The 115,343-nt window shown below is 38.9% G+C and carries 92 protein-coding genes (2 of these 92 only partly in view); 58 read left to right on the plus strand and 34 right to left on the minus strand.

The features are described 5' to 3' along the window. The 6 genes from ABWU87_RS03645 to ABWU87_RS03670 all read right to left on the minus strand — a co-directional run. Window positions 1–219 carry the 5' end (the start) of a UvrD-helicase domain-containing protein gene (locus ABWU87_RS03645; RefSeq protein WP_353333375.1) on the minus strand. Its footprint begins 3,102 nt before the window's first position, so only the first 219 of its 3,321 coding nucleotides appear in the window; its start codon is at window positions 217–219; its stop codon lies off the left edge, out of view. 237 nt (window positions 220–456) lie between these two features. Beyond that, complete coding sequence (locus ABWU87_RS03650) at window positions 457–2,121, minus strand: AMP-binding protein (protein ID WP_353333377.1); 1,665 nt, start codon at window positions 2,119–2,121, stop codon at window positions 457–459. Between the two features lie 104 nt (window positions 2,122–2,225). Beyond that, window positions 2,226–2,690 (minus strand): pyridoxamine 5'-phosphate oxidase family protein, encoded by a 465-nt coding sequence (locus ABWU87_RS03655; protein WP_353333379.1) that lies wholly within the window; start codon window positions 2,688–2,690, stop codon window positions 2,226–2,228. A gap of 141 nt (window positions 2,691–2,831) precedes the next feature. Beyond that, window positions 2,832–4,463, minus strand: a complete 1,632-nt coding sequence (gene hcp / locus ABWU87_RS03660; protein WP_353333381.1) for a hydroxylamine reductase — start codon at window positions 4,461–4,463, stop codon at window positions 2,832–2,834. A gap of 1,145 nt (window positions 4,464–5,608) precedes the next feature. After that, a complete protein-coding gene (locus tag ABWU87_RS03665; RefSeq protein ID WP_353333383.1) occupies window positions 5,609–6,274 on the minus strand; it encodes a Crp/Fnr family transcriptional regulator in 666 nt (221 codons plus the stop codon). A 79-nt stretch (window positions 6,275–6,353) separates the two neighbouring features. Then, the gene (locus ABWU87_RS03670) at window positions 6,354–7,727 is read right to left on the minus strand and encodes an MATE family efflux transporter (protein ID WP_353333385.1); all 1,374 of its coding nucleotides are present in this window, start codon (window positions 7,725–7,727) and stop codon (window positions 6,354–6,356) included. Window positions 7,728–7,826: 99 nt separating this feature from the next. Here ABWU87_RS03670 and ABWU87_RS03675 point away from each other — a divergent pair, with 99 nt between their 5' ends. Then, window positions 7,827–8,477 (plus strand): HAD family hydrolase, encoded by a 651-nt coding sequence (locus ABWU87_RS03675; protein ID WP_353333387.1) that lies wholly within the window; start codon window positions 7,827–7,829, stop codon window positions 8,475–8,477. 218 nt (window positions 8,478–8,695) lie between these two features. Next, window positions 8,696–9,517 (plus strand): 3-methyl-2-oxobutanoate hydroxymethyltransferase, encoded by an 822-nt coding sequence (gene panB, locus ABWU87_RS03680; protein ID WP_353333389.1) that lies wholly within the window; start codon window positions 8,696–8,698, stop codon window positions 9,515–9,517. A gap of 118 nt (window positions 9,518–9,635) precedes the next feature. Here panB and ABWU87_RS03685 read toward each other — a convergent pair whose 3' ends face one another. Beyond that, on the minus strand, window positions 9,636–10,037 hold the full coding sequence (locus ABWU87_RS03685; protein WP_353333391.1) for a DUF1573 domain-containing protein: 402 nt from the start codon (window positions 10,035–10,037) through the stop codon (window positions 9,636–9,638). A gap of 590 nt (window positions 10,038–10,627) precedes the next feature. Between ABWU87_RS03685 and ABWU87_RS03690 the strand changes: the two genes are divergently transcribed. Further along, entirely contained in the window at window positions 10,628–11,179 is a 552-nt protein-coding gene (locus ABWU87_RS03690; protein WP_353333393.1) for a hemerythrin domain-containing protein, read from the plus strand. 36 nt (window positions 11,180–11,215) lie between these two features. Continuing rightward, complete coding sequence (locus tag ABWU87_RS03695; RefSeq protein WP_353333395.1) at window positions 11,216–12,418, plus strand: flavodoxin domain-containing protein; 1,203 nt, start codon at window positions 11,216–11,218, stop codon at window positions 12,416–12,418. 293 nt (window positions 12,419–12,711) lie between these two features. On the opposite strand, the gene ABWU87_RS03700 is transcribed toward ABWU87_RS03695, so the two are convergent. Next, window positions 12,712–13,347 (minus strand): hypothetical protein, encoded by a 636-nt coding sequence (locus ABWU87_RS03700; RefSeq protein ID WP_353333396.1) that lies wholly within the window; start codon window positions 13,345–13,347, stop codon window positions 12,712–12,714. 284 nt (window positions 13,348–13,631) lie between these two features. Between ABWU87_RS03700 and ABWU87_RS03705 the strand changes: the two genes are divergently transcribed. From ABWU87_RS03705 to ABWU87_RS03760, 12 genes are all read left to right on the plus strand, one after another. Then, window positions 13,632–14,345: a DUF5131 family protein gene (locus ABWU87_RS03705; RefSeq protein WP_353333398.1), complete on the plus strand. Its 714-nt coding sequence runs from the start codon at window positions 13,632–13,634 to the stop codon at window positions 14,343–14,345. Between the two features lie 181 nt (window positions 14,346–14,526). Continuing rightward, window positions 14,527–14,853, plus strand: coding sequence for a PadR family transcriptional regulator (locus ABWU87_RS03710; protein ID WP_353333400.1), 327 nt, complete (start codon window positions 14,527–14,529; stop codon window positions 14,851–14,853). Between the two features lie 10 nt (window positions 14,854–14,863). Continuing rightward, complete coding sequence (locus tag ABWU87_RS03715; RefSeq protein ID WP_353333402.1) at window positions 14,864–15,964, plus strand: PspC domain-containing protein; 1,101 nt, start codon at window positions 14,864–14,866, stop codon at window positions 15,962–15,964. A gap of 271 nt (window positions 15,965–16,235) precedes the next feature. After that, window positions 16,236–17,753: a F0F1 ATP synthase subunit beta gene (gene atpD / locus ABWU87_RS03720; RefSeq protein ID WP_353333404.1), complete on the plus strand. Its 1,518-nt coding sequence runs from the start codon at window positions 16,236–16,238 to the stop codon at window positions 17,751–17,753. 36 nt (window positions 17,754–17,789) lie between these two features. After that, window positions 17,790–18,026 carry an ATP synthase F1 subunit epsilon gene (gene atpC, locus ABWU87_RS03725; RefSeq protein WP_353333406.1) on the plus strand — a complete coding sequence of 79 codons (237 nt, stop codon included), beginning with the start codon at window positions 17,790–17,792 and terminating at the stop codon, window positions 18,024–18,026. A 239-nt stretch (window positions 18,027–18,265) separates the two neighbouring features. Further along, complete coding sequence (locus ABWU87_RS03730) at window positions 18,266–18,682, plus strand: hypothetical protein (RefSeq protein WP_353333408.1); 417 nt, start codon at window positions 18,266–18,268, stop codon at window positions 18,680–18,682. Then, window positions 18,663–19,736, plus strand: coding sequence for a F0F1 ATP synthase subunit A (gene atpB, locus ABWU87_RS03735; RefSeq protein WP_434533902.1), 1,074 nt, complete (start codon window positions 18,663–18,665; stop codon window positions 19,734–19,736). Before ABWU87_RS03730 ends, atpB begins: the two co-directional genes overlap by 20 nt. A 53-nt stretch (window positions 19,737–19,789) precedes the next feature. Continuing rightward, a complete protein-coding gene (atpE, locus tag ABWU87_RS03740) occupies window positions 19,790–20,041 on the plus strand; it encodes an ATP synthase F0 subunit C (protein ID WP_353333410.1) in 252 nt (83 codons plus the stop codon). Between the two features lie 4 nt (window positions 20,042–20,045). Further along, window positions 20,046–20,546, plus strand: a complete 501-nt coding sequence (gene atpF, locus ABWU87_RS03745) for a F0F1 ATP synthase subunit B (RefSeq protein ID WP_353333412.1) — start codon at window positions 20,046–20,048, stop codon at window positions 20,544–20,546. 3 nt (window positions 20,547–20,549) lie between these two features. Continuing rightward, a complete protein-coding gene (locus ABWU87_RS03750; RefSeq protein ID WP_353333414.1) occupies window positions 20,550–21,104 on the plus strand; it encodes a F0F1 ATP synthase subunit delta in 555 nt (184 codons plus the stop codon). 10 nt (window positions 21,105–21,114) lie between these two features. Beyond that, on the plus strand, window positions 21,115–22,701 hold the full coding sequence (gene atpA / locus ABWU87_RS03755) for a F0F1 ATP synthase subunit alpha (protein ID WP_353333415.1): 1,587 nt from the start codon (window positions 21,115–21,117) through the stop codon (window positions 22,699–22,701). A gap of 8 nt (window positions 22,702–22,709) precedes the next feature. Continuing rightward, window positions 22,710–23,594 carry a F0F1 ATP synthase subunit gamma gene (locus ABWU87_RS03760; RefSeq protein WP_353333417.1) on the plus strand — a complete coding sequence of 295 codons (885 nt, stop codon included), beginning with the start codon at window positions 22,710–22,712 and terminating at the stop codon, window positions 23,592–23,594. Window positions 23,595–23,727: 133 nt separating this feature from the next. Here the strand turns inward: ABWU87_RS03760 and ABWU87_RS03765 are convergent, their stop codons facing one another. Then, the gene (locus ABWU87_RS03765; RefSeq protein WP_353333419.1) at window positions 23,728–24,624 is read right to left on the minus strand and encodes a helix-turn-helix domain-containing protein; all 897 of its coding nucleotides are present in this window, start codon (window positions 24,622–24,624) and stop codon (window positions 23,728–23,730) included. Between the two features lie 161 nt (window positions 24,625–24,785). On the opposite strand from ABWU87_RS03765, the gene ABWU87_RS03770 reads away from it, so the two are divergent. The 5 genes from ABWU87_RS03770 to ABWU87_RS03790 all read left to right on the plus strand — a co-directional run bounded on the left by ABWU87_RS03770 (window position 24,786) and on the right by ABWU87_RS03790 (window position 29,829). Beyond that, window positions 24,786–25,769, plus strand: coding sequence for an aldo/keto reductase (locus ABWU87_RS03770; RefSeq protein ID WP_353333421.1), 984 nt, complete (start codon window positions 24,786–24,788; stop codon window positions 25,767–25,769). Window positions 25,770–25,794: 25 nt separating this feature from the next. Beyond that, entirely contained in the window at window positions 25,795–27,060 is a 1,266-nt protein-coding gene (locus ABWU87_RS03775) for a cupin domain-containing carboxymuconolactone decarboxylase family protein (protein WP_434533903.1), read from the plus strand. A 172-nt stretch (window positions 27,061–27,232) separates the two neighbouring features. Beyond that, a complete protein-coding gene (locus ABWU87_RS03780) occupies window positions 27,233–27,772 on the plus strand; it encodes a flavodoxin (protein WP_353333425.1) in 540 nt (179 codons plus the stop codon). 19 nt (window positions 27,773–27,791) lie between these two features. Further along, the gene (locus tag ABWU87_RS03785) at window positions 27,792–28,637 is read left to right on the plus strand and encodes an aldo/keto reductase (protein ID WP_353333427.1); all 846 of its coding nucleotides are present in this window, start codon (window positions 27,792–27,794) and stop codon (window positions 28,635–28,637) included. A 43-nt stretch (window positions 28,638–28,680) separates the two neighbouring features. After that, entirely contained in the window at window positions 28,681–29,829 is a 1,149-nt protein-coding gene (locus ABWU87_RS03790; RefSeq protein WP_353333429.1) for an iron-containing alcohol dehydrogenase, read from the plus strand. Window positions 29,830–30,040: 211 nt separating this feature from the next. Here the strand turns inward: ABWU87_RS03790 and ABWU87_RS03795 are convergent, their stop codons facing one another. From ABWU87_RS03795 to ABWU87_RS03805, 3 genes are all read right to left on the minus strand, one after another. Beyond that, window positions 30,041–31,312 carry a TolC family protein gene (locus tag ABWU87_RS03795; protein ID WP_353333431.1) on the minus strand — a complete coding sequence of 424 codons (1,272 nt, stop codon included), beginning with the start codon at window positions 31,310–31,312 and terminating at the stop codon, window positions 30,041–30,043. A 70-nt stretch (window positions 31,313–31,382) separates the two neighbouring features. Then, window positions 31,383–34,478: an efflux RND transporter permease subunit gene (locus ABWU87_RS03800; protein ID WP_353333433.1), complete on the minus strand. Its 3,096-nt coding sequence runs from the start codon at window positions 34,476–34,478 to the stop codon at window positions 31,383–31,385. Beyond that, window positions 34,475–35,500, minus strand: a complete 1,026-nt coding sequence (locus tag ABWU87_RS03805) for an efflux RND transporter periplasmic adaptor subunit (RefSeq protein WP_353333435.1) — start codon at window positions 35,498–35,500, stop codon at window positions 34,475–34,477. Before ABWU87_RS03805 ends, ABWU87_RS03800 begins: the two co-directional genes overlap by 4 nt. A 165-nt stretch (window positions 35,501–35,665) precedes the next feature. Here ABWU87_RS03805 and ABWU87_RS03810 point away from each other — a divergent pair, with 165 nt between their 5' ends. From ABWU87_RS03810 to ABWU87_RS03825, 4 genes are all read left to right on the plus strand, one after another. Further along, window positions 35,666–36,541, plus strand: a complete 876-nt coding sequence (locus ABWU87_RS03810; protein ID WP_353333437.1) for a helix-turn-helix domain-containing protein — start codon at window positions 35,666–35,668, stop codon at window positions 36,539–36,541. An 88-nt stretch (window positions 36,542–36,629) separates the two neighbouring features. Then, window positions 36,630–38,837 carry a beta-N-acetylglucosaminidase gene (locus ABWU87_RS03815; protein WP_353334408.1) on the plus strand — a complete coding sequence of 736 codons (2,208 nt, stop codon included), beginning with the start codon at window positions 36,630–36,632 and terminating at the stop codon, window positions 38,835–38,837. Between the two features lie 398 nt (window positions 38,838–39,235). Then, window positions 39,236–40,903 carry a formate--tetrahydrofolate ligase gene (locus tag ABWU87_RS03820; RefSeq protein ID WP_353333439.1) on the plus strand — a complete coding sequence of 556 codons (1,668 nt, stop codon included), beginning with the start codon at window positions 39,236–39,238 and terminating at the stop codon, window positions 40,901–40,903. A gap of 536 nt (window positions 40,904–41,439) precedes the next feature. Then, the gene (locus ABWU87_RS03825) at window positions 41,440–41,694 is read left to right on the plus strand and encodes a hypothetical protein (RefSeq protein ID WP_353333441.1); all 255 of its coding nucleotides are present in this window, start codon (window positions 41,440–41,442) and stop codon (window positions 41,692–41,694) included. A 307-nt stretch (window positions 41,695–42,001) separates the two neighbouring features. On the opposite strand, the gene glyA is transcribed toward ABWU87_RS03825, so the two are convergent. From glyA to pyrB, 5 genes are all read right to left on the minus strand, one after another. Further along, complete coding sequence (gene glyA / locus ABWU87_RS03830; RefSeq protein ID WP_353333443.1) at window positions 42,002–43,282, minus strand: serine hydroxymethyltransferase; 1,281 nt, start codon at window positions 43,280–43,282, stop codon at window positions 42,002–42,004. Window positions 43,283–43,385: 103 nt separating this feature from the next. Then, window positions 43,386–44,108, minus strand: a complete 723-nt coding sequence (locus ABWU87_RS03835; protein ID WP_353333445.1) for a porin family protein — start codon at window positions 44,106–44,108, stop codon at window positions 43,386–43,388. Between the two features lie 2 nt (window positions 44,109–44,110). Next, window positions 44,111–44,677, minus strand: coding sequence for a flavin reductase family protein (locus ABWU87_RS03840; protein WP_353333447.1), 567 nt, complete (start codon window positions 44,675–44,677; stop codon window positions 44,111–44,113). Next, on the minus strand, window positions 44,677–45,153 hold the full coding sequence (gene pyrI / locus ABWU87_RS03845) for an aspartate carbamoyltransferase regulatory subunit (protein WP_353333449.1): 477 nt from the start codon (window positions 45,151–45,153) through the stop codon (window positions 44,677–44,679). The genes ABWU87_RS03840 and pyrI overlap by 1 nt, the downstream gene beginning before the upstream one ends. A 50-nt stretch (window positions 45,154–45,203) precedes the next feature. Then, a complete protein-coding gene (gene pyrB, locus ABWU87_RS03850) occupies window positions 45,204–46,133 on the minus strand; it encodes an aspartate carbamoyltransferase (RefSeq protein WP_353333450.1) in 930 nt (309 codons plus the stop codon). Window positions 46,134–46,258: 125 nt separating this feature from the next. Here pyrB and ABWU87_RS03855 point away from each other — a divergent pair, with 125 nt between their 5' ends. Continuing rightward, window positions 46,259–48,607 (plus strand): transglycosylase domain-containing protein, encoded by a 2,349-nt coding sequence (locus tag ABWU87_RS03855; RefSeq protein WP_353333452.1) that lies wholly within the window; start codon window positions 46,259–46,261, stop codon window positions 48,605–48,607. Window positions 48,608–48,688: 81 nt separating this feature from the next. On the opposite strand, the gene ABWU87_RS03860 is transcribed toward ABWU87_RS03855, so the two are convergent. After that, window positions 48,689–49,066: a 2-amino-4-hydroxy-6-hydroxymethyldihydropteridine diphosphokinase gene (locus ABWU87_RS03860; RefSeq protein ID WP_353333454.1), complete on the minus strand. Its 378-nt coding sequence runs from the start codon at window positions 49,064–49,066 to the stop codon at window positions 48,689–48,691. A 96-nt stretch (window positions 49,067–49,162) separates the two neighbouring features. On the opposite strand from ABWU87_RS03860, the gene kdsB reads away from it, so the two are divergent. The 3 genes from kdsB to ABWU87_RS03875 all read left to right on the plus strand — a co-directional run bounded on the left by kdsB (window position 49,163) and on the right by ABWU87_RS03875 (window position 52,456). Further along, on the plus strand, window positions 49,163–49,921 hold the full coding sequence (gene kdsB / locus ABWU87_RS03865; RefSeq protein ID WP_353333455.1) for a 3-deoxy-manno-octulosonate cytidylyltransferase: 759 nt from the start codon (window positions 49,163–49,165) through the stop codon (window positions 49,919–49,921). Then, entirely contained in the window at window positions 49,911–51,197 is a 1,287-nt protein-coding gene (locus ABWU87_RS03870; RefSeq protein ID WP_353333457.1) for a M16 family metallopeptidase, read from the plus strand. The genes kdsB and ABWU87_RS03870 overlap by 11 nt, the downstream gene beginning before the upstream one ends. A gap of 83 nt (window positions 51,198–51,280) precedes the next feature. Further along, entirely contained in the window at window positions 51,281–52,456 is a 1,176-nt protein-coding gene (locus tag ABWU87_RS03875) for a phosphatidylinositol-4-phosphate 5-kinase (protein ID WP_353333459.1), read from the plus strand. A gap of 74 nt (window positions 52,457–52,530) precedes the next feature. Here ABWU87_RS03875 and ABWU87_RS03880 read toward each other — a convergent pair whose 3' ends face one another. Then, window positions 52,531–53,469 (minus strand): ribose-phosphate pyrophosphokinase, encoded by a 939-nt coding sequence (locus ABWU87_RS03880; RefSeq protein WP_353333461.1) that lies wholly within the window; start codon window positions 53,467–53,469, stop codon window positions 52,531–52,533. A 262-nt stretch (window positions 53,470–53,731) separates the two neighbouring features. Here ABWU87_RS03880 and ABWU87_RS03885 point away from each other — a divergent pair, with 262 nt between their 5' ends. Then, a complete protein-coding gene (locus tag ABWU87_RS03885; protein ID WP_353333463.1) occupies window positions 53,732–54,811 on the plus strand; it encodes a serine hydrolase in 1,080 nt (359 codons plus the stop codon). A 266-nt stretch (window positions 54,812–55,077) separates the two neighbouring features. Here the strand turns inward: ABWU87_RS03885 and ABWU87_RS03890 are convergent, their stop codons facing one another. After that, entirely contained in the window at window positions 55,078–57,909 is a 2,832-nt protein-coding gene (locus tag ABWU87_RS03890; protein WP_353333464.1) for a hypothetical protein, read from the minus strand. A 386-nt stretch (window positions 57,910–58,295) separates the two neighbouring features. Here ABWU87_RS03890 and ABWU87_RS03895 point away from each other — a divergent pair, with 386 nt between their 5' ends. After that, complete coding sequence (locus ABWU87_RS03895) at window positions 58,296–59,621, plus strand: DEAD/DEAH box helicase (RefSeq protein ID WP_353333465.1); 1,326 nt, start codon at window positions 58,296–58,298, stop codon at window positions 59,619–59,621. 335 nt (window positions 59,622–59,956) lie between these two features. Here the strand turns inward: ABWU87_RS03895 and ABWU87_RS03900 are convergent, their stop codons facing one another. Further along, a complete protein-coding gene (locus ABWU87_RS03900) occupies window positions 59,957–60,301 on the minus strand; it encodes a phage holin family protein (RefSeq protein WP_353333467.1) in 345 nt (114 codons plus the stop codon). Window positions 60,302–60,546: 245 nt separating this feature from the next. On the opposite strand from ABWU87_RS03900, the gene serC reads away from it, so the two are divergent. The 5 genes from serC to ABWU87_RS03925 all read left to right on the plus strand — a co-directional run bounded on the left by serC (window position 60,547) and on the right by ABWU87_RS03925 (window position 65,401). Beyond that, window positions 60,547–61,614 (plus strand): 3-phosphoserine/phosphohydroxythreonine transaminase, encoded by a 1,068-nt coding sequence (serC, locus tag ABWU87_RS03905; protein ID WP_353333468.1) that lies wholly within the window; start codon window positions 60,547–60,549, stop codon window positions 61,612–61,614. A 97-nt stretch (window positions 61,615–61,711) separates the two neighbouring features. Beyond that, window positions 61,712–62,632 (plus strand): NAD(P)-dependent oxidoreductase, encoded by a 921-nt coding sequence (locus ABWU87_RS03910; RefSeq protein WP_353333469.1) that lies wholly within the window; start codon window positions 61,712–61,714, stop codon window positions 62,630–62,632. A 234-nt stretch (window positions 62,633–62,866) separates the two neighbouring features. Beyond that, window positions 62,867–64,114, plus strand: a complete 1,248-nt coding sequence (locus ABWU87_RS03915) for a DUF1015 domain-containing protein (RefSeq protein WP_353333471.1) — start codon at window positions 62,867–62,869, stop codon at window positions 64,112–64,114. A gap of 105 nt (window positions 64,115–64,219) precedes the next feature. Further along, window positions 64,220–64,831 (plus strand): IMPACT family protein, encoded by a 612-nt coding sequence (locus ABWU87_RS03920; protein ID WP_353334409.1) that lies wholly within the window; start codon window positions 64,220–64,222, stop codon window positions 64,829–64,831. A gap of 69 nt (window positions 64,832–64,900) precedes the next feature. Further along, the gene (locus tag ABWU87_RS03925) at window positions 64,901–65,401 is read left to right on the plus strand and encodes a flavin reductase family protein (RefSeq protein ID WP_434533904.1); all 501 of its coding nucleotides are present in this window, start codon (window positions 64,901–64,903) and stop codon (window positions 65,399–65,401) included. 196 nt (window positions 65,402–65,597) lie between these two features. Here the strand turns inward: ABWU87_RS03925 and uvrB are convergent, their stop codons facing one another. Continuing rightward, window positions 65,598–67,628 (minus strand): excinuclease ABC subunit UvrB, encoded by a 2,031-nt coding sequence (gene uvrB, locus ABWU87_RS03930; RefSeq protein ID WP_353333473.1) that lies wholly within the window; start codon window positions 67,626–67,628, stop codon window positions 65,598–65,600. 433 nt (window positions 67,629–68,061) lie between these two features. Here uvrB and ABWU87_RS03935 point away from each other — a divergent pair, with 433 nt between their 5' ends. From ABWU87_RS03935 to ABWU87_RS03955, 5 genes are all read left to right on the plus strand, one after another. Further along, window positions 68,062–69,360 carry a phenylacetate--CoA ligase family protein gene (locus tag ABWU87_RS03935; RefSeq protein WP_353333475.1) on the plus strand — a complete coding sequence of 433 codons (1,299 nt, stop codon included), beginning with the start codon at window positions 68,062–68,064 and terminating at the stop codon, window positions 69,358–69,360. A 52-nt stretch (window positions 69,361–69,412) separates the two neighbouring features. Then, window positions 69,413–69,838 (plus strand): amino acid-binding protein, encoded by a 426-nt coding sequence (locus ABWU87_RS03940; RefSeq protein WP_353333476.1) that lies wholly within the window; start codon window positions 69,413–69,415, stop codon window positions 69,836–69,838. A gap of 104 nt (window positions 69,839–69,942) precedes the next feature. Beyond that, window positions 69,943–70,746, plus strand: coding sequence for an outer membrane protein assembly factor BamD (locus ABWU87_RS03945; RefSeq protein WP_353333477.1), 804 nt, complete (start codon window positions 69,943–69,945; stop codon window positions 70,744–70,746). Window positions 70,747–70,762: 16 nt separating this feature from the next. Further along, window positions 70,763–71,098, plus strand: coding sequence for a DNA-directed RNA polymerase subunit omega (locus ABWU87_RS03950; protein ID WP_353333479.1), 336 nt, complete (start codon window positions 70,763–70,765; stop codon window positions 71,096–71,098). A gap of 64 nt (window positions 71,099–71,162) precedes the next feature. Further along, window positions 71,163–71,618 carry a DUF4293 domain-containing protein gene (locus tag ABWU87_RS03955; RefSeq protein WP_353333480.1) on the plus strand — a complete coding sequence of 152 codons (456 nt, stop codon included), beginning with the start codon at window positions 71,163–71,165 and terminating at the stop codon, window positions 71,616–71,618. A 130-nt stretch (window positions 71,619–71,748) separates the two neighbouring features. On the opposite strand, the gene ABWU87_RS03960 is transcribed toward ABWU87_RS03955, so the two are convergent. Further along, on the minus strand, window positions 71,749–72,435 hold the full coding sequence (locus tag ABWU87_RS03960) for a porin family protein (protein ID WP_353333482.1): 687 nt from the start codon (window positions 72,433–72,435) through the stop codon (window positions 71,749–71,751). Between the two features lie 3 nt (window positions 72,436–72,438). Then, window positions 72,439–74,220: an amino acid ABC transporter substrate-binding protein gene (locus ABWU87_RS03965; protein WP_353334411.1), complete on the minus strand. Its 1,782-nt coding sequence runs from the start codon at window positions 74,218–74,220 to the stop codon at window positions 72,439–72,441. A gap of 185 nt (window positions 74,221–74,405) precedes the next feature. Here ABWU87_RS03965 and ABWU87_RS03970 point away from each other — a divergent pair, with 185 nt between their 5' ends. The 7 genes from ABWU87_RS03970 to ABWU87_RS04000 all read left to right on the plus strand — a co-directional run bounded on the left by ABWU87_RS03970 (window position 74,406) and on the right by ABWU87_RS04000 (window position 84,292). Further along, entirely contained in the window at window positions 74,406–75,173 is a 768-nt protein-coding gene (locus tag ABWU87_RS03970) for a gliding motility-associated C-terminal domain-containing protein (RefSeq protein ID WP_353333483.1), read from the plus strand. Between the two features lie 10 nt (window positions 75,174–75,183). Further along, entirely contained in the window at window positions 75,184–78,012 is a 2,829-nt protein-coding gene (gene uvrA, locus ABWU87_RS03975; RefSeq protein WP_353333485.1) for an excinuclease ABC subunit UvrA, read from the plus strand. Further along, complete coding sequence (gene ybaK / locus ABWU87_RS03980; RefSeq protein ID WP_353333487.1) at window positions 78,009–78,494, plus strand: Cys-tRNA(Pro) deacylase; 486 nt, start codon at window positions 78,009–78,011, stop codon at window positions 78,492–78,494. Before uvrA ends, ybaK begins: the two co-directional genes overlap by 4 nt. Before the next feature lie 174 nt (window positions 78,495–78,668). Continuing rightward, entirely contained in the window at window positions 78,669–79,472 is an 804-nt protein-coding gene (locus tag ABWU87_RS03985) for an FKBP-type peptidyl-prolyl cis-trans isomerase (RefSeq protein WP_353334412.1), read from the plus strand. Between the two features lie 27 nt (window positions 79,473–79,499). Further along, window positions 79,500–81,188, plus strand: a complete 1,689-nt coding sequence (locus ABWU87_RS03990; RefSeq protein ID WP_353333489.1) for a peptide MFS transporter — start codon at window positions 79,500–79,502, stop codon at window positions 81,186–81,188. 337 nt (window positions 81,189–81,525) lie between these two features. Continuing rightward, window positions 81,526–82,914 carry a zinc ribbon domain-containing protein gene (locus tag ABWU87_RS03995; RefSeq protein WP_353333491.1) on the plus strand — a complete coding sequence of 463 codons (1,389 nt, stop codon included), beginning with the start codon at window positions 81,526–81,528 and terminating at the stop codon, window positions 82,912–82,914. A gap of 502 nt (window positions 82,915–83,416) precedes the next feature. Beyond that, window positions 83,417–84,292 carry a hypothetical protein gene (locus tag ABWU87_RS04000; RefSeq protein WP_353333493.1) on the plus strand — a complete coding sequence of 292 codons (876 nt, stop codon included), beginning with the start codon at window positions 83,417–83,419 and terminating at the stop codon, window positions 84,290–84,292. Window positions 84,293–84,539: 247 nt separating this feature from the next. Here ABWU87_RS04000 and ABWU87_RS04005 read toward each other — a convergent pair whose 3' ends face one another. Beyond that, window positions 84,540–85,667: a DUF6600 domain-containing protein gene (locus tag ABWU87_RS04005; protein ID WP_353333495.1), complete on the minus strand. Its 1,128-nt coding sequence runs from the start codon at window positions 85,665–85,667 to the stop codon at window positions 84,540–84,542. 275 nt (window positions 85,668–85,942) lie between these two features. Here ABWU87_RS04005 and ABWU87_RS04010 point away from each other — a divergent pair, with 275 nt between their 5' ends. Next, on the plus strand, window positions 85,943–89,263 hold the full coding sequence (locus ABWU87_RS04010) for a metallophosphoesterase (RefSeq protein ID WP_353333497.1): 3,321 nt from the start codon (window positions 85,943–85,945) through the stop codon (window positions 89,261–89,263). 89 nt (window positions 89,264–89,352) lie between these two features. Here ABWU87_RS04010 and ABWU87_RS04015 read toward each other — a convergent pair whose 3' ends face one another. The 3 genes from ABWU87_RS04015 to ABWU87_RS04025 form a co-directional block, all read right to left on the minus strand. Next, the gene (locus ABWU87_RS04015; RefSeq protein WP_434533916.1) at window positions 89,353–91,416 is read right to left on the minus strand and encodes a prolyl oligopeptidase family serine peptidase; all 2,064 of its coding nucleotides are present in this window, start codon (window positions 91,414–91,416) and stop codon (window positions 89,353–89,355) included. Window positions 91,417–92,551: 1,135 nt separating this feature from the next. Next, the gene (gene yidC / locus ABWU87_RS04020) at window positions 92,552–94,405 is read right to left on the minus strand and encodes a membrane protein insertase YidC (RefSeq protein WP_353333501.1); all 1,854 of its coding nucleotides are present in this window, start codon (window positions 94,403–94,405) and stop codon (window positions 92,552–92,554) included. Between the two features lie 31 nt (window positions 94,406–94,436). Then, entirely contained in the window at window positions 94,437–96,038 is a 1,602-nt protein-coding gene (locus ABWU87_RS04025) for a CTP synthase (protein ID WP_353333503.1), read from the minus strand. Between the two features lie 190 nt (window positions 96,039–96,228). On the opposite strand from ABWU87_RS04025, the gene ABWU87_RS04030 reads away from it, so the two are divergent. The 6 genes from ABWU87_RS04030 to ABWU87_RS04055 all read left to right on the plus strand — a co-directional run bounded on the left by ABWU87_RS04030 (window position 96,229) and on the right by ABWU87_RS04055 (window position 103,695). After that, window positions 96,229–97,608 carry a DUF3078 domain-containing protein gene (locus ABWU87_RS04030; RefSeq protein ID WP_353333505.1) on the plus strand — a complete coding sequence of 460 codons (1,380 nt, stop codon included), beginning with the start codon at window positions 96,229–96,231 and terminating at the stop codon, window positions 97,606–97,608. A 194-nt stretch (window positions 97,609–97,802) separates the two neighbouring features. Beyond that, window positions 97,803–98,591 carry an inositol monophosphatase family protein gene (locus ABWU87_RS04035; protein ID WP_353333507.1) on the plus strand — a complete coding sequence of 263 codons (789 nt, stop codon included), beginning with the start codon at window positions 97,803–97,805 and terminating at the stop codon, window positions 98,589–98,591. A gap of 93 nt (window positions 98,592–98,684) precedes the next feature. Beyond that, the gene (locus ABWU87_RS04040) at window positions 98,685–99,365 is read left to right on the plus strand and encodes a DUF2461 domain-containing protein (protein WP_353333508.1); all 681 of its coding nucleotides are present in this window, start codon (window positions 98,685–98,687) and stop codon (window positions 99,363–99,365) included. 27 nt (window positions 99,366–99,392) lie between these two features. Next, entirely contained in the window at window positions 99,393–99,839 is a 447-nt protein-coding gene (locus ABWU87_RS04045) for a YhcH/YjgK/YiaL family protein (protein WP_353333510.1), read from the plus strand. 25 nt (window positions 99,840–99,864) lie between these two features. Beyond that, window positions 99,865–101,877 (plus strand): alpha amylase C-terminal domain-containing protein, encoded by a 2,013-nt coding sequence (locus tag ABWU87_RS04050; protein WP_353333512.1) that lies wholly within the window; start codon window positions 99,865–99,867, stop codon window positions 101,875–101,877. A gap of 3 nt (window positions 101,878–101,880) precedes the next feature. Further along, entirely contained in the window at window positions 101,881–103,695 is a 1,815-nt protein-coding gene (locus tag ABWU87_RS04055; RefSeq protein WP_353333513.1) for a DUF6057 family protein, read from the plus strand. Between the two features lie 77 nt (window positions 103,696–103,772). Here ABWU87_RS04055 and gcvP read toward each other — a convergent pair whose 3' ends face one another. From gcvP to ABWU87_RS04075, 4 genes are read right to left on the minus strand one after another with little or no spacing between them, the layout of a single operon-like run. Next, on the minus strand, window positions 103,773–106,622 hold the full coding sequence (gene gcvP, locus ABWU87_RS04060) for an aminomethyl-transferring glycine dehydrogenase (protein ID WP_353333515.1): 2,850 nt from the start codon (window positions 106,620–106,622) through the stop codon (window positions 103,773–103,775). Window positions 106,623–106,669: 47 nt separating this feature from the next. After that, the gene (locus ABWU87_RS04065; protein ID WP_353333517.1) at window positions 106,670–107,308 is read right to left on the minus strand and encodes an MBL fold metallo-hydrolase; all 639 of its coding nucleotides are present in this window, start codon (window positions 107,306–107,308) and stop codon (window positions 106,670–106,672) included. A gap of 11 nt (window positions 107,309–107,319) precedes the next feature. Then, entirely contained in the window at window positions 107,320–107,943 is a 624-nt protein-coding gene (gene rsmG / locus ABWU87_RS04070; protein ID WP_353333519.1) for a 16S rRNA (guanine(527)-N(7))-methyltransferase RsmG, read from the minus strand. A gap of 35 nt (window positions 107,944–107,978) precedes the next feature. Further along, window positions 107,979–108,848 carry a DUF3298 and DUF4163 domain-containing protein gene (locus ABWU87_RS04075; protein WP_353333521.1) on the minus strand — a complete coding sequence of 290 codons (870 nt, stop codon included), beginning with the start codon at window positions 108,846–108,848 and terminating at the stop codon, window positions 107,979–107,981. Window positions 108,849–108,984: 136 nt separating this feature from the next. Between ABWU87_RS04075 and ABWU87_RS04080 the strand changes: the two genes are divergently transcribed. The 3 genes from ABWU87_RS04080 to lipB all read left to right on the plus strand — a co-directional run bounded on the left by ABWU87_RS04080 (window position 108,985) and on the right by lipB (window position 112,948). Beyond that, window positions 108,985–109,431 (plus strand): hypothetical protein, encoded by a 447-nt coding sequence (locus ABWU87_RS04080; RefSeq protein ID WP_353333523.1) that lies wholly within the window; start codon window positions 108,985–108,987, stop codon window positions 109,429–109,431. A gap of 356 nt (window positions 109,432–109,787) precedes the next feature. Further along, complete coding sequence (locus ABWU87_RS04085; RefSeq protein WP_353333525.1) at window positions 109,788–112,001, plus strand: heavy metal translocating P-type ATPase; 2,214 nt, start codon at window positions 109,788–109,790, stop codon at window positions 111,999–112,001. Between the two features lie 269 nt (window positions 112,002–112,270). Then, the gene (lipB, locus tag ABWU87_RS04090; RefSeq protein ID WP_434533905.1) at window positions 112,271–112,948 is read left to right on the plus strand and encodes a lipoyl(octanoyl) transferase LipB; all 678 of its coding nucleotides are present in this window, start codon (window positions 112,271–112,273) and stop codon (window positions 112,946–112,948) included. Window positions 112,949–113,382: 434 nt separating this feature from the next. Here the strand turns inward: lipB and ABWU87_RS04095 are convergent, their stop codons facing one another. Continuing rightward, entirely contained in the window at window positions 113,383–113,928 is a 546-nt protein-coding gene (locus ABWU87_RS04095) for a hypothetical protein (protein WP_353333527.1), read from the minus strand. 4 nt (window positions 113,929–113,932) lie between these two features. Further along, window positions 113,933–115,343: the 3' portion of a thiol protease/hemagglutinin PrtT gene (locus ABWU87_RS04100; RefSeq protein WP_353333528.1), read on the minus strand. 1,133 nt of this gene lie beyond the right edge of the window; 1,411 of the gene's 2,544 nt are visible here — the last part of the coding sequence; its start codon lies off the right edge, out of view; its stop codon occupies window positions 113,933–113,935.

A 115,343-nucleotide genomic window follows, 5' to 3' on the forward strand; every position in this document is an offset into this window, starting at 1 on the left:
GGCGACCGAGTCTTTGTCTCCGTTCCAAATTCCGTAAAGCTGACTCAGAATTCGTTCCTTCATCTCGGCAGTTGCTTTGTTGGTGAAGGTTACAGCCAGTATTTGCTGATAAGCACGTGGGTTTTGAATCAACAGTTTGATATATTCCACAGCCAGGGTAAAAGTTTTTCCTGACCCTGCGGAAGCTTTGTATACTAATAGTTCGGGTGAAACACTCATTGTAAATGTTTTTATTATTGCAAAGCTACTATTTAGAATCTGATTCAACAAAGAATTCAGCCAGAAAAGTAAGTTGTACGAGGGAGATAAAAAATAACCTAAGGCGTAGACAAAATCCCGTTCGGTTGTCTGCTTCTTAGGTTATTTGTTTCCTCCAATTGTTTTGAAATCAGAGGATTTGTTGTTATCCCGATTGTTAAGTCTAGTTTAGTTTTTTATCATATCAATATCTTTTGTTTAGCACTCCTCTCCCTGATACATAAAGCGTTTGATGCTCTTTTTAGCTGTTTTTTCAAATTCTTCCTGGTAGATCTTAATCTTGGTAATTTGCTCGTAAGCAGGTAATTGTTGGTTCAGGGAAGCTCTATTTGCCTCCATCGCCTTTTCAATATCCTCTTCACTTAATCCGTTTGCAAATGCATCGTCATAATCGGGATAGATAAGTGCTACTAGCTTGCTGTTTTGCATAACAATGAGTGATTCTGCAACAAATGGCATATTGTTGAGTACCGATTCAATCTCTTCGGGATAGATATTCTGTCCGGATGCATTCATAAGCAGATTCTTGCAACGTCCTTTCAGTGTTACATAACCATCTTTGTCCATAATTGCCATATCGCCGGTGTGGAACCATCCATCGGCATCAATCACCTCTTTGGTTGCCTCTTCGTTTTTGTAATAGCCCAGCATCAGGTTTGTACCTTTGCAAAGAAGTTCTCCCGGAATGTTTTCCGGATCTTTCGATGCAATTTTTACTTCCATACGTGATGCCGCACGTCCGCAAGAGTATTTCTTAAGGTCTTTCCAGTAATCGGATGTGATAATCGGACCACATTCGGTCATTCCATAACCAACGGTGTACGGAAAATTAATTGATTTCATGAAATCTTCAATTGCTGCGTTCAGTGAAGCCCCTCCGATAATGAGCTCGCTGAAGTTGCCTCCAAAGGTTTTCTTTGTCTCTTCCAGGATAGATGCTTTCAGTTTATCGCTTACAATAGGAACATGAAGCAGGAATTTGCTCAACTTGTTATCCAGTTTAGGCAGAATTGTTTTTCTGATAATTTTATCCACAATCAGCGGCACACAGGCTATTAACTTTGGCTGAACGTCTGCATAAGCCTGTAAGATGATTTTAGGCGAAGGCATGCGGGTGAGGAAATAAACCTGCGCTCCTACAGTGATTCCGTAAAGGAAATCATAGGTCATACCATAAACATGTCCCATTGGCAGTGTAGCAACAATCTTTTCTCCCGGATTAATAGGATGCTTTTCGTAACAATATTCCACGTTTGATGTGAGACTGCGATAGGGCAGCATTACTCCTTTAGAGAATCCGGTTGTTCCTGATGTATAATTTATCAGTGCGAGCTCTTCTTCATGATTCTTATGATAACAGATATGTTCCTTTCGGAAATTCTTTGGATATTTCTTCCCATAAAGAGCATTCAGGTTTTCGCGTGCATAGGTAAGTTTCTCTGAACGCGAATGCAAAAGGTCGTATGTGTTCAACAGAAAGATACCCTCAAGGTTAGGCATAAGCTCTTCGTTCAGATTTTCCCAAGCTTGGTCTCCCACGAAAAGAATGCGGGCTTCAGAATGATTCACAATATTATGGATATTGTCGGCCTTGAACTCGTGAAGAACCGGTACGGCAACAGCCCCGTAGGTTACAGTTGCCAGAAATGCTACTGCCCAGAATGAGCTGTTTCTTCCGCAAATGGCAACCTTATCGCCCTTTTTTATGCCACATTCCTCGAACAATAAATGAGTCTTAGCTATTTTTCTTGCTACGTCTTTGTATTGAAGTGTTGCTCCTTTGTAGTCTGTCAGGGCATTTAAGTCCCAGTTATTGATGATGCTTTGTTCTATATAATCTATAAAGCAGTTTTGATGTTTCATTATAAATTGCACAATTGTTTAGTTTTTGTGCAAAAATAAGAAGCGGAGCTATTATATAGAAATAAAAGAATAAGATTTAGCAGAAATTAACAAGAAGAGAATATTTAATTTATTTTACCCGATATGTGTTCAATATCTATTCTTATCACTTGAATTCGTGTAATTGCTTGATTGATATATTTTTCCCCTGTTTCGATGTGTTCTGGAGCGTATTTTTTTAATATCAGTGTCATTGCGTAACGAATTTCTTCTTCCGAGGTTACAAAGTTTGCTTTGCCAAATGCCATGCTACTTCTATAATTTGTAGTAAATTTCTCTGCAATAACTTCAGCATTCTGAACTACGCAAAAACTTACTTTATTATTTACTTTTAAACTACGAAGTTTTTCTCCTTCAGTTGCACAATGAAAATAAATGTGATTTTCTTCAACAACATAGTTTAGTGGTACGCCATAACCATAATTATTTTGTCCGCACATAGATAAAATACCGTATGATCCGCTTTCAAGAACTTCTTTTGCTTGTTGAGAACTCATGGTCCTCTCTTTTCTTCTTATTTCTGCAAACATCTTTTTCTCGTTTTTATTTAGTTAGACAAAAGTAAAGATATAAAGTAATAGAACAAGTATCCCGATACTTAAAAGAAAGTACCGGGATACATAAAAACTGGTTTAGGGATAATGATTTTTATAATGATTCGTGCGAGTGTTTTATGCAAGGAATGCAGCAATATCTTCATCTACAGTACTTATACCTCCGATTCCGAAGTTGTCTACCAAAACCTTTGTTACATTTGGTGAGAGGAATGCCGGCAGGGTTGGTCCCAAATGAATCTTCTTCACACCAAGTGAAAGAAGCGCCAACAGTACAATTACTGCTTTTTGTTCGTACCATGCAATGTTATAGATGATTGGAAGGTCGTTGATATCCTCCAGTCCGAATACTTCTTTCAGTTTCAGAGCGATTACCGCCAGTGAGTAGCTGTCGTTGCATTGTCCGGCATCTAGTACACGTGGAATTCCGTTGATGTCTCCCAATGGAAGTTTGTTATAACGGTATTTTGCGCAACCAGCAGTGAGTATGACAGTGTCTTTCGGCAATTTCTCGGCAAATTCTGTGTAGTAGTTGCGGCTTTTCATGCGTCCATCGCATCCCGCCATTACGAAGAATTTGCTGATTGCGCCGCCCTTAACGGCATCTACCACTTTATCTGCTAGGGCAAGTACCTGAGCATGTGCAAAACCGCCGACAATCTTACCGCTTTCAATCTGAGTAGGAGGCAGGCATTTTTTTGCATGTTCAATTATTGCCGAGAAATCCTTTGGCTCACCGTTTACTCGTGCAGGAATATGGGTAGCGCCTTCCAGGCCGCTGGCTCCGGTGGTATAGATACGGTCGGTATAAGTAGCATTCTTGGTTGGAGGCACTATACAGTTGGTTGTGAAGAGGATAGGGCCGTTGAATGTTTCAAATTCCTCTTTCTGTCTCCACCAAGCATTTCCGTAATTACCTACCAAGTGTTTGTGCTTTTTCAGTTGCGGATAGTAGTGAGCCGGCAGCATTTCGCTATGTGTATACACATCCACGCCCGTTCCTTCGGTTTGTTGCAGCAATTCTTCCAAATCTTTCAGGTCGTGACCACTAATCAAGATTCCCGGATTCTTGCCAACACCGATATTTACTTCCGATAGTTCCGGATTACCATAATGTGATGTATTAGCTGCATCAAGCTGAGCCATTGCAGATACACCGTATTTACCTGTTTCCAGAGTCAGTGAAATCAACTCGTCGATAGTAATATCATTGCGGGTGATTTCGGCCAGTGCGTGCTGCATAAATCCAAATATCTCCGGATTCTCATTATTAAGGTTCCAAGCATGTTCCACATATGCCGCCATACCTTTAATACCGTAATGCACCAACTCTTTTAAAGAACGGATATCTTCGTCGCTGTTACGAAGCACGCCTACTGTTGCAGCCTTTGTCTCGAATTCGCTTTCATCGCCATTCCAGGTACATTCGTCGGGAGGATTTGGCAGTGTTACTTTCTTACCCAACTCATTTTTCAAGGCGAGCCCCGCTTTAATCTTATTAATAATAGCCTGTTTGTCGAAGTTTGCATTGGTAATGGTCATAAACAGACCGTCGAATACAAACTTATCGGCTTCGGGAGAAGCATTGCCTGCCTTTCTTAATTCCTGGTTGTACACAGAGATACCACGTACTACGAAAAGCAGAAGGTCTTGTATATTGGCAACTTCGGGAGTTTTACCACATACACCACTTAAGGTACATCCTATACCTTTAGAAGCTTCCTGACATTGAAAACAGAACATACTCATAATTTTATTCATTTTATAGGTTTATCAATTTTATATGTGCAAAGATATAGGAGGGGAGGGAGGCAATTCTGTAACCAATGTTACAACAACCGGAATTTATTTTTTGTTTTCAGTTATCTTGCAATCGGACTGAATTGCTTTTGAGTTTAATCATTATTATTGTTTGGTCGGAATTATATTTGAGACTTTACCGTCAATGCGACTAAGAAGAGCAGTTTCGTCCTTCAATCCCATCGCAACGGGAGGAAAGTGAGCGGCCTACCTGTTTCAGACTTTGAATCTAAAGAGCACAACCCGTATCTGAGCACTAAATTCATCTATTCAGGTAAGCAGATTCGAGGGGAAGGCTATCGTACAACCGGTATCAGGGGAATGAATTCATCGGTCAACTGATTATAGGGCTTGGAGCACTAGTAGTCAACTTATAATTGCCAATTAGGGAAACTATTCAATGAATTAGTCGAAATAACAGGATACATTACCCCAATCTTGTACATGATTCGGGGGTAAACATGTACAAGATTGAATCCAATCATGTACAAGATTGAGGGTAAACATGTACATGATTCAGCTAGTTCATCGCCAATAAAACATTAGTTTGCCCTTATGTTCGGATTAGTTCTCTTGGTTCAATCCGCTAATTGTCGGTGTGAAGACTGCTGTCTTTCGGGGGTGGCTTTGCAGAGTGCCTTATTGATTCATCCCCGCATCCCGATAATGGAGGTGAGGGATAGAGTAGTGCGCAAATAGATGCCGGGGTGGAGTAGATTTGTACTGCCCCCTGGTATAGTTTGCTATTTATATTTGTAATAACCAAATAATCAATGTAATGAGATTGTGTGACGAGCCAAGAATGGTGTAGAGGGTGGAGTAAAATCGTACTTCCAACCTTTTCTGAAATTAAATTTTGAAAATTCTTTTTTTTGAAGATTTTTTTCAGATTTATATATCCATACATAAAAACCGCTGTTTTATCTCCACCCTCTGCACCACGGTTGTTTCTAATAATAAGATTATCAGATTTATATTGATTTTTAATTGTAAAATAATATATGTGTTAAAATAGAAAGAACCTCACATCACAAGGTGGCAACATCGGCTTGATGCTTAGAAAACAGCTGTTTTATTCTGCTAAGGGTGTTGTTTTACCGAATCATCTCCTTAAGTTTTTCTTTATTAATGATGGCGATGTGCTTTCGGTCAACTGTAATCAGCCCCTCTTCCTGCATATTTGCAAGTTCCCGTGCTAGTGAAGGACGTGATACACCGAAGTAATCAGCCAACTCCTGTTGTGAGCGGTCCATTACCAGTTTGTCTCCTGCCGAAGCCGAAAGACGAAGAATATACGAGGCTAATTTCTGTTTGATGTTTTTAAAGGATAGAAAAAATAGTTTGTCGGAAATAGTTTTGGCATAGTTGGCAGAGGTGTTCAGGTAGTTCTCCAGGAACCGTTTGTTGCGTTGGAAGAGAATGAGTATACTCTCTTTTGGAATAGAGAGGGCTTCCACATCTTCATTGGCAGTTACTTCTACCGGATACTTGTTTTCTGTCCCAAAAAGGAACAGAGGAGCCAATGCCCGTGGAGCATGTATATCTTCTATTTTTATCAGTTTTCCGGAATAATCAATCATTTCGCCACGTACACTTCCTTTCAGCAGGATGATGAGTTTATTGCAGACATCTCCCTGAAAAGCAAGAATATCTCCTTTCTTGTAGCTCTTGATCTGATAAGATATTCCTTCAATGTTTTGTGCCAGCTCATCGGGTGATGTTCCCCTGAAAAGCGGGTTCCCTAATAGAATTTCGATCATCTGATTTATATCTTTATGAGTGAATAATCACCAAAGATATAAAATAAGTTCTTATTGGCTGCGAGTGGCGGTAAATTCTTTATGCCCTGTTTTCGGCCATGATTTGATTTTGCTTGCTGATTTTTTTAATGTGTATTGTCAACATAGCTATTGCTGTGAAAAACGACATAAAGTCTGATACAGCCATACTTCCCCATACTCCTTTTGTTCCAAACATTGACGGAAGAATCAAAAGGCAAGGCAACAGATATATCAACTGGCGGGAAAGAGAAAGGAAAATGCTGACTTTAGCTTTACCAATACTTTGGAAGAAGTTGGATATTACTATCTGGCAACTTACCAATGGAAATGCAAGAACGGATATTCGTAAACCAGTAGCAGCAAGACCAATTAATGAATCGTCGTTTGTGAACATGGCCGAAATGGCATGAGGAAAGAGTTCGCATAAGACAAATCCCAGCGACATAATAGAGAACCCGGCAATGATACCTGCTTTTAGTGTCTTCTTTACGCGGTCAATTTGTTTGGCTCCGTAGTTGTAGCCAATGATTGGCTGCATACCCATGGTAACGCCCAGTACCACCATTACAAAAAGTGTTTGTACACGGTTGATGATACCATAAGCACCAATGGCCATGTCGCCGCCATTATCTTCGAGACTCTTATTAATAATGATTACAATTCCGCAGGCACAAACGTTCATCAGGAAAGGAGACATGCCAATAGAGAAGATATTCAGTACTACCTGTTTCCTTATTTTGTGAAATCCTTTCTGAAAATGAACATAACTGTCTTTATTCATAAAATGATGAAGCACCCATATCATACCGATGAACTGTGAAATTACGGTAGCCAGTGCCGCTCCTTTAATTCCCCAATGGAACTTAAAAATAAAGATAGGGGCAAGAATCACATTTGCAAGAACGGTTATCATGGACGATAACATGGCTTTCTTTGGGTATCCTGTAGCACGCATCACGTTATTCAAACTAATCATGGTGTATGATATAGGAGTTCCTAACAGAATCACTTGCATAAAATCATGCGCATATGGCAATGTAGTGCTACTAGCTCCGAAGAAAATCAGTATCGGATTGAGAAATATCAGAAAGAGAGAGCCGAAAACCACAGAATTGACCAGACACAACATCAGTACCGTTCCCAGAACCTCTGTAGCTCCTGCACGATCTTTCTGTCCCAGACGAATGGACGAGATGGCCGAACCGCCAATTCCTACCAGAGTAGAAACAGCAATTATTAAGTTCATCAAAGGGAAAGAAATAGCCAGCCCTGAAATAGCCATGGCCCCAACACCGTGACCGATAAATATACTATCAATGATGTTGTATAATGAGGTTACCGTCATCCCGATAATCGCCGGGATGGAATATTGAAGCAATAATTTACCGATAGGTTCGGTACCAAGAATATGTGGATTGTTTTGATTAGTCATAAACGACTTTACATTTTTTTAGCGCTGCAAAGGTAGGAATAATTTGTTGTATTGAAGAATTATGAAGACCTTTGCACAGGAAAAATAATATTATAGTTAATGAAAGAATCTAAAATGATGGCTGCTCTTTTTGATTTTGACGGAGTTGTGATTGATACGGAAGATCAGTACAGTACCTTTTGGGAAGAACAGGGGCGTAAATATCATCCCGAAATACCCGGATTTGCTCATGTAATTAAAGGGCAAACATTGATGCATATATATGAAACTTATTTCGAGGGAATGGAAGAGGAGAAGCAAAAGCTTCGGAAAGACCTGCTGCTTTTTGAGGGAAACATGCAATATGACTATATCCCCGGTGTGCTTGACTTTATAGAAGATTTGAAGATGAACGGGGTAAGGATGGCGGTAGTTACCAGCTCGGATACTTGTAAGATGGAGAAGGTGTACCGTGTTCATCCCGAAATAAAAGAGATGTTTGATGTCATTGTTACGGCGAATATGTTTAAGGAATCCAAACCTCATCCGGAATGTTTCTTGCTGGGGGCAAAACTGCTAGATGCAACACCTGCACAGAGTTTTGTGTTCGAAGACTCTTTTCAGGGATTACAAGCAGGGAATGCTGCCGGGGCTACTGTTATCGGGCTGGCAACCACCAACCCCCGCAATGCTATTCAGAATAAGGCGCATCATGTAATTGACGATTTTACTGGATTTACCTTTAAAAAGCTGATGGCATTAAAAGGATGATTGCTTATTAATGTTTTCAATTCTAGTAACATTAATGGTATCGTGAACCTTTCACTGAAAAAAAGGTTTTATACTAATAACAGAACTTTTATTTGCGGATATATAAAAAGTAACAATTAATGCCAATCATCTTTTTAATGAATTCCTTTTCACATTTGGCAATAAGCACTACCTTTGCGTTCAATTTTGAATAAAATGCAATTTAATATTCTATAATTATGGCTGGATATATTAATGAAGATACCAGAAAGGTGACAACTCACCGTCTGATTGAAATGAAGCAAAAAGGAGAGAAGATCTCCATGCTGACTGCATATGACTATACCATGGCCCAGATTGTTGACGGGGCAGGTATGGATGTTATACTGGTAGGCGATTCGGCATCAAATACAATGGCAGGAAATGTAACCACTCTACCAATTACTCTCGACCAGATGATTTATCATGGTAAATCAGTGGTTCGTGGTGTAAAACGTGCAATGGTTGTTGTAGATATGCCATTTGGCTCATACCAGGGTAACCCGCTGGAAGGATTGGCATCTGCCATACGTATCATGAAAGAGTCTCATGCCGATGCTTTGAAACTGGAAGGGGGAGAAGAGATTATTGAAAGTGTTCAAAAGATTCTTTCCGCCGGTATTCCTATTATGGGACATCTTGGGTTGATGCCGCAATCCATAAATAAATATGGAACATACACCGTTCGTGCAAAAGATGATTTTGAAGCTGAGAAACTTGTTCGTGATGCTCATTTGCTCGAAGAGGCTGGATGCTTTGCAATAGTACTGGAGAAAATACCTGCTGCCCTTGCACAAAGAGTTGCAAACGAACTGACCATTCCTATAATTGGTATCGGAGCCGGTGGGGGAGTAGACGGACAGGTATTGGTTGTTCAGGATATGCTGGGAATGAGCAAAGGATTTAGTCCTAAGTTCCTTCGTCGATATGCCGATTTACATACGGTAATGACTGACGCAATCGGACAATATATTACCGACGTCAAAAGTCGTGATTTCCCTAATGAAAACGAACAATACTAGTTTGTAGAAAGTAATCCAATAAAAAAACCTTGCTGATATCAACACAGCAAGGTTTTTTTATTGAATATAATTAATAATATCTTATACTAAAGGGTTAAGCCCCTTTTAATCCTATTTTTTAGTTGCTTTTTGATGTTTTAGGGGTCATCTCTCCTGTTATATAAAGTCTTACCAGTTCTTCTTTTGCATTGCTTCGGATGGTAATGCTCTTTTTAAATTCACCAGGATATTTACCTGCTCCGTTGTATGTAACCTCAATCGTTCCTTTCTTGCCTGGCATAACAGGTTCCTTTGTGTATTCGGGAACAGTACATCCACAAGAAGCTATAGCCTGGTTGATTACCAACGGTGCATCTCCGGTATTTGTAAATGTAAATATGCATTTAACCTTTGGGCTTTCTTCGGAGAATGTACCAAAATTATGCACTTTCTTGTCGAAAGTAATCTCAGCCTGCTTTTCTGCAGAAGCATAAGTAACTCCCAAAAATAGGAGCATCAATAAAAAGAGAGTCTTTTTCATTTTTTATTTCGTTTTTATGACACACAAAGGTAATAGTTATAAGTTAATAATGAATATGTTTATTCGGAAATTAACAAACTTAAAATATTACAGATTTATATTTGGTATTTTGATATTATAATATTCATTCTTTAATAAATAGATTGTTAAATATGCATTTGTTATTTGTATTTGCATGTTTATACATTTTTGATAAAATAATCAGGATAATTCGAAACAATCTTATTTGTTTGTTCTTTTAGATAAGACTTAAGGCGCCATTTTATATGGTTTTATAATAGTTAGTTAAACAATATTTATGTAAAAACGTATAATCATCCGCTTTTAGGGTTAAAAATAATAATAAATGTTAAATTAGGTGCTATTCGTTATAAATCCTAAACCTTTTAAGATACTTTTAGAACACGAGTTGTTATACAAGAAAATCCAAAGGTTTTGTGTATATAAGCACTAATCTTTCATAGCGGTATATTAAGATCTTTTTTAGATTGTTAATTACCGAAGTATTTTTATTGAACACAACATACACCTGCTTTTAACCCAGACCTTAGGCTTTATTTATTTCTTAATATTAATTAAAAGAAAATTTGATGAAACCTAAAGACAATTTAATGCATGACCATAAAAAAATTGAGGTGATGCTTGGAATCCTAACTAAAATCGGAGAAAATATCAGAAAACATCAAAATCCAGTATTGGAGGAAATTGATCAGATTATTGAATTCCTGAGGCTGTTTGCCGATAAACTTCATCATGGAAAAGAAGAAACTATTTATTTCCCTGCACTGTTTGAATATGGAATGGCCAATGAAAACAGTCCAGCTGCCGTGATGCTTTTCGAGCACGAGGTAGGAAGAGGGTATATTAGAGATATGGCCTCGGCTGTTGAATCATTGAAAAAAGGAGAAAAGAATGCAGCCAATCTTCTTGCAGAATCAATCGAGAGCTATGTTGAGCTGATGGAAAACCATATTTTAAAGGAAAATACGATTTTGTTTTCGATAGGAGACAAGTTGATCCCTCCTCCAAAACAAGAGATTCTCTACAAAGACTGTCAGTTGATGGATAGCAAATTTGGTGAAGATCAACATCAACGCTTTAATGAGCTATTGCATCAGTTGGAAAAAAAATATCTAGCCTAAAAACTAACTAACTAATATATACCTATTTACTATTTTATGAAGAAACATATCAAAAATAATATCTACTGGGTTGGAAAAAATGACTGGGAATTAAGGAGATACGCAGGTTATGATTATTCGGCTTACAGAGGGACAAGTTACAACTCATATCTCATTCAGGAAGAGAAGACTGTTTTAATAGATACAGTTATAGCTACTTTTGGCGATGAATACATAAAGAACCTGGCAAAGGAGGTGGATTTATCTTCCATTGACTGTATAATCTGTACCCAATCAGAGGGTGATCACAGTGGGGCTTTGCCAAAACTGATGAATCTAATTCCGCATACACCTATTTATTGCACAGCAAATGGCAAAGAGGTCCTGATGGGCAATTATCATCAAAACTGGAATTTCGTAACGGTTAAAAGTGGTGATAAACTGCCAGTTGGCAATGGAAAAGAAATCATTTTTGTTGAATTTCCATTAAATTCTTCCCCCGATACGATGTTTTGTTATATGACAGAAGAAAATGTTTTGTTTAGTAATGCATTGTTTGGTTGTCATTTAAGTTCGGAACTCTTGTTTAACGATTTGGTAAATCAGTGCGATTTAAACTTTGAGACTATTAAGTATTATGCCAATCTCATGAATCCACATGGGAAAGTTATTACCAATACCATTAACGAATACATCCGAAAAAATATTCCAATCGATGTTATTTGTCCTAGTCATGGGATAATTTGGCGTGAAAATCCGTTGCAAATAGTAACCAAGTACCTTATGTGGGCAAATAATTATCATGAAAATCAGGTTACCATTATATATGATACAACATATAATGCTACACGAACAATTGCCGAAAGTATTGCTGATGGGATATATTCTGCCGACCATAGGGTTGATGTTAAGTTGTTGAATGCATCTATATGTGACCGGAATGATTTAATTACAGAGGTGTTTCGTTCAAAAGGAGTTTTGGTGGGCTCTCCATGTTTGAATCACGGAATACTTCCTTCTATATCCTGTTTTCTGGATATGACAAAAGGGCTGAAGTTCAAAGACAAAAAAGCGGCTGCATTTGGTAGTTATGGTTTGAAAGATGCCTCAGTCAGAATGATATATTCTAAACTGAAAGAATCTGGTTTCGAAATTGTGATGGATCCTATTAGTTTTAAATGGTCACTTACCGATGAGGCTCTTGAGGCAAGTAAGAATTACGGATGGCTTTTCTGGGATCTCCTAAGCAGAAATGACTGATACCTATGATTGATTTTTTACTCAGATAAGAAATAGAGAGAGCGTTCCGGTAACATAAAAAGACTATCGACTGATAGCGACTTATATATCTGGCACGCTCTCTCCCTTTTTGTTTGCGAGGAAATATGAAGAGCAAACGTTTATAATAAATTAGATTATCAGGAAGTTAAAGGCCTAATTGTGTTCCTTGATAGATAGCCAAATAAAAAGAGAGTGAAATCGCATTTGCGAGACACTCTCTTTTATCTGTTTGTAATCGGATTTAAATTGTATATTTAAATTTTGATTGTAGGTTATCGTTTAGAGAAATCCGGATTCTTTTTTTTACCGCTTTTTGCGATCAGGATAAATGGGAAGACATATTCCACAATCCATTTTTCCGAATATCCTAATTTGTTATTGTATTTTCTTACATCACGACAGGTTTTACGCACTTCATCAGCTTTCCAGTCATCCTTAGTTAGAATCTTATGGATGGTTTTCTCTGTAATTGAATAAAGAGCTTTCGTGAAAAATCCAGGTAAAGCCATTTTTAGTTGCATTTGATTGCTAACAACCATTAACAGGTCGTTTGAGAACCCCTGAAATACGAAAAGAAATGATTGTGCATCAGTTTGCTTCTTACAATTGGTTTTAATTGAAGAATCTAATTCCTTAAAGAATAAATCACTAAGACCATAGTTCTGCATTAATAACTTTCTAGCATGTGATCTTTCGGCAACTCCCAGCTTTCCATTTTGTGTTTGAAGCTTAAAGGTTCTTTTGAACATGGCCATATCAGGTAAAGCATTGATATTGGTAATGCCTAGGTTGATGGCCATTGTTGACTGATAATATACGCGGATAAGCGTAAAATAGTATTCAATTCTCGACTGAACTAATTCAGTTTGTTCTTCTCTTGATTTTCTTAATTTTGGAAATAATTTCATAGCTCTGTTTAAATTTGAACCGAAGATAAGGAGAACTTGTTTATTAATGGCAATTTGTGCTATTAATTTTCAGATTTTTATTAATTTCACACACCTAAGACGCATGATAAATATAATAATCACATTATTATATGTGATTGCTTGAAATAATACAGAGGTCTAAATATGTCAATAATTAAAATGTGGTGATACTTAATAATTGATTAGTTTTGGAATTTAGCGGGTAATAAATCCCGGCTTATCGTTTCCTGATTGTATTTTTGTAGTTAATACACCTATTATATATGTCACTTTGGAATCCATGGCATGGTTGCCATAAAATTAGCCCTGGTTGTCTGCATTGTTATGTTTATAGGATTGATGCAAAGCATGGAAGAGACAGCTCTTTGGTAACAAAGACAAGGGATTTTGATTTGCCTCTGAAGAAAAAGCGTAATAAAGAGTATAAAATTCCTTCGGGAGATGTTGTGTACACCTGCTTTAGTTCTGATTTCTTTCTTGAAGATGCTGATGAATGGAGAATAGATGTATGGAATATGATCAGGGCTCGGAATGACCTGCATTTTTTTATTATAACTAAACGTATTGACCGGTTTAATAATTGTTTGCCTGATGACTGGAAGGATGGCTATGAGAACGTGACAATTTGTTGTACAGTTGAAAATCAGGATAGAGCAGATTATCGTCTACCGATTTACTTGAAAGCACCGATAAAACATAAAATTATTGTTTGTGAACCGCTTCTGGAGCAAATAAATCTATCAGCCTATCTAGGAACAAGCATAGAAGAAGTGGTAGTGGGAGGAGAATCGGGCCATGATGCCCGCGTGTGTAATTATGATTGGGTGTTGGACATTCGAAAGCAATGTATTGAAAAAAAGGTCCCCTTTTATTTCAAGCAAACTGGCGCTAGGTTTATTAAAAATGGTCGTCTTTATATACTTCAAAGGAAGTTTCAGCATTCACAAGCCAAAAAAGCGGGGATTGACTATAGGTAATTATTAATTCAATTTCTAGTTGTTATTAATAATTGTGCATTAATTAGTGATTATTATAACGTTATATTATACCTATTAATATAAACTTACTGTTTATTGGTTAATAATATATAAAATATAATACCTTGTATAACATAGTACTGTGGTTATGCCTATATTTGAATAATCAAATGATCAGGCTATGAATGTAGACAACGTAAAATCTCAAATGCGCAAAGGAATGCTCGAATATTGCATTCTGCTTTTGTTGCATAAAGAGGCAGCCTATGCTTCGGATATTATCCAGAAGTTAAAGGAGGCCAAGTTGATTGTGGTGGAAGGAACACTTTATCCTCTGCTCACAAGATTGAAGAATGACGGTTTACTTGAGTATGAATGGGTAGAATCAACTCAGGGGCCACCAAGAAAATATTATAAGCTTACTCCTGATGGAGAGTTGTTTCTAGATGAACTGGAAATTTCCTGGAGAGAATTAAATGAAACTGTGAATCATATTGCATCAAATTGACCTATAAAAAATGAAAAAGACATTAACTGTGAATTTAGGAGGTACTGTATATCATATTGATGAAGATGCGTACCAATTGCTGGATCAATATCTGGCCAATCTGAAGTTGCACTTTCGTAAAGAAGTGGGTGCCGAAGAGATCTTGAATGATATGGAAATTAGGATCTCAGAGTTGTTTACAGAGAAAGTGAGTGCCGGGTTTCAGGTTATTTCTATAGAATATGTAGAAGAAGTAATTGCCCGGATGGGTAAACCAGAAGAACTTCCTGAAGCAGAGGCAGGAAGTGAAGAATCTGCTACAGGAGAGACCTTTCGAGAAAGTCATAAAAAACAAGAGGAACCGGTTCATCGCCGTTTCTTCCGAAATTCCGATGATATGATTTTGGGAGGAGTCGCTTCTGGTTTTGCCGCTTATATGGGGTGGGATACGACTGCGGTTCGCTTGTTGATGCTTCTTTTATTAATCTTAGGGCATGGAGTGGTTGTCATTATATACATTATATTGTGGATTTCAATTCCGTTAGCTAATACAGCAGCCGAAAAACTGGCAATGAGGGGAGAACGTGTTACGGTGGAGAATATTGGTAAAACAGTAACCGACGGTTTTGAGAAAGTGGCAGATGGAGTTAATAAATATGTTAAGTCTGGGAAGCCTCGCACAACATTGCAAAAAATCGGAGATGTAATTGTACAGATAATAGGGGTTTGTATAAAAGTAATTCTTGTATTACTGGCTCTGTTGTTATGCCCAGTGCTATTTGCATTGATATTTGCACTTTTAGTGCTGATATCCACGGCTGTTTCAATTGTGTTAGGAGGTGGAGTTGGTCTTCTGGGACTACTTCCGGTATTTAATGATAGCGTAATTGTACTGAACTCTCCAGGAGGAATTATCTGGGCATGTATTGTTGGAATAGTGTTGGTTGGCATACCATTGGCCGGGTTGGTTTATGCCATTTTTAAACAACTATTTGGTTGGAAGCCTATGTCTCTGGTTGTTAAAATCACATTATCAGTGTTATGGCTCATCAGTTTGGTTATTTCAATCTTTTTGTTTCCTACTACATTTTATCCTTTTTGGCATCATTATGTATATTCTATAACAGTTTGATATAGATATTATTATATATAACAGGTTTAAGGCAGTTATTTTTGATTTAGTAATCATTAATATCTGCCTTGATTTTTTTGAAAATAAACTAATTTATCTGATTTCCTGTTGTTTAGGTGAGTTTGTATTTAGTGTCGAAAAGAAAATTAGTGTTTTATGATTTAAAAATTCCCTAAAAGAACGCTTGTGTGATATTTTGTTTTTATCTTTGTGAGACCCCAAAAACGGGGTTATTTGAGAAAAAATAACTAAAAAAATAAAATAACTGCTTATGTCACAAATAGTAGGGCGTATCTCACAAGTAATTGGTCCTGTTGTGGATGTATTCTTTGAGAGTACGGGCGAAAAAGTACAGCTGCCTCGTATTCATGACGCCATGGAAATAAAACGTTCAAATGGGAAAACACTTATTGTAGAAGTTCAGCAACACATCGGAGAGAACACTGTACGTTCGGTGGCCATGGACAGTACCGACGGTTTACAGAGAGGTCTTGAAGTAATTGCTATTGGGGCTCCCATTACGATGCCTGTTGGAGATCAGGTGAAAGGACGCTTGATGAACGTGATTGGTGAAGCTGTAGATGGCATGGAAAGTCTCGAGATGTCGGGAGCTTATCCCATTCACCGTGAACCACCTAAATTTGATGAACTAACAACTTCAAGTGAAGTCTTGTTTACAGGAATCAAGGTGATTGACCTGCTGGAGCCATATGCAAAAGGTGGTAAAATTGGATTGTTCGGTGGTGCCGGTGTAGGTAAGACAGTTTTGATTATGGAGCTGATCAACAACATTGCAAAAAAAGGGAATGGTTTCTCTGTATTTGCAGGTGTAGGTGAACGTACCCGTGAAGGTAACGATTTGCTCCGTGAAATGATTGAATCGGGAGTAATTCGTTATGGTGAGGAATTCAAGAAATCAATGGCCGATGGTAACTGGGACCTTTCTTTAGTTGATAAAGAAGAGTTGGCAAAATCACAGGCTACCTTGGTATATGGACAGATGAATGAGCCTCCAGGTGCACGTGCTTCTGTTGCTCTTTCCGGATTATCTGTTGCTGAGTCTTTCCGTGACTCAGGTGCTTCAGAAGGAATACAAAAAGATATTTTGCTCTTTATAGATAATATTTTCCGTTTTACTCAGGCAGGTTCCGAGGTATCTGCATTGCTCGGACGTATGCCATCGGCAGTAGGTTATCAACCAACACTGGCTACTGAAATGGGTGTTATGCAGGAACGTATAACTTCAACTAAAAATGGTTCTATCACTTCTGTACAGGCGGTTTATGTTCCTGCTGATGACTTGACAGACCCTGCTCCTGCAACAACCTTCTCTCACCTTGATGCTACAACAGTATTAAGTCGTAAGATTACCGAGCTCGGTATCTATCCTGCTGTTGACCCACTGGAATCTACATCACGTATTCTTGACCCATTGGTAGTTGGTCAGGATCACTATGATACTGCTCAGCGAGTGAAACAGATTTTGCAACGAAACAAAGAGCTTCAAGATATCATTGCAATCCTAGGTATGGAAGAGTTGTCTGATGAAGACCGTCTGACAGTGAACCGTGCACGTCGTGTACAACGCTTCTTGTCACAACCGTTCACTGTTGCCGAACAGTTTACAGGTGTAAAGGGTGTGATGGTTTCTATAGAGGATACAATCAAAGGCTTTAAAATGATTATGGATGGTGAAGTAGATTATTTGCCAGAATCAGCCTTTCTGAATGTTGGTACCATCGAAGAAGCTATTGAAAAAGGTAAGAAATTGTTGGCTCAGGCTCAATAATTTTTTCTGAGCATTTAAGAATATCATAATAACATTATGAAAGTAGAAATATTATCACCGGAACGTACTCTTTTCAACGGCGATGTAGACCTTGTTACATTGCCGGGTACTAACGGGAGGTTTACAATTTTGCAGGACCATGCTCCTTTGGTATCTTCCTTAAGAAAGGGAGTTATACGGATTAAGCCTTTTGAAGGGGATGAAATAGAAATCCCGGTCAATGGTGGATTTGTGGAAGTCAAACGGAATGTTGTTTCTGTTTGTGTAGAATAACATAATTGTATACTCTTAAATCGAAAAATCAATTTTAATCTATGGGTCTTATTAAATTTTCCACGGGGTAGTTTTACCGGGTTTCTTTCTTTCTTTCTTTCTTTGTATAATGCCGTTTCAGTATGTTATGCTTTTTATTCGATTGTAATTTATCAACCTGTAAACAAACAAAATAGCATGAATCAAACAAAATTGAGAAAGAACCCAATTTAAGGAGGCTCTTTATTTTTGTAATTTCTATGAAAACGTTGAGGAAAAGATTCCTTGTTGTACTTACTACGGTAATGTGTACTTTAGGAGTAATTGGTGGAATTATTTTTTATAATATAATTCCCGAAGAATTATTTATATGGTATCCTAGTATTCCAATCTTCTTTTACCTGATGGGATTCTCATTTGGTGAGGTGTTAAGGCGGATAAACAAGAAATCTAACAATGAGTTGTTGAATATATATTTGGTGCTAAGAATAGCTAAGGTCTTTGCTACAGTAATATTTATAGGATTATACGTATTATTGATTAATGAAAAAGATAAAGAATTTGTGCTTACAATTGCATTTTTCTATGTGGCTTATTCGGTACTTGAAACCAAATTCTATTTTGATTTTGAAAAGAGTTTAAAAAGAAAAAAAGCAAATGAAAAACTTAGTGTATAAGATAAGAAGATATACATGGCTATTGCTACTTATGTTTTTGCCTGTGTTACCAGCTTCGGCTAATGAGTCAGAAGGCAAAGGTGAGGTAGATGTTAAAAGCATAGTTTTTGGTCATATTGGCGATTCATATGAGTGGCATATTACCACATGGGGCGAAACCCATATCTCCATTCCTTTGCCTGTTATTGTTATGGGGCAGGATGGAACCTGGCATATGTTTTTCTCTTCTGAATTCCATCATTCTCCCACAGGTGAGTACGAAGGGTTTTATGTTGCCAAAGGAGGACAATTTGATGGTAAGATTGTAGAGAAGAATGCAGCCGGTGCAGAAGTGAGGCCGCTCGACTTATCAATTACCAAAACTGCGTTTGCTATAATTCTAAACAGCATTCTTCTTTGTGTAATTATTCTAGGTGTATCTCGCTGGTCAAAAAGAAATCCCAATCAGGCTCCGAAAGGATTTGTGGGAACCATGGAAATGTTTATCATGGACATCAATGATAACGTAATAAAAGCCTGTATCGGAAAAGGATATGAGCGTTATTCTCCGTATCTGTTAACCGTATTTTTCTTTATTTTCTTTAATAACCTGATGGGGCTTATCCCTATATTTCCAGGAGGTGCCAATGTAACCGGTAACATTGCAATCACGCTGACTCTGGCATGTTGTACATTGCTAGCGGTTAACCTGTTTGCCACTAAAGAATATTGGAAAGAGATTTTCTGGCCCGATGTGCCATTGGCATTGAAACCAATTATGATTCCTATTGAAATAGTGGGTATCCTGACCAAGCCTTTTGCATTGATGATTCGTCTCTTTGCAAACATTATGGCCGGACACTCTGTGATTTTGAGTCTTGTTTGCTTGGTATTTATTACAGCAACCATGGGACAGGTACTAAATGGCTCGATGACTGTATTATCTGTTTTCTTCGGAATCTTCATGAATATTCTGGAACTTTTGGTAGCCTATATCCAGGCTTACGTATTCACGATGCTTTCTTCGGTGTTTATCGGACTCTCTCTGGTAGAGCATCATCATGAAGCAAAATAAAAATTGAATTTTAAATTAAAACATTAATATTAAACCATTAAAAATAAAAAATTATGTTAGGAACAGTATTATTACAAGCAGCAGCAGCTGGTTTGGGATTAGGTAAATTAGGTGCAGCTATTGGTGCAGGTATTGCAGCCATCGGAGCTGGTCTTGGTATTGGTAAAATCGGTAGTTCTGCTATGGAAGCCATCGCTCGTCAACCAGAATCTGCAGGTGATATTCGTATGAATATGATTATTATTGCTGCATTGGTTGAAGGTGTTGCTTTGTTTGCCGTTGTTGTTTGTTTCTTAGCTCTATAATAACATGTCATTATTACAACCTGAATTTGGACTTCTGTTCTGGATGCTCCTTTCGTTTGCAGTGGTATTTATCATTCTTGCGAAATTCGGCTTTCCTGTCATCACTAAGATGGTAGAAGAGCGTAAGCAATTTATTGATAAATCACTCGAAGCTGCAAAAACAGCCAACGAGCAGTTGGCCGGCATTAAAGCCGACGGAGAAGCTATGTTGGCAGAAGCTCGTGAAGAGCAGGTGAGAATCTTGAATGAGGCAGCTGCTATTCGCGAAAAAATATTAAGCGAAGCAAAAGTAAGCGCACAAATTGAAGCCAAAAAACAATTAGACGAAGTAAGACTTCAAATCCAGGCTGAAAAAGAAGAAGCTATCCGCGATGTTCGTCGTCAGATAGCAGTCTTGTCAGTTGATATTGCCGAAAAGGTTATTCGTACCAATTTAACGAAGGACAAGGCACAGATGGAGATGATTGATCGTTTATTGGACGAATTGACTGTATCAAAATCGTAAACAATGAATATAGGTATTATTCCAATGCGTTATGCAAAAGCTTTATTTGCTTTCGCGCAAGATAAAGGTATGGAAGAGACTGTTTATGCGGAGATGAACCAGCTTGCCCGGAGTTTCGCAGAGCATGCCTCCTTAAAAACCATACTCGACAATCCTGTGTTGAAAAGCAAAGAGAAGCAAGCGCTAATATGCACTGCGGCCGGTACTCAGGTGAGCGATATATTTGTGCGTTTCATTGAAATGGTATTGCATCATAAAAGAGAAAAGCATCTGCAATCCATTGCTTTGATGTATCAGGATTTATACCGCAAGGCCAGACAGATAACCATCGGTTCTTTGGTCACGGCTACTCCGTTGAGTGCCGATGAAGAGAATCGCATGAGGAAAATGCTGATGATGGATAAAGAAGGAACGCTGGAGTTCAAAGCAACAGTCGATCCGGAAATTCTTGGCGGATTTATCTTTGGTATTGATACCTACCGTTTGGACGCAAGTGTTGCAACTCAGCTTAAACGGGTGAAGAACCAGTTTATGGATAAGAATAGAAAAAGTTTATAAATAAAGAATTATGTCCGAAAATATAAAAGCAAGTGAAGTTTCCGAAGTGTTGCGGATGCAGCTTGAAGGAATTGATACCAGTCTTCAGTTTGATGAAGTGGGGACTGTACTTCAGGTGAGTGACGGAGTTGTCCGCATTTACGGCCTTAGGAATGCTGAAGCTAACGAGCTGCTGGAGTTCGACAATGGTATGAAAGCCGTTGTGATGAACCTGGAAGAAGATAATGTGGGCGCTGTGTTACTTGGCCCTACAGATCAGATAAAGGAAGGATATATAGTAAAACGTACCAAGCGTATTGCTTCCATCAATGTGGGAGAAGGCATGCTGGGACGTGTAATCAATCCGCTTGGTGAATCGCTAGATGGTAAAGGAGAAATTTCAGGCGAGCGTTTTGAAATGCCTTTGGAACGTAAAGCTCCGGGAGTAATTTTCCGTCAGCCGGTAAATCAGCCTCTGCAAACAGGTTTGAAGGCTGTTGATGCCATGATTCCTATCGGACGCGGCCAGCGTGAGTTGATTATCGGTGACCGTCAGACTGGAAAAACTTCGATAGCCATTGATACTATTATCAACCAGAGAAGTAACTTTGAAGCCGGTGATCCGGTATATTGTATCTATGTGGCCATTGGTCAAAAAGGTTCTACTGTAGCTACCATCGTAAATACTCTGAAAGAGAAAGGCGCGATGGATTATACTATTGTAGTTTCTGCAACTGCATCAGACCCTGCTGCATTGCAATATTTCGCACCTTTTGCCGGAGCTGCCATCGGTGAGTATTTCCGCGATACCGGTCGTCATGCTCTTGTAGTTTATGATGACTTGTCCAAACAGGCCGTTGCCTATCGTGAGGTATCCCTTATTCTTCGTCGTCCTTCCGGACGTGAAGCATATCCGGGCGATATCTTCTATCTGCACTCTCGTCTGCTGGAACGTTCTGCAAAGATTATCAATCAGCAGGAAGTGGCTTGTCAGATGAACGACCTGCCCGAAAGCATGAAAGGCAAGGTGAAAGGTGGTGGCTCGCTCACAGCTCTTCCGATTATTGAAACTCAGGCTGGAGACGTTGCTGCTTATATCCCTACCAACGTAATCTCTATTACCGATGGTCAGATATTCCTGGATACCGACTTGTTCAACCAAGGTAACCGTCCGGCTATCAACGTAGGTATCTCTGTATCTCGTGTGGGAGGTAACGCTCAGATAAAGGCGATGAAGAAAGTTGCAGGTACCTTGAAAATAGACCAGGCACAATTCCGCGAATTGGAAGCATTTACCAAGTTTGGTGGTGATATGGACCCAGTAACTGCCCTTACTATTAACAAAGGTCAGAAGAATACTCGTTTGCTGGTTCAGCCTCAATATACTCCAATGCCGGTTGAGCAACAGATTGCAATCCTTTATTGCGGTACACACGGCTTGTTGAAATCTGTAAAGCTAGATAAAGTGCACGAGTTTGAGAAGAACTTCTTATTAGATCTTCAAAACAACCACCAGACAGATGTACTCGATGTACTGAAAAAAGGTGTCATCAACGATGAGGTGTCTTCAATTATCGAGAAAGTAGCAGAAAAGATTGCGAAAATCTATAGTAAATAGGAGGGAATATGGCATCACTAAAAGAAGTAAAAGGAAGAATTGCATCGGTTAACAGTACCCGGAAGATTACCTCTGCCATGAAAATGGTGGCCTCGGCTAAGCTGCACCGTGCGCAGAATTCTATTGCGAATATGCTTCCTTACGAGAAGAAGCTGCATGCCATGCTAACGGCTTTTCTCTCAATCGAAGCCGATATTCAGTCACCTTATATTAAGGAACGTTCTGTAAAAAGGGTAGCTATAGTTGCTTTCTCTTCCAATTCCTCTCTCTGCGGTGCGTACAATGCCAATGTGGCCCGTCAGCTCAACCTGATGGTCGATGGGTATGCTTCTGAGATTGGTAAAGAGAATGTTCTGATTTTTGCTGTGGGCAAGAAGATTGGTCATGCTGCTAAGAAAGAAGGCCACAATGTCGTTGAAAACTTCCTGGAAATGGCTGACAAGCCTTCGTATCAGGAAGCGTTCGACCTCTCTCGTAAACTGATGAAACTGTTTACAGAACATCAGGTTGACAAAGTGGAACTGCTTTATCATCACTTTAAGAACACAGCTTCGCAGTTACTTACCCGTGAGGAATATCTGCCGGTAAATCTGCAAGCCATTGAGACTGAAGAGATACCTGGACAGCACCATAAATGGGCTTTGCATCATATCTTTGAGCCTTCGAAGGAAGATTTGCTGGCAACGTTAATACCTCAGGTTCTTGGCTTAAAATTGTACACAGCGCTATTAGACTCTAATACGTCCGAACATGCAGCCCGAACCATGGCTATGCAAATTGCGACCGATAATGCAAACGATTTGATTCAGGAACTTACAGTTCAGTACAACAAATCCCGTCAACAGGCTATTACAAATGAGCTGCTTGATATTATCGGTGGTTCTTTGAAATAAATTTAAATACGATTATAGAAAAGGCTGTCTATTGAAGACAGCCTTTTTTGTTGAGATGTCTCGGTTTTAAAACTCTTTCATACTGAACCACTCGTGCACACTCATTTAGCAATTAAAAACTGATAATTATAAGTTAATGCTGCACCCTATATTCATTTGGTGAACATCCAACACGCTTTTTAAACAAGCGGCTAAAATGTTGAGGATATTTAAAGCCCAATTCATATGCAATTTCGCTTACAGATTTACTTGTGTCAAACACTAACTCTTTAGCGGTATCAATTAACTTCAACTGTATATGTTCAAGAGCTGATTTTCCAGTTTCTTTCTTGATTAGATCTCCTAGATAGTTCGCTGATAGATTAAGCTTATCGGCACAATATCCGACGGTTGGTAAGCCGATATTCTGTGGTTTAGATGATGTAAAATAATCATCCAGCAGATTTTCAAATCGAACTAATATATTTTTATTAACATGTTCACGAGTAATAAACTGACGGTCATAGAAACGTTTACAATAATTAAGGAGTAATTCTATATTCGATGTAATCAACGTTTTGCTGTGTTTGTCTATGGAGTGATTTAATTCCATTTCAATTTTATGCAAGCAGTCTATTACAACTAATCGTTCTTGTTCTGATAAATGAAGCGCTTCATTAACTTCATAAGAAAAAAAAGAATATTCTTTGATATTTCGTCCAAGCGAAGTACCACGTATCAAGTCCGGATGAAATAACAATGCCCAACCTTTTGGCTGAAAATACTCACCGTTATCTTCTACACCAAGAACTTGCCCCGGTGCAATACACACCAATGTACCTTCTTGGTAATCATAATAATTACGACCATAGATCAAATCTCCGCATTTTACATCTTTCAGATATATTGCATAAAAGCCGAAACTATGACGCATATGTGCTATTTTGTTAGACTTTGACATATCAATGACACTAACTAACGGATGCAATGTTTCCAGTCCGAGAAGGACATTATAATCACATATATTATCAATTTTTAATATCTCATTCATAAGCACTTATATATTAGTTTGCAAGACAAAAGTAGCACTTATTTTGTTATTTATATCGTAAGACATCTTGTATCTGTAATATTGGTATGCATATCAGTAATCTGTATAACAGTGCCTCGGGAAATCCGGTATAATTTTGCATCATCAAAAATAATATAATTATGAAATACAGAAAATTAGGAAATAGTGGCCTTGAAGTTTCTGAAATGGGACTAGGTTGTATGGGGATGAGCTCGGGTTACGGTCCAGCATCTGATGTTAAAGAAATGACTAAGTTAATTCACGCTGCATTAGTTAGAGGTATTAACTTTTTCGATACTGCCGAGATTTATGGTCCTTACATTAATGAAGTACTTGTTGGTAATGCATTGGTACACGTACGTGATAAAGTTGTTATTGCCACAAAGTTTGGTATTAAGTATGCGAATGGAAATCAGGAACTAGATAGCCGTCCCGAAATTATTCGTGCATCTGTTGAAGGATCTTTGAAGCGTCTTAAAACGGATGTAATAGATTTGTATTATCTGCACCGTGTGGATGTAAATGTACCTATTGAAGATGTGGCAGGAACAATCAAGGATTTTATGAAAGAAGGTAAAGTAAAACATTGGGGACTTTCTGAGGCTTGTGTTCAGACTATTCGTAAAGCTCATGCCGTGTGTCCGGTAACTGCCGTACAAAGTGAATATTCCATGATGTGGCGTAAACCTGAAGAAGAACTTCTTCCGGCACTTGAAGAAATGGGCATTGGGTTCGTACCATTCAGTCCCCTCGGGAAAGGCTTTCTTACAGGTGCAATCAACAAGAATGCAAAATTCGAAGGCTCTGATTTCCGCAGCATTGTTCCGCGTTTTACATCAGAGAATCTGAATGCGAACCAGGTCTTAGTGAATTTTATTCGTGAAATTGCTGCACAAAAGAATGCCACACCTGCACAAGTTGCTCTGGCCTGGGTCATAGCCCAAAAGCCATGGATTGTTCCAATTCCGGGAACCCGCAAGATGGAAAGGCTCGAAGAAAACATAAATGCGCTAAATATTGAGTTTTCCCCCGGTGAGATTGCTCATATCAATGAGTCTCTTTCAAAGATTGAGATAAAAGGTGCACGCTATCCTGAAGATTTGGAAAAAAGAACAGGACGATAAGAAAAAGTGAAGTTTACAAAACAAAATGAAGAACTTAGTAACAATTTCAATAGTTGCTGCAATTCTGTTATTCAGTCAATACAATCAATTAAAGGCACAAAATATGATAGAAAAAAATCCCAAAGTCAGTAATTTCCCAGTGGGAGACAAATTGCCCGAAATGTATTCTAAATACTTCATCGGACAGGCTTATTTAGCTCCGTTGACAAAAAATAAAGATTTAAATTGTCCCATATCTAATGTGACCTTTGAACCGGGTTGTCGAAATAACTGGCATAGCCATACTGGTGGTCAAATCCTTGTTGTAGTAGGTGGAAAAGGATATTATCAGGCTAAAGGTGAAGCGGCACGTTTGCTTTTACCCGGTGATGTGGTTGAGATTTCGGCTAATGTGGTTCACTGGCACGGTGCTGGTCCGGATAGTTGGTTTTCGCATTTGGCAATTGAAACAAATCCACAGAATAGCAAAAACACCTGGTTAGAAGCTGTGGATGACGAGCAATATAAAAAAGCAACTGACGCTTCAAAAAGTGACCCCATCAACTTAACGAATGCGGCTATTAAAAATCATGAAGAATTATGGCCCGGTTATATCTCTAAAATAGCTAAAACTGATCCAGAATTGATTCAGATATTCGATAATTGGGCTTTCGGCGAGGTCATTAGCGATGGTAACATCGACACCAAAACCCGGGTGATAATGATTATGGGTTCCACCATTGCTCAAGGTGCACTTACGGAATATAAAATGTTTGTAAATGGAGCTCTCAATGTGGGTGTTACACCTGTTGAAATAAAGGAAATTCTGTATCAATCGGTTGCTTATGTTGGAGTGGCAAAGGTGATAGACTTTATTAATGCCGCAAACGAGATATTTACAGAACATGGTATTGCTTTACCTCTGAAAGGGCAATCTACTACCAATCGTGAAACACGTTTTGAGAAGGGATTGGCTCTTCAAAAGGATATTTTTGGAGAGGTTATTGATAAAATGTACGAGCAAGCACCGAAGAATCAGCTGCATATACAAAAGTATCTATCGGCAAATTGCTTTGGTGATTATCAAACTCGTACAGGTTTAGATACAAAGACAAGAGAACTTTTAACTTTCTCCATGCTCATCAGCATGGGTGGCACTGAATCGCAGGTAAAAGGACATATTCTTGGAAACGTTAAAGTGGGCAATGACAAAGAAACATTGTTGAGTGTAACCACACAACTTTTACCATATATAGGATATCCTCGTACCTTGAATGCATTGAAATTTTTAAATGAAGTTATACCTGAATAAACAAAAAAAAAAGTATGCAAATTCTCTGAAAAACAGATAATTCCATAAATGAATATCATTAATATGAGTATTTATTCCAGTAATATGTATAATAACACATAAGAAATCCATAATAAATTTGCATCGTGAATAAAATTTGGAGAAAGAGTAAATTATAGAACTTAAAAAGATTATGAATTCAGAAAATAAAAACATTTTAATCGCATATTATTCACGATCAGGCAATAACTATGTTGGCGGGTCAATCGTTAATCTGCCTGTTGGTAATACGGAAGTGATAGCCAAGATGATTCAGGAAATGACTGGTGGTGATCTCTTTAAGATAGAGACTGTGGATTCTTATCCAGAAGATTATACTCAGGCTACGGAGGTTGCACAAAGTGAACTAAACATGGATGCCAGACCAGAATTATCAACTAATCTTGAAAATACAGATAAATATGATATTATATTTATTGGATATCCTAACTGGTGGGGAACAATGCCTATGTCGGTTTTCACTTTCTTTGAAGAATATGACTTATCAGGAAAAGTAATTATACCATTTTGCACTCACGAGGGCAGTGGATTATCAAGAAGCGTAAAGGACATTGAAAAGCTTAATCCGAATTCAGAAGTGTTTCCGGCTTTGGCCATTCGAGGAGGAAGTGTGCAATCTCCATCTTCTAGAAAAAGCGTGGAAATGTGGTTAAAGGACAACGATATTTTATAAACTACATATAAAGATGATTATGCAAAAAGTGATATTAAATAATGGCATTGAAATGCCAATCCTTGGATTTGGTGTTTATCAGGTTACCGATGATGAAGAATGCGAAAGAAGTGTTTATGATGCTATAGCAGCCGGTTATAGGTCAATTGATACTGCCGCTGCTTATGGAAATGAAGAAGCTGTGGGAAAGGCAATCAAAAGAAGTGGTGTAGCAAGAGAAGAATTGTTTATCACCACAAAGCTTTGGATTCAGGATGCCGGTTACGAAAGCACGAGAAATGCTTTTGAGAGATCCTTAAGAAATTTACAGTTGGATTATTTGGACTTGTATTTAATTCATCAACCTTTTGGAGATGTTTATGGCTCTTGGCGAGCTATGGAAGAGCTCTATCAAGAGGGTAAAATCAAAGCTATAGGTGTCAGCAATTTCCAACCTGACCGTTTGATGGATTTAATACTCCATAATAAAGTAGTTCCAGCTGTAAATCAGATTGAGACTCATCCGTTTTGCCAACAAATCGAAACTGCAAAATTCTTACAAGAAAATAAAGTTCAGATTGAATCATGGGGACCATTTGCTGAGGGCAGAAATAATATCTTCCAAAATGAACTGCTGTTATCTATTGCACAGAAATACAGAAAGAGTGTTGCTCAGATAATTCTGCGCTGGTTAACGCAAAAAGGTATTGTGGTGATTCCCAAATCCACCCATAAAGAAAGAATCATTGAGAACTTTAATATTTTCGATTTTGAACTAGCCCCGGAAGATATGGATGCAATTGTAGCACTCGATATGAATCGCAGTAGTTTTCTTGATCATCGTGATCCGGAAATAGTTAAATGGTTAAGTACCGCAGTATTTTAAACTAAATAAAAATCAAACAAAAACAATTTAAACAATAATCAAAATGAAAGATTTCACATTTTACAATCCTACCCGGATAGAATTCGGAACAGAAAAAGAGAAAAATATAGGAAAATACATTGCTGAATATGGCGTTTCAAAAGTATTAATCATTTATGGTTCAGACCGAATAAAGAAGAACGGCTTGTTTGACGTCGTAGCTAAGTCTTTGGCCGATAACGGAATAAGTTTTGAAGAGTTGGGCGGTGTGCAAAGCAATCCACTGTTAAGCAAGGTGTATGAAGGTATTCAACTCGCTAAAGCAAAAGGTCTGGAAGCTGTACTGGCTGTTGGTGGCGGTTCTGTGTTGGATTCATCAAAAGCTATTGCAGCAGGAGCTGCCTACGAAGGTGATGTTTGGGATTTCTTTATCTATAAGGCTGTTCCCAATAATGCCTTGAAGATTTTCGACATTATGACACTCGCGGCTACCGGTAGCGAGATGAACAACTATGCAGTTGTTACAAAAGATGAAACGAAACAAAAGCTGAGTCTTGCCGGTGCTGCCACATTCCCGACTGTCTCGGTAATAAACCCTGAACTGCAGACTTCTGTTACCAAAGAATACCTGGTTTATTCGGCCGCTGATATTTTCGCACATAGTTTAGATATGTACCTATCGGCTACCTATTTACCCGAATTTATTGCCGGACACGTTGAAAATATTCTGAAGACGGTTATCAGAACAACTGAAATTCTGTTGACAGATGCCGGTAACCTTGAGGCAAGAGGTGAATTTGCCTGGGCTGCTACACAAGCCTTGAATTTCACCACTTTTTGCGGAGTAGAAAACAACCGGTTCGATACCCATTTTATAGAGCATACGCTATCGGCCGAATATAATATTGCACACGGCGCAGGCTTGTCTATTATAGTTCCGGCGTGGATGAAATGGCAAAAGAACAATCTTCCAGAACGCTTTGGACGCTTTGCTAAAAACATTTTCAATGTTGAAGGTGCAGATTCAGGAATAGAGGCACTTAAAAACTGGTATGTAAAAATCGGAACTCCCGTTACATTAAAAGAAGGCAACATTCCGGAAGGCGACATTCCTGCACTGGTCGAAAAATTATCTGCTATTGCCAGCATGTGGGGAGCTGAAGGCTTCTATACCAAAGAGATGATAACAACTGTGCTTGAAAATGCCAGATAATAGAATTCCAGGCTCTTACATCGTAGATGGTTTTAATTGATTATTGAATATCAAAATTAAAGTATCTATGGAAGCATAAATAATGTTAATTAAAACATTAGCTATGCATAAAAATAGAACAAATAGAAAATATATAAAAGGTGTTGTTTTAAGCCCATTTATTCTTGGAGATTAAAACAGCACCTTATAATTAAAATGTTCATGCAAGAATTTATCTTCCCGTAACCTGCAGATATCTGGATTTCTTGATTAAGAAGTTTACTTTCGCTTCGGTTTCCTGATTTCTGCTTTGCTGCATCAGAGTTTGAGCATCGAGCAAATCACTGAGAGCCACTGTACCGGCTTTGTAATATTCGTTGTTTAGCCGTAGGTTTTCAGTGGACGACTGAACCGATTTTTCTGCCAGCTTTACCTGCTTATAAGCCTCTTCCAGCTCATTCCACAATTGCTGCATCTGGATAAGAAGCAGTTCACTGTTGCTCTGTTTTGTGTTCTCTGCCATTTGCTGGTTCAACTTAAGTTTTTTGATTGCGTGCGAACCTCCCCACCATCCGGAAAGAGGAACCGAGACTGTGGCAAATGCCATGGCAAAGTTATGTTTATTATCCAGTAGGTCGTGGTACACATAACCTGCTCCAACGGCTACTTGCGGCATATATTCTCCGGTTTTCATTTTTGTCTGAACCCGGCTGGCTTCCACGTTCTTGCCTAGTAACCTGTATTCAGCCCGCTTTTGAAGCGCCTCTTCATGATTCATCCTAAATTCAAGCGGTGAGCTTATCACCGTGAATGGGATCGTATCGAGCAGATACTCTTTGTTGGGTGTACCCAGGTATTGGTTCAAAGCTAACCGGGCAATGGAAATGCCGTTTTCCAGTGACAGTTTATTGCTGGCAATTTCATTTTGTTTTAATTCAACCCGGAGTACATCGTTTCTGGTGATGATTCCGGCATCGAATGATACACTTACATCCTTGTGCAAGTTGCTTAACTGCGTTTCCACTACCTGAACGGTTTTCATCTTCTCCTGCAGGGAAACAATCTGCCAAAAGTACTGCTCAGCATTGAACGTAACTTCATCTTCCGAAAGCTGAAGCTGGTAGCTGCTCACCTCTTCTCCCAGTTTTGCCAGTTTGTTTCCGTAGATAATCCGCCCTCCAGTGAAAACCGGCTGAATGGCGGTTATAGCTCCTACAACACCGTTCTTCATTAAAGGTAGTCCCATCCCCATGATGTTCATTTCCATCATGCCTTTGTTGGCATCGATTCCAGTCCCCATTGCGCTGACAACCGGAAAGTACTTGGTGAAAGCTTCTTTCTTCACTTCGCTCGATGCCGATTGTTCCAACCTGGCATTCCTCATTTTAACGTTATTCTCAACTGCGAGTTTCTTGCATTGTTCCAGAGTCAGCATCTCTTGAGCGGAGATGCTTGTTATGCAACAAAGCAGAAGTCCTATCAGTATTATATCTCTTTTTCTCATTTATATATCAATATTTAATCGGTTAATCGGATTTATCTTCAATAAAGCGTTGCCGTGTTATGACAACCTATTATTCCGGAGAACTAATTCCTTTATGTTTACCACGAAAAATCAACCAATATGTTACCGGAAGTACCGTGACTACCAGCACCATGGAGATAAGCGTTCCGAAACAGATGACCGAACCCATAGGGGCCCACATCGGACTTTTACTTATTATCATCGGAATAACTCCCATAGATGCTGCTGCCGACGTGAGGAAGATGGGACGCATTCGTCTTTTGCCGGCTTCAAGAGCAGCTTCATAAGCTGGAATCTTCTGTTTCTTTCTCAATGTTTCGGCATAATCAAGCATAATAATTCCGTTTCTTACCAAAATACCCATCAAACTGATTATACCCAGAACAGCTGTCAGGCTCACATCAAGTCCCATTACCCAGATGCCGAACGCAGCACCGAAGATGGTTAACGATATTGAGCCCAGAATGAGCAGAGCCAGATTAATTTTCCGGAAATGGAAAAGCAGGATGAAGAAGATAATGACAACAGCAATCAGCAGACCTCCGATTATCTGAGGAAGAGCCTCTTCGTCAGATTCTTTCTGACCTCCCATGCTTAAGGTGACTCCCTGTGGCATTGATATTTTCTCTAGTTCCTTCTCGATTTTTGTTTCGGTTGCCGTAACATTCACACCGCGTTTTACATCGGCCTTTACAGATAGGGTACGTACCCCGTTGCGACGTACAATCTGTCCATCGGTCCAGTCGGCTTCCACTTTGGCTATCTGGCGTAATGGGACCGATACTCCGGGAATGAGTGAAGAAACGTATTCATTTCCCAAGTCCTCGAAGTTGGGGTCGCTTTTACGTTCGGCACGCAGCTTCACCTGCATCGGATAGTCACCGTCCCACAATGTGGTAAGAGGAATACCCGGCCCGAAACGCATGGCCATGTTGGCCGAAACCAATGATTTGTTTATCCCCAAACGGTTTGCTTCGTCGTGGTCAATATTAATTAAAGCACCTGGTGTTTGCTCTTCGAGGTTGGTTCGTACAAGATTTAGTTCTTTCATACTCCGGAGCCTGCTCAACACCTGTTCTGATGCACGTTTCAGTGCACCCAGACTATCGCCGCTTAAGCGAACCTCGATGGGAGAGAGAGCATCCGAATAATCGAGTTGTTTAAAACGAATGTAGGCATTTGGGAAATAGTTGGAATATTTGCCGGTCAGCTCATCAAGCAGTTCTTCGGTAGCTTTGCTGGAGACCGTGTTCACAATGTATTGGGCATAGTTGCTTCCAGGCATATTGGGGGCATACGAAGTGTGGAAGCGCGGTGAACCTTCTCCCACAAACGAAGTGATGGATACAATCCGTTTATCTTTACGCATAATTTGTTCCAGACTGTCCGTAACAGCTGCTGTCTGCTCAATGGCAGTTCCTTTGGGCAGGTAAAGCTCAACTGCAAACTGGTTGCGCTCTGCAATCGGCATCAATCTTTGAGGAAGCAGGCTGAACATTATGATTCCTATAAGAACAATTCCTATCCCGGTTCCTATTGTAATCCACGGATGTCTGAAACATTTTTCGAGTAACCATTCATACTTCCTTTGCATCATGTTAAGCACACTGTTCTTCTTTTCCTTTTTCCCTTCATCAGACTGTTTCAATCCGGTTCTGACAAAGAAATATTGCAAGTAAGGAACCAACAGCATCGCAACCAGCAGCGAAATTCCCAGAATAATGGTGATGGCCCAGGGAAATGCCAGCAGAAAATCCTTAAACATCCCTTTCATAGTGACCAGAAACGGGAAGAAGGTAATACTGATGGCCAATGTTGCAGAAAAAATGGACTTGAAGAACTTCTGGGCACTCATTATGGATGCATACCAGCGCGACATGCCCTGATCAATCCGTTCAATGTAGCTGTCGATGATAACGATGGAGTTGTCAACTATCATTCCGAGAGTAACAATCAGTGCTGCAAGTGTCACCGTATTCAGCTCGATACCAAAAGCATAGAAAAGCCCCAACGAGATAAATATGGAAATTGGAATGGTAGATGCTGCAACTGATGCAACACGCATAGGGAGAAGTGCCATAATTACGATAATAACTGCGACAATAGCTATCAGCAGTTCCTTCAGAAAGTCGATCACAGAATCGCCAACTACTTTAGGTTGGTCGGCAATGCGATACATACTCACACTTTTTGGAAGCTCTTTCTGATAGGATTCCAGTACCATATCCACGTCGTGTCCAAACTGAACAATGTTGTTTCCGGAACGCATCTCCATGGAAAGAAGAATGCATTTTTTCCCGTTGTTTTTTATGTATGAATCAGGGTCGGGATATTCACGGACAATCCGTGCCACATCTTTCAGTCTGATGACATGTCCGGTAGGGTCAGAGTAAATAATCTGTTCGGCTATGTCTCTTTCTGTTTTATAAGTCTCGGATATATGGATCGGAGCAACAAACCTCTTGTTGTCTACCGAACCGCTCATCGTTGTAAACCCTTGCGTGAAGAGGTTGGCAGCCAGTGTGGTCGAACTTATTCCGTAAGCAGCCAGTTTCTCCTGTTCAATATAAATGCTGATTTGTTCTTTCTGCAAACCATAACTGCGAAGATTGGAAACCGCATCGATTCGTCGTAGTCTGTTTTGCAGTTCGTCCAGGTATTTTTCCAGCTCGCGGTAAGTTTTGTCTTCCGATTCCAGAGTAATCAGCAACGCCGAAGTATCACCGAAATCATCGTTTGCCATCAGTTCCAGCACGCCTGAAGGCAGCTGCGACTTGAATCCATCCAGTCCGTGTTTAAACTTCGACCAGAATTCGTCCTTGTTCCTTACGTCGTCGTTCAGTTCCACATTAACAATTACCATCCCGTCTTTAGAGGTGGAGTATGTCTTTTTTTTCTTTACCTCTTTATAAGTGAATATGAATTTTTCCAATGGCTTGGTCAGCTGCTCCTCTACTTCGGCCGATGTAGCACCGGGATAAATTCCAATGACCAGTCCCTGACGGATTGTAAATGTAGGAAATTCCTGCTTGGGCATTACGATGAGTGCATACACTCCGAACAGCACCAACAGTGTAGTAATGAGAACTACAATCTGCCGGTGCCTCATGGCTGCTTCTACTATGTTGATTTTCTTTCTGCTCATTTTATCACAACTTTCATTCCTTCACTTACCTTTTGATTTCCCTCGGTTATCACCTTGTCGCCAGCCGACAGTCCGCTGTTAATGACAACCCCTTTATTTGTCAAGGCTCCTGTTGTAACCATCTTTCTGATTGCTTTCCCATCCTTAGCCAGCCATACAAATCGATCGCCATTTTCTAGAATCTGAACTGCACCGTTTGGCAGCAGAATTTTTCCGGAATTCTTTTCGGATGCAATATACACTTCACAGACCATACCCGGCATCAACTCTCGTTGTGAGTTGTTTATTCTGATTTTTACCTCGTAGGTATGTGAAAAAGGATTGGCCATTACACCTTTTTCTTCTACCTTTCCTTCAAACTGTCTGTGATTTAGCGCAGCAACATTTACAATTGCTGCAGTTCCTGATTTTACACCCGAAATTTCATTCTCCGGAATCGAGACTTTTACATTGACTTTATCAATGGTTACCAGCTTAAGCGCTTCTAGTCCCGGTGCCACATTCATTCCTGGTTCGATGGATTTCCTTGCGATGAATCCGCTGAATGGAGCATACAGATTACAGTCGTTTAGGTTTTTCCTGGCAATACTTTCGGCTGCCTGCGCTTGCTGCAAAGCGGTTTGAACCTCAATATACTTTATCTCAGGAAGAGAGCCTTTGTCGTGTAGCTGTGTAAGCCGATTGTAAGCATCTTCAGCTTGCTTCAGCGATGAAAGTGCCATGCTGTAAGTGTTTTTGGGAGTAGCCTGATTGAGTACTGCCAGCAATTGCCCCTTTGACACACTTTGACCAGCTGAAACCATTACTTTCTCAACTGTACCCATCAATGGAAAACTAAGAGAAGTGCCCGTATTTTCTTCTATTGTGCCCACATAGTTATGATCTCCAGTGGTTTGAGAAAGGGCTACGGTTTCAACTTTTACCGGGATTGCTTCTTCTGTTCCTAAATTTTCTGTTTTATTTTTGCAACTTACAGCAAAGACCAGTAATGCAAATACATAAAACTTTCTTTTTACTCTCATACTAATATCTTATTTGGTTAAAAAATTATTGCTGTGCAAAGTTGAGCAGATTACTTAACGGAAGGAAGTTCTGCTTTTCCCCTTAATTGTTCTAAAGTTCTCATACTGATGCAAATAATCACAATATAGTATTATATTTACGTCCGAATAAGACATTTTGTTCAAATGGAAAAAAATAAATTGCAGAATTTGAATCTTTCAGATATTGAGAAAGATTCTGATATTGATTTTATTGACAATGATTTTGCCATATTCAGTGATATAAAGGATGTTCCCCTTTTTGAGTATCCAAGCAGAATTGATTTATGTGTATTCTGCATCCCATTAACAGGGTATGCTCGTGTGGGGATTAATTTGAAAGATTATTATTTCAAAAAGAATGATTTAGCACTAATCATGCCTAGACAAATTATTCAGCTATATGAAAAAAGTGATGATTTTGCAGGAATCTTCTTTGCTCTTTCCAATGATTTTATGAATGAGATTGCGGTGAACCTTGAAAAGAAACTTTCTATTTTCTTATATATAAAAGATAATCCGCATACAACTCTTTCTGATCAGGAGGTTCTCTCAATAATGGAATATCATTCTTTTTTATGGGAAAAAGTGAAAGATAAGGAGAATGATTATCGCAAAGAAATAGCTAAAAATCTGCTTCGAGCACTAGTCTTTGAAGTCTATAGCATATTTGATAGTCATTTACCGGTAAAAAGATTTCAGTCGCGTAGGGAAGAACTATTCGAGTCATTTCTCATATTAGTTTCAGAGAACTTTCAAAAAGAACGGAGCGTGAGTTTTTATGCCGAAAGACTTTTTCTCACTCCTAAACATCTTTCAAGAGTTGTGAGAGAAGCAAGCGGTCGTTCGGCCAGCGAATGGATTGATGAACAGGTTATCCTCGAAGCTAAGGTAAGGCTTAAATCTTCTCTTTTCACAGTACAGGAGATCGCTGATAAACTAAGATTCCCAAATCAGTCGTTTTTTGGTAAGTATTTTAAGCAGCATACTGGAATGTCGCCCAGCGAATATCGTAAAAAATAGCAATTTTATGATTCTCTGTTTTAAAAATGAGCGTTTATCCTTATATTTGTGGAATTAACTAAACATAAAAAAAACGCGAATGAATTTAATGAGAAAAATCACTTGTGCGGTAGCTTGTGGTTTTATTTGCAATGTGGCTCTCTATGCACAAGATATTCAGGTGCAGCCTCGGCCGCAAGAGATGAAAGTTACAGGACAGCTACTTACGCTTCCTCAACAAGTACAGTTAGTAGGGCTTGAACAGGCGGATACCAATGCTGCCGGTCTGCTTAAAGAATTGCTTCAAGGAAGAGTTTCCAAAAAAGGATTCAAAGTATTTATTGGTGAAAAAGGAGATAAAGCAGTGAAAAAGTTCGCACGCTTTGTACCAAAGAAAGCTGAATCGTACTACTTGTCAATCGAAAAAGATAAACTGGTTCTGGTTGGTTCGGATGAACGTGGTACATTCTATGGCATGCAGACCTTAAACCAGCTTTATAAAAATGGCACATTGCCACAACTCACCATTACCGATTACCCTGATATACGTTTCCGTGGAGTGGTCGAAGGTTTCTATGGTAAACCATGGAGCTTTGAGGATAGAGTTAGCCAACTGAAATTCTATGGGTTTAATAAAATGAATACCTATATATACGGTCCGAAAGATGACCCTTATCATAGCTGCCCCAACTGGAGAAAGCCTTATCCTCAGAAGGAGGCAGAGCGCATGGCCGAACTGGTAAGACTGGCAAAAAGCAACAAGGTGGACTTTGTATGGGCCATTCACCCGGGACAGGACATCAAATGGAACGATGAAGACCGTAAGCTGCTTCTGGATAAGTTTGAAAGTATGTATAATCTTGGAGTACGTTCGTTTGCTGTTTTCTTCGATGATATTTCGGGGGAAGGTACTAATGCGGCAAAGCAGGCTGAATTACTGAACTATATTGACGACAATTTTGTGAAGGTGAAAAAGGATGTTACTCCGCTTGTGATGTGCCCAACAGAATATAACAAAAGTTGGTCAAACGTGGCAGGTGGTTATCTTAAAACACTCGGCGATAAACTGAATCCATCCATTCAGATTATGTGGACGGGAGACAAGGTGGTGGCTGATATTCACAGCGATGGCATGGCATGGATTAATGGGTTGATTAAGAGACCGGCTTATATCTGGTGGAACTTCCCGGTGACAGACTATGTAAGAGACCATTTGTTGATGGGACCGGTGTATGGAAACGATACAAACATTGCGGATATGATGTCCGGATTCGTTTCTAACCCGATGGAACATGCAGAAGCATCTAAGATTGCCATCTATGGTGTTGCAGATTATACATGGAACATGGAAAAATATGATTCTGATGATGCATGGAAACGTTCTTTGAAAGCAATTATGCCGATATCAACAGAGGCTTTCCAGGTTTTCGCTACACACAATCAAGATCTTGGACCGAATGGTCATGGATACAGACGTGTGGAATCAGTTGAGATGAAACCGGTTGCAGAGCGCTTCCTGAATGCTTTCCAGGAAAACGGAACTTATGAGAAGACTGATTTTACTGCATTAGAGCGTGAGTTCAAAAAAATCATTTCAGCATCTGATGTGTTATTGAGAAGTAAAGACAACGAAGCGCTGATAAACGATATTAACCCCTGGATAAAACAATTCGGATTATTAGGACAAACAGGTTTGGTAGCAATGGATTTGCTGCGTGACCTTGAAAATAGCGATAAAGAGGGTTTCAAACTCGACTACTCTCGCTTAAAAGAGTTGAAAGAACAGACGTACGAACTGGAGGCTGTCAATAACCGCAATCCTTACCAGCCGGGTGTAAAAACAGGATCATTGGTGATGGCTCCGTTTGTGAATAATCTATTTGCTCAGGCTACAGAACGTTTCAATAAACAGTTCGGAGAAAACCTTATGGTAGTTTTTGACTATTGTCCTCATACATTGGAGAGCAATATATCTCAGTTGAAGTCATTGCCGTTGCAGTTGCAGGGAAAACTGGTAAACCTTTCTCCTTCTAATGAAGTGATTAAAGCGGGAGCTGATGCTTTCGTTACAATCAATCTGGTAAAACCGGTACGAGTTCGTTCGGTTGAATTCAATGCAGGAAAAGAAGATGTTTTGCAATGGGGTGAGCTGCAGTATTCTGTAGATGGTGAAAGCTGGAAGCCGCTGACTTGCGAGCAGGAAGGTGAGCTGGTTAAAGGTAAAACTGCAAGCGGAAGTGTGAAAGCTGTACGTTTCATTAATAAGAGTGGTAAACCACAAGAGTTCTATATGCGTAAATTCGTGCTGAACATATAAGAACGGACAGAAAAATATATGAAAATCCAGATCTCTTAATTAATGAGGTCTGGATTTTTTTCTTGTTAATATGGCAGTTAAACCATTTTGCCTGATTATATATTCAATCTTTAACCTTCAATAACGGATGAAGTGTGTTTATATATGTAGGTTAGTATTTATTGCTGCGGGCTTTTATTTTAATCTGCCTGATAATTTTTCCTGATAATATTTTAGTTTTCATTTGAGCAAAATGATTGCTAATTTTTATATTCAATTTCAAACTGTTTGAAATAATGCAATTATTATAATAATTTTATAATTAAGTTTATTTTTTACATTAATTTGAAAAAATAAACTATAAAAGAACGCAAAAAAGAGGCATATTTAGTAAATTTGCACTCCTAATTGAATATTATATGAAAACAGATATTGAAATAGCAAGAAGCATTGAATTAACCAGGATTAATAACGTTGCTTCTGGGACCGGTATTCCGGTCGACGAAATAGAGCATTATGGTCGTTACATTGCTAAAGTTCCCGTACACTTAATCAATGAAGAAAAAGTTAAGAACAGCAATCTGATTCTTGTAACAGCTATTACTCCAACAAAAGCCGGAATTGGTAAAACAACGGTCTCCATTGGACTGGCACTTGGCTTAAACAGAATAGGGAAGAAGGCAATAGTTGCTTTGCGCGAACCTTCACTTGGTCCTTGCTTTGGAATGAAAGGCGGTGCTGCTGGTGGTGGATATGCACAGGTGCTGCCGATGGAAAATATCAATCTCCACTTTACAGGAGATTTCCACGCCATTACCTCTGCACACAATATGATCAGTGCATTGCTCGACAACTATTTATATCAGAATCAGGAAACCGGCTTCGGACTGAAAGAAATTCTATGGAAAAAGGTTCTTGATATTAATGATCGTACACTTCGTAACATAGTTGTTGGTATTGGTGGAAAAGCAAATGGAATTACCCGTGAATCGGGATTCGATATAACTCCGGCATCTGAAATTATGGCTATTCTTTGCCTTGCCAGAGATCAGAAAGACCTTCGTCGTCGTATTGAGAATATTTTACTAGGATTTACGTACGACAATAAGCCGTTTACAGTTAAGGATCTTGGGATAGCCGGTGCCATCACCGTACTGCTGAAAGAGACCATTCACCCAAATTTGGTACAAACAACAGAACATACTGCTGCGTTTGTTCATGGAGGTCCTTTCGCGAACATTGCCCATGGATGTAACTCTCTGCTTGCAACAAAGATGGCCATGAGTTATGGAGATTATACAATTACGGAAGCTGGTTTCGGTGCCGATTTGGGAGCTGAGAAGTTCTTCAATATCAAATGCCGCAAATCGGGCTTGCAACCAAAGCTGACGGTTATTGTTGCTACAGCGCAGGGACTTAAAATGCATGGCGGAGTTAGTCTCGATAAAATTAAGGAACCAAATACTGACGGTTTGTGTGAAGGACTGAAGAATCTGGATAAGCATATTCAGAACATGCGTTCTTTCAATCAGAATGTAGTTGTGGCTTTCAATAAGTATGATACAGACTCTGACGCTGAGATTGCTATGGTCCGCAGTTTCTGCGAATGGGCAGGTGTAGGTTTTGCAATTAATAATGCTTTTGCTGAAGGTGGTAAAGGAGCAGTGGAACTGGCCGAATTGGTAGTTCGTACTATCGAGGAAAAACCTTCAAAACCATTGAAACTGACATACAAGGATGAAGATTCAACTGCAGATAAAATTGAAAAAGTAGCTAAAAATATTTATGGAGCCAAGTTGGTTACATTTAGCTCTCAATCGAATAAAATGCTGAAGTTGATTAAGGAACTGGGTATTTCTGATTTCCCTGTATGTATAGCTAAGACTCCGTACTCATTCTCAGCTGATGAAAAAGCATACGGTGTTGCTACCGATTTTGAATTGCATATCAGAGACATTGTTATAAATAACGGTGCCGAGATGATTGTGGCTATTGCTGGAGACATAATGCGTATGCCGGGTCTGCCCAAACAACCTCAGGCAACAAAAATCGATATCGTAAATGGCTATATCGAAGGTTTGAGCTAATCGCTGTTTTTTGAAACACCCTCCCGCACTGGGATGAAATAATATATGGAAGGCGCCTCATAAGGGCGCCTTTGTGTTTGGTATTCAGGGAAATATCATTCTTTTTCTGATTTTTTTTTGTGGAAAGACCTCTTTTTATCTGTACCTTGATAACTTCGCCCATATAATTAATTCGCAAAAAGTAGCACAAGTCACGCAAGTCACGCACTTGTGCTATTAACATGTTTATTGTTAGAGATATAAGGGTGCGTGACTTCTGTGAAAAATTTCGTTTTGCTCACGCAGAAGTCACGCACCTGAATCTGGATGAATGTAAGCGTCTTCGCGATGCCATCTTGTTAGATGCGGATACAAACTGAAGGTTTACTTTTTCTTCCAGAGATCAGGAAAGAGATTGCGGTAAACCTCATCAGGTGCGGTTGGGCTAATGTTATGACGATTCGGGAAAAGCAGCTCTTTAAGGATTAACAAGGGCAATCCTGCATTCAATTCCAAGTATTATATTTTTTAGGCCTTAAAATAGGCTGTACACCCGGGTGGATAGGACTTCTACACCCGGATGTACATCCTGCCTCCACCCGGGTGTACAGGCTTACTTCCCGCGAAGAATTGGTTCATTCCATGCGTTCTTTTTCTGCTGGATGCCGCAGTTATTCCGTTCAGTGGCCAATCAGTTCTTTGATAGGAGTGAACTTCATCAGCTTGCTTTCGATAATTTGCTACTCAGGCTTTTGGTGCACTCTTTGCCCCATTTTTCCATATTGGGGCTTCGCATTCTTTGGGGACACTAAGATTATCGGTGCTGCCATATTGCGATAATCAGTTTTATGCCATGAATAAACTCTTTTCTCCAAGCATAATGGGGTGCGTGACTTTCGTAGAAAATTGTGTTGCTCACGCAGAAGTTACGCACTTGTAATACGCTATATATCAAATGGATATATCGGTTTTGCGTGACTTGCGTGACTTGTGCTACTTTTTGTGATTCAATTATATGGGTGGGAGCGGAGATAGTTTTTTTTTGAAAAGTGTTGCAAAAACAAAGAGGCTATCCAAAAAACGGACAGCCTCTTTGCTATTATGCTTTTAAATGTTTGATTAATAAGCAAACATCGGGTAATCTTTCATGATGTTGTTTACTTTCTCACGAACTGATTTAATGACTGCTTCATTATCAACGTTAGAAAGAACAGTTTCAATCATTTCAGCAATTTCAGCCATCAGATCCTCTTTTGCACCACGGGTAGTGATAGCAGGAGTTCCAAGACGGATACCCGAAGTCTGGAATGCAGAACGGCTATCAAATGGAACCATGTTCTTATTTACAGTGATATCAGCAGATACCAATGCATTTTCTGCAACTTTACCAGTTAGCTCAGGATATTTAGAACGCAGGTCAACCAGCATGGAGTGGTTGTCTGTTCCACCTGATACGATTGTAAATCCTCTGTCCATCAACGCTTGTGCAAGTGCTGCAGCATTTTTCTTCACCTGTTTCTGATATTCTCTGTATTCAGGTTGTAGACATTCGCCGAACGCAACAGCTTTAGCTGCGATTACGTGTTCCAGCGGTCCTCCCTGAATTCCTGGGAATACAGCTGAATCTAGCAACTGAGACATCATCTTGATTTCACCCTTAGGTGTTTTCTTTCCCCATGGATTTGGGAAGTCTTCGCCCATCAGGATAACGCCACCACGAGGACCACGAAGAGTTTTGTGAGTAGTTGAAGTAACAATGTGTGCCCATTTCAGTGGGTTCTCCAATAATCCGGCTGCGATAAGTCCGGCAGGGTGAGCCATATCTACCATGAAGATTGCTCCAACCTTATCTGCAATCTGGCGCATACGCTTGTAATCCCATTCGCGAGAATATGCAGAACCACCACCGATAATCAACTTAGGTTGTTCGCGGAGAGCTACTTCTTCCATTTGGTCGTAATCAACTCTACCAGTATCTTGTTTTACATTATATTCGCATGGAGAATAGATGATTCCCGAAGTATTTACCAAAGAACCGTGAGACAAGTGACCGCCATGTGCCAGATTTAATCCCATAAATTTGTCACCCGGATTCAATACTGCAAGAAATACTGCAGCATTTGCCTGTGCACCAGAGTGAGGTTGTACGTTAGCCCATTCAGCCCCAAAAATTTCTTTTAGTCTGTCAATAGCCAACTGTTCTGTTTGATCTACCACTTCGCAACCGCCATAGTAACGTTTGCCCGGATAGCCTTCAGCGTACTTGTTTGTCAGGCAAGAACCCATTGCCTGCATTACCTGGTCGCTCACAAAATTTTCTGATGCAATCAGCTCGATACCCTTGAGCTGTCTCTGATGTTCTTTTTCGATTAAATCGAATACTAAATCGTCTCTTTTCATTCTATTAGTATGATTATTAGTTTTTTATTCGAGAACCTTTTCCGATTAGGCAAAAGTAACCAAAAAAAATCAGAAAAGGTCGGTAAGATCTGAAAAAATGGAATCAGAACATGAACCCGAAAGAGAAACTAAGCAGGTTGCTTCTCCTTTTAAAGATCATATTTGCCTCACTTACAGTACCATCCGGATTTGATTCAGTGTAGGTTACTGACTTAGAAATATTTCCTAACCCTACCTCATAGCGGAAGTCGAAAAATATTTTTGAGATATTTACGCCTACACCTCCTACAACATTTAAATTGAACGGATATGGCTTTTCCTTAATTCCTTGTTGGTCAAAATTAGAAAAAACCAGTTCGCTCTTTTTATTCCATACATATTTTAGTTTCGGGCCAGCAAAGAATGACATGCCGTATGGCCCCTCTTTAATGAAATTATATCCGTAAAGAACCGGCAGTTCAATAGTATGGATGGTAGAATTGATACTGGCATAATCGGGCTCAATATCGGGATGCTGACTTCCTTTTTTGTCAAATGTAATTTCGGACTTACTTACATGATAAGATAATTCGGGCTCAATAAAGTGTTTTTTTATATTGAAACGGACAAACATGGCGCCAAAATAGCCGACTTTATAATTATTCTGTATTTCATCTATCGTGATATCTTTAATTTTGAACTCATCGATAAAATACATAGCCGTATTGAAACCTCCTTTTATCCCGAAATTTATATTTTTTCCTTGTGAGGTTCCGGAATTCTCTTGTGCAAAACAAGAGAGATTCAAGCCAATAAATATAGTTATAAGTAGAGCTATCTTTTTCATGCTTATTTTTTCTTTTCTACCGACCAGCCAAATTTACCTAAATTGTCGCCCAGATCAAAGTAATTGCCATGTACATAAACCAAAGGATTACTCTTGGCAAATTCAAATTTACCGGTGTTAGGATTCATGTATTTTTCGTCTGCTTTCACATTGACCACATCAGCGATAAACATATCATGCGACCCTAATGAGATAATTTCCTTTACGCGACATTCTATGCAAAGAGGAGACTCTTCTATAACCGGAGCATTAACAACCGAAGCTTTGCCGGGGGTGAGCTTCATCTCGGCAAATTTATTGTAGTTCTTGCCTGAACGTACGCCACACCAGTCAGTCGCAAACGCCATATCTTTAGTAGTGAGATTAATTACGAATTCCATATTCTTTTTCAGAATAGGATAAGAGTGTCGTTCGGGACGAACTGATATATAACACATGGGTGGGTTGGTACAGATTGTGCCTACCCAGGCTACGGTAATGATGTTATATTCGCTCTCCTCACTGCCGCAGCTTACCAATACGGCAGGCAGCGGATAAATCATTGTACCTGGTTTCCAGTCCTGCTTCATTATAACGTTCTGCGTTGTGATAGAACAATATCCTCTTTCTTGAACTCTTTTTCGCAGTAATGACATTTGATAACACACGTTTCTTTATCGATTACGTGAAAACGAGTAGGCATGGGCTCATTATTGGTAATGCATTTTGGGTTTGCACATTTAACAATTCCTTGTAATTCGTCCGGCAATTCGAGTTCTCTTTTCTCTATAACCTCATACTCACGGATAATGTTCAGCTTTACATGTGGTGCTACCACTGTGATACGATTTATTTCTTCGTCGTCAAAGAATTTATCGGCAATTTTAATAATTCCTTTTTTACCCAGCTTTTCGCTTTCCAGATTAAAACCGATGGTAATGTTGCAGTCCATATGTTCAAGCCCGAGAAGGGAAACAACAGTAAACAGTTTTTCGGATGGTATATGGTCTATTACAGTACCGTTTCTTAGTGCGGCAACCTGTAGTTCTTGTCTTATTTCGCTCATTGAATTAAATGATTGATTGGTTATGAAAATATGTTGTTTACGATGTAAGATTATTCCTTGATTTCATCCAGGGTGATTCCCAGTACATCACAAATAATAGCCTGACGTGCAAAGAGTCCGTTGCGGGCTTGCTGAAAGTAGTATGCTTTTTCGTTATCGTCAACATCGTATGCAATCTCGTTTACCCTTGGAAGCGGATGTAGAATGCGAAGATTAGGACGGGTATTCTCAAGCATCTTGTTCTTTAGAATATAGACATTTTTCACTCGTTCATACTCCATCAGATCTGTGAATCGTTCGCGTTGAACACGTGTCATGTATAAAATATCGGCATCGGCAATGATTTCTTCTGTGAAATCAGTATGCTCTACATATTTAATATTGTTCTCATCGCAGTAAAGCTTATACTCTTCAGGCATTTTCAGTTCATCTGGAGCGATGAAATGGAAGGTTGGATTAAAGTGGCGCATGGCCATCAGTAAGGAGTGAACGGTACGTCCGTATTTTAAATCACCAACCAGATATATATTCAGGTTGTCCAGTCTGCCTTGAGTTTTCTGAATAGAGTAAAGATCGAGCATTGTCTGCGAAGGGTGTTGGTTGGCACCATCGCCTGCGTTAATAATAGGTACGGGAGATATTTCGCTGGCATATCTGGCTGCACCTTCAAGAAAGTGTCTCATCACAATCAGATCGGCATAATTGCTCACCATCATAATAGTGTCCTTCAATGTTTCTCCTTTTGAAGAACTTGTGGTTGATGCGTCTGAAAAGCCAATAATTCTTCCGCCTAATCGGTTTACAGCAGTTTCAAAGCTTAAGCGTGTTCGGGTTGACGGTTCAAAAAAAAGGGTTGCTACCACTTTTCCGTCCAGAATTTTTCGATTGGGATTGTTTTCAAACTGTTTGGCCATTTCCAGAAGATAGAGGATTTTTTCTTTGGAATGTTCGGCTATAGACACTAAACTTCTATTTTCCATATTCTTATCTGTTTATCATTGAATGTAAAATACGGAGCGTAAAGGTATGGAAAAAAATGGTTATTAGAAAGTTCTTTTAATTAAAAGATTTATTATAATTTTGCGGCAAACTAAGAAATAAAATAATGAATCAAGTTGAGGTTAAAGGAACTCCGGTGTCTGTAAAAAAGCTGGTTAAATGGCTTTGGGTCGCTTTTTTTTCATTTATCGGATTAAGCGCGGTTCTCTTTTGTTTTATAGCGTGGGGATGGATTGGTTACATGCCCGATGTGGAAGAATTAGAAAATCCAAAATATAAGTTTGCTTCAGAAGTACTATCCGCTGATGGGAAAACATTAGGTACCTGGTCTTTGAATAAGGAAAATAGGGTATATGTAGGGTATAAGGATATCTCTCCTTATCTTGTTAAAGCTCTGATTGCGACCGAGGATGTCAGGTTTGAAGATCATTCGGGTATAGATATCCGGGCACTTGCTCGTGCCGTTATTAAACGCGGACTATTTTTTCAGAAAAATGCGGGGGGAGGTAGTACTCTGACTCAGCAACTCTCCAAACAACTTTATTCCCCCGGGGCTGGTAACATACTTGAACGTTTGTTTCAAAAGCCTATAGAGTGGGTAATTGCTGTTAAACTGGAACGATACTATACCAAAGATGAAATTCTGACCATGTACTTCAATAAGTACGATTTCGGAAATAATGCGGTTGGAATAAAAACTGCTTCATATACATATTTTGCCAAAGAACCAGCCGACCTGACAATAGAAGAAGCTGCAACCCTGGTAGGTATGTGCCAGAATTCATCGATGTATAATCCTGTACGTCGCAGAGAACAAACCGAACAGCGACGCAATGTGGTGCTTGACCAGATGAGGAAAGCTGGATTTATTTCGGAAGAGGAGAGAGATTCGCTAATGGATATTCCGTTAAAGCTGAATTTTCACAGGGTGGACCATAAAGAGGGGTTGGCAACCTATTTCCGTGAATACCTACGTATCATGATGACAGCCAAGAAACCAAACAGAAGTGATTATGCTTCTTGGCAGTATCAGAAATTCTATGAAGACTCACTCTCTTGGGAACAAAATCCGCTCTATGGATGGTGTAATAAGAACAAAAAGAAAGATGGCACAAACTATAACATCTATACGGATGGTTTGAAGATATACACCACAATCGATTCGCGTATGCAGCAATATGCTGAAGAGGCAGTGGATGAACATCTGGGACATTTCCTTCAACCTCTTTTCTTTAAAGAGAAAAAGGGGAGAAGTACTGCGCCTTATACAAATCAGCTGACAAAAGAACAGGTGAAAGAGATTATGATGCGCTCCATGAGACAGTCTGAACGTTACAATACCATGAAACAAGCCGGATATTCTGAAAGTGAGATTCTGAAGGCATTTAAAACTCCGGAACAGATGTCGGTGTTCACATGGAAAGGAGTGAAGGATACGGTTATGACTCCGCTTGATTCTATCCGCTATTATAAATATTTCCTGAGAACCGGATTTATGTCAATGGACCCAATGACAGGAGCTGTGAAGGCATATGTTGGAGGACCGAATTACGCTTTCTTCCAATACGACATGGCATTGACCGGGCGTCGCCAGGTAGGTTCTACAATTAAACCATTCCTTTATGCTCTTGCAATGGAAAACGGGTTTACGCCTTGTGATGTTACCAGAAATGTTGAACAAACACTAATTACCGGAGCTGGTGTGCCTTGGAGCCCCAAAAATGCATCGCGTGCCCGTTATGGAGAGATGGTTACCTTGAAATGGGGACTTGCCAACTCAAATAACTGGATTTCGGCTTACTTGATGAGCAGGCTGAATGCTTCTTCGTTGGTACGTCTTATTCATCGATTTGGGGTTAGAAATCGAAATATTGTAGCCAGCCCCGCTCTGTGCCTCGGACCTTGCGATATCTCAGTAGGAGAAATGGTTAGCGCGTATACTGCATTTGTGAATAACGGTCTTCGTTGTGACCCGATGCTTGTTACCCGAATAGAAGACAGCGAAGGGAATGTTATTGCAAAATTCCATCCTCAGATGGAAGAGGTGATTAGTGCTCAGAGTGCCGCAAAAATGTTGGTTATGTTGAAGGCGGTAATTAACGAAGGAACGGGTGGACGTGTTCGCAGATATACCAGAGCTGACGTAGGAGGTAAAACTGGTACTACGCAACGAAACTCTGACGGTTGGTTTATCGGATTTACCCCATCTCTTGTATCCGGATGCTGGGTAGGAGGCGAAGATCGTGATATTCACTTTGATACGATGGTTTACGGGCAAGGTGCTTCCATGGCGCTACCAGTATGGGGCATTTTTATGAAGAAGGTTTTTGCCGATAAATCATTAGGGTATTCAGAGTCTGAAGCCTTTAATCTTGGAAATCAAAGCATCTGTGGTAACGACTCTACTCTAGTTGGAAATGATACAGGCGGACTTGATAGTATATTCTCTGAATAGCAGATATTTATATAAATAAAAATAGAAGGGTTGTCTTGGTTTTAAGACAACCCTTCTATTTTTGCCCGGATATAGTTGAATTTATAATCCGAACTCCTTCAAACCGGCTATGATGAATTCCTTTTTCAGGTCGCTGACTTTTAGTATGGCAGAATCGTACATAAGTAAGTCGATATCCATTTTTATGATTCCTTTTTCTTTATCTTCCGGAATTCTTCCTACCTGAATTTCGATATTTTTTAAAACCTGTCTGATTTCTTCTATTGAAAGCTTTGTTTGCATCATGGCAAGCTGATTGGTGAAATGTGCAGGATTGTTAATTCCGATAGGTTCGGTATCCATCTCCTTTCCCAAATGTATCTGAGGAAAATTAAACGATAATAGTTCTTGGGCAAGTTTTATGTTTTTTACCCTGTTTGTATTTGTACCTATAGAAATAAGACAGAAATGTTGTTTCATTGATTCCAATTTAGGAACAAAATAACGACAAATAGCGGGGATTACCAAATATTTTTGTACTTTTGAAATCTATAATAGAATCATTAAACAATCAAAATGAAATACATTGGAATAATACCCGCAAGATATGCTTCAACTCGTTTCCCGGGGAAACCGTTAGCTGTATTGGGGGGAAAAACTGTAATTCAGAGAGTGTACGAGCAAGTTCTGGGATGTCTTGACGAAGCGTATGTTGCTACTGACGATGTACGTATTGAAGAAGCTGTAAAAGCTTTTGGTGGGAAAGTTGTAATGACATCAAATATGCATAAAAGCGGAACAGACCGTTGTTTCGAGGCATATACTAAAGTTGGTGAAGGATATGATGTGGTTGTGAACATTCAGGGAGATGAACCTTTTATTCAGCCATCTCAGCTAGAATCGATAAAGGAGTGCTTTAAAGATGCATCTACTCAAATTGCCACTTTAGTTAAACCGTTTGATGCAAATGATTCTTTTGAAATGCTTGAAAACGTGAACTCTCCAAAAGTTGTGGTAAGCAAAAACTGGAACGCATTATATTTCAGCCGTTCAGTTATTCCTTTTATGAGGAATTCTGATAAAAGTGAATGGCTAAAAAATCATACATATTATAAACATATTGGTCTATATGCTTATAGGGCAGAAGTATTGAAAGAGATTACAGCACTTCCTCAATCATCATTGGAAATAGCTGAATCTCTTGAACAGCTTCGATGGCTGGAAAATGGGTACACAATAAAAGTTGGTGTAACAGATCTGGAGACTATCGGGATTGATACACCGGAAGATCTTATTAAAGCCGAATCATTTTTAAAGGAACAATATGTTGGATAGAACAACACAACCAGAGGTAAAAGCAATGGAGAATATCGACATTGCTGTTCCACGGAGAAAAGTCATGCCGAATGGCATTCCTCTTCATGTAATTGAGGCTGGTACTCAGGATGTGGTAAGACTGGATATTCTTATCGGTGCAGGTAAATGGCAGCAAACTCAACTGCTGCAAGCACTGTTTGCCAATCGGATGTTGAGAGAAGGTACTAAACGCTTCACTTCGGCCCAGATTGCTGAGAAACTGGATTATTATGGTTCGTGGCTGGAACTCTCTTCCTCGATGGAGTATTCGTATATTACTCTTTATTCTCTAAATAAATACTTTGCCAGTACATTAGAGATCGTTGAATCAATGCTAAAGGAGCCGGTTTTTCCTGAAAAAGAACTTAAAACAGTTGTTGATACTAATAAACAGCAATTTCTTGTAAACAGTACAAAAGTGGATTATATGGCACAAAAAAGCTTTGCATCTTCCATTTTTGGCAACCAGCATCCCTGCGGGCGCTTTGCTTCGGCAGAAGATTATGACTGCATAACCAGCTCCTGTTTGAAGGAGTTTTATGATCAGTATTACCATTCAGGTAATTGCAATATTTATATTGCCGGTAAGGTTACTGATGAAATTCAAAAACTTGTGGAATATACATTTGGTAACCAATCGTGGGGATTTGCGGATAGAAAAATCTCTCTGAAACCATATTCGATTAATACGACTCCTGATAGACGCGTTTTTACAGAACATTCCACTGCTATGCAGAGTTCTATAAAAATGGGTAAGGTGATGATTCAAAGAACCCATCCTGATTACTATAAAATGAGAGTGCTGATGACGATATTTGGTGGCTACTTTGGTAGCAGACTGATGTCAAACATTCGAGAGGATAAAGGATATACCTATGGAATTTCGGCTGGAATAGCCTCTTATCCTGATGCAGGAGTTTTTCTGGTTTCTACAGAAGCTGCTAACGAATATGTTGAAGATATTGTAAAAGAAGTGTATCATGAAATGGAAATTCTTCAGAATCAACTTGTTCCTGAATCAGAATTAAACATGGTAAGAAATTATATGCTAGGTGATATGTGCAGAAGTTATGAAGGCCCTTTCTCCTTATCAGATGCTTGGATATTTATTCAAACCTCACATCTCTCTGATTCCTATTTTGCTGAATCAATGAAAGCAGTTCAAAGTGTTACAACGCAGGAACTAATGGCTTTAGCTCAAAAATATTTTAATAAAGAAAAAATGATTGAAGTTATTGCCGGTAAAGCCCTGTAAATTATAACAAAACATAATAAATTGCAGCTCTTAAAAGATAATTATTACATTTGTCGTATGATTTTTTTAAATGACGTTCTACTATGCGAAAATATTTCTATATAATTTTATTGTTTTTTTCTGTTTCCGTTTCATCACCAGCACAGGGAATCGGAGGCTTTTTCTCAAAAATAAAAGAGGCTTTTGCCCCCTCAAATGAGATTAAGATTGGTAATTATACATTTAAAGACGGATCAACTTATACTGGTGAACTGCAAAAAGGAAAGCCAAATGGAAAAGGCAAAACCACCTTTAAGAATGGAGATGTATATGATGGTGAATATGTTGATGGCAAAAGACAGGGCTATGGAGTTTACTCTTTTGTAGATGGGGAAAAATATGAAGGACAGTGGTTTCAGGACCAACAACATGGTAAAGGTACTTACTATTTCATGAATAATAACAGATATGAAGGAATGTGGTATACAGACTATCAACAAGGAGATGGTACAATGTACTATTATAATGGAGATGTCTATACCGGAAACTGGGTGAATGATAAACGTGAAGGTAAGGGCACATATAAATGGAAAAATGGTGCCGTATATGAAGGGAGCTGGAAAGCTGATAAAAAAAATGGAAATGGTGTATTAGTTTGGGAAGATAAGTCAAAGTACGAAGGTGAGTGGAGAGATAATGCACGATGGGGAAAAGGTATCTATTTTTATCCCACAGGAGATAAATATTCAGGTGATTGGGTGAATGATATTCAGGAAGGAAAAGGAACTTATTTCTTTCATACAGGAGAAAAATATGAAGGTGATTATATAAAAGGACAACGTACTGGAAGAGGTATATTTACTCTCGCAAATGGTGATAAATATGAAGGTGAGTTCAAAGAAGGTATGCAGCATGGGCAAGGCACTTTTACCTGGAGTAATGGTGCTGTATATACCGGTCAGTGGATGAACAATCAGAGAAATGGTCGCGGAACATATGTCTGGGCTAATGGAGATCGTTATGAGGGTGACTGGAGAAACAATATTTATAACGGACAGGGAGTACTTATCCTGAAAAACGGAACCAAATACAAAGGTGGTTTTGTTAATGGATTGGAAGAGGGTTCAGGTGTTCAAGAGGATAAAGATGGAAACCGATTTGAGGGATTCTTCAGACAAGGGAAAAAAGACGGACCTTTTGTTGAATATGATAAGGACGGCAACCGAATTAGAAGAGGATCATATAAATTTGGTGTACTTGATAACGTAGAGAAAGAGTAATCGTATAAACATATATATAAAAAAATGCCGGTGTAATTTTCAATATCACACCGGCATTTTATTTATAGATTATATTACATAATATATTGCGAACTGATTGATTCGTTGTTAACAACGCGTCTGATTGTTGTGGCAAACAAGCTTGCAATTGAAAGCTGATTTACTTTGCAACCATCTTTACAGTATGGAATACTATCAGTGAAAATCATTTCTGTTAAACCAGATTTCTGTACGCGGTCAGTTGCCGGGCCAGACATTACACAGTGACTGGCAATTGCGCGAACTGAAAGAGCACCAGCTTCCAACATAATGTCAGCAGCCTTAGTGATAGTTCCGGCTGTATCCACGATATCATCGATCAGAATTACATTTTTACCTTTTACATCACCAATAATCTGCATTGATGCAACTTCATTGGCTTTTTCACGTGATTTATTGCAAAGAACCAATGGAACATCCAGATACTTTGAATATGTGCTGGCTCTTTTGGAACCGCCGACATCAGGAGTAGCAATCGTCAGATTCTCAAGATTTAACGACTGGATGTAGGGTAAAAAGACAGCAGATGCGTACAAGTGGTCAACTGGTACATCAAAGAAGCCTTGAATCTGATCTGCATGTAGATCCATTGTTATTAAACGATCGATGCCTGCTACTGATAATAAGTCAGCAACCAATTTTGCTCCGATTGAAACACGTGGTTTGTCTTTTCTATCTTGACGAGCCCATCCGAAATAAGGGATAACCGCAACAATGCTTTTTGCTGACGCACGTTTTGCGGCATCAACCATTAGCAATAGTTCCATCAAGTTGTCTGAGTTTGGGAAGGTAGATTGGACAAGAAAAACATGTGAACCTCTGATAGATTCTTCATAAGATACTGCAAATTCACCGTCGGCAAAGTGGGTGATGTTCATGTTACCAAGGGGACAGCCTAAGTTTTCACAGATTTTCTCTGCTAGGTATCTGGAATTAGTACCAGAAAATACCATAAAAGGTGCTTTTTCGCTCATTTTATAATTGAATTACCTTTATATAAATTTTGTTTGCAAAGGTATGAATTCTAGTTTCAAATAAAAAGAGTTCGTCTATAAAATATATCTTGAAATAAATATTTTCCCAAATTATTGCTTAGATTTGCACCCAAAATGTAGTTTTATCATGCTAAAAATCAGATATTTTCTCGTCGTTTTATTTTTGTTTTTGTTTTTTATCGCTGCAGAGTCAATAGGGCAGTCCCGCTTAAAAGGTAATCCCTCTTTTTTATATGATTTGATGGCAAAAGATGTATTCTTTAAGCCTTATCTGGATAACCCTGAAAAATATGAGATTCAGATTATCTATACACAGATAGATCGCAATAGTCAGAACAATCCCAACTTTACACAATATGATTATCGTTTGGACAACAGGCAGTTCTTCAATCCTGCCAGTCTTGTAAAATGGCCATTAATATTATTAGGAATGGAAAATGTGAACAACCTGAATGAGAAATTTGGGGTTTCAATATATAATAAAATAGGTTTTTCATCTGCCTCCCGTAAAAGACATTCTGGTTCAGTTGATAGACTGGCGCCTGATAAAAAATCTCGTCTGGTCAATTATATAAAGGAAATGATTCTTGTTAGCGATAACAATGCCTATAACCGGATGTACGATTTTCTTGGACAGGGATATATCAATAATCGTTTGACAGAGATGGGATATGATTCTCTTCGTATTTTGCATCGATTTGATGATTGTACTGTGGAGCAAAATAGGACAACTCCTTCTGTAAGTTTTTACAATAAAAAAGGTGTGCTTATCTACAAGCAGCCTTCCACTACAAATCCTATTCAATTATCTAATCCGCTAGGAGAAATAGTCAAAGGAGGGAAGGATTATTCTTACTTTAATAATGCACCGCTTCAGAACATCAATGATATGATGCTTTATGTTTTCTTTAAGGAGTCTGTTCCACAACAGAAACGCTTTAATTTAACTGAGAGTGATTATCGACTGCTATACAAATATACAGCCATGCATCCGGCTGAAAGTGAATTTTATGTCTTTAAGAAGAAGAAAAAACGATATCCGGTCCATCTTAAAAAATATCTTTATTACGGAAAAGATTCATCTAAGCCAAACATTCCCGGTTTGAGGATTCATAATATGGTAGGAGAATCTCATGGTACATTATCTGATGTGGCTTACTTTGTTAATCCGTCTACAGGTGTAGAGTTTATGCTTTCTGCAGTTATAAATACATGCGATGGAGACATCACTCCCGCAAACTACCATTATAAAGATGTCGGTTTTCCTTTTCTTGAGAGGTTAGGGGAGATGATATATCAATATGAGCTTCACAGAAAATGAAAAGCAGAGATTGATAGTTCAATTAAAACCGAGGTTAAATATATAAAAGTTTAACCCCGGTTTTTACATTTGTTTTTTGTTGAACAGACTTATGTTTTATTACAAACAAAAGCATTCGTCCCAAGCTTTAAAGTGAAGAACTCTTCATTTTTATGAAAAACATAAATCAAAACAACAACGACATTTTTAATTAAATCAATATTTTACTTCCCAAAATGAATATATCATAATCAGGGAGACATTGAACTGAATTCAAACCATTAGTTTCATTTAATCACAAACCATGTCTGACTTTTAGCCGGTATCTCTATTTCAAATTCTGCATCATAATTGTGATCTATTCTGATTTTTTTTATCTTTCCATCCTGTTCTGATATTTGTGCATGATCTTTCAACCCGGTATAATACAGATTAATTTTTAATTTTTGTTTAATGGTCCCATTAAGAGGATTGTATACCATCAGTAATCCTTTTTCTGTACCAAAAGGATTAACATGAAGGATGGCATCATAATCTCTTCCGTCGGGACGTCGAACATGAATAATGTCACTATCCAGCACCTCACGATGTTTTTTATAAAAATTCACCCATTTCATTACCAGTTCTTTGGTTTGTGGAGAGTCATATAGTTGAGGTCCACGGTAACAGGCTTGCACTCCTGCTCCGAACAAATTGGCCAGTCGCTGTCCGTAATGTGGCAAATGGTCTTTTAATGGCTCAATTGTTGCCGCTTCACCACCACCTTGATATTCCACGAGCGGAACAAACATCCACCCCATAGAAGGTGTTTTGCTCCAGGTTCCATCGAAGATGTTCTGTCTTTCAATTATTTCTTGTTGTGCACGTGGCAAAGACCAGTTAGCTTCTCTGTATCCCATACCTGTTTTGTTACTTCCATTCAAGAAATAGAGGTCTGGAACATTCAAATAAATGCCTTTACTGCGACACCATTTATAAAAATCTGTGATACGCTTGAATTGATTCCATTGTGAATCTTTAACTCCTTTATGTCCGGGATGTAGGTTTGAATAACATAAATCGCCGGGATAAGAACCGTCATGCTCAAAAACATTCAACCCTGTTTTTTCGAATAGATTATATAATTTACCGAAATATTCTTGTCCCCAATTACTCTCAAGGCAAGGAGAATTCCCAAAACGAGGATGTTGTCCTTCAGGTAATACGACATCATTTGCACTATCAATGTGGCGACTGGCAAGCAATGAATAACCTCCCAGTGCAATATTCTTTGACCGTGCATAGTCAGCCAGTTCTTTCATTCGTGCTATATTTTCAGGAGAATTATTTTCTGCATCAAATCCACTCCAGAAAGTCATGATTGCCATTTCAAAGCCAACTTCAGCGCATTGATCAATGGCTTTCTTTACAGAGGCATTATCAGAACTTCTGATGTGCATCAATATAGGGTTTTCTGTAATCCATGGAGCAATAGAACGCATCATACGCCTATAAGCCAGTGTTTTTCTTTCTCGGTCCCAACTGTCATTCAATAATTCCCATGTGCGGAAACTGCTGAAAGTCTGGCCGGATTTGATCGTTTGTTCAGGACCTATTTTAGGCGTTACTTCAAGAAGACAAGGGGTAGTTAAATCATAATTGACCTGTGTAGTATAAAGCGAATCCTTTTTCCATTCTACACTTGATGAGTAAATATATTCTTCACTCATACCTCCAAAATTGTAGTCTGTTTCTACAGTAATATTAGGATATAGCCATCTTTCTTTTCTATCAACAGCACTTTCGGGCTCTGAAGCTGCTAGTATTTCGCTTTTAAAACTATTAATAGTGATTTCTTGTCCTGATTGGTTATCAATCGTAATCCATTTGCAAAATACAGGCATATTATCATATAACTCATAATGTACGTTTACTTCTATCTGCTTAAGATAAGCAAGACGAGAAATGTTTTCTGCGGCAGATTTCATGGGAAGTTCTCCAAGCATTGAGAACGCTTCTATCTTACATCTTCCTTCTGAACCTTTATTGTCAAAATCTGAATTTCCTCCTTTGGGATCCATTTTACCAATTCGAACTTTTCGTGGAACTTCTCCATCATTCAATATACAAATACCAACAAACTGCCAATTGACACCATCAACAGAAGCAGATGCTTCCACCTTGTCTGCTTTCAATTCCAATCGAAGCCAAATACTCTCAGCGTTCCAGATTGCTACACTTTTTTGCTCGTTATTACCATCAAAGAAACCAACTTTGTGCTCGTTGCTTCGTATGTTGATCTTTATTGTTTTGTTGTCAAATATCAACCCTATTCCGGGTCCCCATGCGGAGGAATGATCTGTTCCAGGGACAATCTTAGCCGTTATTACTTTGGTCCCATTTTTATAATCTTGTTCTGCATATACGGCTGTATTTGCCAATGCCATAATCTCTCCCAATTTTCCTTCGTTAATGAATGAGTTTCTTTCATGAGCTTTGGATACAAACATTCTCCAACTGGGAGATAGCTTTTTAAAATCGTCAGAAAATATAATTGGTCGTTGATTATCCTGATTTTTTCTTTCGGCTAAAATGTTTATAGCATTGTCATCAAGATGGTACGTGAAGATCAATTCTTTTCCTGGTATAGGCCATGGCAAATCTTTAGGCATCCATTCGCGATTTTTTTGCCATGTAAAACGCTCCTTAGTATCCTCTACATGATAATTGGTTAATCTAAAGACGCCTGGGATAGCTTTAAGGGTTGGTACCCATTCTTTTAAAAGGTAATTATGCACAGATTGTCCAGCTAAACCACCGACATAGAAATTATATCCGTCAATTGTAAGAGAAGCCTCCGGACGTACAGAACGCAAATAAGATGTGTTGTGTCTCATTTCATCCAGTCCAATTGAAGCAACATTTGGTTGTAGTGTAAAGGTTCTGCTTACCAAACCATTAGAGAGTACAATATATCCTTCCGGCGTTTGATAAATTCCGGCTTTAGCCTTTACAGGCTCAGTCAACCAATCGTTTTGTATTATAACTTTTTGCTTATTAAAGACTGGAAGTTGGTTTTGCGAGCATAGAAATGTCCACCAATTCATTGAGAATAAAAGAAATAAAAGTTTTTTCTTCATATTAGAATTCATCATAAATTTGTTGTGTAATGTAGTTAGTTGTTATAATTAGAAATGCAAGTAATGTTTCAATCGTTGAATTAATTTGCATCAAACCAAAACAATTATTAGATCAGGTTTTTTGTTTTATATATATGAATAGAGATTACATAGTTTTTTTATGTTATTTAAATTATTAGGTTCCAATTAGGCTGCATCTGTATAAAGTACAAAAATAGATAATTATGCCGATTATATTTTAAAACATCAAAATATTGTGAATGAGAAGAAGAAACATCATATAATACGAAATGTTTTGTTCTTTGTTTTTGTTCATACAAAGGTAGTATCGTTCTTTTATTGAGGAATATGCTTCCTTATTTTGATAAATAGCCTATTTTTGCATTATGAATATGAAACAAGAAATTACTAAAGCGCTTCAGAACCTTCAAATTGAGAGGTTGAATCCCATGCAGGAGGCATCTTTGAGTGCAAGTACTCAAGGTAATGATGTGATATTACTTTCGCCTACCGGTTCAGGGAAAACACTGGCTTATCTGCTTCCTTTATTGCAGGGGCTTAAACCGCAGGAACAAACAATACAGGGGTTAGTGTTGGTTCCATCGCGTGAATTGGCTTTGCAGATTGAATCGGTTTTTAAGGCAATGAATTCTGGATATAAAACCTGCTGTTGCTATGGAGGGCATCCTATTTCAGATGAAAAAAAGAGCATTCTGGGTAACCATCCGGCAATTATTATCGGTACCCCCGGACGAATCAATGACCATTTGAATAAAGGTAATTTCTTACCCGATACAATTCATACACTGGTAATCGATGAGTTTGATAAGTCTTTGGAATATGGTTTTCATGATGAGATGGCTGAAATAATATCTCAATTGCCTAATCTTAAGAAAAGAATGCTGCTTTCAGCAACTGATGCAGAAGAAATTCCTGAATTTACCGGATTGAATGAAACTATAAAGCTTAATTTTCTTGTTGAAGAAGAACAATCAGCACGATTAAAACTGATGAAGGTGTTTTCGCCAGATAAAGATAAGCTGGAAACACTTTTTCGTCTGCTTTGTACATTAGGCAGCAGTTCTACAATTGTATTCTGTAACCATCGAGATGCTGTTGAGCGGGTAAGTGATTATCTGGCTTCACGAGGACTCTACAATGAATATTTTCATGGAGGAATGGAACAACCAGATCGTGAGCGGGCTCTTTATAAGTTCCGAAATGGCAGTTGCCATGTATTCGTTTCTACCGACCTTGCTTCTCGTGGTCTGGATATACCTGAAATAGAGAATATTGTTCACTACCACCTTCCTATTAATGAAGATGCATTTACTCATCGCAACGGAAGGACGGCTCGCTGGGAAGCTGAAGGAAGCGCATTCATTATTCTGAATGAATCAGAAAGTCTTCCTTTATATATAGCTGATGAACCAGAAACATATGAATTGCCAGCTGTTGTTTCAAAACCTTCTAAACCTCTTTGGGCAACCCTTTATATAGGGAAAGGTAAAAAGGACAAAGTCAACAAGATTGATATCGTTGGATTCCTTCACAAGAAAGGAAAATTAGGCAAGGATGATATCGGACAGATTGATGTAAAAGAGCATTTTGCCTTTGTTGCAGTCCGCAGAGCCAAATTTGAACAAGCTCTTTCTCTGATTCGCGGAGAAAAGATTAAGGGAATGAAGACTAAGATGGAAGAAGCCGATTAATTTATTTTCAGTTGTATATAGAACCATTGAGACAATCTAGAAAGAGGCTGAGCAACATTGATAGATGAAGATATTAGTGTTGAGAACCTGCTCCGATAACGATAAAAGATAATCCGACAATTCTCGAGAAATTACGAAAATTGTCGGATTTCGATTTATATGCTTTAAAAGTGTATTTCTGTAAATTCATAACCCAAACAGGCAATCAACAAGATTTCATTTAAACATTAAAAGGGTGATTCAATCAGAAAGTTATCAAAAGGTAAGTTTCTGAATCAAACTAGCCTGTTTAATCTATGTTTCATCCGAAAATTAAAGTTTCGCGTGCAATATCATTATTTCATCTTCCTGAAGATACGGTGTAACCCCCAATTTAAGAAGCATACTATAATGCTGAACATGACGACCGTTCCGAAGCTATTCACATTAAAGCTGTCACTAAGCCAGTCGACCATAATAATTATCGCGCCGTTTACAACTACCAAAAAAAGCAAGATAGTCAGCAGAGTTGGGATAATTGATAGAAGCTCAAGCCCAGGTTTTACTAAAATATTAAAAATGGCTAACAGAATAGCAATCATAATAGCATACCATATACCTCCAGTTTCAATTCCCGGCATCAGAATAATGGTTAAAAAGGTTACCAATATTGACGAAATAAAATTTAAAGTTGCTTTCATAATTTCTTTCTTTACTATATTTTAAAAACGAAAATATGCATGAAATTGTTCGGTTTTTCCGAATATATATGAATTTATAGATTACAAAATGTTGGTATAAATATGCTTTGGGGGATAAATAGAAAGCAAAAAGCAGATATTATAATTTATTTTTATAATAAAAAGCTTGTTACCCTAAAATAAATTTGTAATTTCGCAAAATCTATAAAAATAGTAAATTAATTGTATAACCAAAAAACAACAAAATGAAAAAGCATAATTTCAATGCCGGGCCTTCCATTCTTCCACAATCTACTATTGAAAATACTGCGAAAGCAATATTAGATTTAAATGGTTCGGGACTTTCTCTGATGGAAATCAGTCATCGCACGAAAGATTTTCAGGCAGTCATTGATGAAGCAGTTGCTTTGTTTAAAGAACTGTTAAACATCCCTGAAGGCTACTCTGTTCTGTTTTTGGGTGGTGGCGCAAGTCTGGAATTTTGCATGGTTCCTTTCAACTTCCTTGAAAAAAAAGCTGCTTACCTCAACACGGGTGTTTGGGCTAAAAAAGCGATGAAAGAAGCAAAAGGATTTGGCGAGGTTGTTGAGGTTGCTTCTTCAGCTGACGCTAATTACACTTTTATTCCTAAAGATTATACTATTCCTGCCGATGCTGATTATTTTCACATCACCACTAATAATACAATCTATGGTACCGAAATTCGTAAGGATATAGATTCTACTATTCCTTTGATTGCAGATATGTCTTCGGATATCTTTTCTCGCCCAATTGATGTATCGAAATATGCATTAATATATGGTGGCGCTCAGAAGAATCTTGCTCCGGCAGGTGTAACTTTCGTAATTGTGAAAGACGAAGCGCTCGGTAAAGTAAGTCGTTATATCCCAACAATGCTTGATTATCGCACACATATAAAAGAAGGATCTATGTTCAATACTCCTCCGGTTGTGCCTATTTATGCAGCCATGGAAACTCTTCGCTGGATCAAAGCTGAAGGTGGCGTGAAAGAGATGGAAAGAAGAGCTCTTGAAAAGGCAGACCTGCTTTATGGTGAAATCGATCGCAATAAGTTATTTGTAGGAACGGCTAATAAAGAAGACCGCTCACTGATGAATATCTGTTTCGTAATGAAGGATGAGTACAAGGACTTAGAAGCTGAATTCCAAAAGTTCGCAACTGAAAGAGGTATGATTGGTATAAAAGGACACCGTTCTGTTGGCGGATTCCGTGCTTCTTGCTACAATGCATTGCCAAAAGAAAGCGTTGAAGCGCTGGTTGCATGCATGCAAGAGTTTGAAAAATTACACTAATATAATTTTTTCACCACAGGTTGTGCTGTCTTTGCATTTTAAATGATATCTGCAGGTCAGTACTATCTGTGGTGAACTATTAATAAATATATTGTTTATGAAAGTATTAATCGCAACTGACAAGCCGTTTGCTAAAGTAGCAGTAGACGGTATTCGCAAAGAGATCGAAGCTGCAGGCTATGAACTTGTATTGCTTGAAAAGTACACTGAAAAGCAACAACTTCTAGATGCCGTAAAGGATGTTAATGCTATTATTATACGTAGCGACATTATTGATGCTGAAGTTTTCGATGCTGCTAAAGAACTGAAAATAGTTGTTCGTGCAGGTGCCGGATACGATAATGTAGATTTAGATGCCGCTACAGCTCATGGTGTTTGTGTAATGAATACTCCGGGACAGAACTCTAATGCTGTAGCCGAACTGGCTCTTGGCATGATGGTTTATGCTGTTCGTAATTTCTATAATGGTACTTCCGGCTCTGAATTGATGGGAAAGAAACTGGGAATCCACGCTTATGGTAACGTAGGTCGTAATGTAGCCCGTATCGCTAAAGGTTTTGGAATGGAAATCTTTGCTTTTGATGCATTCTGTCCTAAGGAAGTGATTGAGAAAGATGGAGTTAAAGCGGCTGATTCTGTAGAAGAATTATATTCTACCAGTGATATTGTTTCGCTTCATATCCCTGCTACTGCCGAAACAAAAGAGTCAATTAATTATGAACTTCTGAATAAGATGCCAAAAGGTGCAATCCTGGTAAATACAGCCCGTAAAGAGGTGATTAATGAAACTGAATTGATCAAGTTGATGCAAGACCGTGTCGACTTTAAATACGTAACTGATATTATGCCAGCCGCCGATGCTAAATTCAATGAGAATTTTGCGGGAAGATACTTCTCAACTCCTAAAAAGATGGGAGCTCAGACTGCCGAAGCAAATATCAATGCAGGAATTGCAGCTGCTGTGCAGATTGTTGGGTTCCTGAACGACGGATGCGAGAAGTTCAGAGTAAACAAGTAATAGCAACCTTAATCTAATCTGATTTACAATGCACAAAAAGATACTTGTATACGGAATTTTGCTTTGTTACACAGTTGGCTTGATGACTTTTTCTCTGAGCAACATATTTAGAAATAGCTTGTCAGACTTTGCAAGAGGCTTTTGCGAAGGGATTTCTATTACTTTTATCTTTATCGGATTTATCTATATGTGTTGGTGTATTGTTAAAAAGAAAAACCCTTATAAGATTTAATTATGGCAATCATAAAACCTTTTAAAGGTATTCGTCCTCCACAAAACCTGGTTGAGCAGGTCGCTTCTCGCCCTTACGATGTTTTGAACTCAGAAGAGGCAAGAAAAGAAGCGGAAGGTAATGAGAAATCATTATATCACATCATTAAACCGGAGATTGATTTCCCGGTTGGAACGGATGAACACGAAGAAATAGTTTATTCAAAAGCGGCCGAGAACTTCCAGATGTTCCAGGATAAAGGCTGGCTGGTGCAGGATGATACAGAAAAGTATTATATCTATGCACAAACCATGAATGGCAAAACACAATATGGATTGGTGGTTTGCGCATATGTGGACGATTACATGACTGGTGTGATTAAAAAGCATGAGCTTACCCGTCGGGACAAAGAGGAAGACCGCATGAAACATGTTCGTGTGAACAATGCAAATGTGGAACCTGTGTTCTTTGCTTATCCCGAGAATGTTGCACTTGATGCTATTGTGAAGAAATACACAGTCAATAAACCGGTTTATGACTTTATCGCCCCGGGAGATGGTTTTGGTCATCAGCTCTGGATAATAGATGATAACGACGACATTGAGGCTATCACAAAACAGTTTGCAGCAATGCAGGCTTTGTACATTGCCGACGGTCATCATCGGTCTGCCGCTGCTGCATTGGTAGGAGCTGAGAAAGCCAAGCTGAATCCGAACCACAGAGGCGATGAAGAGTATAATTACTTCATGGCAGTCTGTTTTCCTGCCGACCAGTTGACTATTATTGATTACAATCGTGTGGTTAAAGACTTGAACGGACTTACTCCTCAGGCTTTCCTTTCTGCATTAGAAAAGAATTTCATCGTGGAAGAGAAGTGTACTGAAGTCTATAAACCAAACGCTTTGCATAATTTTGGCCTCTATCTGGAAGGAAAATGGTACAGTCTGACTGCAAAACCAGGCACTTATAACGATAATGACCCAATCGGCGTGTTGGATGTTACCATCTCATCAAATCTTATTCTCGATGAAATTCTTGGTATCAAGGATCTTCGTTCGGATAAAAGGATTGATTTTGTGGGAGGAATTCGTGGGTTGAGCGAATTAAGCAAACGAGTGGACAGCGGTGAAATGAAGGTTGCACTTGCTCTCTACCCGGTTTCAATGAAACAGCTGATGGATATTGCCGATAGTGGAAACATTATGCCACCCAAAACCACTTGGTTTGAACCTAAATTACGCTCAGGATTGGTGATTCACAAACTGGGTTAATATATTTTCACCACAGATTAAATGTCTGCACAGTTGTTCTCAATGCAAGAATGTTCTGTGCCCACGATTAATCTGTGGTGATTTTTTTTGTATCTTTGCAAAATGATGGTGAATGAAGATACATATAAAACAATTACCGAAATTTCAGAGGCTATTTATACTGAAAAAAGGAGTAAGTTTATAGCTTTTGCCATACCGGTGCAAACCCTTGAAGAGATAAAAAGCTATCTCGAACAGTATCAGAAGAAATACTACGATGCACGTCATGTGTGCTATGCTTATATGTTGGGGCATGAACGGAAAGATTTTCGTGCAAACGACAACGGAGAGCCATCCGGTACTGCGGGGAAACCAATTCTGGGACAAATTAATTCCAACGAACTTACCGACATCCTCATAATTGTGGTCCGCTACTTTGGTGGTATCAAGCTGGGAACCAGCGGACTGATTGTTGCCTACAAAGCGGCGGCGGCGGAAGCAATTGCAAGTGCCACGATAATTGAAAAAACAGTAGACGAGGAGATTACACTTTCTTTTGAATATCCTTTTATGAACGATGTTATGCGGGTGGTGAAGGAAGAGGAACCTGAAATCCTAAATCAGTCATACGATATGGATTGTGTTATGACTTTGCGTATCAGGAAGTCGGCAATGCCGAAACTAAGAGCCCGTCTTGAAAAGGTGGAAACTGCAAGAATCCAGGAAGACGAGGAGTAGAACCAAATAGCGATGATTCTATTTGGTTAATGCAACAAGATATATTGAATCAGAATAAAATAAACCATTATGGAAAGAATTGAACCCAATAAACTGACCGAGAATTTTTTTGAGACATTCAGTAGCGAGTGGATGCTGATTACAGCGGGTGATAAAGAACATTTCAATACCATGACCGCAAATTGGGGTGGGATAGGGTATCTTTGGAATAAGCCAGTAGTCTTTATCTTTGTAAGACCGGAACGTTACACTTTCGAATTTACTGAGAAAAAAGATTATTTCACCATCTCTTTCCTTGGAGAAGAGAACAAGGATGTCCACAAAATCTGTGGAAGCAAATCAGGACGCGATACAGATAAGATAGAAGAGACGGGATTGAAGCCAATTACTACCGAACTTGGCAACGTGATTTTTGAGCAAGGGCGTCTTACCCTCGAATGCAAGAAACTATATAGCGAAGTAATCAAAAAAGAGAGCTTCATGGATGCTGAGCTGGTAGAGAAGTGGTACACCCATAAAGGTAACCCGCATGTGATGTATGTGGCCGAAATTGTAAATGCTTGGAAATAACTCCTCCCATCTACCCATAAAATGAAATTTAAAAAGTAGCATAAGTCACGCACTTGCGACTTAACTCACTTGAATACAGTGTAATACAAGTGCGTGACTTCTGCTTTTTATGGTATTTTTAGACTTATGTAGTTTGTTTTATGATGGAAATCGGCCTACTTCAATTCAATCCATATAGATTGAAGCAACCAAATCCCTAAGAAGGAAATTTCTCTTTCAGTAAATCTTCCAGCTTTATCAATTCGTCCCTGTACTGAGCCGCTTCAATGAATTCTAGCTTCTTGGCAGCATCACGCATCTGTTTCCGGATCTTTTCAATATTCTTTTCCAGTTGAGACTTGTTCATGTATTTAACAATCGGGTCGGCCGCCACATTGGTACTTGTAGGTTCCACGTAAGCCTTCGGAACTTTGGTGGCTTGTTGCTCTTCGGCACTTCCAAATACCGACATTTTCAGTGCTTTCTTTATCTGCTGCGGCACAATCCCGTTGGCTTCGTTGTAAGCCAGCTGCTTTTCCCTTCTGCGGTTGGTCTCGTCTATCGTCTTTTGCATGCTGTCAGTTATCTTATCTGCATACATAATCACTTTGCCGTTCACATTTCTTGCTGCTCTACCGGCGGTCTGCGTAAGCGAACGGTGCGAACGTAGAAATCCCTCTTTGTCAGCATCCAGAATTGCTACAAGAGAAACCTCGGGTAGGTCGAGCCCTTCACGAAGCAGGTTAACACCGATCAGTACATCGTATACACCAGAGCGAAGGTCTTCCATAATCTTTACCCGTTCCATTGTGTCTACATCGCTGTGGATATAGTTACAACGAACATTATTGCGTAAAAGATAATCAGTCAATTCTTCGGCCATACGTTTGGTTAGTGTGGTAACCAGAACACGTTCTTCTTTTTCAATCCTCAGCTGAATCTCTTCCATCAGGTCGTCAATCTGGTTCATACTGGGGCGCACCTCGATTATTGGGTCCAGCAGTCCGGTTGGACGGATAACCTGTTCCACGACAATGCCTTCACTTCTTATCAGTTCATAATCGGCAGGAGTGGCGCTCACATAGATGATCTGTTTTGCCATCTCTTCAAACTCTTCAAACTTCAGAGGACGATTGTCCATGGCGGCGGGAAGTCTGAATCCATATTCAACCAGATTTAATTTTCGTGCGCGGTCTCCGCCATACATTGCCCTGATTTGAGGAACACTTACATGGCTTTCGTCAATCACCATCAGGAAGTCGTCGGGGAAGAAGTCCAATAAACAGTAAGGTCGCGTGCCAGGTGCCCTTCCGTCAAAATAACGGGAGTAATTCTCAATCCCGGAACAATGCCCCAGTTCCCTCATCATCTCCATGTCATAGGTCACTCGCTCATAAATTCGCTTGGCCTCGTATGGTTTACCAATGGATTCAAAGAACTTAACTTGCTCTGTTAGATCATCTTCAATTTGATGTATCGCAGCCAGGGTGCTCTCTTTGGTTGTCATAAAGAGATTTGCCGGATATATTTTATAAGCACTGAAAGAGGCCGTTTTTAATCCTGAAATAGGATCAATCTCTTCAATGGAATCAATCTCGTCTCCCCAGAAAATTACACGCAGAATATTATCCGAATAGGCAAGAAAGATATCAACGGTGTCTCCCTTTACCCGGAAATTCCCTCGGTTCAGATCTACATCGTTGCGAGAGTAAAGACTGTCTACCAATCTGCGCAGAAAAACATTTCGATTTACTGTGCGTCCCTGCTCAATTTCAATGACATTGTTGTAAAAGTCCGATGGATTTCCCATACCATAAATACAGGAAACCGATGATACCACAATCACATCTTTTCGTCCGGAAAGCAAAGCAGAAGTGGCCGCAAGCCTCAGTTTATCTATTTCGTCATTAATGGCAAGGTCTTTCTCGATGTAGGTATCACTACTTGGAAGATAGGCTTCGGGCTGGTAATAATCATAGTAGGAAACATAATACTCAACAGCATTATGCGGAAAAAAACTTTTAAATTCTCCGTAAAGCTGGGCTGCCAGTGTTTTATTGTGACTTAAAATCAATGTTGGCTTATTTACGTTCTTAATTACATTTGCAATTGTAAACGTTTTCCCCGAACCGGTAACACCAAGAAGTGTTTGCGAGGGAACACCTCCCGTAACACCTTCTGTAAGCTGTGCAATAGCTTCGGGCTGGTCTCCGGTGGGCTGATAATCTGATGTTAATTCAAAATCCATCTTGTGTAACTCTTTAAAATGTAAAGGTACAATTTTTTGAGATAGAATAGGAGAGCGCTTAATTAATATTTAAGCTTTGTATTGATTATTGAGACTAATTATAGGAAAATTACAACTTTTGTGCCGTTGTTTTTCTAAAACATCACGTTGAGTTGATTTTTTCTTGTACAAAACAATTCATTCTTCTGTACAAAAGAATGAATTGTTTTGTACAAAAGATTGTTTTCTTTTGTACAAGAGAACTTAAATGTATAGTTGGTAATTTTATAAAGGAAGTGAAGCAGTGAAAAAGCGTCGTTGATCCAATCTTTCTGTTTGTCGGTTTGTTTTAATTAACTCCCCGTATATAATAGTTTTTCGGAATTATTTTGTTACTTTGCGACTGTTTATCACAAACAGAATACGAACTATAAAAACATAGCTTAAAATAAACATGATTTGGAATGAAAGTATCGAATGCATGGATCGCGAAGGGCTTCGCAAAATTCAGAGCATCAGATTAAAAAAGATGGTAGAGTATGTGTATCTGAATACACCATTTTACAGAAAGAAAATGCAAGAAATAGGGATTACTCCCGATGACATACAGGGTGTTGAAGATATTAGCAAACTTCCATTTACTACCAAGACAGATCTTCGTGATAATTATCCATTCGGACTTTGTGCCGTTCCCATGTCGCAAATTGTACGTATTCATGGCTCATCAGGTACAACCGGAAAGCCGACTGTAGTAGGATATACCCGGAAGGACCTTGCGTTGTGGACTGAATGTCTTTCCCGTTGTTTTACAGCCTATGGGGCTGACAATAAGGACGTTTTCCAGATTGCATACGGATACGGACTCTTTACCGGAGGACTTGGTGCACACTATGGTGCAGAAAACATCGGTGCTTCTGTGATACCTATGTCAAGCGGAAATACGGATAAACAAATTCAGCTGATGCACGATTTTGGAACAACTGTATTGTGCTGCACTCCATCATACGCCCTTTTTATTGCCGATGCCATTAAAGACTCTGGCATTCCTCGTGAAGATTTTAAACTGAAGGCGGGAGTGTTTGGTGCTGAGCCCTGGACGGAAGCTATGCGTAAGGAGATTGAAGAAAAACTGGAGATTAAAGCATACGATATTTACGGGCTAAGTGAAATCTCTGGTCCGGGAGTTGGTTTCGAGTGCGAACATCAAAGTGGTACTCACTTAAATGAAGATCATTTCTTCCCCGAAATTGTCGATCCAGTTACTTTGCAACCAGTAGAACCTGGTCAGCAAGGAGAACTTGTTTTCACGCACCTCACCAAGGAAGGTATGCCTCTGTTGCGCTATCGCACTAAGGATCTTACCGCGCTGCATTACGAAACTTGCGAATGTGGCCGAACTTTGGTTAGAATGGATCGTATTTTGGGAAGAAGCGATGATATGCTGATTATTCGTGGTGTGAATGTGTTCCCGTCACAGATTGAAGATGTGATTCTTGGTTTGCCGGAATTTGAACCTCATTACCTGCTTACAGTAGATCGTATAAACAATACTGACAGAATGGAGCTTAAAGTTGAAGTTCGTCCGGAATTTTATTCCGATGAAATCAATAAGATGCTGGCCTTGAAGAAGCAAATCACGTCTCGTTTACAAAGCGTTCTCGGATTAGGAGTCGATGTAAAACTGGTTGAACCTCGTAGCATTGAAAGAAGTGTGGGTAAAGCCAAGAGGGTGATTGATAAACGAAAACTATAATTAATTCTTTAGTAAATCTATTCATAATTAATATAATGTAAATCATAATGTTATGGTAGCAAAACAATTATCCATCTTCCTGGAAAACAAGTTTGGAAGACTCACTGAAGTAACGGAAGTTTTGGCTCGTGAAGGAATCAACCTCTCAGCGCTGTGCATAGCCGAAAATGCAGACTTTGGCATTCTTCGCGGAATCGTTTCCGACCCCGACAAAGCGTATAAAGTTTTGAAGGAAAATCATTTCGCTGTAAATATAACCGATGTGGTCGGAATCAATTGCCCTAATGTGCCGGGCGCATTGGCAAAGGTTCTTAATTACTTGTCGGAAGCAGGAGTGTTTATAGAATACATGTACTCGTTTGCAAATAATGACTCTGCCAATGTCATTATTCGTCCAAGCAATATGGAAACTTGTATAAAGGTGTTGACAGATAAAAAGGTGGACTTACTTGCAGCCAGCGACCTGTACCGGTTATAAAAGAAGATTATTCCAGGTTTGTAATCATTATTTTTATATAAAAAACATTGAATAATTGTATTATTCGATGAGATTCAGTAACTTTGCGCATTATTTTGAACGAAATGAAAAGAAATATCATCCTTACAATACTTATAGCTGGTGCTCTCTCTTCGTGTGGAGAATACAATAAAATTTTAAAGAGTACTGATTATGAGTACAAATACGAGGCGGCTAAGAATTATTTCGCTAATGGTAAATACTCGAAGTCGGCTACTCTGCTCGAGGATATGATTATCCAGTTAAAGGGTACTGATAAGGCTGAGGAGTCTTTATATATGTTGGCTATGAGTTATTATAATCAGCAGGATTATGTAACAGCTTCTCATTATTTTACCACTTACTATAATACGTATCCTCGTGGTACGTTTGTAGAGCTTGCTCGTTTTCATGCAGGAAAAGCATTGTGTCTGGATACTCCGGAAGCAAGACTTGACCAGTCTGGAACGTATAAGGCTATTCAGGAACTGCAGATGTTTATGGAATATTTCCCGCAAAGTTCCAAAAAACAGGAGGCGCAGGATATGGTCTTTGAATTGCAGGATAAACTGGTGCAAAAAGAGTATTTATCTGCAAAACTTTACTATGATTTAGGAAATTACATGGGTAATAATTACGAATCATGTATTATTACAGCACAAAATGCATTGAAAGATTATCCGTTTGCAAAACTTCGTGAAGAACTTTCTCTTCTGGTTTTGCGTTCTAAATACGAAATGGCTGTTCAAAGTGTTGTAGAAAAGCAGGCAGATCGTTTCCGTGAAACGATAGATGAATATTACGCATTCAAGAATGAATTCCCTGAAAGCAAGCACTCAAAAGAAATAGAGAAGATATTTAAAGAGTCAAGTAAAAAAGTTAAAGAATAATTATATAAATAAGATTATGGATTACAAAAAAACAAATGCTCCGTCAAACACCATTACCCGTGACATGATGGATCTGTGTTCTGATACCGGTAATGTTTATGAAACTGTTTCAATTATTGGTAAACGCGCAAATCAGATATCAGTCGAAATCAAAAGTGACTTGTCTAAAAAGCTGCAGGAGTTTGCTTCATATACCGATAATATGGAAGAAGTATTTGAAAACAGAGAGCAAATTGAAATCTCTCGGTATTACGAAAAATTGCCTAAACCAACCTTGATTGCCGCTCAGGAATATCAGGAAGGTAAGGTATATTACAGAAATCCAGCAAAAGAAAAAGAAAAATTGCAATAAACTCTTCAGATAAGGCCGTTTCTTTACTGAAGCGGCCTTTTTGTTATTAACACTAAAGATTATTATGATACAACGCATTCAAACTGTTTATTTATTATTGGTGGCAGCATTGCTGACTATCACCATTTTTATACCGGTTGGTTCTTTCATCGATACAAACGGATTGACTTATCCATTCACCCCATTGAACATAACTCTTCCAAGCGCCGGCTTGAATTATACTCCCTGGGGGCAGTTGGCTATATTGATTTTAGCAGCTATGATAGCCTTTGCTACAATATTCTTGTTTAAAAACAGAAAGCTTCAGATGAGAATGTGTGTGTTCAACTCGCTCATTATTGCTGGTTATTATCTGGTATATCTTATGTTTATTCTTATGACAAAAGGTAGTAGTAATGTCAGCTTTCAATTCTCGTTCGGTCTTTGCCTTCCGGTGATATCGTTGATTCTTACCTACCTGGCATTTCGTTCTATCCGCAAGGATGATGCAATGGTTAAAGCTGCCGACAGAATCAGATAATTTAAAATACTTCTTAACGAATTTATAACAAGAAAGGCTGTTTCAATATCAAAACAGCCTTTCTTGTTAATTGCACTTAAGTGACTAGCTTTTTTAGCTTTTAAATATATTAGTGGTTTCAACAACGATTTTATTTTGAAATATCAAACAGGTAGGTTAATCTAGCCGATAGAGTGCTGTTTGAAGATTTTTCGAAGTTATTGATATTTGCTTTATTGTTGGTATAGAAGTCAGACAGACCAAGATAATAACGTCCTTCTAATAAGAAATTGCCAACTCCTGTCTTTATTTCAAATCCGGCTCCTCCCACAAGTCCGTAATCAAATCGATTGTCAGCCATCTTGCCATACTGGTAGTTTATACCGTTAGGACGTTTACTGGCATCCCAGTCAGAGCTGTAATGTTCCTTTTCGTTCAGCAAAAAAGCAATTTGAGGGCCGGCGTTGACAAAGAATTGAGTTCCTTTCTCTTTTCCAAAAGCCAGATGAGCCAGGAATGGCACTTCCAGATAATTCATCGTGCGGCTGTATGTGTTTGCATTATCTTCAATCTTCTCTTCCCAGCCTCTTTGAGAGTAATTCAGTTCCAATTGAACTCCGCAAATCATGGCGAAATATTTTTCGGAGATATAACGTGCAGTTACCCCCCCTGTATAAGCCATATATCCTTTTTGTTTGATATTGGGTAAAAAAGATACCTGATTGTTATTAACTCCACCGTTAAAACCGAATGAGAGGTTGTTTTTCTGTTCTCCAAGCTGTGCCGCAGCGGGAATTGATATCCCTAATAGCAATAGAATTAAAAAGTATTTATTCATAAGTTATTCAAAATCGTATTTAATCAGTTCATAGTTCTTCGAGAAATTAACGAAGAACACTTTTTTATTGATGAATCCGCCCCAGTTGTTTGCCCTTTCAAATCTGAATCCAGTCTGAATTGGACGAACCCCATTCATCTGTGAGAAATCTCGTTCAAAATCAGTTCCGTATATAGACAATGCTTTCAGGAAGAAGTATCCCATATCAAAACCCAACATGCCATATTTAGGATAAGTATTAATCATATCTTTACTGTACCATTTGCGGTAGGATGAGATAAATTTAACAGCTTCCGGCAATAGGTTGTTGGTATAAAATGATGAATAAAAATAAGTGTTCAGTTCATAAAAGCTTGCTAGGTGGTCTTTTGTATAGGTTTGCCATTCTGGATAACCAAACAGGTGAATGTTGAAGTTCGGGTTATCCTTAACCAACTTCTGTAATTGAGGAAGACACTTAATCAGTGTTGTATTTGAACCTGAAGTTGGTATAAATATATTCTCTTTGGAGCTGCTTAATGCTGTTTTAAAAAGAGTTGCATCTCCAGTTGCTTTAACTGTTTTAAAAGAGAAATTCTGAGTCATCAGTTCGTGCTGAAAACCTTTGATAAATTCTTTCTTCTCACCGTCGCTATCATCGGCATCCAGAAATATTACATTTGGAGATGGGAACTTCCGCAGGAAATGTTCGTACACTTCCGAGTACAAATAAGACTGAGGGGTGTTAATCTGGAATACATAGGGGTTGTTGAATACCTGATTATCCTTTGAACTGAATGGAATTACCAGTCTTATCTTATTTTTCTTTGCAAAGCTAGCTAAAGGCTTTATATGATTGCTGTGCATGGGGCCAAAAATGATGTTCATTCTTTTTAGCTCATCTTTTTCCAGAATTGTGTTAATGTTTGCATTCGCATCTCCGGAATCATAAACGTACAGGTCAATGGATGCACCACTCTCTTTTAAACTATCTACAGCCATCAGGAATCCTTCGTAATATTCAACCATTCGAGCCGATTCGGCCTTGCCGCCACCATCAAGCATAAATGGCAGTATGATTGCCGCCTTGATAGTCGAGAGCTTTTCGCCTTTTGATTTTTGTACAGTGAACAATTCATTATCATTCGGAATCACTTTCTGTTCTTTCTTTTCTTCAATAGGGGCAGGGTAAGGGATGCATATCAAATTTCCTTTTTTTATTCCATCTTTTAGTTCCGGATTGGCAGCAATCAACTCTTTTTGAGTAATATTATACATCTGGCAAATGCTGAAAATAGTCTCCTTGCTTTTAACTTTGTGCATCTCCTTGCATTTGGATGTAACTGCAGGACGTACACTTGTTTGAGTAACTGACGCAGGCGCGTTTGCATTCTTCTGCTCATTTAGAGAGCTGCCTGCAGGAATGATGATTACCTGTCCGGATTTGAAATTTTCAGGACTCAATCCTGGATTGAGGTCACATATATCTTGTGAGGAGACTTTATATTTTACTGTAAGGCTATAAAGTGTTTCTCCTGGTTGTATTGTATGAAACTGCTGTGTCTGTTTTTTTGATTTATTCTGCGGAATCCTCAATTTTTGTCCGACAAATATTTTTTCATCACATCCGGGATTCAGTTTGATAATGTCAACTGTGCTTACATTGTATGTACTTGCTATGGAATAAAGACTTTGTCCTTTTTCTATTGTATGGAGAAAATATGTATTACTTTCCTGAGCGTAGGCTGTAAAAAAAGAAAGCCCTGAAAATAACAGTGCAATGTACAATGACTTCAATGACTTCATGAATTTTAATATCATTAATATTTTGTATTCTGGAACGAGAAGCAAAGGTACAAAAAACTGCAATATTCACATTATATAATGAGTTAAGAAAATAATATTCCTTTTTTTAAATAAATAATTCGGCAGGAAACATTAATTTTGCAAATATCCCGTTAAGTGTATATAGGCACTTAAAGAGAACAGATATGATTAATTTTATGAACTCAAGAGATAACAGAATTAAAAATATTTTTGTAGAAAAAAGCAGTCGTCTGATACTACTTTGTCTGTCGATGTTTTTACTTGTTTTTCCGGCTAAGATGTTGGCTCAGACGATTGATGCAAATCCTGCAGCACGGCAACTTTCCGAAAATGGTAAACCGACTGAAGGAAACCTTATTTATCCCGGCGAACAATTTACAGGAGCCGCACCAATGGAGGTGGAATTTACTTCCAATGTGAAAGATCCTTCATCAACTTTACGGTATGAATGGAAGTTTTCTGATAAACCGGATTTTTCTTCTGTTCTTTTAAGTCGGTTTGACGAGAATGTTACCTATACTTTCACAACTTCGGGTACAACTTACATAAAGCTTTTTATAACTGACACAGCAGCAGATTTGACTTATGAATCGGACCCTTTTTCTGTAGTAATCAGTGAATCTGAACTGAAGGTTCCGAATGCATTCTCGCCAAACAACGACGGAGTGAACGATATTTTTAAGGTAAAACATAAATCGCTGATTAAGTTTAATGCGGTTGTCTTTAATCGCTGGGGACAAGAACTCTTCAAATGGAACAACCCTGACGAAGGATGGGATGGTACTTCTCATGGAAAAGCTGTGAAGGATGGAGTATATTTTATCGTTGTTCAGGCTGTTGGTTCAGATGGAATTAAGTATAATCACAAAGGAGATATAAATATTCTTCGTGGTTTCACCGGTTCAAAGACCAGTGGAGCAACAGGAGAATAAAATATAAAATATGGTTGAAGAAACAGATCAGGTTAAAGTGTACGGTGCCAGGGTACACAATTTAAAAAATATAGATGTAAATATACCACGTAACAGTCTTACTGTTATTACCGGTTTAAGCGGTAGTGGCAAGTCTTCTTTGGCATTTGATACTATTTTTGCCGAAGGACAAAGGAGATATATCGAGACATTTTCTACATATGCCCGCAATTTTTTAGGTAATATGGAACGTCCGGATGTAGATAAAATCACCGGATTGAGCCCAGTTATCTCAATAGAACAAAAAACGACCAATAAGAATCCCCGTTCTACGGTAGGAACTACAACGGAAGTTTACGATTACCTTCGTTTGCTTTATGCAAGGGCGGGAGAGGCTTACTCTTATCTGTCGGGAGAGAAAATGGTGAAATATACCGAAGAGAAGATTCTTGAAATGATTCTGCACGATTATAAAGGTAAGAAAATATATCTGCTGGCACCTCTTGTTAAGGCCAGAAAAGGACATTATAAAGAACTTTTCGAACAGATTCGGAAAAAAGGCTATCTATCTGTACGTGTTGATGGAGATATCCGTGAAATTATGCACGGCATGAAACTGGATCGGTATAAGAATCACGATATAGAAGTGGTAATCGATAAGCTTATTGTAAGCGAGAAAGATTATAAGCGCCTTAAAGATAGCGTTGCAGTTGCTATGCTTCAGGGAGAAGGACTGGTAATGATTCTTGATGCCCAGACACAGAGTGTACGTCATTACAGTAAGAAACTGATGTGTCCTGTCACCGGATTATCCTATCGTGATCCTGCTCCGCATAATTTTTCCTTTAACTCGCCACAGGGAGCCTGTCCCAAATGCAAAGGGTTAGGAGCTATTAACATGATAGATACTGATAAGATTATCCCGAATCGTGACCTTTCCATCTATGAAGGGGGGATAGTCCCGTTGGGCAAACATCGAAATGCGTTAATCTTTTGGCAGATTACTGCCATCTTAAACCGTCATGATGCAAAACTGAAGACACCAATCAAAGATCTTCCTGAAGATTGCATTGAAGAAATTCTGTATGGGTCGGAAGAAAGAATCAAAATTGACAGGAGTCTGATGGGGCTCTCTTCGGATTACTTTATGGAGTTCGAAGGAGTAATAAAATATATACTGATGCTTCAGGAGAAAGATTCTTCTGCCACTGCACAAAAATGGGCTGAACAGTTTTCGGTTACAACGGTTTGCCCCGAATGTAAGGGAGCCAGACTAAACCAAGAAGCACTTCATTTCCGCATTCACGATAAGAATATCGACGAGCTTTCATCTATGGATATTTCCGAACTCTACGAATGGCTCATGAATGTGGATCAATATTTAAGTGAGAAACAAAATAAAATAGCATTTGAAATACTGAAAGAGATACGTACCCGACTGAAGTTTCTGCTTGATGTTGGGTTGGAATATCTTTCCCTCAAACGCTCATCGGCTACGCTTTCTGGTGGGGAGAGTCAACGTATTCGTCTGGCAACTCAAATCGGCTCTCAGCTGGTGAATGTATTGTATATTCTTGATGAACCTAGTATCGGGTTACATCAACGGGATAATATCCGATTGATTAATTCTTTGAAAACATTACGTGATTCGGGCAATTCTGTTATTGTTGTTGAGCATGACAGAGACATGATGATGGCAGCCGATTATATTGTTGATATGGGTCCAAAAGCTGGTCGTTATGGTGGGGAAGTGGTTTTTGCCGGTACTCCTCAAGAGATGATAAAGACCGAGACATTAACCTCGCAATACCTGAATGGAAAGAAGAAAATTGAAATTCCGGCCAAAAGAAGAAAAGGTAATGGAATGGTGCTTACCCTGAAAGGTGCACGCGGGAATAACCTGAAAGGAGTGACCGTTGATTTCCCTTTAGGAAAGCTAATCTGTGTAACAGGGGTGTCTGGTAGCGGAAAGTCATCGCTGATTAATAACACATTGCAGCCTATTCTTTCGCAGAAATTCTATCATTCATTGCAGGATCCGTTACCTTACGAGTCAATTGAAGGCATTGAACATATTGATAAAATTGTAAATGTAGATCAGTCCCCGCTGGGTAAAACTCCACGTTCCAACCCGGCTACCTACACTGGTGTCTTTTCGGATATCCGATCTCTTTTTGTTGGACTCCCAGAAGCAAAGATTAGAGGGTATAAAGCTGGTCGTTTCTCTTTTAATGTTTCCGGTGGAAGATGTGAAGCTTGCTCTGGCAACGGATATAAAACAATCGAGATGAATTTCCTACCCGATGTCTATGTGCCTTGTGAGGTGTGTCATGGCAAACGCTACAACCGTGAAACACTGGAAGTTCGTTTTAAGGGAAAATCCATTGCCGATGTGCTGGATATGACAATTAATCGAGCTGTGGAATTCTTTGAGAATGTTCCGCAGATATTAAATAAAATCAAAGTGTTGCAAGAGGTTGGTCTGGGATATATCAGGCTTGGCCAACCTTCAACCACGCTATCCGGAGGAGAAAGCCAGCGTGTTAAGCTGGCAACGGAACTTGCTAAACGCGATACCGGTAAGACTCTTTATATTCTTGACGAACCTACAACCGGACTTCATTTCGAGGATATCCGGGTATTGATGGGAGTGCTTAATAAACTTGTAGACAAAGGAAATACAGTCATCGTCATCGAACATAATCTCGATGTGATCAAGATGGCCGATTATATTATTGACATGGGACCCGAAGGAGGAAAGGGTGGAGGAGAGCTTCTTTGTTGCGGCACTCCCGAAGAGGTGGCACAAAGTGCAAAGGGGTATACTCCTAAGTACTTAAAAATGGAGCTGGAAAGATGAAAATAAATAAGACCAATGCAGTGCGTTTACTCGACAAAGCTAAGATTGACTATGAATTGATTCCTTACGAAGTGGACGAAAGCGATCTAAGTGCCGTCCATGTAGCTACGGAATTAGGAGAAGACGTAAATCAGGTGTTCAAAACCCTGTTGTTAAAGGGTGACAAAACTGGCTACTTTGTCTGTATTGTTCCAGGTGATAAAGAGGTTAATCTGAAACTGGCAGCAAAAGTGTCTGGCAATAAAAGTTGTGACATGATACCTATGAAGGAGCTGCTTCCGGTTACTGGCTATATTCGTGGTGCCTGTTCACCGATAGGAATGAAAAAGCATTTTCAAACCTTTATTCATTATACCTGTGAAACATTTCCATACATATATGTAAGTGCAGGTCAGCGTGGCCTTCAAATAAAAATCAATCCTCAGGATTTAATCAAAGAGGTGAGGGCTGAAGTCTGTATCTTATTTACACAAGAGGAATAAACAAAATTATTAATCAAAATAAATACCAATTAAACTACGATGAAAAAACTACTTTTATTAGTGGCCGTTCTTTGCATGCAAAGCAATGTCATGGAACTGAATGCACAAACAGTGAAAAGCGCACAGAAGAAGAATAAAGTAACAGAAAAGAAGGTGAAGGGTGATACTCCCAAAATGGCACCTACCGTATCTCTGAATAATCAACTGGATTCAATTGCTTATACAATAGGTATGGCTCAGACACAAGGACTGAAAAATTATCTGGTCAACAATCTGAAGATGGATACGGCATACATCAACGAATTTATCAAAGGATTAAATGAAGGAGTTAAGAAGTTAGACAAGAAGCAAGAGGCTTTACAGGCAGGAGTTCAGATTGGTCAGCAGATCAAGAAACAAATGATTGTCGAGCTTAATAAAGAAATTTTTGGTGCAGACTCAACAAAGACAATCAGTGTTGACCACTTTATGGCGGGATTTATTGCCGGGACATTGGAAAAAGACCAAAAGATGACAATGGAACAGGCTCAGGAGTATGCCCGAACAAATATGGAAGCACTTAAAAACAAATCTACAGAACAAACATACGGTGCAAATAAGGAAGCAGGAGCTAAATTCCTTGCAGAGAATAAACTGAAAGAAGGAGTGGTTACCACTGCAAGCGGTTTGCAATATAAGGTCATTACAAAAGGCTCAGGTGAAATACCTACTGCAGAAAGTAAAGTAAAAGTTCACTATAAAGGAACTACAATTGATGGTGCAGAGTTTGACAGCTCTTATAAAAGAAACGAACCGGCAACATTTGAAGCTGGTCAGGTAATTAAAGGATGGACAGAGGCACTCACTATGATGCCTGTAGGTTCAAAATGGATTCTTTATATCCCTCAGGAATTGGGTTATGGTTCAAGAGAAGCTGGCCCTATCAAACCATTCTCCACATTAATTTTCGAGGTTGAACTATTGAGCATTGAAAAGTAAAGAATATTATTAATTAAATAAATTATTATGTTAAAAGGACATCCCAAAGGTTTATTTGTTCTTGCCCTTGCAAACATGGGTGAGCGGTTTGGTTATTACACCATGCTAGCTATTTTTGTGCTCTTTATCCAGGCTAAATTCGGTTTTGATAAAGATGCATCCAGTGTTATTTTTTCCAGTTTCTTGGCTTTGGTTTATTTCCTCCCCTTGTTTGGAGGTGTTTTAGCCGACCGTTTCCTGGGATATGGAAAAACAATTATTCTCGGAGTACTTATCATGTTTGCCGGCTACTTACTGCTGGCCATTCCTACCGGAGTTGACACTGTAGCTAAAGTAATGATGTTTGGTGCCCTGGGACTGATTGCCATTGGTACTGGCTGTTTCAAAGGTAACTTGCAGGCGTTGGTTGGTAATCTGTACGACGATCCAAAATACAACTCCAAGCGCGATATGGCTTTCAGTATTTTCTATATGTGTATCAATATCGGTGCATTCTTTGCTCCATCGGCAGCAGGTGCGGTTTATAACTTCTTCCTGAAAAAAGCAGGTCTGTTCTACGAGGCTAAGATTCCTGCCTTGGCGCATCAATTTGCTAATGGTACTATTACTCCGGAAGGGTTGGAAGGTTTCAAGAAGCTTGCAGAAGCACAACATGCAGGCGCTAGTGCCGATCTTGCAGCATTTGGAGCTAATTATATACAAAAACTGTCCGAAGGATATAACTATGGTTTTGCTGTAGCTTGTATTTCTTTGATGTTCTCCCTGTTTATTTTCCTTGCTTTTCGCAAGTATTACAAGAGTGCTGATGTTACTGCACGAGAACAGGCAAAAGCTGATAAAGCTTCAGGAAACGCTTCTCAGGTTGAGGAACTTTCTCCTGCTGAAACTAAACAACGTATTGTTGCCTTGTGCTTGGTATTTGCAGTTGTAATCTTCTTCTGGATGGCTTTCCACCAGAATGGTTTGACACTGACCTGGTTTGCCCGTGATTATACTCAGAGTGCCGTTACCGGTCTTAGTCGTATCGGATTCGGATTGCCAACTATGGTGATGATGATCATCGCTTTCTATGGTATCTTGGGTTTTGCTCAGGCAAAGAAAATGGGTGCAAAGATTGCAAGCAGTATTGCTTTTGTGATAGGAGTCGCTGGTGCATATGCTTATTATACAGGCATGCCCGAAGTAATTAATATCACTCCTGAAATCTTCCAGCAGTTCAATCCTTTCTTCATCATCATTCTTACTCCGGTTGCGGTAGGTTTGTTCGCTATGCTAAACAGCAAAGGTAAAGAACCCTCGGCTCCTCGTAAGATCGGAATCGGTATGTTTATCGCCGCTATGGGTTTTATTATAATGTCGGCAGGTTCATTCGGATTACCTACTCCTGATGCTATTGCTGGAACCGGCGGCGTAAGCGATACTTTGGTTTCTACCAACTTATTGATTAGCACCTACTTCACCTTGACCATTGCCGAATTGTTCCTCAGCCCAATGGGATTGAGTTTCGTTTCGCGTGTTGCTCCTCCAAAATATAAAGGGTTGATGCAAGGTGGTTGGTTGGCTGCAACTGCGGTTGGTAACTACTGTGTATCAATTATTGGTATGTTGTGGGGCTTGCAGTTGTGGATGCTTTGGGGAATTCTGGTAGTGCTTTGCGTGTTGTCAGGTCTCTTCATTTTCTCTATCATGAAGAAGCTGGAAGCTGTAGCCAAGTAGGCAGAGACTTATAAAATTGATTTAAATATAATAAGAGGGTGAATCATTATTGGTGATTTATCCTCTTATTTTTATTTTCAAATCTATCCCGAAGGCTGATTTAAATATTTAATTCCTGAACTAACAATTCCTGTTTGATTGTTTATCTTTTCTCATCTTGAACCGTAATTGCCAGTTTGTAATCTTTTCTTGTACTATCAATAAATGTAGAAACAGGATTTAATGCAAAGAAAATCTTTTTGTTAGTTAATTTTTATATGCACTTCTCGATTATATAAAATATATCTATAAATTTGTAGCAGGAAATAATTTAAAATACAATAATAAGTCTATAAATATGGCCTTAATCAAATGTCCCGAATGTGGTGAATCGGTTTCAGACAAAGCTGCTGCATGTCCTCATTGTGGTATTGCAATATCCGGTAACATTATAAAATGTCCCGAGTGCGGAGAATACGTTTTTGCTGATCTGACTTCATGCCCCAAATGTGCTTTCCCGTTAAAGGATGAAAACAATGTAGAGAATGAAGATACTGTTACCTTAAATTTATACGATAAAAAGAAAGATGAGCCGAAATCAGGAATAACTCTTGTTGAAGTTGAAAAGTTATTTGAAAACAAACAATACATTCCGGCTTTCGAAAAGATAAACGCAGTCCTATCTGTCACACCTTATAATGAAGAATATCTGAAGCTTAAGACTGCAATTATTTACGGCCTTTGCAATAGTTCTTTAGACAAGGCAAGCGAATTGCTCCAGCAAAAGAAATATACGGAGGCTTTGTCTGAAGTACACTCCGCACTGCGTTATGCTCCACATAGTAATGAGCTGAAAATTATGGCTGATGAAATAAACAGAGCCAAATCAAGGAGGCGTATCAAAATTACAACTATTGTAGTTGTATTAGTTGTGGCAGCTATATCAGGAATTGCATTTAGTGCCTATAATTACAATTTGAAGTCAAATGAAGAGGAAGCATGGTCAGTGGCAAAAGACTCGGCAACTGTTACCAGTTTGCAACGTTATATGGAAGATTATCCTGGTGGCGAACATGCTTTCGAAGCAGAGAAAATGCTTATGCAGTTGAAACAAGCAGACACAGATTACTGGGAGAACATAAAACAATCGGGTGATGTGGCAAAGTTTGAAGAATACAAATCAAAATTCCCTCAGGGACAATACCTGGCTCAGGCTAATAGCAGCATCGATTCGCTGGATTGGATAAAGGCATCTCGGATAAATACGTCTGAAGCCTACGCTTCGTACTTGTCAGCTCACCCACAAGGATTTTATTCAAGCGAAGCTCTTTCTGCACAGAATAAAATTGCCAGTATGGCACCGAGTGAAGAAGATATTGAAGTTATGAAGAGTTATTTTTCCAATTATTACACTGCTGTTGTTGATAAAGATGACGACGCATTACTAGAATTCTTCGAGCCGGTTACACGTCAGTACTATGGCCTTGCCAATGCAAAGAAAGGTGATATTCTCTCAAACTTGAAGAAAATGCACAGCAAGGACAATCGTGAATTAAACATCAAAATCAATGACGATGATTTCAAAGTTACCAAAGACGAAAACGAAAATTATAATGTTTCGTTTACAATCGATGTCAACTATGGTCAGGATGATGCAACTACAGGAACTACAACTGCCATGGCTGTAAATGCAGTTGTAAACTCAAATAAGAAAATCGTATCGATAACATCTAAAAAACAGAATTAGCAATTAACACATTGTATAACCGCCTTTTGATAAGACGGGTTATGGGGCTGTTCAAGGAACAGCCTTTTTTGTGCCATTTCTTTGAGTTACTATCTGAGGCCATTGTGAAATTTCCAATTCTTAGAGATTTAATTTTGCTTATTAGACATAGATAGCCTCTTTGTAGGTTAAACGTATCTTTTAAATGATGCTAATTCTTATTTCATCAATCATTACACTATCATATTTCTTTCTGTTCGCTGAGTATTCAATCGCACGTTTATAATAACTAAAATTAAAGCAACAATGTAAACCAGTTACAATTATCATCTTTTTAAAACAATATGGCTGATGAATGACAATGTATAAATGTGGATTAGTTATCTTTGTAACAGAATTGCAAAAACGTAAAGTTGTAATTATTTCCACGGTATTACCGATGAAATATCTATTCAACCATTTGTCCTTACGTTTTATTGATAACTCTCTGTGGTGGTACAACAGAGAAAATACGATATAAGGTATGTTTTATGTCATTTTGGGAATTATAGTTGTCATTGCTTTTATAGGTTTCTTAAAATTCATCCAAAAGGAGATACGTGAATTCTTCATCAATAACTATTACTTTTTTCCGAAAACAATTCGCAGGAAGATACAAAATTTAGATCCATTCAAGGATTTGATATGGTTCATCAACCTGATGTTGTTTTTTCTCATTATATTTCAACTGGGGTTATTGATTGCAGTTAAGTTTGGCAGCACGTACGCTACTCATGCATTAATAAAGAACATTTTCTTTTGGTTCGGAAAAGAGGCGGGTTATGGAAAATTGACACTTATGTTATTTTCTACTGCAGCATTATTTATTGGAAGTTATAACCTATCCAGATTTCTGAACGAATTCCGTAAAAGAAATAATTTAAAAGGGATTAAGGCAGTTACTGAACTCAGAAAAATGTTGGATGAGAACAGAATAAACCTTGAAATTCATCGTGATTTGCAATTTGGAGAGTATGACTTTATCGAAATACCATCTACTAAAGATGAGAAAACCAAACAGATTGAACTATTCTGTTATTTGCGTACTATTGAACAGGCAAAATTCATGATTCAAAAAAGGATTATTGATATTGAACAGTTTTACAAACAATTTGGCAGCAGAATAGATGATATCGTGAAATGTGAACCACTCAAGGAATATTTAGATCGTAACCATAAATTGTGGGTTGATTTGCTTTGGATAATTCGTGAAGTGAGGATCTACAAGAAAGATAAATTGAATAACGCAAAATACAATGATAATCCGAAAGGGAATTCACCGCACTATGAAAGTAAAATTTTCCGAGAGGGAAGAGATTTGATAAAAAAAGGTGGAAAATATCTGTTTGATGATAAGTAGGATAGATAAAGATAAATAATTTATGCTCATCGGGCGGGGAATGATCGGTACAAGAAAAGATCATCCCTGCCCAATGAGTTTTTAAGTGAATTTACTACATAACACAGTTTTTTTATGCTACAAGGCTGATAATACACGCCTGATGAGTTTATGCCAAATAAAGTATTCCTTTTGTTTATTTAACGACCAAACAAAAGATTACATTGTCATATATTCCGAGGATAATTACTTCCAACCGATAGCAAACCTATTCTCTTTTTGGGTTAGCACTTCTTTCTGGCTTACTCTTTTCCTGTCGTTCGGTGGCTTTTTGAGGTCTTTCACGAGTGCTGTTTCTATCTGGACTGACATTCTGGTTTTGCGTAGGTCGGGTATTTATTATGTCTCGTTGTCTTTCAGACTTATTCCTTTCAGGTGGGGTTGATTCGGGAGTCCTGGAAGGTTTATTTATATCACGACGTTGAATCGGTTGTTCATTTATTCTATTTGGAGGCATTTCTCTATTTTCAGGTTTTACTATTGGTTTGTTGATAGGAGTAACTTCCTTATTTGGAATATCTCTTCCTGGAATACGTCGTTTTACATCATCTTGTTTAATTACACGTGATGGAACAACGTCTCTTGTATCGCTGTTCCTGTTAATCCGAGGTCTGTATATCTGTAAATCCCTCTTCCTGATTTCCTGCCCGGGCTTATTGGTTTCTTTAATATTAAATGGGCTTATTCTGGTTCCTGTCACTCTTTGAACGGACTCTCTGTCAGGCCCATAAACATAAGTTGTACGCCGTTTTTTGTCAGTATAAGTTCGGTCTATGATTCTGGAGTTTCCAATTATCCTTTCATGGTCGGAACGATTCACATAATATCGGGAAATATTCCTTCTTCCGAAATCTCTTTCTCTCACAAAGCACCAATGATCGTGATATCTATCATATCTTCTGTCAAATACAAAGTTAATACCAACTCCCGGCCCCATCGGTTCCCATCCATAATAACCATCTGCCTGAATCCAGTTTACCCAAGCAGGTCCCCAATCATATCCTGGTATCCAGAACCAACCTAATGCATCATCAAATCCCCATCTACCATAGTGAAATGTAGCCCAACCCCAGTTATAATCGGATATCCACGCCCAGCCATATTGTGTCAGAGCCCAATAACCGTTGGTTGAATACGGAGCAAAGTTTTCTCTTGCATAAGGAATCCAGATATATCCATAGTTTGAATAGTCAACCCATTGGCCATAAGGGCTCAGCTGGTCGTAGAAGACCTGAAAACTAACATTTGTTTGCTGATCTGATGTTTCAGTATAAAATGAAGCACATGAAGTAGTCAATACTAACATCAGAATGAAGATTTGAATCTGTTTTTTCATGGCAACTATTAATTTGATTAATTTAAACATCATATAAATAACAATATAGGCGAAATAATGGTTTTGCTAAAGTTGGACGATTGTCATAAATATGATTAGTAATCTGTAAAATACATTAGAAATACCTCTTATTAAAGAATAGAGAGGGTTTTATAATTGATTGATTAGTAATTATATCGAATAATTTAATCAAATTAATGAATGTTTAATAAAATAATACTATTTTTGATGTTATTGATTTTATTTAAGTTTATAACCTTAAAATTATTCGCAAAATGAGAACACGAAGATTTGCCTGGATGGCAACACTGTTTTTTACGTTACTACTTTGCATGTTAAATTTGATAACGGCAAAGGCGCAATCGGCAGGTACCGGAGTTGACCCAAACGTCGTCATGCTCGATGATTTTGAAAACGGAAGTACATCAAGATGGACTCCTCGTCCTGGCGCTCGAGGAGAAAAGATGAGCTTTGAATTAATGAACGCTGCAAATGGAGATCTTGTACGTTTTGGCAACTATGCGTTAAAAGTTAATATTGACTTTACTGATGCTCAAGTGAATCAAACGCTCACTGCTCAAATCAGTCCGGGTACATCGGGTGCTGCACTTCAAATACCCGGTAACGCCTCAGGTGGTAAAAAACTCGGTATGTGGGTTTACGCCACACCAGGAGTGCAGGGTATGTGGTTTAGGATCGCGACGAGACCTATAGGCGCTACTTCGGGCACAACTCCTACTGATTTATCGAGTGCTATCAACTGGACCGGATGGAGATATGTGCAGTGCAATTTGCCGGCCGGGCATGAGTTTCATCCAGATGGAATCAGGTTATTAACGCTTAAAGGATATGCAAATTATTTTGCGAATGGTTACATAATTGTTGATAATATTCGCGTTACGAATCAGTCTTTTAGCGAAGACTTGATCCCACCAGCAATAATCAGCTTAACAGGGAACGGAACTAACTTAACCGGGGCATTTACAACAAGTCAAATTGACCTGTCTGCTGAATTTAATGACACAAGCACTCCTTCAAGTGGAATTAACTACAACAGTATACACATGACTGTAGATGGGTATGTTTTTAAAACGGGTGATGCTGGTTTTACTGTAAATCAGGAAACCAACACTGTTTCACTCAAAGGCATGAACCTGTCAAATGGAACGCACAATGTGGTGGTACATGTGGAAGATAATTTTGGACATATTACAACAAAGACAGGAACATTTACCGTAGAGGCTTCAGATGGAAAGAGTACCGCTGTAACTGCTGCATCTGCCGCCCAAGCGCAAGTCGGTAACCCGTTTGAAATCAAAATCAACACCAATAACTCAAAAGATGTAAAGGAGTTGGAACTTGTTCTGGAACTGAATAATATTGGCTCTGTCGATGCAGTAAATGGTGTAACGTTTGCCAGCTCGGCTCAGGCAGGTAGTAGTTATAATTTTAACCCCAGAAACGGATATTTGACGATAAGTTTGAAAAATGATATTACTACTGATGCAGTGGAAACGCTTGCGACGATCAAAGTAAACATCTCAAAAAATAGCAATCCTACTGACGTGCTTAGATGTTCCCCAGTTTCTGCAAAGGCTGTCTATGCTGACAATGCATTATCGTTGTTTACTTTATTTAAAGCTTTTACAAGAAATGTATCAGCAACTTATGATTTTACTGTTAACAAACGCATTGTAGGGATACCCGGAGAAGTATTGGTAACCGACCTTAACGGAGGTCTGCTGTCAGGGGCTACGGTATATGCTCTCAACGCTGCCATGACAGAGGTAGTCGCCTCTGCTGTAACCGGTGCAGACGGTGTTGCGTCGGGTATGAATTTTACGAATACAGCGCAAGATGTTAATATATATGCAGAAAAAGACGGCCAATTCACCTACACAAAATTAATACGGACGCTGAATCCGCTTCTGACAAACGTTCCTTCCTATGTCAGATCCGGTACAACGCTTGATCCGAAAACTTCAAAAACCATAACTTGGGTGACCAATCCTATCCAATCGGCCGAACCTGCCATTATGAAGCTGGCGAAACAGTCTGAAGGAGAGGGCAGTTTCAAGGAATATACCGGCACAACGAAAATACTCGAATACAATGCATTGGTAAGCAACGGTGTAGCCAAAGGCAACTCAGTGACTGTTAATAACCTAGAACCTGGTACAACCTATCTCTATCAGGTAGGCGACGGAATAACCTGGTCGCCCACTATGGAATTTACGACAACAACGGATACTAAAAAATTCTCGTTTAGTGCATTCGGCGATTTACAAGCAGCGTCAAATGAGGGGATGAATCGTTTTATAGCAGCTGCTAAGAGTATAGAGGCAATGCCTGTGAAGCCATTATTCAACCTTAACGTTGGGGATATAGTTGATTCCGACGACCGTTATGATTACTATTCGTACTACGGATATATGTTCAATCAGTGTAAGGGTTTCGCAGGCATCGACATGATATCCGCTTACGGAAACCATGAATATATGGGCAACGCCGATGCAGATAATAGTAAATTTGTTAATGGGCATCATAGAGTTGTGCCGTCAGCCAATTACGACGCTCAATTAGTGGGTACAGGCACTTATGCGACGGAGTACGGCAACATGCTTGTTATTTCTCTGGATTGGGCTCATAAAGGCGGCGCATCAGTAAATGCTATTTTAACAGAACAGGCAAAATGGTTGGAAGATATCCTAAGCAAGACCGACAAAACCTGGAAGATTGTGACAATGCACTATCCGTTATTTCCCTATGAATCTACTCCTGGATCACAGTCTATATTGGCACCTGTATTGGATAAATATAACGTGCAGTTGATGTTATGCGGACACGGTCATACTTTCGAGCGTGTACAGGTTTATAATGGCAACTATTTAGTTCCTGCTACTGATAAGCGCACCTTCAATCCGGTAATTGGCGGTACTCTCTATTTCCAACTTGGAGATATGACCAGCACCGGCCAAAGCGGTAGATGGATCAATTGTGAGGTAGACGGCAAAAAAATGACAGTTACATCCAGAGACGCTAGTAATAATGTAGTAGCCAATGAATGCTTTACTTTATATGCATCACCTTTAAGCGAGTATGCGGTAACATTCAATACTGTGAATGAGAACGGTACACTAACCGCCACTGTGGATGGTACTGAGATAACCAGCGGCAAACAAATAACCGAAGGCAAGAATATAGTATTCAAAGCAATTCCGAGCAATGGATTCAAGGTAAAAGAATGGAAACTTAATGATACGGTTGTAAACGGAATAGACAGTGTTTCCTATACACTTTCTGATCTGTCAGCAGCCGCAACAGTAACGGTCGAATTTGACAAGGCAACAGGTATTGAAGACCTTTTTGTACCGAATTTGAATATATATCCGAATCCGTTTGAGCAGATGTTGCACATTACAGGCGCTGAAAACTGCACATTACGAGTAATGGATGTAGCAGGCGCGGTAGTACATATTCAAAAAATAACAGGTGCTGATGAAATCATTCCTTTAAAACAGTTGTTACCTGGTGTATACTTTTTCCGTGTTGAAAAGGATGGACAGACTAAAACAATAAAAGTAATAAAGAAATAAAGAGGAATAAAAGTATAGTGTACTAAATAAGAAGGCTGAATCCATTACGGGTTCAGCCTTCTTTCTAAAATATAATTTGATTTGACTTTCTATTTCAACCATTTATCAAGCCATGCTGCAAAGGTTCTTTGCCAAAGTATGCCGTTCTGTGGTTTAAGCACCCAGTGGTTTTCGTCCGGATAGATAAGCAGCTGTGCGGGAACCCCTCTGAGTTTGGCTGCATTGAATGCGGACATTCCCTGCGAAGCCAGGATTCTGTAATCCTTTTCTCCGTGAATGCAGAGAATAGGTGTGTCCCACTTGTCTACAAACTTATGTGGAGAGTTGGCAAAGGTGCGTTGTGCAGTGGCATTGCTCTTGTCCCAGTAAGCACCACCCATATCCCAGTTGGCAAACCACATCTCTTCTGTTTCCAGGTATTGCTGTTCCATGTTGAAAATACCATCGTGAGCAATGAATGCCTTGAAGCGTTTGTTATGATGTCCGGCCAACCAGTAAACGGAAAATCCTCCGAAGCTGGCACCAACGCATCCCAGTTTATCTGCATTAACAAACGGTTCTTTGGCCATCTCATCGATAGCCGAGAAATAGTCTTTCATGCATTGACCACCGTAATCACCGCTGATCTCCTCGTTCCATTTATTGCCAAATCCCGGCAAGCCGCGACGGTTGGGAGCAACAACAACATAGTCGTTGGTTGCCATCATCTGGAAGTTCCAGCGGTATGACCAGAATTGACTTACCGGTGATTGCGGACCACCTTCGCAATAGAGCAGGGTAGGGTACTTCTTGTTAGGATCAAACTTAGGAGGATAGATAATCCAGGTTAACATATCTTTGCCATCGGTAGTTTTAATCCAGCGTTCTTCCACTTTTCCCATCTCTATCTGATCGTAGATGTGCTTGTTTTCAAAGGTAAGCTGTTTGGCTTCGCCCTTCATGGAAACGGCGTAAATTTCATCGCCCATGCTCATGGAATGACGGGTAGCAATCAATTGTTTGCCATTTAGTTTAATAGCGGCATAATCGTGTACACCATCAGTCAGTTTTTGCAGTTTTTTGCCTTCGCTATCAACTTTGTAAATTTGTGCTGTGGCGTGCCATACGCCGGTGAAGAATAAATTCTTGCTATCGCTGTTCCAGATAAAGCCATCTACATCCGATTCGAAGGCCTTACTTACAAACTTCTTTTCACCGGTAGCCAGATTCATAACGAATAGACAGTTCTGATCACTTTCATAGCCGTCATGTTCCCTGCTTTGCCATGCAATGTATTTACCATCAGGAGAATATTGTGGATTAGTGTCATATCCCATCATTCCTTCGGTTATGTTTTTGGTCTGTTTGCTTGCCAGATTGTAGATGTAAATATCCGAGTTGGTGGAAAGAGCATACGCTATACCAGTCTTCTTACGAGAAGTATAAGCTATATTTTCTCCTTTTGTGTCCCATGCTAGTTGTTCAATGCCTCCGAAAGGTTTCATTGGCGATTCGTAAGGCTCTCCGGCCATGATATCGGTTATGTTACCGAGGGACGAACCATCGAAATCTGCCACGAATGGGTGAGGAACGGTAGTTACCCATTCATCCCAGTGCTTGTACATCAGGTCTTCTACAACTAACCCGCTTGCTTTAGGAAGGTCCGGGTATTTGTCGGCCGTTGTAGTGCCATACTTGACCTGCGAGATGAAAAGTACTTTTTTACCATCGGGTGAAAACGAGAAGCCTTCGATATCCTTATCGAAGCTGGACAGTTGTTTCCGTTCGCTACCATCAGGATTCATCTCCCATAGCTGGCTGCTTCCGCTTTCTGTGGAGAGAAATGCAATCTTCGTTCCGCCTTTAAACCAAACGGCTTCATTCTCATTGAAAGAGGTTCGGGTTATTTGTTTGTTTTCCGTTCCGTCGGCGTTCATTACAAATACTTCTCTGTTGCTTTTGTTCTGAGAAACGCTGTAGTAGGCTACCGTATAGACAATCTTCTTGCCGTCGGGCGATACGTTGAAACCCCCGATTCGTCCCATTGCCCATAGTGCTTCGGGAGTCATACGTCCACCTTTAATTACTATATCGGATTTCCCGATCAGAGGCTCGTTACCTTCTACTGCCGCTTCAATGGTAGCAGATCCGGCAAGCATAAGTGCTGCTGACATCATTGCTAATTTTAATTTTCCCATATGTTTATTTAAAGTTTATTTTTCTTAATGCGAAATTAATCATTCTGAGGTTATTTCTTCTCCTTTTTTAAAGATAAATATCGGGTTGCCTGTAAAAGTACCTAGGGAAGAAATACGCTAAAATATTTTATGAAATAAAAGCGCGGGCAACTATGCCATATTTTTGTATATATAGGGGCGAGATAAAATCCCCCGTGACATATTATCAAGCAACTAACTCTAAAAATTAAATAGTAGGACAGAAAGCAAGGCGGAATTTTTCTTGCAGCGTTCGGAAATGATAGTTAAAAAGTGGTATGTGCTTGAAATTAAGTACTATACTGTATATGAATTTTAGGCTGTTTTTTGTTAGAAATAAATATAACATACAGAATGTAGTCTGATTATAGCGAAATAATAAGGTGAATAAATTTATATGCATTCAAAGAAAGCCCAAAGTAATTATAATTAGCTATTTGAAGGTTTGGTTATTGTCTGTAAAATATAATGTATTCTGGTAAATAGATGTAACATAGAATTGGAGGTAGATTCATTTACATATTGTTCCTCTACTATTGCATGCCCAGAAAATGACTTGTTGAATAGGAATGCTATTGCTAAAGGAGTTCAATGCACGCATATAACATCTGGTTGATTTAGGAATGAGTAGAATAGTTCCAGCCAGTTGCGGTAATAATGCGGGGCTTATAACGACAATGTCAAAACCCGAGTCAAGAATGCACCAATCAGTTCTGGTAATACCCCTGCAAACAGCAACCCTGATCCCAGCAGAGGTCATAACTTAATGCTTCGCAATAATAAAACGTAAGGTAAGATTGGAAAAACAAGGCAGGAGAATGGGCAAAACATGGCGTTAGATTAAAAAAACATGGTGACAGATTTTTAGGGAGTGCGAAAAGTTCCGCTCGCAGACATGCTTTTATATAAACGCGAAGCAATGATTAAACAGAATAGATGCGCTGTTTTCAATCCATCGACTTCTATTAATCGGGCAAGAGAATATAAATTAGTTAGTAATGAATATAATTGTGAATGCAAATAAATTGTGCATAAAAAAAGCGGAGATAGAATCTATCCCCGCCCTTGTTACATATTAGCATTCAATTACGAATTATTTTCGTTTTGCTTTTTTCGTTCTTTCGTTATACAAACGTTCCTGCTCTTCCTGCATCTGAGCTAGCTTACCCATCAATCCGGCTTTCTTTTTCGGATTCTTTTTGTTAGCCTCTAGCACAGCCAGCAACTTTTCTTCATCGGTGAACTTCTTCAATCCAATCATTATGAAGATGCTGATTAGTGTTGATACAAGGTAGTAATAGTTAAGACCAGCTGCATAATCGTTCAGGATGAAGATGAACATAACCGGCATAACATACATCATGGCTTTCATACCCGGCATCTGTTGCTGTCCGGTGTCCTGCTGAGCCATGGTGAACTTCGTATTCAGAATGTTTGCCAGCGACATCAACAAACAGAACAAACTGATGTGATTACCAATAAACGGAATATGAGTATTCCATTGGATAAAGGCATCGTATGTTGAAAGGTCATCGGCCCAAAGGAAACTTTGCTGACGCAATTCGATTGCACTAGGTACAAACATGAAGAGTGCGATAACAATAGGCATTTGGAGCAACATAGGCAAGCAACCACTCATCGGGCTAACACCATATTTGCCATAAAGAGCCATTGTTTCCTGTTGTTTTTTCATTGCATCCTCCTTCTTCGGATACTTACTGCTAATAATATCTATCTGCGGTTTCAGAACTCTCATTCTGGCAGACGACATATAAGATTTGTAAGTGAAGTAGAAGATTACGATTTTCACGATAATGGTCATGAACAGCAGAACCATACCCATGCTGAGTCCTAAGCTTGTAAGCCAGTCGAATACATTGATGGTAAACACTTTGTTAATCCAACGAAGGAATGACCATCCCAGCGGAACCAGCTGGTCAAGTTCCAGTTTGTCACGATCGCTTTTGCCGGCATCGAAGGCTTTAAGTGTCTTGTAGTGGTTCGGACCGAAATAGAAATGCATTTTAGTAGCCTGAGTACCTTTCGAATCAAAGAAAGTAGTCATGTTTGATGCATAATCTTTCAGATATCCGCTGCCTTCAGTTTCCAGCTTTGATTTCAACTCGCTTTTCTCAAAGTTCTGATCGGCGATAAATACAGACGAGAAGTATTGGGTTTTGTAACCAACCCATTTCAGTCTGCCTGTTACAGAGCTTTTGTCTTCTTTCATTTCAGAAAGATGTTCTGTCTCTGCACCATCCAACTTATACATCAGATAAGCGTAGCGGTTTTCATTTTTAAAGGCTCTTTCGGCCTGACGCAGTTTTTGGTTCCATACGATATCCATGTAGTTTACACTAGGCGAAAGCTTATCGGCCATACCGGTAGCCTTAACTGTGAAGTCAACCATGTAGTTGCCTTTGTGTATAGTATATGTGAAATCAATATAGCTACTTTCGTTAGCTGCCAGACGCATGGTAAGTGAAGTGTCGGTCTTGTTTACCGTCTGGAAATAATAGTTCTCTGTTTCAATAACTTCCTTCTTGTTATAGAAGCAGAAGTTCATTTTAACGTCATCTTTATCGAAAAGAACTAACGGTTTTTTATCTTGTCCGTTATACTTCTTCAGCATGGCTGAATAAACACGTCCTCCTTTGTTTGAGAAAGTCAGTTTTACCAAATCGTTTTCGATAGTTGTAAAACTTTCATTTCCTTTAGTCGCCTGAAAGAAGGTGGCTGTTGAATCGGCCGACTGTTTTTCAGTTTCATTCTCTAATGCAGCGGCTGCTTCAGCTTTCTTTGCTGCCTCTTTGGTGGCTAAGGCTTCAATGGAATCCTGATAGCGTTTCTGAGCAATTTGTTGTTCTTGATTTGGTCTTGTCAGAAAGGTGAATCCTATCAGCAAGGCAACTATCAAAACGAATCCCACTATGGTGTTTTTATCCATAATTGTAAATTAAACGTTATTATTTAAAGTCTTATTTGTTTATAGCGGCTTTAATGAATGATACAAACAGCGGGTGCGGATGAAGCACTGTGCTGCTGTATTCCGGATGGAACTGTGTACCAATGTACCAACGGTGTGTTGGGATTTCCACAATTTCTACCAGGTCTGATTCCGGATTAATACCCACGCATTTCATTCCGGCTTCTTCAAATTCTGCTTTGTAGTCATTGTTAAACTCATAACGGTGACGGTGGCGTTCCTGGATATGCTCTTTCTTGTATGCTTCGTAAGTTTTTGAACTCTTATCCAGAACACATTCAAATGCACCCAGACGCATAGTTCCACCCATATTTGTGATTGCTTTTTGTTCTTCCATGATATCAATCACGTTATGAGTCGTATTCTCGTCCATTTCTACGGAGTTTGCATCGGTATATCCAAGTACGTTTCTAGCAAATTCAATTGCGATACTTTGCATACCCAGACAGATACCAAATGTCGGAATATTATTTTCACGGGTATATTTAGCCGCAACAAATTTTCCTTCAACACCTCTTGGACCAAATCCCGGACAGATAACTACACCGTCAACATTTGCAAGTTTTTCAGCAATATTTGCATCAGTAAGTTTTTCACTCTGAATATATTCAATCTTCAGCTTGCGATCGTTGTATGTGGCTGCCTGAGAAAGAGATTCCAGAATTGATTTATATGCATCCTGCAATTCAACATATTTGCCAACCAATCCAATTCTAACCACTTCGGTAGCTTTGGCTCTTCTGGCAAGGAACTCTTTCCAAGAATCCATATTTGGCTTATCACCAATTGGAAGTCCCATCTTGCTGAGAATGGTTTCATCAAGTTTTTGTTCCTGCATTTTAAGTGGCACCTCATAAATGGTTGGCACGTCAATAGACTGAACCACTGCTCTATCTTCTACATTACAGAATAGTGCAACTTTCTTTCTTAGACTATCACTTAAGTTATGCTCGCTGCGCAGTACTAAAATATCCGGCTGAACTCCCAACTCTTGTAATTGCTTAACAGAGTGTTGAGTAGGCTTTGTTTTTAATTCCTTGGCGGCAGCTAAGAAAGGAACATAAGTTAAATGCACGCAAAGTGCTGAGTTTCCTAGTTCCCAACGAAGTTGACGCATACTTTCAATAAACGGAAGAGATTCAATATCACCTACAGTTCCTCCGATCTCTGTAATAACAAAATCGTATTTGTATTTGTTACCAAGGAATTTGATGTTCCGTTTAATTTCGTCGGTAATATGAGGTATTACCTGAATTGTTTTGCCCAGATAATCACCACGGCGCTCTTTATCAATTACGCTTTTATAGATGCGTCCGGTTGTGATGTTATTGGCTTTGGTTGTCTGAATACCCAGAATACGTTCGTAATGCCCTAAATCAAGGTCAGCTTCATGACCGTCAACAGTGACATAACATTCTCCATGTTCGTACGGGTTAAGTGTTCCTGAATCAATATTGATATAAGGATCGAATTTTTGGATTGTCACCTTATATCCTCTTGCTTGAAGTAACTTACCAATCGATGATGCAATAATTCCTTTACCTAATGAAGAGGCAACTCCTCCTGTGACGAAGATGTACTTTGTTTCTCCCACGACAATACTATTTTAATATAATTAATTTTCGGCTTTATAGACCTTTTAAAAAATGCAAAATTACAAAAAAAAGGAGAAGTCTTCCAGTTTTGAGATGAAAATTATAATAAAAAACATTATTTTGAAAATCTTTGGGGGAATTAAACATTTAGTTGTAGCTTTGTATTTCATTAGCTTTTTTAATACAAATATGAAAAGAGAGATTACATTATTCGTATTACTGTTTTTTACGTTAACTGTGTCCGCACAGAAGAGAAATCAGGAGCTTTCTATAGTGAAGCATAGTCAGGACACTCTACAATCATCATTCCTGAAAAAGTATAGTGATTCTTTAACAGTTTTATACCGTCGACACTTGGGAGTATTGGATTCATTGAATAATGATACTCTTCGGGAAAGATATATTGAACCCAATGCCAAATATTACAGGTTATTTGTTCCATTGGCGTATTATTATTTCCCTATTAAACAAGCCTTTACTCCGAAATGGAAATCGTTTGAATACAAAACACCTGGATATCCCCTGGATAAATTGTTTCCAATTGATTATTCTCCTTTTACGGAAACAGAAAGAGTGAATAAATTAGTAGGTAAAACACTCCTAAAAATATATCTTTATCATCCTGATTATATTGTTAATTGGGAAGATAATATCACTAAACAGATAATTTATAAAGTCACAGAAACCGACAAGCTAAAGCCAAAAGCATCTGTTATTGATTTATTTAAACCTGAGCCAATGGGAGGTAATGTCACGAAAGTACATGTTACATTACAGAAACCTAACTTTTGGTACAAAAGCGGAAATGGATCATTGCAATTTACGCAAAACTATATTTCAAAGAATTGGTATAAAGGAGGCGAAAGTACAAATAATGTATTAATGAACCTTCAGTTAAATGCAAACTATAACGACAGGCAAAAGATACAGTTTGATAATACGTTTGAAGCAAAAATCGGATTTAATACAGTGAGTTCAGATACAATTCGCCCGTACAAGATAAACACGGATCTTCTTCGCCTTTCAAGTAAATTAGGTGTAAAAGCAGCATCGAACTGGTATTATACAGTTTCTGGTGAGTTTAATACTCAGTTTTTCCGTAATTATAAGGCAAATACAATGAATGCTGTGTCCGCCTTTATGGCCCCTGCAAATCTGATATTAAGTATTGGTATGGACTATAAACTAAATAAAAAGAATATTAATCTATCTGTGTTTATCTCTCCGGGAGCATATAGCATGAGATATGTTGGTGATAAGAATATTGATGAAACTCAATTCGGGCTCAAGTCGGGAGAGTCGTTCTTGCATGATATCGGTTCTAAATTCCAGTCAAATTTAAAATGGACGTTTATTCCATCTATAACCTGGGAATCTCGTCTTTATTATTTTACCAGTTATAAGAAAGTAGAGGCGGAATGGGAAAACACGTTTAATTTTGTATTAAACCGTTATTTGTCAACCAAATTATTCTTTCATGGAAGATTCGATGATGGGGCAGCGCGTAAAGGAGGAAGTTATTTCCAACTTAAAGAGCTACTTAGCTTCGGCATAAATTATTCATGGTAAAATATTCCGGATCGCAGTATAATCCCTTAAAACATAAAAACTCCCTGTATGTTGTACTGATATACAGGGAGTTCTTCTTTTATATTGCAATCCCAATTGTGCGTTCTTGTATAAATAAATATAGTATTTACCATATTTTTAATTTTAATTTCGTGCATTATGCTTATATTTGATAGAAACTAATAAATAACACTATGTTAGATCTGGAATTAATCACTGAAAAAGTAAAAATGATTGCAATTGAAGCAGGTCATTTCCTGCTGGAAGAACGCATTCATTTTAAGCGAGAAAAAGTAGAAGAAAAAAGATCGCACGACTATGTATCATATGTAGATAAGGAATCTGAACGTCGTATTGTGGCTGCTCTTTCGAAATTGCTTCCTGAAGCGGGTTTTATTGCTGAAGAAGGGTCCGGATTTCACGGGGAAGAAGAATATTACTGGTTGGTCGATCCGCTGGATGGAACTACAAACTATATTCACGATAATGCTCCTTATTGTGTTAGTATTGCATTAAGAGATAAAAAAGAATTGCTGGTCGGTGTAGTTTACGAAGTGTGTCGGGACGAATGTTATTGGTCATGGAAAGGAAGTAAGGCATATCTGAATGGTTGTGAAATTAGTGTATCCGGGATAACTGTCATGGATCGTGCATTCATTGCTTTGGGATTTCCATACAGTTTCGAAGATTATAAACCGACAGCACATCATATAATAGAAGAACTTTATGGAAATGTAGGAGGAATGCGTTTGCAAGGAGCTGCAGCTGCCGAACTATGTTATGTTGCTGCCGGACGGTTCGAAGCAAGAATAGAAGCTCATCTTGGTCCATGGGATATTGCGGCCGGAGCCTTAATTTTGATGCAAGCCGGAGGAATTGTTACTGATTTTACTGGTGGTAATAACTTCTATACGGGTGAACAGGTATTGGCTTCAAACGGAAAAATACACTATCAGTTGATTGCAATGCTTGCAAAGAAATAATAATTAAGCGCAATATCGTATTTTGCCCTTGTTTATTGGGATAAAAACAATTAATATTTTGTATGTTTGTAGAAACTAAAATTAAGCAAACACATGAATGTACCTTTTATATTCCAATTTTTAAAGGAGCTTTCTGTTAATAATAATCGTGAATGGTTTAATGCTCACAAAGAAGATTATTTAAAAGCCCATGCTGAATTTGATAAGTTGCTTACAGACATAATTGAACGGATATCTCTCTTTGATGATGAGATAAAAGGAATACAAGCAAAAGACTGTACTTTCCGCATATACAGGGATACTCGCTTTTCTCCGGATAAAACACCATATAAAACACATTTTGGCGGATATATCAATGGCCGGGGCAAGAAATCCGAACATTGTGGATACTATGTTCATATTGAGTCAGGGAACTGTCTTTTGGCAGGAGGAAGTATCTGTCCGCCTCCCAAAATTATGAAAGCTCTTCGTCAGTCAGTCTACTATAATATTGAAGAGTATATTTCTATAGTAGAAGATCCTGAATTTAAAAAGTATTTTCCCGTTATAGGTGAAACTTTTCTGAAAACAGCCCCAAAAGGTTTTCCAAAAGATTTTAAATATATAGATTATCTCAAGTGCAAGGAGTTTGTTTGTTCCTATCAGGTTCCTGACAAATTCTTTTTAAGTAAAGATTTACTGGATAATGTTTCGGATGCGTTCAAGCAGATGAAAAGATTTGTTGATTTTACAAACTTCACTATTGATGATGTTTTAGATAACGATACAATATAAAATGTTTAACTATAAATTAAGAATACAATGATTATCGATAAAATTGAAAACCTTGATAAATATGCTTCTCTAAACCCTTTGTTTCCTCAGGCAATTGAATTTCTGAAATCTAATAATCTTATAGAGATGGAAGTTGGTAAAACAGAGCTGAAAGGGGCTGATTTAGTGATCAATATTCAACAGACAGATCCTAAAAATAAAGAACAGGCAAAACTGGAAACTCATAATAAATTTATTGATATACAAATGCCTTTGTCTGGAACAGAAGTGATGGGATATACAGCTGCAAAAGATTGTCAGCCAGCTGATGCTGTATATGATTGTGAAAAAGATATTACTTTTTTTGAAGGCGCTGCGCAAAGCTACATTGCAGTTGAACCTGGAATGTTTGCTGTATTCTTTCCACAAGATGGTCATGCACCGGGAATAAGTGAATCAGGATTAAAAAAAGTTGTTGTGAAAGTCTTGGCATAAAAGCTATTAGGTAAAAAGAGATTTTATGAGTAATACACTGAATCTGATAAAAAAAGACCCTTGGCTCGAACCGTTTAAAAATGCTATCCTTGGGCGCCACCAACATGTGTTGGACAAGGAAGTTGAATTAACGGATAATAAAAGAATGACTCTTTCTGACTTTGCTACTGGTCATTTTTATTTTGGTTTACATAGAACGAATGATAGGTGGACTTTTCGTGAATGGGCGCCTAATGCTACAAAAATCTTTTTAATAGGAACATTTAATGATTGGCAAGAACAAGAGAGTTTTGCGCTGAAGCGTATAGATAATGGCAATTGGGAATTAATATTACCAGCGGAAGCTATTCAGCACGGTGAACTATATAAATTAAAGGTCTATTGGAACGGAGGGTGTGGAGAGCGAATTCCTGCCTGGGCAACAAGAGTGGTACAAGATGATGCAACCAGAATATTTTCTGCTCAGGTATGGGAACCACAAGAACCGTTTCAGTTTACTAAAAAGCCGTTTGTTCCAAAGACGGATCCGTTGTTAATTTACGAATGCCACATAGGTATGGCGCAGCAGGAAGAGAAGGTAGGAACTTTCAATGAGTTCAGAGAAAAAACTCTTCCAAGGATTGCAAAGGCTGGATACAACTGCATTCAGATAATGGCCATTCAGGAACATCCTTATTATGGGAGTTTTGGATATCATGTGTCGAACTTCTTTGCCGTTTCTTCCCGATTTGGCACGCCTGAGGAACTGAAACAGTTGATTGATACAGCACATGGATTGGGTATCGCAGTAATAATGGATATTGTCCACTCCCATTCAGTAAAGAATGAAATGGAAGGACTGGGTAATTTTGCCGGCGATCCGTATCAATATTTTTATCAGAACGAAAGAAGAGAACATCCTGCGTGGGATTCTCTCTGTTTTGATTATGGGAAAAATGAGGTACTGCATTTTTTGCTTTCCAACTGTAAATACTGGTTAGAAGAGTATAAGTTTGATGGATTCCGCTTTGATGGTGTGACTTCAATGCTGTACTACAGTCATGGCTTGGGAGAAGCTTTCTTGAATTATGCTGATTACTATAATGGACATCAGGATGACAATGCTATTTGTTACCTTACTTTAGCCAATAAACTCATTCACCAGGTTAATTCTAGAGCAATAACTGTGGCCGAAGAAGTTTCCGGTATGCCTGGACTGGCTGTAAAAGTGGAAGATGGTGGGTATGGTTTTGATTATCGCATGGCGATGAATATACCCGACTATTGGATAAAAACCATCAAAGAAAAGATTGATGAAGATTGGAAACCGTCGTCTATTTTGTGGGAAGTTACGAACCGTCGCCAGGATGAAAAAACAGTATCATACGCAGAAAGTCATGATCAGGCATTAGTAGGTGATAAAACGATTATTTTCCGTTTGATTGATGCCGATATGTATTGGCACATGCAGAAAGGAGATGAGAATTATACAGTTCACAGAGGAATAGCCTTACATAAGATGATTCGGCTTATAACAGCTACAACGATTAATGGGGGATATCTTAACTTTATGGGAAATGAATTCGGACATCCCGAATGGATTGATTTCCCTCGAGAAGGGAATGGCTGGTCGTGTAAATATGCTCGTCGACAGTGGAATTTGGTCGACCAGAAGAATTTGACTTATCATTATCTTGCTGATTTTGATGCTGCCATGATTGCAATAATAAATGGCATTAAAGATTTTCAAGCAACACCTATTGAGGAAATCTGGCATGATGATGGTGATCAGATACTAGCATATAAACGTAATGATCATGTTTTTGTATTTAACTTTAATCCTGTTAAGTCGTTTTCAGATTATGGATTCCTTGTTGAACCAGGTTCTTATGAAGTTGTATTAAATACTGATTCAAAAGAATTTGGAGGAAATGGATTGACGGACGACAGTATGGAACATCTCACTAATTTTGATCCACTTTATAAGAAAGAAAATAAAGAATGGCTGAAGCTTTATATACCAGCACGTTCGGCTATGGTTTTACGTAAAACAAAATAGAATATGTATTATTATAATTCCCATGCTGATAAGAAAACCAATCGTACAATCTCAATTGTCAGTGGCCTTTTCTTCTGGATATTCAGCATGGTGTATCTATCCGTTAATTATAGGTTTTTGCTTACTTTGACAGAAGATTTTTCGCTGTTTATCTTTAGCTTATCTTTTTTTAACGCTCAGATTAGTCAACCCGGTGGAGTACTTCGGTACTTGTCGGGTTTCTTTGTTCAGTTTCTGAATAATCCTTGGCTAGGGGCATTTATAATCACTCTCTTCTTGCAGCTGATTCAATGGCTTGTTCATAAATCTTTTGATTTTAACAGGAAGTATTTCATCTTGTCTTACATACCTTGTTTCCTGCTGCTTGTTATTGCAACAAATGCTGGTCGTCCATTCTATTTGATGGCTCATATTGAGATGATATTCACATATATTTTAGGAGTGTTTATTTTGATGATAAGCTACTTTTTGTTTTCTAAAATAGAGAAACAAAATAAGCGTTTCATCACATTATGCTGGTTGATTCCTTTATTGTTTTTTGGTATGTCGGGAAGCATCGCTATTTGTTTCATTACTTTGATCTTTTTAGAAACTCTGTTTTCTGTTAAAGATCAAAATAAGATGTTTACCTATCTGCTATGTGTCGCATTATTTATAGTATCGTATCTGGTTGCAAGATTTCTTTTGTACTCTCATTGTTCCGATCTGCAAATAATGTTTGGTATGCGCCCTGTAATTCCTACCACGCAAACAGGGGAAGAGAAATTGCCGCATGTACTGTTATGGTGTTTTTTTATATTTGCTGTTGTTAAACAACGTTTTATTCCGTTCGGGAATCGAATTAATTCATACAGTAGATGGACCTATACAAATATTATCTGGCTGATACTTTTCTGTTTGGCTACGGTTACCATGGCTAATGGTAATGATGATTTTATGGATGAGATGGCAATCGACCATTTTATTCAGAAAAGAGATTTTACTAAAGCTTTGCAGATTGGGAAAGATGCCCAACATCCAACAAGAGAGATGACTGTACTTCGTAATTTTGCGCTTGAGTTATCGGGAAGAGCTGGCGATGAGATGTTTGAATACGTACAAGATTATAAGACGGATGGACTATTTTTTGATTATAACAAAGACGGTGGCGTATATCCAACCGGTCCTGTAATCTATTTTAATCTAGGTGCCAGACATCTTGCAACGCAATGGGCTAACAATGATTATCTGAAACGACCAGACAGCTATCGTGTGTTAAAGAATTATGTTTTGATTGCTACTGTGAATGAACATTGGAATGTGACTCAACAAACAGCTGGGATACTTGAAAATACATGGTTTCACAACGATCTTGCCAGTAAACTAAACAAATTCAGTTTGGATAATTCGTTGGTAAATAAAGATCCGATTCTGGGAAATATTAAAAAACGTTTGTCAAATAAGTATTATCCATTTCCAACCAAAGGAAACTATACCGATTTTGTATGCAAATTCTATCGTGAAAATCCTGAAAACAGAGTTGCCTATGATTATTACTTACTCTCGGCATTACTGAATAAAAAACTGGATAAGTTTGCATGGGGAGTGAAACTCTATAATAATTATTACAAGAATTTGCTTCCAAAGCATTATGCCGAAGCTGTATCTTTATGTAAGTACCTAACCCATGATTCTTTGCTTGTGGTTAATCCGGCAACTCAACAAAAGTTTGAAGCGTTCTTGATGCTGAAGAAAGAGCAGAAAGATCCGACAACCGAGAAGAATATTATGCGTAAGAGCTATGGTGATACATACTGGTGGTACTATATGTATAAATAAACCTCACACAACTGATATAAAATATAAAAAGAGCGGAACATATAACATGTCCCGCTCTTTTTTATGGAGTTGTTTATTTATTCAAATGAATCGTATCTGGTAGTCAATAGCTTGCGATCGCCAAGGGTATTGTCGATTCTGGCCACGTTTAACCAGAACTTGTTATCTCGTACCGAAGGAATAGGATAGGCGGCCTTTTCGCGTGAATAGGCATGTTGCCAATTATCACCAACCACTTCGTATTCAGGGTGTGGTGAGTTGACAAGTACATTATCGTCTTTGTAGGCCGTACCTTCTTTCACTTCCTGAATTTCCTGATAGATAGTGTGCATCACATCGATAAAGTTATCGAGTTCAGCCAGGCTTTCACTTTCGGTTGGTTCAACCATTAATGTACCATGAACTGGGAATGAAAGAGTAGGAGCATGGTAACCGAAGTCCATCAGTCGTTTGGCAATATCATTTTCCGAAATTCCTGTTTGCTGGAAAATATCACGGCATTCCAAAATCATTTCATGCCCTACAAAACCATTCGCCCCACTATATACTATTCCATAAGTGTCTTTTAGACGTGCTGCCATGTAGTTTGCATTCAGAATGGCAACAGCGGTTGCTTTGGTCAGTCCTTCTGCACCCATCATGCGGATATAACCGTAGGTAATTGGCAGTATACCGGCGCTTCCATACGGAGCAGAAGAGACTGTGTTCTTCGTGCCGCCTTTGAACGGATGTTCGGGCAGGAATGGAACAAGATGTTTAGCCACACAAATTGGGCCGGCACCTGGTCCACCGCCGCCGTGAGGAATGGCAAATGTTTTATGAAGATTCAGGTGACAAACATCAGCTCCAATAGTTCCGGGATTGGTGAATCCAACCTGTGCGTTCATGTTGGCGCCATCCATATAGACCTGACCACCACATGAATGAATGATATCGCAAATTTCTTTTATCTCTGTTTCGAAAATACCGTGAGTGGAAGGATAGGTAATCATCAGCGCTGCCAGTTCATCGCGGTTGGCTTCCGCTTTTGCCCGCAAATCTTCCATATCTACATTACCAAATTCGTCGCAGTCGCAGATAACCGGAGTAAATCCTGCCTGCACGGCCGATGCAGGGTTTGTGCCGTGTGCCGATGCCGGAATCAGAATTTTGTTGCGATGTCCCTTGCCTTTTACTTCCAGATAAGTACGAATGACACGAAGTCCGGTATATTCACCGGCAGCACCTGAGTTTGGTTGGAAGCTTACACCTGCAAAGCCGGTAATTGTTTTTAGGTATTCGCCCAGATTATAAATCAACCAAGCGAAACCTTCCACTTGATCTTCCGGTGCAAATGGATGGAGACCTGCAAACGACTGGTTTGATAATGGGAAAAGTTCAGAAGCGGCATTCAGTTTCATGGTGCACGAGCCCAATGAGATCATGGAATGAGCAAGAGAAATATCTTTGCGATCGAGACGTTTGATGTATCGCATCATTTCGGTCTCTGTATGATACTGATTGAAAACCGGATGAGTAAGGAAACTACTCTTGCGCTTAAAAATTTCTTTCAGAGAACCTGTTTCAGGGATTGAACTAATTTCCGGAAGTTCTTTCTCTGCTGCAATCGAAAAGATTGAAACCAACACATTGATATCACGGATATCGGTTGTTTCATCGATGCTGATTCCTACATCACCATTTTCGAAATATCGGAAATTCACCTTTTTGCTTTCAGCTATTGTTCTTATCTGACTTGCTGATATTTGGTCGAAAAGTGAAAAACGAAGTGTATCAAAAAATTGAGTATTATGTTGTTTGTACCCTAGCTTTTTAAGTACTTTGTTTACATAAGTGGCTGTCAGATGGATGCGGTTTGCTATATTCTTTAAACCTTCGGCACCGTGGTAAACAGCATAGAATCCGGACATAGTAGCGAGCAATGCTTGTGAAGTACATATGTTCGACGTAGCCTTTTCGCGTTTGATGTGCTGTTCACGTGTTTGCAGTGCCATGCGATAGCATAATTTACCGTATTTGTCTTTGGACCAGCCAATAATACGACCAGGCATGCTTCTTTTATATTCGTCGCGGGTAGCGAAGTATGCAGCGGAAGGACCTCCATAGTACATAGGGATACCCAGTCGCTGAGTGGAACCGAATACGATATCTGCACCCCATTCTCCTGGAGGAACCAGCAAGGCAAGACTGAGGATATCGGCTGCAACTGCAACTTTGCATCCTGCTGCATGAGCTTTTTCAGTAAATCCACGATAATCTTCCACATTTCCATCTGCATTGGGGTATTGAACTATGCAGCCAAACATATCGGGGGTAAATTCAACCTCTTTGTAATTTCCGGTTTGCACCATGATTCCTTGATGAAGTGCGCGCGTATTGATTACCGCCAAGGTCTGAGGAAATATCTTTTCATCAACGAAAAGGATATTGGCACCCGACTTTTGCTGGTCGCGAGTGCGAAGTCCAAACATCATAAAGGCTGCTTCTGCGGCTGCGGTAGCTTCATCTAACAAAGAACAGTTAGCTAGTGGCATGGCAGTCAGGTCGGTAACCACGGTTTGGAAGTTCATCAAAGCTTCCAGACGTCCCTGCGAAACTTCCGACTGATAGGGCGTATAAGAAGTGTACCATACCGGATTTTCGAGTACATTGCGCTGAATAACGGCAGGAGTAATGGTGTCGTACCAGCCCATGCCAATATATGAAGTGAAGAGCTTATTCTTGGCTCCCAGTGCATTAACATGTTCGGCAAAAGCACGTTCAGTCATTGGCGCCGGAAGATTCAGTGGTTTCTTCAGGCGGATATTAGAAGGAATGGTCTGGTTTATCAGCTCATTCAGACTTTTTACACCAATGGTTGACAGCATCTTTTCCATATCTTTCTCTTCGATGCCGATATGTCTGTCTGATAATAAATCTGTTTTCATAGTTGTTATTTATTAGCTTGAGGTGATTATTTAGTTATTTCGTAGACTTACCTAAAGAATGGATTTTCGGTTTTTTCTGTTCCTATTGTTGTTGGAGCGCCATGTCCCGGATAAACAACCGTTTCATTAGGCAGAACAAACAGACGGCTGCAGATGTTTTCCAGCAAATCGTCAAAGTTTCCTCTTGCCAGGTCGGCTCGTCCTATGCTTCCCTGAAACAGAACATCTCCCGAGAACATGCAGTTCTCTTCTTTACAATAAAATACCAGGCTGCCGGGAGAGTGCCCTGGCACATGGATTGCTTCAAGTTTTGTGTTTCCGAAGGAGATTATGTCTCCATCGCATATATATTTTCCAAGAGGAACAGGCTCTTCTTTCAGCTCAAAACCAAACATGCGCGATTGCTTTGGTGCCTGTTCCAGCCAGAACTCATCCGCTTTGTTGGCTTCAGCTTTAATACCAAATTCGTGCAGCATAAAAGGGTTGCCGAATATATGGTCAAGATGAAGATGGGTGTTAAGCAGGTGCTTGATGATTAATCCGTTGTTATTAATGAAATTTTTAAGCGCCTGTTTCTCCTCTTCATAAAAGCATCCCGGATCAATGATTACTGCTTCGTTTGTTTCATCACTCAGAATGTAACAATTCACCGGGAACATATTGAATTCAAATCTTTTGATTCTCATAAATCATTTTCTTATACTAGTGGAACATAAACAACTTTTTTTGTTTCAAAGAATTCTTCCTTGAAGTAATCGCTTATGTTGTAAATAACCGTTTTATTTTTAAATGGTAAAGTTTCGTGTTGAAGTTCACCTCCTTTAAGACAGATGAGCCCGTTGGGTAATGCGTTTATTTGTTTTTTTGAGATATTCTTTTTAATAATATCAATTAAGTCGGCAAGTGGCATCACAGCACGACTTACCACAAAATCGAATTGTTGTTTTTCTTCCTGAGCGCGGGCATGACGAAAAGTAACATTCTTCAGGCCGATGGCATTTGCCACTTCTGTTGCTACTTTTACCTTTTTGCCGATGCTGTCTACCATGTGAAATTTTGTTTCAGGAAAGAGAATGGCGAGTGGAATTCCTGGAAAGCCTCCTCCTGTGCCCAGGTCCATCACAGTTGTACCCGGCTTGAAATTTATAATTTTTGCTATACCGAGCGAATGCAGTACATGATGTTCGTACAGATTAACGATATCTTTTCTGGAAATCACATTAATTTTAGCATTCCAATCGACATATAAATCATAAAGAGCAGCAAATTGCCTGCACTGCTCTTCGGTTAAGTTGGGGAAATATTTTTGAATTATATCCATTGTTATTAGTTCGTAATTTTTAGTCTTATCTGATTTTAATAGAGTTTACTCACAGGATTTTCCTCATTCATCAGCGGTTTTACAGCCGAATAGGGCAATTTAATGGTTGTAGTACCCATTGAGTATGGGGCAATCTCGTATACATTATAAAAGAAGCAGATTCCTTTATCAGTAAAATAGAAGTTTTCAGTGGGGTATAGAGGTTCTGTAATGAAGTAACCTATATCTTCCAGTTCTGCTTCACTAGTCACTTTATTGTCTTTTTCCAATTGAGCCAGTAAAAGTCGGGTTAGTGCCTCTTTGTTCACCTCACTAAAAAGGTCTTTCAGCTGGATTCTTTTTCCGGTTTCCATATTGAAGTTTTGAAACAGGGTGGCTTTATATCCATGTGCCCCACCGGTATATTCATTGGTGTTAATCTCGAAAACAAGCACTCCTTCATCGCAGAACATCACGTCTGTCCGGATACTTTTTGTGTAGTTATACCATGCATAGGTGAATTCGTCGTCAGGTTTTTTCTTCTGATCAGCAAGATAAAACTGCTCCACATCTTGTTTGTAACCTTTAACGTAATCCTCTTTATACATTGCAACTGCCTTTTGAGGGTCCATGCCTTTGTATTTGCTTCCAAAACAGATATTCATCAGTGAGTTGTTGATGCTGTCTTTTACAACCTTATCGGTCGCATCTTTGATGTATGTAAAATGTATATCCAGTTCACAGCAAGGTTTTGCAGTGTCATTGAAAAGGTGAGAAGTTGTTTTTATTGCAATGCTGTCGGCATTCAGCTCTTTTCCATCATATTTAAGTCGGGCAATACCGCCTTTGTTCTTTTCATTGCAGGAGATAAAAAATATTCCTGTCAGGAAAATCAAAGATATGAGCCCCAATGAGTTCTTTTTCATCTTCATAATTCGTTAAAAAGATTTGTTTTATTATCCTTTTGTCATCGACAAATATAAAACTTATTAACGAATCGAACTAACATAATGAGAATTTTTAATTGCGAAAAATCGCATAATTCTTTATATCTTTGCATTAATGAAAAAAGGAGCGAAGTTAATATTAGCTTGTATTCTCTCATTCACAATTGCTTATGTGGGAGGATTGCCTCAATTAATTAATTGCTACTGTGCATGTTGTTGTAAGAATAGCCATAAAACAGAAGCAAATAATAGCTGTTGCGGGGTAAAATACTATGCAGAATTCAGACCGGTTTGCAAGCAGCATCCTTTTAACTCTGAATGTAATTGCTCACAAAAACACAAGCAAGGGTGTAAAGACCCTCTTCTCAAAATTGATTTGCAGAAAGAGACTCACGATGACAAGTCCTTGCTGTCTACGTTATTCTTCTATCCGGCCGAAAATTATCTATCGGATAAATTATTCTATGACAACAGCCAGGGAGTTGTTTCCTGTGTTGTACCACCACCTTATTTCCCTTCATCACGTTTCTATCTTAGCCTGTATTCTACTTTACTTATTTAGTTAATAATTTCGTCGGTATGATTAAGGAGTTTGTTGGTGTTATGTTGGCAAAATGCTCTACAGGTTACCCTTATTAGCTCTACAGCTTACATATATAAGGTGTACACCTTATTTTAATAACGAGTAGGTCATTCTTCCGATTCATGCCGAATAAATCCTTTAACTATAGGCATGAATTACCTTAGCTAGCGCCATATTTCTGCTAACTGAAACTTTGTGTCAGATATACAGGGGCATTTCGTATAGGATACTTCCCTATAAATTAAAAACAACCTGAAATAAAAATGTTTTTTATTCTATTGGGTTGAACAATTAAACCATATTTTTGTTAATGCAAACGTGCAAACTGATTAGTTATGAAAAAAATAATAAATAAAACCTATCCGGTACTAAATATGCATTGTGCCGGATGTGCAACGAATGTAGAGAAAACTGTAAGAACCCTTCCGGGGGTGGAAAAGGGAGATGTGAATCTGGCTTCAAATTCGCTTTCAATAGAATTTGATTCTCTGATTCTCTCTCCCGAAAAACTTCAGCTTGAAGTACGCAATGCCGGGTATGACCTGATTATTGAGGAAGAAAACGCAGTAGAACTACAAGAGGAAGAACAGAGAAGACGATTCCTGAAATTAAAAAGCAAAACAATTTGGGCCTGGGTGTTGGCGGTGCCCATGATTCTGCTCTCCATGGTTTTCATGAATATGCCTTATGTACACGAGGTAATGTTGGTGCTTGCATTGCCTTCAATCTTCATATTTGGAAATTCATTCTATATTAATGCCTGGAAGCAATTAAAGCTAGGCAGAAGTAACATGGATACACTGGTGGCATTGAGTACATCAATTGCGTTTCTATTCAGTCTGTTTAATACATTCTTTCCAGAATTCTGGACTTCTCGCGGCTTGCAGCCACATGTTTACTATGAGGCGGCTACGGTAATTATTGCATTCGTGCTTTTAGGCAAGTTGCTTGAGGAAAGAGCTAAAGGCGATACTTCGGCTGCGATTAGAAAACTGATGGGATTGCAACCTAAAACGGCTTCTTTGATTAGGAACGGGGAAGAAGAGACGGTTCTGATTTCTCAATTGCAGGTTGGCGATTTGATAAGGGTGCATCCGGGCGAGCAGATTCCTGTTGACGGTGCACTCGCAGAGGGGCATTCTTTCGTTGACGAAAGCATGATTAGCGGAGAATCAATTGCCGTTGAGAAGAATGCCGGCGACCAGGTGTTGGCAGGTACTATCAACCAAAAAGGCTCATTTGTGCTAAAGGCTTCCAAAGTTGGGAAGGAAACTGTTCTGGCAAATATCATCCGTATGGTACAAGAAGCACAAGGAAGCAAGGCCCCGGTGCAGAGAATTGTCGATAAGGTCACTGGTATTTTTGTTCCGGTGGTGTTACTGATATCCATTCTTACATTTATCGTCTGGATAATATTGGGAGGAACCGATTCTTTCTCTCATGCATTGCTATCGGCCGTATCAGTGCTTGTTATTGCTTGTCCGTGTGCATTGGGACTTGCCACGCCAACTGCACTGATGGTAGGGATAGGTAAGGGAGCCGGCATCCACATACTTATTAAAGATGCACTGGCATTAGAACAAATGCGGAAAGTGAATACTGTAGTGCTCGATAAAACCGGCACACTTACTGAAGGAAAACCGGCAGTCTCTAAATGGCTATGGAAACAAGATAAGGAGATTACGGGCAGGGATATTCTTCTTGCAGCTGAAATGAAGTCTGAACATCCGTTGGCAACTGCAATTGTAGAAGAACTTCAATCGCAGGGAATTACTCCGGCAGATGTAACCTCTTTTCAAAGTCTCACGGGTAAGGGTGTGCAGGCTCAGTATGAAGGAGAAACCTACTGGGTTGGTAACCTTAAATTGCTGAATGAATTTCGGGCATCGGTGGACGATTCTTTGCAGGAAATGATAACAAAGTACTTGATGGAAGGCAAGAGTGTTGTCTATTTCGGACAGGGAGATACTCTTTTGGCAGCCATTGCAATTAGTGATAAAGTGAAATCTACCTCGGCTGAAGCAGTGATGGAACTTCGTAAAATGGGAATCAGGGTTTGTATGCTTACCGGTGATGGAAAAATAACAGCGGCTGCTGTGGCCGATGAGCTGGGAATAGGCAATTACAAAGCCGAAGTTTTGCCTGCCGATAAAGAAAACTTTGTGAAAGAGCTGCAGAACGATGGTAGGATAGTGGCTATGGTAGGGGATGGAATAAACGATTCGCAAGCACTTGCCCGTGCCGATGTAAGCATAGCGATGGGCAAAGGAACAGATATTGCTATGGATGTGGCGATGGTTACGCTGATTACATCAGATTTGATGTTGCTGCCAAAGGCATTTAAGCTTTCAAGGCAGACAGTGAAGCTGATTCATCAGAATCTATTCTGGGCGTTTATCTATAACCTGATAGGTATTCCTATTGCAGCCGGTCTGCTTTATCCGTTCAGTGGACTTCTTCTCAATCCAATGATTGCAAGTGCAGCCATGGCTTTCAGCTCGGTTTCGGTTGTTCTGAATAGCCTGAGCTTAAACTGGAAGAGGTTATAATATAAAGTGTCTGACGCTTACTGAAATTCGGTGCTGAAAAAGAGTGCGGAATCAGTAAGCGTCATCACATTTATTATGACCGCTAATTTATTGAACGAATTAAACGGTGTAGGTTCTCATTTTATATTTAAAGTGATTATATTTGCTTGCGACTTTAAATGACATCAATATCATTTAAGTCATACTTAAGCAATCTATTTATTTCAGCGAGATTCCAGAGCTTTTAAATAAGTCTGATTAAGGCTGAAGAGAACTTAAATTATAACACGATGAAACTTGAATACACAGACTGGCAACTGATTACTTATGCCGAAGCATGGCAACAACAGACCGCGCTTTTCGACGAACTTATCCGCGCCAAGATGGCGGGAGAGCCTTATACCAATAACATTATCACCTGCGAACATCCGCACGTTTACACTTTGGGACGAAGCGGAAAAGACCAAAATATGCTGATTAGTGAAGAACAACTCCAGAAAATGGGCGCATCTCTGTATCACATTGACCGGGGTGGCGATATTACTTATCATGGACCGGGGCAGATTGTTTGTTATCCTATCCTGAATTTGGAAGATTATCGTCTGGGGCTGAAAGAGTATATCCATCTGCTGGAAGAGGCTGTAATCAACGTGTGCAGTCATTACGGAATAAAGGCCGACCGTTTAGCCGGAGCCACCGGAGTATGGCTGGATGGTGGAACACCCAAAGCCCGAAAGATATGTGCAATTGGAGTACGGAGCAGTCATTTTGTAACCATGCACGGACTGGCATTCAACATCAATACCGACCTGAAGTATTTTCATTTCATCAATCCATGCGGATTTATCGACAAAGGTGTAACTTCTCTAGAGAAAGAACTGAACCAGAAGATAGATTTGGAACAACCGAAATCGATGTTACGTTCTGAGATTGAACGACTTCTTTCCAGACAATTATCTGAAAACTGAAAGAGGCTGCAGAAGTCGCTCTACAATATGAAAGAGTTATAGTTTGTATTCCGTACAAAAATACGAAAACGAGTGTTCGAAATCCTGCAGTATGAATGAGTTTAGTTTGTACTTTCAATAAAAAAAGGAAGGCCTTGTAATCAATCATGCGGATTGATGCTGAATAGCTTCTCAAACGAAACATTATGAAAACAAAAAGAAGGGGTTATCCCGAAATTGGAACAACCCCTTCTTTTTGTTTTTTCTTCGGGTCTTAATATGACACCTTTCTCAAATATTCAATTCTCAGAGAAATAACTTTATTTTTTCAATAACCTCTTTTTATATTTACCGTAAGATGATTCAATAATAATCAGTCACTTACGCCTTTCAGGTTTAGACTTTTTTCATTTTTACTTCAATAAGTAGAGATCAATCTTCAATATTACAACTATTTATGGAGTGAGAATTGTATTCAGCGGTATAATCTGGGCTCTTTTGCATCCGGGGAAATTGGCATCTATAAGAGCATTCAGTTCTTTCACCTCATCCTTGTATTGCGTACGAAGTCCACAATTAATAAGCTCCTTCAACGGATATTTTTCTGCTATCCTAGACAGCATCTCTTCCTGAGAGGGAGCTTCAATCAAACGACTGTATTCCTCGTAAGTGTAATTAAGAAAAACCACATTTTCGTTTATCCCTCTGTTATCAAGCAAATATCCATTCTTCAAAGAAGTCGGCTTGGCCAGTTTCCCTTGGTAATAAACATCCGAAGGGGCAGGATAGGAGACAATCTTCGTCTTTTCGCTATTCATTATAACTGGTACCAAGTCCGTAAAGTCCTTGATTGTTTTATATACAACAGTCTGCGGACCAGGAACAAATAGAATTTTTCTTTCCATAACAGAATCAGTAATATGTTTTTCTGCAGTCTTGCCGCTGTGGCAAGAAAGCAGAGAAAAAGTCAAGACGAAGAGTGTCAGAATATCCTTTTTCATTCATCTATTTTTTTATAAATTTATAGGTCTGAGTGCCTGCTTCAGTTACCGACTGTAATATATAAGCTCCGGCATTAAGCTCATTAACCGGAATTGCAATTTCGCCGCTCATTTCAGGTGTCATTAGCAATACCTCTTTTCCTGTCAGGCTGATGATGCGGATTGTTTTAACCAATTCTTCCGATTTCAGATAAAGCTTGTCAGTTGCCGGGTTTGGATAAATTGCCAGATTCAGCTTAGCTGCATCTTCAATACCTGTTCCATCATTGACAAGGGTGAACTGAAGTTGCGAGTAGTAGCTTGGTCCAAATGCTGACCAACTGCTTATTGCGTTGTTCCAATAATAAGGAATAACCAAATAAAGACCTGCATCAATGTTGATATTTCCGTTGAAAGTAACAGTCTTCTCTTCATTGGCATCCAGAATCATCTTCTGATATCCGATATATGTCAGTGAGGAACCTCCAGTTTTCGGGAAAATAAATGCCACAACGTTGTTGTCAAAATAACCACCGGTATTCTTTATGTGAGCTGTAAGCATTGCATTGCTTTTGCTTACATTTGATGCATCTGGGAAAGCTATTTTAGATGTTAAAGTAAACACCGGATCACCAGTTGGAGTTGCCAAAACATCTACCGTGATAGGATTGCTCAGATTGACAAAGGTTATGGCATTATCACGGTCATTAGCCGGATCGTACATTGCCGATAAATTATATTGTCCCGGAAGCATTGTAACATTTCCTTCCAGATAGAAGTTCTTTGTCTCGCCGGCAGGAATATTAATTGGGTCATTGCTTACTATTTGTGTAGTACTGCTGTTATTAACAGATTTCAATTGAATAACCAGTACAGAATTATATTCGCCTCCTGTATTGGTGATGCTTACGTTAAATCTTCCTGTTTTACTTTGATAAAGATTTCCGGTAACAGTCAAAGAATTTAATGTGAGTTTTGGCATTACATCTGGAGTAGAGAAGGATAAGCCTGAAGATGCAACCGTGACATTCAGATAGTTAGGAGTTCCAACTTTTCCTCTCATAATCTGCCAGTTGGTATCTCCTGTTGGTTTATATACACTATATAGTTTATAATTGCCTGCACTGGTGTTAGCCGGAATTGCTACATTATTATAATCAATATTGGTCCAACCATAATAAGTTTTGAGGTCTGAAATACTGTAAGCATTTGATAGTTGTTTCACAAATCCGTTTTCATTATATAAAGCAAGGCCTATAAGACCATTGAATGTATTTATTCCCCAATTTCGAGGTGCCACGGAAATTGTAAAAGTGCCGTTACGAGTTGTAGATGTTACAGATGATGTGACCGGGGAACTTATATTCAGCAGATACGTTGGAGTTGTAGCGGCTACGCCACTCTTCTGTACACCAATAACAATATCCTGACTAAAA

Source organism: Bacteroides sedimenti, from assembly GCF_040365225.1.
GTDB lineage: Bacteria > Bacteroidota > Bacteroidia > Bacteroidales > Bacteroidaceae > Bacteroides > Bacteroides sedimenti.

Excerpts from the sequence above, each read along its gene's own strand:
- ABWU87_RS03650 (WP_353333377.1), bottom strand. The coding sequence starts at position 2,121 with ATGAAACATCAAAACTGCTTTATAGATTATATAGAACAAAGCATCATC.
- ABWU87_RS03655 (WP_353333379.1), bottom strand. The coding sequence starts at position 2,690 with ATGTTTGCAGAAATAAGAAGAAAAGAGAGGACCATGAGTTCTCAACAA.
- hcp (WP_353333381.1), bottom strand. The coding sequence starts at position 4,463 with ATGAGTATGTTCTGTTTTCAATGTCAGGAAGCTTCTAAAGGTATAGGA.
- ABWU87_RS03665 (WP_353333383.1), bottom strand. The coding sequence starts at position 6,274 with ATGATCGAAATTCTATTAGGGAACCCGCTTTTCAGGGGAACATCACCC.
- ABWU87_RS03670 (WP_353333385.1), bottom strand. The coding sequence starts at position 7,727 with ATGACTAATCAAAACAATCCACATATTCTTGGTACCGAACCTATCGGT.
- ABWU87_RS03675 (WP_353333387.1), top strand. The coding sequence starts at position 7,827 with ATGAAAGAATCTAAAATGATGGCTGCTCTTTTTGATTTTGACGGAGTT.
- panB (WP_353333389.1), top strand. The coding sequence starts at position 8,696 with ATGGCTGGATATATTAATGAAGATACCAGAAAGGTGACAACTCACCGT.
- ABWU87_RS03685 (WP_353333391.1), bottom strand. The coding sequence starts at position 10,037 with ATGAAAAAGACTCTCTTTTTATTGATGCTCCTATTTTTGGGAGTTACT.
- ABWU87_RS03690 (WP_353333393.1), top strand. The coding sequence starts at position 10,628 with ATGAAACCTAAAGACAATTTAATGCATGACCATAAAAAAATTGAGGTG.
- ABWU87_RS03695 (WP_353333395.1), top strand. The coding sequence starts at position 11,216 with ATGAAGAAACATATCAAAAATAATATCTACTGGGTTGGAAAAAATGAC.
- ABWU87_RS03700 (WP_353333396.1), bottom strand. The coding sequence starts at position 13,347 with ATGAAATTATTTCCAAAATTAAGAAAATCAAGAGAAGAACAAACTGAA.
- ABWU87_RS03705 (WP_353333398.1), top strand. The coding sequence starts at position 13,632 with ATGTCACTTTGGAATCCATGGCATGGTTGCCATAAAATTAGCCCTGGT.
- ABWU87_RS03710 (WP_353333400.1), top strand. The coding sequence starts at position 14,527 with ATGAATGTAGACAACGTAAAATCTCAAATGCGCAAAGGAATGCTCGAA.
- ABWU87_RS03715 (WP_353333402.1), top strand. The coding sequence starts at position 14,864 with ATGAAAAAGACATTAACTGTGAATTTAGGAGGTACTGTATATCATATT.
- atpD (WP_353333404.1), top strand. The coding sequence starts at position 16,236 with ATGTCACAAATAGTAGGGCGTATCTCACAAGTAATTGGTCCTGTTGTG.
- atpC (WP_353333406.1), top strand. The coding sequence starts at position 17,790 with ATGAAAGTAGAAATATTATCACCGGAACGTACTCTTTTCAACGGCGAT.
- ABWU87_RS03730 (WP_353333408.1), top strand. The coding sequence starts at position 18,266 with ATGAAAACGTTGAGGAAAAGATTCCTTGTTGTACTTACTACGGTAATG.
- atpB (WP_434533902.1), top strand. The coding sequence starts at position 18,663 with ATGAAAAACTTAGTGTATAAGATAAGAAGATATACATGGCTATTGCTA.
- atpE (WP_353333410.1), top strand. The coding sequence starts at position 19,790 with ATGTTAGGAACAGTATTATTACAAGCAGCAGCAGCTGGTTTGGGATTA.
- atpF (WP_353333412.1), top strand. The coding sequence starts at position 20,046 with ATGTCATTATTACAACCTGAATTTGGACTTCTGTTCTGGATGCTCCTT.
- ABWU87_RS03750 (WP_353333414.1), top strand. The coding sequence starts at position 20,550 with ATGAATATAGGTATTATTCCAATGCGTTATGCAAAAGCTTTATTTGCT.
- atpA (WP_353333415.1), top strand. The coding sequence starts at position 21,115 with ATGTCCGAAAATATAAAAGCAAGTGAAGTTTCCGAAGTGTTGCGGATG.
- ABWU87_RS03760 (WP_353333417.1), top strand. The coding sequence starts at position 22,710 with ATGGCATCACTAAAAGAAGTAAAAGGAAGAATTGCATCGGTTAACAGT.
- ABWU87_RS03765 (WP_353333419.1), bottom strand. The coding sequence starts at position 24,624 with ATGAATGAGATATTAAAAATTGATAATATATGTGATTATAATGTCCTT.
- ABWU87_RS03770 (WP_353333421.1), top strand. The coding sequence starts at position 24,786 with ATGAAATACAGAAAATTAGGAAATAGTGGCCTTGAAGTTTCTGAAATG.
- ABWU87_RS03775 (WP_434533903.1), top strand. The coding sequence starts at position 25,795 with ATGAAGAACTTAGTAACAATTTCAATAGTTGCTGCAATTCTGTTATTC.
- ABWU87_RS03780 (WP_353333425.1), top strand. The coding sequence starts at position 27,233 with ATGAATTCAGAAAATAAAAACATTTTAATCGCATATTATTCACGATCA.
- ABWU87_RS03785 (WP_353333427.1), top strand. The coding sequence starts at position 27,792 with ATGCAAAAAGTGATATTAAATAATGGCATTGAAATGCCAATCCTTGGA.
- ABWU87_RS03790 (WP_353333429.1), top strand. The coding sequence starts at position 28,681 with ATGAAAGATTTCACATTTTACAATCCTACCCGGATAGAATTCGGAACA.
- ABWU87_RS03795 (WP_353333431.1), bottom strand. The coding sequence starts at position 31,312 with ATGAGAAAAAGAGATATAATACTGATAGGACTTCTGCTTTGTTGCATA.
- ABWU87_RS03800 (WP_353333433.1), bottom strand. The coding sequence starts at position 34,478 with ATGAGCAGAAAGAAAATCAACATAGTAGAAGCAGCCATGAGGCACCGG.
- ABWU87_RS03805 (WP_353333435.1), bottom strand. The coding sequence starts at position 35,500 with ATGAGAGTAAAAAGAAAGTTTTATGTATTTGCATTACTGGTCTTTGCT.
- ABWU87_RS03810 (WP_353333437.1), top strand. The coding sequence starts at position 35,666 with ATGGAAAAAAATAAATTGCAGAATTTGAATCTTTCAGATATTGAGAAA.
- ABWU87_RS03815 (WP_353334408.1), top strand. The coding sequence starts at position 36,630 with ATGAGAAAAATCACTTGTGCGGTAGCTTGTGGTTTTATTTGCAATGTG.
- ABWU87_RS03820 (WP_353333439.1), top strand. The coding sequence starts at position 39,236 with ATGAAAACAGATATTGAAATAGCAAGAAGCATTGAATTAACCAGGATT.
- glyA (WP_353333443.1), bottom strand. The coding sequence starts at position 43,282 with ATGAAAAGAGACGATTTAGTATTCGATTTAATCGAAAAAGAACATCAG.
- ABWU87_RS03835 (WP_353333445.1), bottom strand. The coding sequence starts at position 44,108 with ATGAAAAAGATAGCTCTACTTATAACTATATTTATTGGCTTGAATCTC.
- ABWU87_RS03840 (WP_353333447.1), bottom strand. The coding sequence starts at position 44,677 with ATGAAGCAGGACTGGAAACCAGGTACAATGATTTATCCGCTGCCTGCC.
- pyrI (WP_353333449.1), bottom strand. The coding sequence starts at position 45,153 with ATGAGCGAAATAAGACAAGAACTACAGGTTGCCGCACTAAGAAACGGT.
- pyrB (WP_353333450.1), bottom strand. The coding sequence starts at position 46,133 with ATGGAAAATAGAAGTTTAGTGTCTATAGCCGAACATTCCAAAGAAAAA.
- ABWU87_RS03855 (WP_353333452.1), top strand. The coding sequence starts at position 46,259 with ATGAATCAAGTTGAGGTTAAAGGAACTCCGGTGTCTGTAAAAAAGCTG.
- ABWU87_RS03860 (WP_353333454.1), bottom strand. The coding sequence starts at position 49,066 with ATGAAACAACATTTCTGTCTTATTTCTATAGGTACAAATACAAACAGG.
- kdsB (WP_353333455.1), top strand. The coding sequence starts at position 49,163 with ATGAAATACATTGGAATAATACCCGCAAGATATGCTTCAACTCGTTTC.
- ABWU87_RS03870 (WP_353333457.1), top strand. The coding sequence starts at position 49,911 with ATGTTGGATAGAACAACACAACCAGAGGTAAAAGCAATGGAGAATATC.
- ABWU87_RS03875 (WP_353333459.1), top strand. The coding sequence starts at position 51,281 with ATGCGAAAATATTTCTATATAATTTTATTGTTTTTTTCTGTTTCCGTT.
- ABWU87_RS03880 (WP_353333461.1), bottom strand. The coding sequence starts at position 53,469 with ATGAGCGAAAAAGCACCTTTTATGGTATTTTCTGGTACTAATTCCAGA.
- ABWU87_RS03885 (WP_353333463.1), top strand. The coding sequence starts at position 53,732 with ATGGCAAAAGATGTATTCTTTAAGCCTTATCTGGATAACCCTGAAAAA.
- ABWU87_RS03890 (WP_353333464.1), bottom strand. The coding sequence starts at position 57,909 with ATGAAGAAAAAACTTTTATTTCTTTTATTCTCAATGAATTGGTGGACA.
- ABWU87_RS03895 (WP_353333465.1), top strand. The coding sequence starts at position 58,296 with ATGAATATGAAACAAGAAATTACTAAAGCGCTTCAGAACCTTCAAATT.
- ABWU87_RS03900 (WP_353333467.1), bottom strand. The coding sequence starts at position 60,301 with ATGAAAGCAACTTTAAATTTTATTTCGTCAATATTGGTAACCTTTTTA.
- serC (WP_353333468.1), top strand. The coding sequence starts at position 60,547 with ATGAAAAAGCATAATTTCAATGCCGGGCCTTCCATTCTTCCACAATCT.
- ABWU87_RS03910 (WP_353333469.1), top strand. The coding sequence starts at position 61,712 with ATGAAAGTATTAATCGCAACTGACAAGCCGTTTGCTAAAGTAGCAGTA.
- ABWU87_RS03915 (WP_353333471.1), top strand. The coding sequence starts at position 62,867 with ATGGCAATCATAAAACCTTTTAAAGGTATTCGTCCTCCACAAAACCTG.
- ABWU87_RS03920 (WP_353334409.1), top strand. The coding sequence starts at position 64,220 with ATGGTGAATGAAGATACATATAAAACAATTACCGAAATTTCAGAGGCT.
- ABWU87_RS03925 (WP_434533904.1), top strand. The coding sequence starts at position 64,901 with ATGGAAAGAATTGAACCCAATAAACTGACCGAGAATTTTTTTGAGACA.
- uvrB (WP_353333473.1), bottom strand. The coding sequence starts at position 67,628 with ATGGATTTTGAATTAACATCAGATTATCAGCCCACCGGAGACCAGCCC.
- ABWU87_RS03935 (WP_353333475.1), top strand. The coding sequence starts at position 68,062 with ATGATTTGGAATGAAAGTATCGAATGCATGGATCGCGAAGGGCTTCGC.
- ABWU87_RS03940 (WP_353333476.1), top strand. The coding sequence starts at position 69,413 with ATGGTAGCAAAACAATTATCCATCTTCCTGGAAAACAAGTTTGGAAGA.
- ABWU87_RS03945 (WP_353333477.1), top strand. The coding sequence starts at position 69,943 with ATGAAAAGAAATATCATCCTTACAATACTTATAGCTGGTGCTCTCTCT.
- ABWU87_RS03950 (WP_353333479.1), top strand. The coding sequence starts at position 70,763 with ATGGATTACAAAAAAACAAATGCTCCGTCAAACACCATTACCCGTGAC.
- ABWU87_RS03955 (WP_353333480.1), top strand. The coding sequence starts at position 71,163 with ATGATACAACGCATTCAAACTGTTTATTTATTATTGGTGGCAGCATTG.
- ABWU87_RS03960 (WP_353333482.1), bottom strand. The coding sequence starts at position 72,435 with ATGAATAAATACTTTTTAATTCTATTGCTATTAGGGATATCAATTCCC.
- ABWU87_RS03965 (WP_353334411.1), bottom strand. The coding sequence starts at position 74,220 with ATGAAGTCATTGAAGTCATTGTACATTGCACTGTTATTTTCAGGGCTT.
- ABWU87_RS03970 (WP_353333483.1), top strand. The coding sequence starts at position 74,406 with ATGATTAATTTTATGAACTCAAGAGATAACAGAATTAAAAATATTTTT.
- uvrA (WP_353333485.1), top strand. The coding sequence starts at position 75,184 with ATGGTTGAAGAAACAGATCAGGTTAAAGTGTACGGTGCCAGGGTACAC.
- ybaK (WP_353333487.1), top strand. The coding sequence starts at position 78,009 with ATGAAAATAAATAAGACCAATGCAGTGCGTTTACTCGACAAAGCTAAG.
- ABWU87_RS03985 (WP_353334412.1), top strand. The coding sequence starts at position 78,669 with ATGGCACCTACCGTATCTCTGAATAATCAACTGGATTCAATTGCTTAT.
- ABWU87_RS03990 (WP_353333489.1), top strand. The coding sequence starts at position 79,500 with ATGTTAAAAGGACATCCCAAAGGTTTATTTGTTCTTGCCCTTGCAAAC.
- ABWU87_RS03995 (WP_353333491.1), top strand. The coding sequence starts at position 81,526 with ATGGCCTTAATCAAATGTCCCGAATGTGGTGAATCGGTTTCAGACAAA.
- ABWU87_RS04000 (WP_353333493.1), top strand. The coding sequence starts at position 83,417 with ATGTTTTATGTCATTTTGGGAATTATAGTTGTCATTGCTTTTATAGGT.
- ABWU87_RS04005 (WP_353333495.1), bottom strand. The coding sequence starts at position 85,667 with ATGAAAAAACAGATTCAAATCTTCATTCTGATGTTAGTATTGACTACT.
- ABWU87_RS04010 (WP_353333497.1), top strand. The coding sequence starts at position 85,943 with ATGAGAACACGAAGATTTGCCTGGATGGCAACACTGTTTTTTACGTTA.
- ABWU87_RS04015 (WP_434533916.1), bottom strand. The coding sequence starts at position 91,416 with ATGTCAGCAGCACTTATGCTTGCCGGATCTGCTACCATTGAAGCGGCA.
- yidC (WP_353333501.1), bottom strand. The coding sequence starts at position 94,405 with ATGGATAAAAACACCATAGTGGGATTCGTTTTGATAGTTGCCTTGCTG.
- ABWU87_RS04030 (WP_353333505.1), top strand. The coding sequence starts at position 96,229 with ATGAAAAGAGAGATTACATTATTCGTATTACTGTTTTTTACGTTAACT.
- ABWU87_RS04035 (WP_353333507.1), top strand. The coding sequence starts at position 97,803 with ATGTTAGATCTGGAATTAATCACTGAAAAAGTAAAAATGATTGCAATT.
- ABWU87_RS04040 (WP_353333508.1), top strand. The coding sequence starts at position 98,685 with ATGAATGTACCTTTTATATTCCAATTTTTAAAGGAGCTTTCTGTTAAT.
- ABWU87_RS04045 (WP_353333510.1), top strand. The coding sequence starts at position 99,393 with ATGATTATCGATAAAATTGAAAACCTTGATAAATATGCTTCTCTAAAC.
- ABWU87_RS04050 (WP_353333512.1), top strand. The coding sequence starts at position 99,865 with ATGAGTAATACACTGAATCTGATAAAAAAAGACCCTTGGCTCGAACCG.
- ABWU87_RS04055 (WP_353333513.1), top strand. The coding sequence starts at position 101,881 with ATGTATTATTATAATTCCCATGCTGATAAGAAAACCAATCGTACAATC.
- gcvP (WP_353333515.1), bottom strand. The coding sequence starts at position 106,622 with ATGAAAACAGATTTATTATCAGACAGACATATCGGCATCGAAGAGAAA.
- ABWU87_RS04065 (WP_353333517.1), bottom strand. The coding sequence starts at position 107,308 with ATGAGAATCAAAAGATTTGAATTCAATATGTTCCCGGTGAATTGTTAC.
- rsmG (WP_353333519.1), bottom strand. The coding sequence starts at position 107,943 with ATGGATATAATTCAAAAATATTTCCCCAACTTAACCGAAGAGCAGTGC.
- ABWU87_RS04075 (WP_353333521.1), bottom strand. The coding sequence starts at position 108,848 with ATGAAAAAGAACTCATTGGGGCTCATATCTTTGATTTTCCTGACAGGA.
- ABWU87_RS04080 (WP_353333523.1), top strand. The coding sequence starts at position 108,985 with ATGAAAAAAGGAGCGAAGTTAATATTAGCTTGTATTCTCTCATTCACA.
- ABWU87_RS04085 (WP_353333525.1), top strand. The coding sequence starts at position 109,788 with ATGAAAAAAATAATAAATAAAACCTATCCGGTACTAAATATGCATTGT.
- lipB (WP_434533905.1), top strand. The coding sequence starts at position 112,271 with ATGAAACTTGAATACACAGACTGGCAACTGATTACTTATGCCGAAGCA.
- ABWU87_RS04095 (WP_353333527.1), bottom strand. The coding sequence starts at position 113,928 with ATGAAAAAGGATATTCTGACACTCTTCGTCTTGACTTTTTCTCTGCTT.